The organism is Pseudomonas kilonensis (assembly GCF_001269885.1).
In the GTDB taxonomy this organism is placed as follows: Bacteria; Pseudomonadota; Gammaproteobacteria; order Pseudomonadales; family Pseudomonadaceae; genus Aquipseudomonas; species Aquipseudomonas kilonensis.
Genome location: NZ_LHVH01000022.1, coordinates 115,343 through 230,685 on the forward strand (window position 1 = coordinate 115,343; position 115,343 = coordinate 230,685).

At 60.4% G+C, this 115,343-nt stretch carries 104 protein-coding genes and 3 pseudogenes (2 of these 107 running past the window's edge); 55 read left to right on the forward strand and 52 right to left on the reverse strand.

Annotated elements, in window-relative coordinates; all coding sequences use genetic code 11:
- The 3 genes in view from AD662_RS14830 to AD662_RS14840 are tightly spaced (at most 26 nt apart) and all read right to left on the reverse strand, a layout consistent with a single transcriptional unit that may run on beyond the window.
- Positions 1-300, reverse strand: the 5' portion of a protein-coding gene (locus AD662_RS14830) for an ABC transporter ATP-binding protein (RefSeq protein ID WP_018604047.1). Its footprint begins 432 nt before the window's first position; 300 of the gene's 732 nt are visible here — the first part of the coding sequence; its start codon is at positions 298-300; its stop codon lies off the left edge, out of view.
- A complete protein-coding gene (locus tag AD662_RS14835) occupies positions 297-1,304 on the reverse strand; it encodes a YVTN family beta-propeller repeat protein (RefSeq protein ID WP_053188361.1) in 1,008 nt (335 codons plus the stop codon). The genes AD662_RS14830 and AD662_RS14835 overlap by 4 nt, the downstream gene beginning before the upstream one ends.
- Positions 1,305-1,330: 26 nt before the next feature.
- Positions 1,331-2,497: an ABC transporter substrate-binding protein gene (locus tag AD662_RS14840; protein WP_053188362.1), complete on the reverse strand. Its 1,167-nt coding sequence runs from the start codon at positions 2,495-2,497 to the stop codon at positions 1,331-1,333.
- Positions 2,498-2,907: 410 nt separating this feature from the next.
- Between AD662_RS14840 and AD662_RS14850 the strand changes: the two genes are divergently transcribed.
- Both AD662_RS14850 and AD662_RS14855 read left to right on the forward strand, forming a co-directional pair.
- Complete coding sequence (locus AD662_RS14850) at positions 2,908-4,161, forward strand: HAMP domain-containing sensor histidine kinase (RefSeq protein ID WP_053188368.1); 1,254 nt, start codon at positions 2,908-2,910, stop codon at positions 4,159-4,161.
- On the forward strand, positions 4,161-4,799 hold the full coding sequence (locus AD662_RS14855; RefSeq protein ID WP_018604052.1) for a response regulator: 639 nt from the start codon (positions 4,161-4,163) through the stop codon (positions 4,797-4,799). The genes AD662_RS14850 and AD662_RS14855 overlap by 1 nt, the downstream gene beginning before the upstream one ends.
- Before the next feature lie 175 nt (positions 4,800-4,974).
- Here the strand turns inward: AD662_RS14855 and AD662_RS14860 are convergent, their stop codons facing one another.
- Both AD662_RS14860 and exaA read right to left on the reverse strand, forming a co-directional pair.
- Positions 4,975-5,619 carry a pentapeptide repeat-containing protein gene (locus AD662_RS14860; protein WP_053188371.1) on the reverse strand — a complete coding sequence of 215 codons (645 nt, stop codon included), beginning with the start codon at positions 5,617-5,619 and terminating at the stop codon, positions 4,975-4,977.
- A 136-nt stretch (positions 5,620-5,755) separates the two neighbouring features.
- On the reverse strand, positions 5,756-7,612 hold the full coding sequence (gene exaA / locus AD662_RS14865) for a quinoprotein ethanol dehydrogenase (RefSeq protein ID WP_053188373.1): 1,857 nt from the start codon (positions 7,610-7,612) through the stop codon (positions 5,756-5,758).
- 254 nt (positions 7,613-7,866) lie between these two features.
- Here exaA and pedF point away from each other — a divergent pair, with 254 nt between their 5' ends.
- The 10 genes from pedF (at position 7,867) to mqo (ending at position 19,888) form a co-directional block, all read left to right on the forward strand.
- Positions 7,867-8,328 carry a cytochrome c-550 PedF gene (pedF, locus tag AD662_RS14870; protein WP_018604055.1) on the forward strand — a complete coding sequence of 154 codons (462 nt, stop codon included), beginning with the start codon at positions 7,867-7,869 and terminating at the stop codon, positions 8,326-8,328.
- 5 nt (positions 8,329-8,333) lie between these two features.
- Complete coding sequence (locus tag AD662_RS14875) at positions 8,334-9,209, forward strand: substrate-binding periplasmic protein (protein ID WP_018604056.1); 876 nt, start codon at positions 8,334-8,336, stop codon at positions 9,207-9,209.
- A 10-nt stretch (positions 9,210-9,219) separates the two neighbouring features.
- On the forward strand, positions 9,220-9,978 hold the full coding sequence (locus AD662_RS14880) for a quinoprotein dehydrogenase-associated SoxYZ-like carrier (protein WP_018604057.1): 759 nt from the start codon (positions 9,220-9,222) through the stop codon (positions 9,976-9,978).
- A gap of 16 nt (positions 9,979-9,994) precedes the next feature.
- Positions 9,995-10,930 carry a quinoprotein relay system zinc metallohydrolase 1 gene (locus tag AD662_RS14885; RefSeq protein WP_053188375.1) on the forward strand — a complete coding sequence of 312 codons (936 nt, stop codon included), beginning with the start codon at positions 9,995-9,997 and terminating at the stop codon, positions 10,928-10,930.
- Positions 10,931-11,126: 196 nt separating this feature from the next.
- The gene (locus tag AD662_RS14890) at positions 11,127-12,902 is read left to right on the forward strand and encodes a PQQ-dependent methanol/ethanol family dehydrogenase (protein WP_018604059.1); all 1,776 of its coding nucleotides are present in this window, start codon (positions 11,127-11,129) and stop codon (positions 12,900-12,902) included.
- A 285-nt stretch (positions 12,903-13,187) separates the two neighbouring features.
- Entirely contained in the window at positions 13,188-14,708 is a 1,521-nt protein-coding gene (gene exaC / locus AD662_RS14895) for an acetaldehyde dehydrogenase ExaC (protein ID WP_018604060.1), read from the forward strand.
- A 278-nt stretch (positions 14,709-14,986) separates the two neighbouring features.
- On the forward strand, positions 14,987-15,058 hold the full coding sequence (gene pqqA, locus AD662_RS28580) for a pyrroloquinoline quinone precursor peptide PqqA (protein WP_003243383.1): 72 nt from the start codon (positions 14,987-14,989) through the stop codon (positions 15,056-15,058).
- 132 nt (positions 15,059-15,190) lie between these two features.
- Positions 15,191-16,348, forward strand: coding sequence for an alcohol dehydrogenase-like regulatory protein ErcA (gene ercA, locus AD662_RS14900; protein ID WP_095963606.1), 1,158 nt, complete (start codon positions 15,191-15,193; stop codon positions 16,346-16,348).
- Positions 16,332-17,702: a hybrid sensor histidine kinase/response regulator gene (locus tag AD662_RS14905; protein ID WP_053188377.1), complete on the forward strand. Its 1,371-nt coding sequence runs from the start codon at positions 16,332-16,334 to the stop codon at positions 17,700-17,702. The genes ercA and AD662_RS14905 overlap by 17 nt, the downstream gene beginning before the upstream one ends.
- A 542-nt stretch (positions 17,703-18,244) precedes the next feature.
- Positions 18,245-19,888 (forward strand): malate dehydrogenase (quinone), encoded by a 1,644-nt coding sequence (mqo, locus tag AD662_RS14910; RefSeq protein WP_053188379.1) that lies wholly within the window; start codon positions 18,245-18,247, stop codon positions 19,886-19,888.
- Between the two features lie 534 nt (positions 19,889-20,422).
- Here the strand turns inward: mqo and AD662_RS14915 are convergent.
- Positions 20,423-20,899: an Rrf2 family transcriptional regulator gene (locus tag AD662_RS14915; RefSeq protein ID WP_018607716.1), complete on the reverse strand. Its 477-nt coding sequence runs from the start codon at positions 20,897-20,899 to the stop codon at positions 20,423-20,425.
- Between the two features lie 145 nt (positions 20,900-21,044).
- Here AD662_RS14915 and AD662_RS14920 point away from each other — a divergent pair, with 145 nt between their 5' ends.
- On the forward strand, positions 21,045-21,941 hold the full coding sequence (locus tag AD662_RS14920) for an NAD(P)/FAD-dependent oxidoreductase (protein ID WP_053188381.1): 897 nt from the start codon (positions 21,045-21,047) through the stop codon (positions 21,939-21,941).
- A gap of 75 nt (positions 21,942-22,016) precedes the next feature.
- Here the strand turns inward: AD662_RS14920 and AD662_RS14925 are convergent, their stop codons facing one another.
- From AD662_RS14925 to AD662_RS29810, 4 genes and pseudogenes are all read right to left on the reverse strand, one after another.
- On the reverse strand, positions 22,017-22,868 hold the full coding sequence (locus AD662_RS14925; protein ID WP_018607705.1) for a CAP domain-containing protein: 852 nt from the start codon (positions 22,866-22,868) through the stop codon (positions 22,017-22,019).
- A 193-nt stretch (positions 22,869-23,061) separates the two neighbouring features.
- On the reverse strand, positions 23,062-23,835 hold the full coding sequence (locus AD662_RS14930; protein WP_018607703.1) for an L-iditol 2-dehydrogenase: 774 nt from the start codon (positions 23,833-23,835) through the stop codon (positions 23,062-23,064).
- A gap of 159 nt (positions 23,836-23,994) precedes the next feature.
- On the reverse strand, positions 23,995-24,162 hold the full coding sequence (locus AD662_RS29805) for a hypothetical protein (RefSeq protein WP_428838791.1): 168 nt from the start codon (positions 24,160-24,162) through the stop codon (positions 23,995-23,997).
- A gap of 35 nt (positions 24,163-24,197) precedes the next feature.
- A pseudogene (locus tag AD662_RS29810) lies at positions 24,198-24,665 on the reverse strand (ABC transporter substrate-binding protein); the annotation flags it as partial.
- 273 nt (positions 24,666-24,938) lie between these two features.
- Here AD662_RS29810 and AD662_RS14940 point away from each other — a divergent pair.
- Positions 24,939-25,841 (forward strand): AraC family transcriptional regulator, encoded by a 903-nt coding sequence (locus tag AD662_RS14940; RefSeq protein WP_053188384.1) that lies wholly within the window; start codon positions 24,939-24,941, stop codon positions 25,839-25,841.
- 257 nt (positions 25,842-26,098) lie between these two features.
- Here AD662_RS14940 and AD662_RS14945 read toward each other — a convergent pair whose 3' ends face one another.
- Positions 26,099-27,874: a sigma-54-dependent Fis family transcriptional regulator gene (locus AD662_RS14945; protein WP_053188387.1), complete on the reverse strand. Its 1,776-nt coding sequence runs from the start codon at positions 27,872-27,874 to the stop codon at positions 26,099-26,101.
- Positions 27,875-28,158: 284 nt separating this feature from the next.
- Between AD662_RS14945 and AD662_RS14950 the strand changes: the two genes are divergently transcribed.
- From AD662_RS14950 to AD662_RS14975, 6 genes are all read left to right on the forward strand, one after another.
- Positions 28,159-29,631 (forward strand): benzaldehyde dehydrogenase, encoded by a 1,473-nt coding sequence (locus tag AD662_RS14950; protein ID WP_024618521.1) that lies wholly within the window; start codon positions 28,159-28,161, stop codon positions 29,629-29,631.
- Positions 29,632-29,700: 69 nt separating this feature from the next.
- The gene (locus AD662_RS14955) at positions 29,701-30,468 is read left to right on the forward strand and encodes a coniferyl-alcohol dehydrogenase (RefSeq protein WP_018604029.1); all 768 of its coding nucleotides are present in this window, start codon (positions 29,701-29,703) and stop codon (positions 30,466-30,468) included.
- Positions 30,469-30,557: 89 nt separating this feature from the next.
- Positions 30,558-32,207, forward strand: coding sequence for a DUF1302 domain-containing protein (locus AD662_RS14960; RefSeq protein ID WP_053188390.1), 1,650 nt, complete (start codon positions 30,558-30,560; stop codon positions 32,205-32,207).
- A 15-nt stretch (positions 32,208-32,222) separates the two neighbouring features.
- On the forward strand, positions 32,223-33,584 hold the full coding sequence (locus AD662_RS14965; RefSeq protein WP_053188393.1) for a DUF1329 domain-containing protein: 1,362 nt from the start codon (positions 32,223-32,225) through the stop codon (positions 33,582-33,584).
- Between the two features lie 69 nt (positions 33,585-33,653).
- Positions 33,654-34,757 (forward strand): WD40/YVTN/BNR-like repeat-containing protein, encoded by a 1,104-nt coding sequence (locus tag AD662_RS14970; protein ID WP_053188396.1) that lies wholly within the window; start codon positions 33,654-33,656, stop codon positions 34,755-34,757.
- A 52-nt stretch (positions 34,758-34,809) separates the two neighbouring features.
- Entirely contained in the window at positions 34,810-37,230 is a 2,421-nt protein-coding gene (locus AD662_RS14975; RefSeq protein ID WP_053188399.1) for an efflux RND transporter permease subunit, read from the forward strand.
- Positions 37,231-37,375: 145 nt separating this feature from the next.
- Here AD662_RS14975 and AD662_RS14980 read toward each other — a convergent pair whose 3' ends face one another.
- The gene (locus tag AD662_RS14980) at positions 37,376-38,233 is read right to left on the reverse strand and encodes an SDR family oxidoreductase (protein ID WP_053188402.1); all 858 of its coding nucleotides are present in this window, start codon (positions 38,231-38,233) and stop codon (positions 37,376-37,378) included.
- Between the two features lie 188 nt (positions 38,234-38,421).
- Here AD662_RS14980 and AD662_RS14985 point away from each other — a divergent pair, with 188 nt between their 5' ends.
- Entirely contained in the window at positions 38,422-38,826 is a 405-nt protein-coding gene (locus AD662_RS14985; protein ID WP_018604023.1) for a VOC family protein, read from the forward strand.
- Positions 38,827-38,987: 161 nt separating this feature from the next.
- Here the strand turns inward: AD662_RS14985 and AD662_RS14990 are convergent, their stop codons facing one another.
- On the reverse strand, positions 38,988-40,136 hold the full coding sequence (locus AD662_RS14990) for a MalY/PatB family protein (protein ID WP_053188405.1): 1,149 nt from the start codon (positions 40,134-40,136) through the stop codon (positions 38,988-38,990).
- Positions 40,137-40,294: 158 nt separating this feature from the next.
- Here AD662_RS14990 and AD662_RS29815 point away from each other — a divergent pair.
- The 3 genes and pseudogenes from AD662_RS29815 to AD662_RS15000 all read left to right on the forward strand — a co-directional run.
- Positions 40,295-40,396, forward strand: a pseudogene (locus AD662_RS29815) (alpha/beta hydrolase); the annotation flags it as partial.
- A gap of 227 nt (positions 40,397-40,623) precedes the next feature.
- Positions 40,624-41,370 (forward strand): YkgJ family cysteine cluster protein, encoded by a 747-nt coding sequence (locus tag AD662_RS14995; protein ID WP_053188408.1) that lies wholly within the window; start codon positions 40,624-40,626, stop codon positions 41,368-41,370.
- Positions 41,371-41,611: 241 nt separating this feature from the next.
- The gene (locus tag AD662_RS15000; RefSeq protein ID WP_053188411.1) at positions 41,612-42,520 is read left to right on the forward strand and encodes an AraC family transcriptional regulator; all 909 of its coding nucleotides are present in this window, start codon (positions 41,612-41,614) and stop codon (positions 42,518-42,520) included.
- A 46-nt stretch (positions 42,521-42,566) separates the two neighbouring features.
- Here the strand turns inward: AD662_RS15000 and AD662_RS15005 are convergent, their stop codons facing one another.
- The 10 genes from AD662_RS15005 to AD662_RS15050 form a co-directional block, all read right to left on the reverse strand.
- Entirely contained in the window at positions 42,567-44,807 is a 2,241-nt protein-coding gene (locus AD662_RS15005) for a xanthine dehydrogenase family protein molybdopterin-binding subunit (RefSeq protein WP_053188414.1), read from the reverse strand.
- 12 nt (positions 44,808-44,819) lie between these two features.
- On the reverse strand, positions 44,820-45,293 hold the full coding sequence (locus tag AD662_RS15010) for a (2Fe-2S)-binding protein (protein WP_003201837.1): 474 nt from the start codon (positions 45,291-45,293) through the stop codon (positions 44,820-44,822).
- A 200-nt stretch (positions 45,294-45,493) separates the two neighbouring features.
- Positions 45,494-46,813, reverse strand: a complete 1,320-nt coding sequence (locus tag AD662_RS15015; protein ID WP_053188418.1) for an OprD family porin — start codon at positions 46,811-46,813, stop codon at positions 45,494-45,496.
- 178 nt (positions 46,814-46,991) lie between these two features.
- Complete coding sequence (locus AD662_RS15020; protein ID WP_053179788.1) at positions 46,992-47,822, reverse strand: phosphodiesterase; 831 nt, start codon at positions 47,820-47,822, stop codon at positions 46,992-46,994.
- Positions 47,823-47,847: 25 nt separating this feature from the next.
- Positions 47,848-48,879, reverse strand: a complete 1,032-nt coding sequence (locus tag AD662_RS15025) for an ABC transporter ATP-binding protein (protein ID WP_053188421.1) — start codon at positions 48,877-48,879, stop codon at positions 47,848-47,850.
- Positions 48,876-49,670, reverse strand: a complete 795-nt coding sequence (locus AD662_RS15030; RefSeq protein ID WP_053188424.1) for an ABC transporter permease — start codon at positions 49,668-49,670, stop codon at positions 48,876-48,878. The genes AD662_RS15025 and AD662_RS15030 overlap by 4 nt, the downstream gene beginning before the upstream one ends.
- Positions 49,667-50,521, reverse strand: coding sequence for an ABC transporter permease (locus tag AD662_RS15035; protein ID WP_139213180.1), 855 nt, complete (start codon positions 50,519-50,521; stop codon positions 49,667-49,669). The genes AD662_RS15030 and AD662_RS15035 overlap by 4 nt, the downstream gene beginning before the upstream one ends.
- A 15-nt stretch (positions 50,522-50,536) precedes the next feature.
- Complete coding sequence (locus AD662_RS15040; RefSeq protein WP_053188430.1) at positions 50,537-51,541, reverse strand: ABC transporter substrate-binding protein; 1,005 nt, start codon at positions 51,539-51,541, stop codon at positions 50,537-50,539.
- Positions 51,525-52,544 carry a LacI family DNA-binding transcriptional regulator gene (locus AD662_RS15045; protein ID WP_053188432.1) on the reverse strand — a complete coding sequence of 340 codons (1,020 nt, stop codon included), beginning with the start codon at positions 52,542-52,544 and terminating at the stop codon, positions 51,525-51,527. The genes AD662_RS15040 and AD662_RS15045 overlap by 17 nt, the downstream gene beginning before the upstream one ends.
- 136 nt (positions 52,545-52,680) lie before the next feature.
- Positions 52,681-53,889, reverse strand: coding sequence for an MFS transporter (locus AD662_RS15050; RefSeq protein ID WP_053188436.1), 1,209 nt, complete (start codon positions 53,887-53,889; stop codon positions 52,681-52,683).
- Between the two features lie 153 nt (positions 53,890-54,042).
- Here AD662_RS15050 and AD662_RS15055 point away from each other — a divergent pair, with 153 nt between their 5' ends.
- On the forward strand, positions 54,043-54,924 hold the full coding sequence (locus AD662_RS15055) for a LysR family transcriptional regulator (protein ID WP_018604015.1): 882 nt from the start codon (positions 54,043-54,045) through the stop codon (positions 54,922-54,924).
- Positions 54,925-54,978: 54 nt separating this feature from the next.
- On the opposite strand, the gene AD662_RS15060 is transcribed toward AD662_RS15055, so the two are convergent.
- The 4 genes from AD662_RS15060 to AD662_RS15075 form a co-directional block, all read right to left on the reverse strand.
- Positions 54,979-55,680 carry a helix-turn-helix transcriptional regulator gene (locus AD662_RS15060; protein WP_053179801.1) on the reverse strand — a complete coding sequence of 234 codons (702 nt, stop codon included), beginning with the start codon at positions 55,678-55,680 and terminating at the stop codon, positions 54,979-54,981.
- Positions 55,681-55,683: 3 nt separating this feature from the next.
- A complete protein-coding gene (locus AD662_RS15065; RefSeq protein ID WP_053188439.1) occupies positions 55,684-56,616 on the reverse strand; it encodes an NAD(P)-dependent alcohol dehydrogenase in 933 nt (310 codons plus the stop codon).
- A gap of 182 nt (positions 56,617-56,798) precedes the next feature.
- On the reverse strand, positions 56,799-57,188 hold the full coding sequence (locus AD662_RS15070) for a putative quinol monooxygenase (protein ID WP_018604012.1): 390 nt from the start codon (positions 57,186-57,188) through the stop codon (positions 56,799-56,801).
- Between the two features lie 78 nt (positions 57,189-57,266).
- Positions 57,267-58,172: a LysR family transcriptional regulator gene (locus tag AD662_RS15075; protein WP_053188442.1), complete on the reverse strand. Its 906-nt coding sequence runs from the start codon at positions 58,170-58,172 to the stop codon at positions 57,267-57,269.
- 174 nt (positions 58,173-58,346) lie between these two features.
- Between AD662_RS15075 and AD662_RS15080 the strand changes: the two genes are divergently transcribed.
- From AD662_RS15080 to AD662_RS15090, 3 genes are all read left to right on the forward strand, one after another.
- Positions 58,347-58,646, forward strand: a complete 300-nt coding sequence (locus AD662_RS15080; RefSeq protein ID WP_024617681.1) for a YciI family protein — start codon at positions 58,347-58,349, stop codon at positions 58,644-58,646.
- A 69-nt stretch (positions 58,647-58,715) separates the two neighbouring features.
- Positions 58,716-59,411 carry a type 1 glutamine amidotransferase domain-containing protein gene (locus AD662_RS15085; RefSeq protein WP_018604009.1) on the forward strand — a complete coding sequence of 232 codons (696 nt, stop codon included), beginning with the start codon at positions 58,716-58,718 and terminating at the stop codon, positions 59,409-59,411.
- A gap of 24 nt (positions 59,412-59,435) precedes the next feature.
- Positions 59,436-60,467, forward strand: a complete 1,032-nt coding sequence (locus AD662_RS15090) for an amidohydrolase family protein (RefSeq protein WP_053188445.1) — start codon at positions 59,436-59,438, stop codon at positions 60,465-60,467.
- Between the two features lie 37 nt (positions 60,468-60,504).
- On the opposite strand, the gene AD662_RS15095 is transcribed toward AD662_RS15090, so the two are convergent.
- From AD662_RS15095 to AD662_RS15130, 8 genes are all read right to left on the reverse strand, one after another.
- Positions 60,505-61,284, reverse strand: a complete 780-nt coding sequence (locus AD662_RS15095; protein ID WP_053188448.1) for an SDR family NAD(P)-dependent oxidoreductase — start codon at positions 61,282-61,284, stop codon at positions 60,505-60,507.
- Between the two features lie 60 nt (positions 61,285-61,344).
- Positions 61,345-62,607 (reverse strand): TIGR02270 family protein, encoded by a 1,263-nt coding sequence (locus AD662_RS15100; RefSeq protein ID WP_248842555.1) that lies wholly within the window; start codon positions 62,605-62,607, stop codon positions 61,345-61,347.
- Between the two features lie 70 nt (positions 62,608-62,677).
- Positions 62,678-63,586 (reverse strand): hypothetical protein, encoded by a 909-nt coding sequence (locus AD662_RS15105; RefSeq protein ID WP_053188455.1) that lies wholly within the window; start codon positions 63,584-63,586, stop codon positions 62,678-62,680.
- 9 nt (positions 63,587-63,595) lie between these two features.
- On the reverse strand, positions 63,596-64,684 hold the full coding sequence (locus AD662_RS15110) for a PAAR-like domain-containing protein (protein WP_053188460.1): 1,089 nt from the start codon (positions 64,682-64,684) through the stop codon (positions 63,596-63,598).
- Positions 64,684-65,724 (reverse strand): hypothetical protein, encoded by a 1,041-nt coding sequence (locus AD662_RS15115; protein ID WP_139213129.1) that lies wholly within the window; start codon positions 65,722-65,724, stop codon positions 64,684-64,686. Before AD662_RS15115 ends, AD662_RS15110 begins: the two co-directional genes overlap by 1 nt.
- Positions 65,721-66,833, reverse strand: a complete 1,113-nt coding sequence (locus AD662_RS15120; protein ID WP_053188466.1) for a DUF2169 family type VI secretion system accessory protein — start codon at positions 66,831-66,833, stop codon at positions 65,721-65,723. The genes AD662_RS15115 and AD662_RS15120 overlap by 4 nt, the downstream gene beginning before the upstream one ends.
- Before the next feature lie 15 nt (positions 66,834-66,848).
- A complete protein-coding gene (locus tag AD662_RS15125) occupies positions 66,849-67,307 on the reverse strand; it encodes a DUF6484 domain-containing protein (protein WP_053188469.1) in 459 nt (152 codons plus the stop codon).
- A gap of 16 nt (positions 67,308-67,323) precedes the next feature.
- Positions 67,324-69,549: a type VI secretion system Vgr family protein gene (locus AD662_RS15130; protein WP_053188472.1), complete on the reverse strand. Its 2,226-nt coding sequence runs from the start codon at positions 69,547-69,549 to the stop codon at positions 67,324-67,326.
- 546 nt (positions 69,550-70,095) lie between these two features.
- Between AD662_RS15130 and AD662_RS15135 the strand changes: the two genes are divergently transcribed.
- From AD662_RS15135 to AD662_RS15160, 6 genes are all read left to right on the forward strand, one after another.
- Positions 70,096-70,800, forward strand: coding sequence for a heavy metal response regulator transcription factor (locus tag AD662_RS15135; protein ID WP_018603997.1), 705 nt, complete (start codon positions 70,096-70,098; stop codon positions 70,798-70,800).
- On the forward strand, positions 70,800-72,173 hold the full coding sequence (locus AD662_RS15140) for a heavy metal sensor histidine kinase (protein ID WP_053188475.1): 1,374 nt from the start codon (positions 70,800-70,802) through the stop codon (positions 72,171-72,173). The genes AD662_RS15135 and AD662_RS15140 overlap by 1 nt, the downstream gene beginning before the upstream one ends.
- A 130-nt stretch (positions 72,174-72,303) precedes the next feature.
- Positions 72,304-72,564, forward strand: a complete 261-nt coding sequence (locus AD662_RS15145; RefSeq protein ID WP_053188478.1) for a DUF2790 domain-containing protein — start codon at positions 72,304-72,306, stop codon at positions 72,562-72,564.
- A gap of 105 nt (positions 72,565-72,669) precedes the next feature.
- Complete coding sequence (locus AD662_RS15150) at positions 72,670-73,662, forward strand: oxidoreductase (protein ID WP_235862410.1); 993 nt, start codon at positions 72,670-72,672, stop codon at positions 73,660-73,662.
- A 70-nt stretch (positions 73,663-73,732) separates the two neighbouring features.
- Positions 73,733-75,055 (forward strand): NTP/NDP exchange transporter, encoded by a 1,323-nt coding sequence (locus tag AD662_RS15155; protein WP_053188481.1) that lies wholly within the window; start codon positions 73,733-73,735, stop codon positions 75,053-75,055.
- A gap of 71 nt (positions 75,056-75,126) precedes the next feature.
- Positions 75,127-75,627, forward strand: coding sequence for a lipocalin-like domain-containing protein (locus AD662_RS15160; RefSeq protein ID WP_053188484.1), 501 nt, complete (start codon positions 75,127-75,129; stop codon positions 75,625-75,627).
- A gap of 97 nt (positions 75,628-75,724) precedes the next feature.
- Here the strand turns inward: AD662_RS15160 and AD662_RS15165 are convergent, their stop codons facing one another.
- The 4 genes from AD662_RS15165 to AD662_RS15180 all read right to left on the reverse strand — a co-directional run bounded on the left by AD662_RS15165 (position 75,725) and on the right by AD662_RS15180 (position 80,048).
- Positions 75,725-76,837, reverse strand: a complete 1,113-nt coding sequence (locus tag AD662_RS15165) for a class II histone deacetylase (protein WP_053188487.1) — start codon at positions 76,835-76,837, stop codon at positions 75,725-75,727.
- Positions 76,838-76,871: 34 nt separating this feature from the next.
- Positions 76,872-78,035 carry an MFS transporter gene (locus tag AD662_RS15170; RefSeq protein ID WP_053188490.1) on the reverse strand — a complete coding sequence of 388 codons (1,164 nt, stop codon included), beginning with the start codon at positions 78,033-78,035 and terminating at the stop codon, positions 76,872-76,874.
- Between the two features lie 22 nt (positions 78,036-78,057).
- Positions 78,058-78,939 carry a transporter gene (locus AD662_RS15175; RefSeq protein WP_018603989.1) on the reverse strand — a complete coding sequence of 294 codons (882 nt, stop codon included), beginning with the start codon at positions 78,937-78,939 and terminating at the stop codon, positions 78,058-78,060.
- Between the two features lie 131 nt (positions 78,940-79,070).
- Positions 79,071-80,048 (reverse strand): helix-turn-helix transcriptional regulator, encoded by a 978-nt coding sequence (locus AD662_RS15180; RefSeq protein ID WP_018603988.1) that lies wholly within the window; start codon positions 80,046-80,048, stop codon positions 79,071-79,073.
- 370 nt (positions 80,049-80,418) lie between these two features.
- Here AD662_RS15180 and AD662_RS15190 point away from each other — a divergent pair, with 370 nt between their 5' ends.
- The gene (locus AD662_RS15190) at positions 80,419-81,054 is read left to right on the forward strand and encodes a hypothetical protein (RefSeq protein WP_018603986.1); all 636 of its coding nucleotides are present in this window, start codon (positions 80,419-80,421) and stop codon (positions 81,052-81,054) included.
- Positions 81,055-81,096: 42 nt separating this feature from the next.
- Here AD662_RS15190 and AD662_RS15195 read toward each other — a convergent pair whose 3' ends face one another.
- The 4 genes from AD662_RS15195 to AD662_RS15210 form a co-directional block, all read right to left on the reverse strand.
- Entirely contained in the window at positions 81,097-81,642 is a 546-nt protein-coding gene (locus AD662_RS15195) for a hypothetical protein (protein WP_053179834.1), read from the reverse strand.
- Positions 81,643-81,738: 96 nt separating this feature from the next.
- Complete coding sequence (locus AD662_RS15200; protein ID WP_018603984.1) at positions 81,739-83,154, reverse strand: amino acid permease; 1,416 nt, start codon at positions 83,152-83,154, stop codon at positions 81,739-81,741.
- Positions 83,155-83,331: 177 nt separating this feature from the next.
- On the reverse strand, positions 83,332-84,387 hold the full coding sequence (locus AD662_RS15205) for an ornithine cyclodeaminase (protein ID WP_053188497.1): 1,056 nt from the start codon (positions 84,385-84,387) through the stop codon (positions 83,332-83,334).
- Between the two features lie 50 nt (positions 84,388-84,437).
- Positions 84,438-85,472, reverse strand: coding sequence for a histone deacetylase family protein (locus tag AD662_RS15210; protein WP_053188500.1), 1,035 nt, complete (start codon positions 85,470-85,472; stop codon positions 84,438-84,440).
- A gap of 119 nt (positions 85,473-85,591) precedes the next feature.
- On the opposite strand from AD662_RS15210, the gene AD662_RS15215 reads away from it, so the two are divergent.
- The 15 genes and pseudogenes from AD662_RS15215 (at position 85,592) to AD662_RS15275 (ending at position 102,858) form a co-directional block, all read left to right on the forward strand.
- On the forward strand, positions 85,592-86,092 hold the full coding sequence (locus tag AD662_RS15215; RefSeq protein WP_053188503.1) for an Lrp/AsnC family transcriptional regulator: 501 nt from the start codon (positions 85,592-85,594) through the stop codon (positions 86,090-86,092).
- A 70-nt stretch (positions 86,093-86,162) separates the two neighbouring features.
- Complete coding sequence (locus tag AD662_RS15220; protein ID WP_018603978.1) at positions 86,163-87,536, forward strand: sigma-54 interaction domain-containing protein; 1,374 nt, start codon at positions 86,163-86,165, stop codon at positions 87,534-87,536.
- Between the two features lie 183 nt (positions 87,537-87,719).
- Positions 87,720-88,868, forward strand: a complete 1,149-nt coding sequence (locus AD662_RS15225; protein WP_053188505.1) for an iron-containing alcohol dehydrogenase — start codon at positions 87,720-87,722, stop codon at positions 88,866-88,868.
- Between the two features lie 75 nt (positions 88,869-88,943).
- Positions 88,944-90,389: a hypothetical protein gene (locus AD662_RS15230; protein ID WP_018603973.1), complete on the forward strand. Its 1,446-nt coding sequence runs from the start codon at positions 88,944-88,946 to the stop codon at positions 90,387-90,389.
- Between the two features lie 157 nt (positions 90,390-90,546).
- Entirely contained in the window at positions 90,547-91,503 is a 957-nt protein-coding gene (locus AD662_RS15235) for a cyclase family protein (RefSeq protein WP_033062519.1), read from the forward strand.
- A gap of 476 nt (positions 91,504-91,979) precedes the next feature.
- The gene (locus tag AD662_RS15240; protein ID WP_053179846.1) at positions 91,980-92,894 is read left to right on the forward strand and encodes a LysR family transcriptional regulator; all 915 of its coding nucleotides are present in this window, start codon (positions 91,980-91,982) and stop codon (positions 92,892-92,894) included.
- A gap of 240 nt (positions 92,895-93,134) precedes the next feature.
- Positions 93,135-94,655 (forward strand): MFS transporter, encoded by a 1,521-nt coding sequence (locus AD662_RS15245; protein ID WP_139213178.1) that lies wholly within the window; start codon positions 93,135-93,137, stop codon positions 94,653-94,655.
- Between the two features lie 25 nt (positions 94,656-94,680).
- Entirely contained in the window at positions 94,681-95,757 is a 1,077-nt protein-coding gene (locus AD662_RS15250; protein ID WP_053179849.1) for an HlyD family secretion protein, read from the forward strand.
- Positions 95,754-97,223 carry an efflux transporter outer membrane subunit gene (locus AD662_RS15255; RefSeq protein WP_033062515.1) on the forward strand — a complete coding sequence of 490 codons (1,470 nt, stop codon included), beginning with the start codon at positions 95,754-95,756 and terminating at the stop codon, positions 97,221-97,223. Before AD662_RS15250 ends, AD662_RS15255 begins: the two co-directional genes overlap by 4 nt.
- A gap of 82 nt (positions 97,224-97,305) precedes the next feature.
- Positions 97,306-98,100 carry an SDR family NAD(P)-dependent oxidoreductase gene (locus tag AD662_RS15260; protein WP_018603962.1) on the forward strand — a complete coding sequence of 265 codons (795 nt, stop codon included), beginning with the start codon at positions 97,306-97,308 and terminating at the stop codon, positions 98,098-98,100.
- A 228-nt stretch (positions 98,101-98,328) separates the two neighbouring features.
- Positions 98,329-98,565 (forward strand): annotated as a pseudogene (locus AD662_RS15265) (transposase domain-containing protein); the annotation flags it as partial.
- Between the two features lie 41 nt (positions 98,566-98,606).
- Positions 98,607-98,885, forward strand: a complete 279-nt coding sequence (locus AD662_RS30165; RefSeq protein ID WP_139213128.1) for a helix-turn-helix domain-containing protein — start codon at positions 98,607-98,609, stop codon at positions 98,883-98,885.
- Positions 98,809-99,807 (forward strand): hypothetical protein, encoded by a 999-nt coding sequence (locus tag AD662_RS28590; RefSeq protein WP_074849694.1) that lies wholly within the window; start codon positions 98,809-98,811, stop codon positions 99,805-99,807. The genes AD662_RS30165 and AD662_RS28590 overlap by 77 nt, the downstream gene beginning before the upstream one ends.
- Positions 99,808-100,267: 460 nt before the next feature.
- Entirely contained in the window at positions 100,268-100,948 is a 681-nt protein-coding gene (locus tag AD662_RS15270) for a peptidoglycan-binding domain-containing protein (RefSeq protein ID WP_053188508.1), read from the forward strand.
- Positions 100,945-102,858, forward strand: coding sequence for an HNH endonuclease family protein (locus AD662_RS15275; protein ID WP_053188511.1), 1,914 nt, complete (start codon positions 100,945-100,947; stop codon positions 102,856-102,858). The genes AD662_RS15270 and AD662_RS15275 overlap by 4 nt, the downstream gene beginning before the upstream one ends.
- Here AD662_RS15275 and AD662_RS15280 read toward each other — a convergent pair.
- From AD662_RS15280 to AD662_RS15315, 8 genes are all read right to left on the reverse strand, one after another.
- Positions 102,853-103,389, reverse strand: coding sequence for a carboxypeptidase-like regulatory domain-containing protein (locus AD662_RS15280; RefSeq protein WP_139213127.1), 537 nt, complete (start codon positions 103,387-103,389; stop codon positions 102,853-102,855). The genes AD662_RS15275 and AD662_RS15280 overlap by 6 nt on opposite strands.
- A gap of 220 nt (positions 103,390-103,609) precedes the next feature.
- On the reverse strand, positions 103,610-104,575 hold the full coding sequence (locus AD662_RS15285) for an ABC transporter ATP-binding protein (RefSeq protein ID WP_018603950.1): 966 nt from the start codon (positions 104,573-104,575) through the stop codon (positions 103,610-103,612).
- On the reverse strand, positions 104,575-105,564 hold the full coding sequence (locus tag AD662_RS15290; protein ID WP_027913085.1) for an ABC transporter ATP-binding protein: 990 nt from the start codon (positions 105,562-105,564) through the stop codon (positions 104,575-104,577). The genes AD662_RS15285 and AD662_RS15290 overlap by 1 nt, the downstream gene beginning before the upstream one ends.
- A gap of 2 nt (positions 105,565-105,566) precedes the next feature.
- Positions 105,567-106,448: a D,D-dipeptide ABC transporter permease gene (gene ddpC, locus AD662_RS15295; RefSeq protein WP_053188522.1), complete on the reverse strand. Its 882-nt coding sequence runs from the start codon at positions 106,446-106,448 to the stop codon at positions 105,567-105,569.
- A gap of 1 nt (position 106,449) precedes the next feature.
- The gene (locus tag AD662_RS15300; RefSeq protein ID WP_053179873.1) at positions 106,450-107,466 is read right to left on the reverse strand and encodes an ABC transporter permease; all 1,017 of its coding nucleotides are present in this window, start codon (positions 107,464-107,466) and stop codon (positions 106,450-106,452) included.
- 76 nt (positions 107,467-107,542) lie between these two features.
- On the reverse strand, positions 107,543-109,123 hold the full coding sequence (locus tag AD662_RS15305; protein WP_053179875.1) for an ABC transporter substrate-binding protein: 1,581 nt from the start codon (positions 109,121-109,123) through the stop codon (positions 107,543-107,545).
- 161 nt (positions 109,124-109,284) lie between these two features.
- Positions 109,285-109,824, reverse strand: a complete 540-nt coding sequence (ddpX, locus tag AD662_RS15310; protein WP_053188525.1) for a D-alanyl-D-alanine dipeptidase — start codon at positions 109,822-109,824, stop codon at positions 109,285-109,287.
- Between the two features lie 38 nt (positions 109,825-109,862).
- Positions 109,863-110,717, reverse strand: a complete 855-nt coding sequence (locus AD662_RS15315; protein ID WP_053188528.1) for a MurR/RpiR family transcriptional regulator — start codon at positions 110,715-110,717, stop codon at positions 109,863-109,865.
- Between the two features lie 405 nt (positions 110,718-111,122).
- Here AD662_RS15315 and AD662_RS15320 point away from each other — a divergent pair, with 405 nt between their 5' ends.
- Both AD662_RS15320 and AD662_RS15325 read left to right on the forward strand, forming a co-directional pair.
- On the forward strand, positions 111,123-111,752 hold the full coding sequence (locus AD662_RS15320) for a LysE family translocator (RefSeq protein ID WP_018603937.1): 630 nt from the start codon (positions 111,123-111,125) through the stop codon (positions 111,750-111,752).
- A gap of 63 nt (positions 111,753-111,815) precedes the next feature.
- Positions 111,816-112,496 (forward strand): class I SAM-dependent methyltransferase, encoded by a 681-nt coding sequence (locus AD662_RS15325; RefSeq protein WP_053188531.1) that lies wholly within the window; start codon positions 111,816-111,818, stop codon positions 112,494-112,496.
- Here the strand turns inward: AD662_RS15325 and AD662_RS15330 are convergent.
- Positions 112,485-113,057, reverse strand: coding sequence for a histidine phosphatase family protein (locus tag AD662_RS15330; protein ID WP_018603934.1), 573 nt, complete (start codon positions 113,055-113,057; stop codon positions 112,485-112,487). The genes AD662_RS15325 and AD662_RS15330 overlap by 12 nt on opposite strands.
- 189 nt (positions 113,058-113,246) lie before the next feature.
- Here AD662_RS15330 and AD662_RS15335 point away from each other — a divergent pair, with 189 nt between their 5' ends.
- The 3 genes from AD662_RS15335 to AD662_RS15345 all read left to right on the forward strand — a co-directional run.
- Positions 113,247-113,786, forward strand: a complete 540-nt coding sequence (locus AD662_RS15335; protein ID WP_053188641.1) for a hypothetical protein — start codon at positions 113,247-113,249, stop codon at positions 113,784-113,786.
- Between the two features lie 198 nt (positions 113,787-113,984).
- The gene (locus AD662_RS15340; protein WP_018603930.1) at positions 113,985-114,761 is read left to right on the forward strand and encodes a hypothetical protein; all 777 of its coding nucleotides are present in this window, start codon (positions 113,985-113,987) and stop codon (positions 114,759-114,761) included.
- Positions 114,752-115,343, forward strand: partial view of an MFS transporter gene (locus AD662_RS15345; protein WP_053188534.1) — the 5' portion only. It continues 695 nt past the right edge of the window; only the first 592 of its 1,287 coding nucleotides appear in the window; its start codon is at positions 114,752-114,754; its stop codon lies beyond the right edge, outside the window. Before AD662_RS15340 ends, AD662_RS15345 begins: the two co-directional genes overlap by 10 nt.

A 115,343-nucleotide genomic window follows, 5' to 3' on the forward strand; every position in this document is an offset into this window, starting at 1 on the left:
GTGATAGCGCAGGTTCTGTTCAATGCTCAGGTCCAGGTCCAGGGTGCTCTGTTGGAACACCACGCCCAACTGGCGCAAGGCCGGTCTTGGTGATTTCTGCAGGGAATGACCACCGATGCGGATCTCGCCGCGTTGCAGGTCGTAGAGGCGTGTGAGCAGGGCGATCAGCGTCGACTTGCCAGCGCCGTTGGGTCCCAGCAGCGCGGCGAAACGTCCGGCCGGCAAGCTGAAACTCATCTGCTTGAGGGCTTCGCGCGCGCCATAGGCAAAGCTCAGGTCGCTGACCTCCAGGGCGTTCATGGCGTGACCACCACGCCCCAAGGGTAGCGCCCGACTTTCACCGACTTCAGGACTTTGCGGCTCTCTACGTCAATCACCGAGACATCGCCGCTGACGCCGTTGGTCGCCAGCAGCTGCTTCTGGTCCGGGGTGAACGCCAGTTGCCAGACCCGTCGGCCCACCAGCAGGTAATCCAGCACTTCGAAGGTGTTGGCGTCGATCACCGCCACATGGTTGGCCGGGCCCAGGGCGACGAACGCCAGCTTGCCGTCGGCGCTGAGCTTGATGCCCACCGGTTGGACCTTGTCTGGATGCACGCCCTTGATCTGGAACGTCAGGGTCTTGAGGATCTTGCGCGTCGCCACGTCGAGCACGGTCAACGTGCCGCCGATCTCCGCCGAGGCCCAGAGCTGCGTACCGTCGCGATTGAACTCGACGAAACGTGGCCGTTGGTCCACCAGGGTGTTGTCGGCCAGGGTCTGGGTGCTGGTGTCGATCCAGTGCAGCATGTTCGTGGTTTCACTGGTGTTGACCGCCCACTTGCCGTCGGGGCTGACGGCCATGCCTTCGGGCTCGACACCGACGCCGATCTGGCCCAGTACTTCGGACGTTTGGGTGTCGATCACCGTGACCAGGGCATCGTCTTCGTTGGACACGTAGAGCCAGCGGTCGTTGGGGTGCAGGGCGAACTGCTCGGGGTCCTTGCCGGAGGGCAGTTCCTTGATGATCTTGCGGGTGGCGACGTCCATCACCTGGACCCGGTCCGAGTCGCTGGCGCAGATGTACAGCAGGCGATTGTCGTGGGACAGCAGCAGGCCCCGGGGGCGCTGGCCGACCGGCAGGGTCTCGATGACTTCCAGGCGCTGCATGTCGATCAGGCTCAGGCTGTTGTCCTTCTCGTTGGAGACCCAGGCGATGCTGGCGGCGGCGCAGGGGCCAGCGGCGAGCAATGCCGCGCCCAGGGCGAGGGCTTTGCATAACCGGGTCGGGCAGAGCCGGGCCGGGTGAATCAGGGAGCGGCGCATGGCGGTTTCCTTATTGTTGTTATCGATCAGGGGTAACGGCAGCTCACTTCGGGCTGGTCGTAACCCAGGCTGTCCATTTCATTGGAAGGGTGCAGAAAACCGTCCTGGGGCGAGGTGCTGACCAGTGCCCGTGGCTGGATCAGCGCAATGGGTTGGCGCAACTGGCCGTTCCAGGGCCGGTAGCTGAGCTTGCGACCCTTGAAACCGTCCAGGGGCAACTGGTCGCTGAGGGCCAGTTGGCGGATGGCGAGTGGGGCGTCCTGACGCAACTTGCCCACGGCGCTGGCGATGCTGCGCACGGCGATCCAGGCGGCGAAATCGCGGTCGTTCATCCAGCGTCCGGCCAGGGCTTCAAAGCGTTTTTGCAACTGCGCCGCGCCGTAGGTTTCCACGGTCTTGTGCCAGCCGGTGGGGGTCAGCCCTTGGGTGCCGGCTACCGGGCGTGGGTACCAGGTCTGGTAGGGCAGGTATTCACCGAAATCACCGCGCTCGTCGGCCACCAGCACCACGTCGTACTCGGCGGTCTGGGTGAACAGCGGCATGTCGGCCTGGGCGCTGCGGCGCTGGTCGTTGTCGAACTGCCAGGTCTTCTCGGCGACGATCTTCATGCCGAAGCGTTTCATGGCCCGGCGCAATGCGGCGGCGTAGGCCTGGTCCTCGGGCGTCTGGCCGACGATCAGCAACGCCCGCTGCCATTTGCGCACGACGCTGAACTGCACCAGGGCATCGGCGAGCATGGCGCGGTCGGGCAGGCTGTGCAGCACGTTGCCCAGGCAGTCGGTGGTGCGCAGGCTGTCGTCGGGGCTGCCGGCGTTGAACAGCAGGCTGTCGGGCAGGGCAGCGCTGAGTTGGCGCAGGCTGGCGGCCGGTGCGTTGACCACGAACAACCGCAGGCCCTGGTCGTGTTGGGCCCGGGCGGCCTGGAGCAGCGCCTCGGGCGTGTCGACGCTAGCGCTTTCCAGGCGGTAGTCATGCTTGAGGAAACGCCCGGTGCTGTTGCTGTCGACGATCGCCAGTTCAGCGCCGCGCAACCCGGCATCGGCCGGTTCGGCAATAACGTTGGACAGCAACGGGCCCGGATCGGGACGGTAACCCAGGTAGCCGATGCGCACTTGCAGCGGCGTGGCATCACCCGCGTGAGCGGTTGCCGCTGCCAGCAGAGAAACCAGGGCGTAACTGACGAGCCGGCGCATGACATCCTCCATTGCAGGTAGCGCCAGCATAGAAAGCCCAGGGGCATGGGGAAATATGCAGAAAGTACCGCCGGTGCAGTACCAAGGTAGTAACTCACCTTGGAGGCCGGGGTTTTAGCATGCAAGGCATCGTCATTGACCAGGAAGGGACAGACCATGCGGATTCTCAAAGCGCTGCTGCTGCCGTTTCTGCTGATCCTGAGTTTAGTTGGCGTTGATCGGTTGCCTGGCAAGCACAAAACCAGCAAACACCCACAACCCCATGTGGGAGCGGGCTTGCTCGTGAAGGCGGCAGTACTGTCGGTACCTATGCAAGCTGACCCACCGCTTTCGCGAGCAAGCCCGCTCCCACAAGGGATCTGTGGCGCGCATACAAACTGCGAGCTCGTTCCGGAAATGGGTCACTAAACATGTCAGCCCTCTGGCGCATCAACCTCTGGGTTTGTGCTTTTTTCGCCCTGGTCACCCTGGCCTGTGCGGTCCTGTTGTTGCACCAGGCCACGGCCGATGTGAAACGCGAGCTGCAATCGGCCGAGTCGGTGGTGCATTACCTGCGCGAAACCGCCGAGCGTGATCCGGCCAGTCTCCAGCCGCGATTGACCGGCAGCCTGCGGCATGTGCGGGTCCGTTGGCTGGCCCCTGGACAACTGTTCCCGGCGGATGAAGCCGGGATGAAGGCCTGGCTCGGCCGCCGGTTACTCGATGACGGCCCTGCGGCTCAGGTGGTGGGTTTGCCGGACGGTCGGCGGGCCTGGATTGCCGTCGACCCTCGCGATGAAATCGATGAGATTCTCGATTCCTTGGTGCAACTGTTGTACGTCTGCGCCTTGGCGCTGTCGCTCAGCCTGTTGGTGATTCGCTGGGGGGTACGCCAGGGCATGCGTTTGCTCGATGAGTTGCTGGATGCATTGCGTCAGGTGTCAGCCGGGAACCTGCAGGTGCGCCTGGGCACTGAGGGTGTCCCGGAGGCGCAGTATCTGGCGGGGCATTTCAATCGCATGACCGCCGCCCTGGTCGAGGCCCAGGCCGATAACGCCCGGCTTACCCAGGCCTTGTTGGCCGTGCAGGAACAGGAGCGCACCCAACTGGCCCAGGCCCTGCACGACGATCTGGGCCAATACGTGGCCGGCATTCGTGCCCGCGCCTGCCTGCTGCGGTTGGTGATGGATCAACCGCCGGCGCTGGAGCAGACCGTCAGCCAGCTCGAAGAGCATTGCGAGCATTTGCAATTGGGTTTCCGGGCACTGGTGCATGACTTGTACCCAGTGGTGTTGCAGCACCTGCCGTTGTGCGAGGCCATCAGGCTGTTGGCCGGGCAATGGCAGGCCAGCCAGGGCATCACCTGTCAGGTGTGGATCGACAAAACGCTGCCGCCCTTGTCCGGTCCGGACAAGAGTCACTTGTATCGTTTGTTGCAGGAAGCGTTGACCAACGTCGCCCGGCATGCCGGCGCCACGCAGGTGCGGATTCGCCTGCAACATCGCGCCGGGCGCCTGCGGTTGCTGGTGCGCGACAACGGTTGCGGAGCGACGCAACCATCGCGCGCCGGTGTTGGCTTGCACTCGATGTCTGAGCGGGCGCGCAGCCTGGGCGGTGAGCTGCGCATCATCAGCCAGCCTGGCGCCGGTTGGGCGCTGGCCTTGAATATTGCCCTGGAGGCGTGATGAACATTTTATTGGTGGACGACCATGCGGTGGTTCGGCAGGGCTATGCCAGCCTTTTGCGGGTGTTGATGCCGGACTTGCAGGTCCGCGAAGCAGCCACCGGTGAGGAGGCGTTGAGCCAGGTGCAGGAGCAGGTGCCGCATCTGGTGATCATGGACTTCGGCCTGCCCGGTATCAGTGGCTTGGAAACCACCCGCCGCCTACGCCAGCGCCTGCCGCAACTGCGGGTGTTGTTCTTCAGCATGCACGATGAATTGCCCTTGGTGCGCCAGGCCTTGGACGCTGGCGCTGCGGGCTACCTGACCAAGAATTCGGCACCCCAGGTGCTGGTGGACGCGGTGCGGCGAGTGCTGGCCGGGCATGTCTACATCGAGCAATCCCTGGCCACGCAACTGGCCTGCACCAGCTCGCGCCAGGATGTCGACCCGCGCCTGCAATGCATGACCCAACGGGAGCTGGAGATCTTCGTCATGCTCGCCAAGGGCACACCCGCCCGTACCATTGCCGAACAGCTGTGCATCAGCGCCAAGACCGTGTCCAACCACCTGACGCTGCTCAAGAGCAAGTTGCAGGTCAGTTCCCATGCCGAGCTGGTGCACTTGGGGATCGATATGGGGGTGGTGCGGGTGGCGGGGTGAAAATTCTCATTCCCAGGCGATGACGATCCACTGTGGCGAGGGGATTTATCCCCGCTGGGGCGCGAAGCGGCCCCCTAGATCTATTTCGCATACCGAGTTGTCTGGTTTTAGGGCCGCTTCGCAGCCCAGCGGGGATAAATCCCCTCGCCACAGGGGTTTGTGTGATCCAGGGCCTTCACTGATCCCACGACATCGGGCACCCGGTACAGCCCTGCATGTTCGCATCCTGGAAATTCCCGTAATGCTGGCGAGAACCGCTCAGGTTGGCCTGTTCCAGGTTGCTTTCGCCGAGCTTGGCTTCCTGCAGGTTGGCGTCGCGCAGGTCGGCACCCTTGAGGTCGGCCTTGCTCAGCCAGGCCATTTCCAGGTCTGCCGCCTGCAGGTTGGCCTCGTGCAAGCGGGCGCCGGACAAGCGGGCGAATTGCAGGTAGGCCGCCGTCAAGTCGGCACGCTGGAATTGTGCGCCCTGGGCGAACAGGCCCCAACCCTGGATCGCCTTGAGCGTGGCGCCGCTGAAGTCTGCCAGGCGCAGGTTGCTTTGTTGCAGGCTGGCACGGGTCAGGTTGGCGCCCTGTAGCTGGGCTTTCTCAAGGTTGGCCAGGTCCAGCCGCGCGTGCCGCAGATCAGCATCGCGCAGATCGGCCCCGCTGAGGTTCATTTTGCGCAGGTCCAGGTTGGCCAGTTTCGCACCGCGCAGGTTGGCGCCGGGGCATTGGCTGGATTCGGCGATGAGGCAGCCGTTGATCGTCAGAGGGGTGTCAGCGTTGTCGGCATGGGCAACGGCGCCGATGAACAGAAGCAGCAATGGCAATAGTTTCATGGCATGAACTCGGGCAATTGTGGGAGCGGGCTTGCTCGCGAAGACGTTGGCACAGTCAAAATCCATATCAACTGAACCACCGCTTTCGCGAGCAAGCCCGCTCCCACAGGGGATTGTGGTGTGGGTCAGGTTCAGGCTATTTCTGCGCCGTTGCCTTATCCCAACTCGGAATCTTGAACACCCAGAACGAACCACCCTGGGCCACGGGCTTGGTCAGTTCGGCCATGTCGCCGCCCCACAACGGCACGGCGCCGCCGTAGCCGACGGTCACGCCGATGAATTGCTCGCCGTCCTGCTCCCACGTGATGGGTGGGGAGACGATGCCGCTGCCGGTCTGGAATTTCCACAGCTCCTTGCCGGTCTTGGCGTCGAAGGCCTTGAAGAAGCCGTCGCCGGTGCCGGTGAACACCAGGTTGCCCTTGGTCGCCAGCACGCCGGCCCACAGCGGCAGCGGCTCCTTGTGCTCCCAGATCACCTTGCCGGTGGTGGGGTTCATCGCCCGCAGGCTGCCGACGTGATCGTCGTACATGCGCTTGATGCGAAAGCCCATGCCCAGGTAGGCCGAGCCTTTCTTGTAGTTCACTTCCTCGGTCCAGTATTCCTCTTTCCACTGGTTGCCGGGGACGTAGAACAGGCCGGTGTCCTGGCTGTAGGCCATGGGGTTCCAGTTCTTGCCGCCGAGGAAGGGTGGCGAGACTTCCACCGGTTTGCCCTTGGTTTCACCCGGCAATGGCTTGGCCGGACGCTGGCCGGGGTTTTCCACCGGGCGACCGGTCTTGAGGTCGATGTGGCTGGCCCAGGTGATGTTGTCGACGAAGGGGAAGGCGTTCTGCAGCTTGCCGTTGTTGCGGTCCACCACGTAGAAGAAACCGTTGCGGTCGGCGTGGGCGGTGGCTTTGACCACCTTGCCGTCCTTGTCCTTGTAGTCGAACAGCACCAGCTCGTTGTTGCCGGAGAAGTCCCAGGCGTCGTTGGGCGTGTGTTGGTAGAACCATTTCACTTCGCCAGTGCTTGGGTCGACGCCGACCTGGCCGGAGGTGTAGAGGCTGTCGTAATCGTGAGGGTTGCCGTCCTTGGACGTGCGCGCCCAGGTGTTCCACGGGCCGGGGTTGCCCGCGCCGACGATGATGGTGTTGGTCTCGGGATCGAAACTGGCGCTCTGCCAAGGTGCGCCGCCGCCGTGGCTCCAGGCTTCGACCTTGCCGGTTTCAGTGGTCTTGTCGTCAGGCCAGGAGGGTGCCTTGACGTCGCCGGTCGGGGTGCTGTCCTTGCCGTTGAGGCGGCCCATGTGGCCTTCGACAAACGGGCGCATCCAGACTTCTTCGCCGGTGTCCGGGTCGCGGGCGAACAGTTGCCCGACCACACCGAACTCGTCGCCGGAACTGCCATGGATCAACAGGACCTTGCCACTGGTCTTGTCCTTGATCAGCACCGGGGCGCCGGTCATGGTGTAGCCGCCGGCGTGGTCGCCGAACTTCTTGTTCCACACCACCTTGCCGGTGTTTTTATCCAGGGCGACGACTCGCGCGTCCAGGGTGCCGAAGTAAATCTTGTCGCCGTAGATGGCCGCGCCGCGGTTGACCACGTCGCAGCACGGGCGAATGTTGTCCGGCAGCCGATGGTTGTAGGTCCACAGGCGCTTGCCGGTCTTGGCGTCGAGAGCGAACACCCGCGAGTACGAGCCGGTGACGTACACCACGCCGTCGCTGACGATGGCCTGGGACTCCTGGCCGCGCTGCTTCTCGTCGCCGAATGAGTAGGACCAGGCCGGGGTCAGCTTGAACACGTTCTTGTCGTTGACCTGGGCCAGCGGGCTCCAGCGCTGGGCGTTGGTGCCCATGCCGTATTGCAGCACGTCCTGGGTGGTCAGGTGGTCGTTGGCGATGTCTTCCCAGGTGACGGCAGCGCTTGCCGAGGGACTCGACGAGAGACTGCCGGCCAGCAGCAAGGCAACGGTCAGGGAGGAAAGGGCGGGTAGCGTTTTTATTCTCATGGTGGCAGTTCCCAGTGAAAGGTTTTGGCCTGACTAGGGTGAGTTGCGCCAAGGCCTGGCCGATACGGAAAAAGTCCCGCCCTTGCCGGGAAGACTTCCCGAACCGCCTGTCTTTACGACCTGCGTCGGATGGCCTGCTACCAAGGAACTAGACCCCGGCCACCAAAGCAGCATTCGGCTTGTGCCAGGGGGTTCCTAAGATGACGGCACGGCCTCCGCAAAGAGGTCTTGCGTGCAATCCAGAGGGCATAACAATGACAACAAAACGCAACGCCATCATCGCTACCGCACTGCTGATGGGGCTGACCGGCGCAGGCTCCGCATGGGCCCATGGCAACGTAGTGCCCCAGGCAGTGGAAACCAAGGGACTGACCCCGATCAAGGACGCCAACTTGCCGTTGGACGCTGATGGGTGGGCTGCCCAGAACCCGTATCGCAACTCCCCCGAGCGTGAAAAAGCCGTGGAAATCGGTGCCTCGGCCTACAACCAGAACTGTGCGGCCTGCCATGGCCTGGAAGCCAAGTCCGGCGGGATCGCCCCGGACCTGCGCATGCTCGACGCCGCCGAAGTCGGTGATGAGTGGTTTGTCGAGCGCGTACGTCACGGTGCGGTGCGCGACGGTCGGGTCTACATGCCGAAAATGGCCGACTACCTGAGCCAGGAAGCCTTATGGGCGGTGCGCACCTATCTCGACAGCGTGCACGTCGAGGAGTGACGGCCATGCGCCTGTTCGCGTGGGTAATGTGCAGCCTGCTCCTGTGGGGGCAGGCGGTGCAGGCGCAGGTGCGCAGTTACGACCAGATGATCGCCGCCGGGGAGTTGAAGGTCGCGGTCTACAAGGACTTCGCGCCCTACAGTTTCGAGGACCACGGCCAACCCAGGGGCGTGGACGTGGAATTGGCCCAGGCCCTGGCCAAAGCGCTTGGCGTGCGCCTGCGATTGATGTGGGCACCGCCGGGAGAAAAACTCGATGACGACCTGCGCGATTACATCTGGCGCAGCAGTCCGTTGCACGAGCGGCAATTGGCCGACCTGATGATGCGCGTGCCTTACGACCACGACTATGCGCAAAAGCGCAACGACATCGGCGAACTGGCAAACGCCCAGGTGGTGATGTTCGGACCTTATCAGCAGGAGTGCTGGCAGGTGGCGTACGACCGGCGCCGGTTGGATTCGGTGGGCAGTGTCGCGGTGTTCCAGCAGCACCCCATTGGCGTTGAAGTCGACAGCGTGCCGTCGTTCTACCTGACGTCGGTGTTCAACGGCATGCTCCGGACCAGGACCCACCATTACCCCGGTGTCAGCCAGGCCTTCAAGGCCATGCAGGCCGGGGAGGTGGACGCCGTCATGGCCATGCGCGGTGAGGTCGATTGGCAAGTGCACGAGGCGGCTGATCCGCAACTGGCGCTGGCGGAAAACGCCTACCCGAACATGGGCAAGCAACGCTGGGAAATCGGCATGGCGGTGCATGAAAGCAATCGTCAGCTGGCCTATGCGGTGGAAGAGGCGCTGGAAGGCTTGATCCGCGACGGCAGCGTCAAGACCGTCTATGCCCATTACGGCCTGCGTTACGAAGTGCCGGAGATGTATCAATAGGAGCACCGGGATGAAATGGGCGATGTGGTGCCTGCTGTGGTGTGGCCTGCCGATGACCACGTGGGCGGCGGTCGAGCCAGGAAAAGATCCGGTGCCGTCGGTGATGTGGGCCTTTTATCACAAGCAATTGCTCGCGGATGCGCCGTTCGTGTTTGACGACCGGGTGCGGCTGCTGGCACCACCCTTTGCCGAAGACGCACGCCAGGTGCCACTGGAAATCGATGCCCGGGCCTTCACCGGCGACGTCGTGCGGGTGCTGGCCTGGGCCGAACTGAACCCGTTGCCGAAAATCGTCGACTTCCAACCGGGGGAGCGAGTGCTGCCCTGGCTGTCGATCCGCATTCGCATCGAGCAAGCCACGCCGTTGCGCGCCGCCGTGCAGACCCGCGATGGCCTGTGGCACGTCGGTTCGACCCTGATCGACGCGGCGGGTGGCGGCTGCACCGCCCCCAGCGTGGTGCGCACCCAGCCGGGTTGGGAGGAACACTTGGGCGAGGTGCTGGGCGCCCGCTATCCCCGGGGCGATTCGAGCCGCCTGCGCCTGCAGGTGGCCCATCCGATGGATAACGGCCTGGTGAGCGGCATCCCGGAGTTTTTCCTCAACCAGGCGCAACTGCTGGACGCCGATGGCCAGGTGCTGGCGCGCCTGGAACTGTTCCCGGCGGTCAGCGAAAACCCCAACCTGGGTTTCGACATCCGAGGCCCCGGCCAGACTCGCCTGTTGCTGCGCGATAACAGCGGCAATACGTTCGAGGCGGCGATTCCCTGACCACAAGGAGCGCGCCATGCGCTGGTTGTTGCTGATGTTCCTGAGCCTGGGCTGGCCGACGTGGGCCGGGACGGACTATGCACTCAAGCCCCGGCAGATCGCCGAAGGCACCTGGCTGCTGGAAGGCAGCACCGAGAACTTTGCCAAGGCCAACGGCGGTAACATCGTCAACACGGCGTTCATCGTCACCGATGCCGGCGTGGTGGTGATCGACACTGGGCCGTCGAAGCGCTACGGCGAGGCGCTGCGCCAGGCCATTGCCGCGACCACCGATAAACCGGTCATCCAGGTCTTGTTGACCCATCATCACCCCGACCACGTCTTGGGCAACCAGGCCTTCAGCGACGTGCCCATCGGCGCCTTGGCGGGCACCACCGACCTGTTGCGGCAACAGGGTGATGCGCTGGCGGAAAACATGTACCGGCTGGTGGGCGACTGGATGCGCGGCACCGAGGTGGTGTTGCCGACCCGGGAGCTGGCGACCGGGACGTTGAATGTGGGCAATCATTCGTTGCGTCTGTTGGCATTGGCCGGCCACACCGGGGCTGATCTGGCGGTCCTCGACGAGACCACTGGCGTGCTGTTCGCCGGCGACCTGGTGTTTTACGAACGGGCCCTGACCACCCCGAACAGCCCCGGTCTGGAAGTCTGGCTCCAGGACTTGGACACCTTGCAGGCCTTGGCCTGGAAGCAGATCGTGCCCGGCCACGGCCCGGTCGCGACCGACGCCGGGCCTTTTGCGCAGATGCGCGACTACCTGGGCTGGCTCGACCAACTGATGCGCGACGGCGCGGCGCGGGGCGACGACATGGCCGAGATGATCCGCAGTCCCATTCCCGAGCGCTTTGCCGGGATCAGCTTGAGTCGGTATGAGTTGATTCGTAGCGTCAGTCATCTCTATCCGCGCTACGAGCGGGCAGGGATGAAGCGGGTGGACGCCAAGCCACAGTAATCCCGGGGTATCACAATCCCCTGTGGCGAGGGAGCTTGCTCCCTCGCCACAGGAGGTGTCCGCTTACCTCTATGTGTACCAAGGAACTAGAAAACTCAACACAGCGGGCAATTGTTGGCAACGGCCCCGAGCCCAAGAATCTGTGGCAGACCGGGAAAAATTCCCGGGTATAACAATAACCGCAGAGGTAGCCGTCATGAGTCATCCCGCACGTCGCCAACCCTTCGCCGTGAGCCTGCTGCTCAGTGCCATGCTGCTGTCCGGTTCGGCCCTTGCAGCCGTGACCGATCAGGAAATTCTCCAGGACCCGAAAAACCCGCAACAGATCGTGACCAACGGCCTGGGTGTCCAGGGCCAGCGCTATAGCCCGCTCGATACCCTCAATGTCAATAACGTCAAGGATCTGCGCCCGGTCTGGGCGTTCTCCTTCGGTGGCGAAAAGCAGCGCGGCCAGCAGGCCCAGCCGATGATCAAGGACGGGGTGATGTACCTCACCGGTTCCTATTCGCGGGTATTCGCAGTGGATGCGCGCACCGGCAAGAAGCTGTGGCAATACGATGCGCGCCTGCCCGATGACATCCGTCCTTGCTGCGACGTGATCAACCGTGGCGTGGCCTTGTATGGCGACCTGGTGTTCTTCGGCACCCTCGACGCCAAGCTGGTGGCCTTGAACAAGGACACCGGCAAGGTGGTGTGGAGCAAGAAGGTGGCCGACCACAAGGAAGGTTATTCCATCAGCGCCGCGCCCATGGTGGTGAACGGCAAGCTGATTACCGGCGTGGCCGGGGGCGAGTTCGGCGTGGTGGGCCAGATCAGCGCCTACGACCCGAAAAATGGCGAACTGCTGTGGACCCGCCCGACCGTGGAAGGCCACATGGGCTACGTCTACAAGGACGGCAAGGCGGTCGAGAACGGCATCTCCGGCGGCGAAGCCGGCAAGACCTGGCCGGGCGACCTCTGGAAAACCGGCGGCGCCGCACCTTGGCTGGGCGGCTACTACGACCCGGAAACCAACCTGCTGCTGTTCGGCACCGGCAACCCGGCCCCGTGGAACTCTCACCTGCGTCCTGGCGACAACCTCTATTCGTCGTCGCGCCTGGCCCTGAACCCGGACGACGGGACTATCAAGTGGCACTTCCAGAGCACGCCTCACGACGGCTGGGACTATGACGGCGTCAATGAACTGATCTCGTTCAACTACAAGGAAGGCGGCAAGGACATCAAGGCGGCAGCGACTGCTGACCGTAACGGCTTCTTCTATGTGCTCGACCGCACCAACGGCAAGTTCATCCGCGGCTTCCCGTTTGTCGACAAGATCACCTGGGCCACTGGCCTGGACAAGGATGGGCGGCCGATCTACAACGAGGCCAGCCGTCCGGGTGCGCCGGGCAGCGAAGCCAAGGGCAGTTCGGTGTTCGTTGCACCGGCGTTCCTCGGTGCAAAAAACTGGATGCCGATGGCCTACAACCAGGACACTGGCCTGTTCTACGTGCCGTCCAACGAATGGGGCATGGACATCTGGAACGAAGGCATCGCCTACAAGAAAGGCGCGGCGTTCCTCGGGGCCGGCTTCACCATCAAGCCGCTGAACGAGGATTACATCGGCGTGCTGCGGGCCATCGACCCCAAGACCGGCAAGGAAGTCTGGCGCCACAAGAACTACGCGCCGCTGTGGGGTGGGGTCCTGACCACCAAGGGCAACCTGGTGTTCACCGGCACGCCTGAAGGGTTCCTGCAGGCATTCAACGCCAAGACCGGGGAAAAGGTCTGGGAATTCCAGACCGGCTCCGGCGTGCTCGGCTCGCCCATCACCTGGGAAATGGACGGCGAGCAATACGTCTCCGTGGTTTCCGGCTGGGGCGGCGCGGTGCCGCTGTGGGGTGGCGAGGTGGCCAAGCGCGTGAAGGACTTCAACCAGGGCGGCATGCTCTGGACCTTCAAGTTGCCGAAAGAGCTGGTGGCAAAACGCTAAGTAACTATTGAGCCGGGCGTCGCCCTTGTGGCGACGACTCTGTGGGAGCAAAGCTTGCTCGCGATGCAGTCGCCTCGGTTCCCAGGGAGACCGCATCGCCTTCATCGCGGGCAAGCCTTGCTCCCACAGACGTTTCGCCAAATATCCTCGTCCCAATGCTTGAAATCTACGACCAAATAACGAGAGTCCCCCCTGCCAACGACGCATTCGTCCGGCAGCCGGGGCTCTCTACCATCGGCCTATCGCCTGTCCCGTGACAGGCATCGACCAGGCAGAGGCCCCATCATGATCTACGCACAACCCGGAACCCCAGGCGCCGTCGTTTCCTTCAAACCGCGTTATGGCAACTTCATCGGCGGCGAATTCGTCGCGCCAGTCAACGGCGAATACTTCACCAACACCTCCCCGGTCAATGGCGAAGTCATTGCCGAGTTCCCACGCTCCAGCGCCGCCGACATCGACAAGGCCCTGGATGCCGCCCATGCCGCAGCCGATGCCTGGGGCAAGACTTCGGTGCAGGACCGTTCCCTAGTGCTGTTGAAAATCGCCGACCGTATCGAGCAGAACCTGGAAATCCTCGCGGTCAGCGAAACCTGGGACAACGGCAAGGCCGTGCGCGAAACCCTCAATGCCGACGTGCCGCTGGCTGCCGACCATTTCCGTTATTTCGCCGGCTGCATCCGCGCCCAAGAGGGTGGGGCGGCCGAGATCAACGAACTGACCACGGCCTATCATTTCCACGAGCCGCTGGGCGTGGTCGGGCAGATCATCCCGTGGAACTTCCCGCTGCTGATGGCCGCCTGGAAACTCGCCCCGGCCCTGGCTGCGGGTAACTGCATCGTGCTCAAGCCGGCTGAACAGACGCCGCTGTCGATCATGGTCTTCATCGAGCTGGTCGCCGACCTGCTGCCGCCCGGCGTGCTGAATATCGTCCATGGTTTCGGTCGCGAAGCCGGTGAAGCCCTGGCCACCAGCAAGCGCATCGCCAAGATCGCCTTCACCGGTTCCACCCCGGTGGGCTCGCACATCATGAAATGCGCCGCCGAGAACATCATCCCGTCCACCGTGGAACTGGGCGGCAAGTCGCCGAACATCTTCTTCGAAGACATCATGCAGGCTGAGCCGGCCTTCATCGAAAAAGCCGCCGAAGGCCTGGTGCTGGCGTTCTTCAACCAGGGTGAGGTCTGCACCTGCCCATCTCGCGCCCTGGTGCAAGAGTCGATCTACGTGCCGTTCATGGCCGAGGTGATGAAAAAGATCGCCAAGATCAAGCGTGGCAACCCGCTGGACACCGAAACCATGGTCGGCGCCCAGGCGTCCGAGCAGCAATTCGACAAGATCCTCTCGTACCTTGAAATTGCCCAGCAAGAGGGCGCCGAGCTGCTCACCGGCGGTGCTGCCGAGCGACTCGAGGGGGATTTGTCGAGTGGTTATTACATCCAGCCGACCCTGCTCAAGGGCCACAACAAAATGCGCGTGTTCCAGGAAGAGATCTTCGGCCCGGTAGTTGGCGTGACCACCTTCAAGGACGAAGCCGAAGCCCTGGCGATCGCCAACGACACCGAGTTCGGCCTCGGCGCCGGCCTGTGGACCCGCGACATCAACCGCGCCTACCGCATGGGCCGGGCGATCAAGGCCGGTCGCGTCTGGACCAACTGCTACCACCTGTACCCGGCCCACGCCGCGTTTGGTGGCTACAAGAAGTCTGGCGTGGGTCGTGAAACCCACAAGATGATGCTCGACCACTATCAGCAGACCAAGAACCTGCTGGTGAGCTACGACATCAATCCGCTGGGGTTCTTCTAACCCGATAACACAGCACGACACCCTGTGGGAGCGAGCTTGCTGTGGGAGCAAGGCTTGCCCGCGATACAGGCAACTCGGTCTCCGGCCAGGCCGAGGCGACTCATCGCGAGCAAGCTTTGCTCCCACAGTAAGCCTTGCCCTCACAATGGGTTTTGTAGCTCTCCTGAATTGCTACCAACGCACCCCACCCACCGCTTCGAAAGTAGCATTCGAGCCCCAGGCGTGGCGTGCATTAATGACCTTGCCGGAATCGCCCGGTACAAGAAGAGGAAAGACCCATGTGGACTAAACCCGCGTACACCGACCTGCGTATTGGCTTTGAAGTGACGATGTACTTCGCCAACCGATGAGTGCCGGCCCGGCCTGACGCGTTCAGGCCGGGCTACCCATTGGTCTGATTGCAATCACGGTGGGATGCTTTAGGCTCAAGGTATCCCAAGACAATAACAACAGGCTTACCGATGAGCCACGTACCTGAAAAGATGAGCCTCAGCCCGCTGCGCAAGTTCGTTTCCCCTGAAATCATGTTCGGTGCCGGTTGTCGGCACAATGTCGGTAATTACGCCAAGACCTTCGGTGCACGCAAGGTGCTGATCGTCACCGATCCCGGGGTCATCGCCGCCGGTTGGGTGGCTGACGTCGAAGCCAGTCTCCAGGCCCAAGGCATCGACTATTGCGTCTACAGCGCGGTCTCGCCCAATCCGCGGGTCGAGGAAGTGATGCTCGGCGCCGACCTTTACCGGGAAAACCATTGCGATGTCATCGTCGCGGTGGGCGGTGGCAGCCCCATGGATTGCGGCAAAGGCATCGGCATTGTTGTTGCCCACGGCCGCAATATCCTCGAGTTCGAAGGCGTCGACACCCTGCACGTACCCAGCCCGCCGCTGATCCTGATTCCCACCACGGCGGGGACGTCGGCGGACGTGTCGCAGTTCGTGATCATTTCCAACCAGCAAGAGCGGATGAAGTTTTCCATCGTCAGCAAGGCGGCGGTGCCGGACGTATCGTTGATCGACCCGGAAACCACCCTGAGCATGGACCCGTTCCTGTCGGCCTGTACCGGCATCGACGCCCTGGTGCATGCCATCGAGGCGTTCGTGTCCACCGGCCACGGCCCGTTGACCGACCCCCATGCGCTGGAAGCGATGCGCCTGATCAACGGCAACCTGGTGCAGATGATCGCCAACCCGGCGGACATCGCCCTGCGGGAGAAAATCATGCTGGGCAGCATGCAGGCCGGGCTGGCGTTCTCCAACGCAATCCTTGGGGCCGTGCACGCGATGTCCCACAGCCTGGGCGGTTTCCTCGATTTGCCCCATGGCTTGTGCAACGCGGTACTGGTGGAGCACGTGGTGGCGTTCAACTACAACTCGGCGCCGGAGCGTTTCAAGGTGATTGCCGAGACGCTGGGCATCGACTGCCGGGGGCTCAACCACCGGCAGATCCGCACTCGGCTGGTGGAGCACCTGATTGCCCTCAAGCGCACCATCGGTTTCCACGAGACCTTGGGCCTGCATGGCGTGAGCACCTCGGACATTCCGTTCCTGTCGCAGCATGCGATGCACGACCCGTGCATCCTCACCAACCCTCGGGAGTCGAGCCAGCGGGATGTCGAGGTCGTCTATGGCGAAGCCCTCTGACGAGCAGCAAAAAGCCCTGGAAGGGCTGCTGGGGCTGGGCAATCACTCGACGCGCAAGAGTCACTATCCGGAACTGGCGGCGCGCCTCGATGAGCTGGAGCAGGCCCGGCAACACCTGCAACAGCTCAATGATCAACTGGAACAGCGGGTGGCCGAGCGCACCGATGCGCTGTTGGAAGCCAACCACAACCTGCAGCAGCAGATTGCCCAGCGCGAGCTGGTCGAACAGCAATTGCGCGATGCCCGTGACGTCGCCCAGGCCGCCAACCGCAGCAAGGACAAATACCTGGCCGCCGCCAGCCATGACCTGTTGCAGCCACTCAACGCGGCCCGCCTGCTGATCGCCACCTTGCGTGAACGCCAATTGCCTACGGCCGAGCATGTGCTGGTCGAACGCACTCATCAGGCGCTCGAAGGCGCAGAAGACCTGCTCACCGACCTGCTGGACATTTCCCGGCTGGACCAGGCCGCCGTCAAGCCCGACCTGGCGCCGTATCGACTGGATGAGTTGTTGGGGCCGCTGGTTTCCGAGTTTCAATCGGTGGCCGGCGCCGCGGGGTTGGAGCTGCGGGTGCGCTTTGGCGATGAAGCGGTGCTGACCGACCTGCGATTGATCAGCCGTATCCTGCGCAACCTGCTGAGCAATGCCTGCCGCTACACCGCTCAGGGCGGTATTCTCCTGGCGGCCCGGCGCCGGGGAGGGCAGTTGAGCATCGAGGTCTGGGACACAGGGCGGGGCATCGCGGCCGATTGCCTGGAGTCGATTTTCCTGGAATTCAACCAGCTCGACGTTGGCCGGGCGGCGGATCGCAAAGGCGTGGGCCTGGGGTTGGCGATTGTCGAACGCATCGCCCACATCCTCGGCTACCGGGTCCAGGTGCGTTCTCGGCCGGGGCGGGGCTCGGTGTTCAGTATCGAGGTGCCGCTGTCCAGCGAAAAACCCTTGCCCGCGTCCCAGGTTCCGGTACAGGCGGTCGCCGGCAACCCGCTGCCGGGGCGCCGTCTATTGGTGATCGACAACGAACTGAGCATCTTGCAAAGCATGGCGGCGCTGTTGGGGCAGTGGGGCTGCGAAGTCTTGACCGCCACCGACGAAGCGGGCGCCCTTGATGTGCTGCAAGGGCGCGCGCCGGAGTTGATCCTGGCGGATTTCCACTTGGATCATGGGGTTGTGGGGTGTGAAGTGGTCAAGCACCTGCGCGAGCATTTCCACCAGGCGATCCCGGCCGTGATCATCACCGCCGACCGCAGCGACCAGTGCCGCCGCGCCTTGCGCAAGCTGGATGCACCGCTGCTCAACAAGCCGGTCAAGCCTGGCAAGTTGCGGGCGGTGTTGAGTCAGATGCTCGGATAGGTTGGTGCTGTAGATACTCTGTAGGAGCTGTGTAGGAGCTGTGTAGGAGCTGTGTAGGAGCTGTCGAGTGCAGCGAGGCTGCGATCTTGCCCTGGCCGCTTGAGTCTTAAGCGAATGAATTAAAAGATCGCAGCCTCGTTTCACTCGACAGCTCCTACACAGATCCCACTCAGCTCCTACGCGAATAGGTCCTGAGAGCCAGCAAAATGCCGTCATTTGGTCGGCGTTTTTGCCCGGAATGTAAAAAGACGCTTCGATCTGTTTATTTCCTTATGTAAACTCCCCTCGCTGCGACAATCGGGCACGGCCGCGCCAGGCCCGATGAACACCGTTTGCAGCGGCCCTCACCCCAGCTGAAGCCAAAACCTACAAGAAGTCAGCGCCGGAGAGACATAAACGAGAGGCCGACGTATTGCTCGGCCCTGTAGGTCCATCCTCCAGTCCGTCTCGATACCCATCCTGCTGGCGTTGCCGCTCGCGGATGTGGTCTATCCTTGACCAGGACAGGTGGGCGGAATGGCGTTCATCCTAGGGATACACACATGTTGAAGAAAACACACACGGCGCTACTGGGCCTGGCGATGGCGATGGGTCTTGCGACCACGCACGCCGCCGAGCCAAAAAAAGTGGATGTCTTGCTCATTGGTGGGGGCATCATGAGCTCGACACTCGGCGTCTGGCTCAATGAGCTGGAGCCGGGCTGGACCATGGAAATGGTCGAGCGCCTGGACGGTGTTGCCGAAGAGAGCTCCAACGGCTGGAACAATGCCGGTACGGGTCACTCTGCGCTGGCCGAACTGAACTACACGCCGGAAGACAAGAACGGCAAGGTCGAGATCGTCAAGGCCGTTGAAATCAACGAAGCTTTCCAGATCTCCCGTCAGTTCTGGTCCTGGCAGGTCAAGAACGGTGTGCTGAAGAACCCGCGTTCGTTCATCAACTCCACGCCGCACATGAGCTTCGTATGGGGTGATGACAACATCGCGTTCCTGAAGAAGCGCTACGAAGCCCTCCAGGCCAGTCCGTTGTTCGCCGGCATGCAGTATTCCGAAGATCGCGAGCAGATCAGCAAGTGGGTTCCGCTGATGATGCAAGGGCGTGACCCGAGCCAGAAAGTCGCGGCCACCTGGAGTCCACTGGGTACCGACGTGAACTTCGGCGAAATCACCCGCCAGTTCGCGGCTTACCTGCAAACCAAGCCGAACTTCTCCCTCAAGCTGTCCAGCGAAGTGGAAGAGATCACCCGCAACGAAGACGGCACCTGGCGCGTTTCGTACAAGAACCTCAAAGACGGTACCGAAACCGAGACCGACGCCAAGTTCGTGTTCATCGGCGCTGGCGGTGGTGCCTTGCACCTGCTGCAGAAGTCCGACATCCCGGAAGCGCGTGAGTACGCAGGTTTCCCGGTGGGTGGTTCGTTCCTGGTCACCGAAAACCCGACCGTCGCCCAGCTGCACCTGGCCAAGGCCTACGGCAAGGCTTCGGTGGGCGCACCGCCGATGTCGGTTCCGCACCTGGACACCCGTGTGCTCGACGGCAAGCGCGTGATCCTGTTTGGCCCATTCGCAACCTTCTCCACCAAGTTCCTGAAGAACGGTTCGTACTTCGACCTGCTGACCAGCACCACCACCCACAACGTGTGGCCGATGACCAAGGTCGGTATCGAACAGTACCCACTGGTCGAGTACCTGGCCGGCCAGCTGATGCTGTCGGATGAAGATCGTTTCAACGCCCTGAAAGAGTACTTCCCGGAGGCCAAGCAAGAAGACTGGCGCCTGTGGCAGGCTGGCCAGCGCGTGCAGATCATCAAGCGTGACGAAGAGAAGGGCGGCGTGCTGAAACTCGGCACCGAAGTGGTCGCCTCCCAGGACGGCAGCATCGCCGGCCTGCTGGGTGCCTCGCCAGGCGCTTCGACCGCTGCACCGATCATGCTGACCGTGCTTGAGAAGGTCTTCAAGGACAAGGTTGCCAGCCCGGCCTGGCAGGAAAAACTGCGCCAGATCGTGCCAAGCTACGGCACCAAGCTCAACGATAGCCCTGAGCGCGTTGCCCAGGAATGGGCGTACACCAGCGAGGTCCTGCAACTGGACCCGCCGCCGGCAATCGGCAAGCCAGGCGCTAACGTGGCACCGGCCAAGCCGGGCGCAGCCCCGCAAGCGAATCCAGCGGCTGACATGGCGCTGTAAGCCGGACGCTGTCTGGTGAGGTACAAGAACGCTGCGCATTGAGCGTAATGCTGTTCACTTAAGGATACGGCGCTTTTTCCGAGGGAGGGGAAGGCGCCGTTTTCTTTGGTGTTGGGTTGGATTGGATTGGGTACATATCCTTTGCTGCGGTAACGGCGGCTTAGGGTTCCGCCCTGACGGCGGCTCACTTTTGAGAAGCCCGGGAGCCGGCCCAGTCAAAAGTAAGCAAAACGCTCTTGCCCCACCACTCGGTGCCTCGCTTAGGCTCGGCATGCCCTCACTCCGGCATTCATGCCGAGGTGTCCACTGCGCAATACCTGCGTTCGGCCATCGTGGTTAACGGGGCGCCCCAGATCAAGATCAAAAGCGAGGCGGCCTAACAGCCGGCCTGGTTCTCCCGGTCGTACACCCATCAGATCTGTGGGAGCAAAGCTTGCTCGCGAAGACGGCCTGACAGCCGACCTGTCTCTGGCGGCTGTACATCGATCTGACTGTGGGAGGGGCCTGCTCGCGATAGCGGTACACCCACCAACATCAATGCCCGATCTGCCCCACCTGCGAAAGGTCAGCCCCGTCCTCTGCGTAAACCTGTCGAAACCGCGCGTCAAAATCCTCCGCCAACTGCGCCAGGGTAATTGCCCCCAAACGCTTGAGCAGCAATGCCTGGGCCTCGTCGAACGCATCCGTCAGCACCGCATTCACTGCTTGTTCCACCAAGCATTGCGGATGATCGGTGGACAGGCCGATGGCAAAGATCGACGTGCTGTCCAAGGCCTGGTGGATATCCAGCAACGTCATCTGCGACAGCGGCTTGCTCAAGCTCCAGCCACCGCGATGGCCTTTTTCCGAAGTGACATAACCCTGCTCCTTGAGCAGCGCCATGGTCCGGCGCACCACCACCGGGTTGGTGCCCAGCATCTGCGCGAGGGTGTCGGACGTGGCGGATTGTTGGTGGCGATCCATGTGGATCAGCACGTGGAGCATGCGGGACAGACGAGTGTCGGTTCTCATGAGCGTTGCAGCGTTCTGTGGCGGAGACGGGCGTAAGTATCGCCTGTAATTGCAAAAGTTACGAGATCGTTGACAGTTGCTTTTCAAGGAACTTACGATGTGTCGAGACTTTTCAATTCCACCAAAACCACGTTGGAGAATGATCATGTGCTACGACGTCATCATCGCAGGCGGCAGCTACGCCGGTATGTCCGCGGCCTTGCAACTGGCCCGTGCCCGCCGCACCGTGCTGGTGATCGATGCCGGCCAGCGTCGCAACCGGTTCGCTGCCAGCTCCCATGGTTTTCTCGGGCAGGACGGTCGGGCCCCTGGGGACATTGCCGATGATGCCCGTCGCCAGCTAATGGCCTATCCGACGGTGGAATGGGTATCGAACACGGCGGTCAAAGCCAGCCAGGACGCGGGTGGCTTCACTTTGGAAACCCTCGGCGGGCAACGCTACAGTGCCCGGCGCCTATTGTTGGCCACCGGAGTCATCGATGAGTTGCCGGACGTGGAAGGGCTGGCGCAACGCTGGGGCAAAAGCGTCTTCCATTGCCCGTATTGCCACGGCTACGAGCTGGAACAAGGCCCCATCGGGGTGTTGGCGACCTCGTCGATGTCGCTCCACCATGCCTTGATGCTGCCCGACTGGGGCCCGACGATGTTCTTCACCAATGGTGTGTTCGAGCCTGACCTTGAGCAACTGGACAGCCTGGCACGACGTGGCGTAACCCTGGTGCCGGAACGTGTCGAGCGTATTGAAGGCGAACGGGCCGACGTGGTGCTGGCCGACGGACATGTGATCGCCCTTGACGGCCTGTTTGTCTTGCCGCGTATCCAGGTTGCCGGTTCACTCGCGGCGTCCTTGGGTTGCGCGTTTGAAGACGGCCCGCTCGGGGCTTTCATCCAGGCCGACCCGATGACGCGTGCAACCAGTGTCCCAGGCCTATTTGCATGTGGCGATGCGGCGATGCCGTTCGGCTCGGTTGCGTTGGCCGTTGGCGATGGGGTGAGGGCGGGCTCGGGGGTGCACCGATCACTGATTTTCGATGCACACTGAGGGCACTCTCGCTCCCACAGGGTAATTGCCTGTGGGAACGAGCTTGCTCGCGATAGCGATGGCCCGGCCACCGCGCTATTGAGTGCCAAACATCGCCGTCCAATAGATCCCGGCATCGCTTTTCGGATCGGTCGCGTACCCGGCGCCCAATTCGCGGAACTGCGGGTTCATCAGGTTGGCGCAGTGCCCAGGGCTGGCCAGCCAGCCGTCCACCACCTTGAGCGCGGTGTCCTGCCCGGCGGCAATGTTCTCGCCGATCAATTGGCCCAGATAGCCGGCCAGTTCGGCGCGGTCGCCCGGCATGCGGTTGTCGCGGTCCTTGTGGTCGAAGAAGTTGTTGTTGGCCATGGCCCGGGTGTGGGTCACGGCGGCCAGGGCCAAGGTGGCGTTCCAGGCCAGCGGAGTGGTGGCGGCGAAGGTTTCGGTGCCACAGCGACGCGGCTGGGTGCGGGCACTGTTGATCAGCTTCAGCAGCTTCTGGCCCTCGGCTTGCCAATCACCCAGGCGCGCCGACAACAGTGGGCGCGCGAGCACGATGCGCCATTCGCGGTCCAGGCGGCTGACGCCGATGTCGACGAACTGCGGGTCGAGTACTACCTGGCAGAAGCTTTCCTGGACGGCTTTCATGGCCGATTGCGCATCGCGCGGCCCGGACAGGCTGATGGCCTGCACATTGACCATTGGATAGGCCGCCCGCGCCAGCGCCTGCTGCAGGTCGCCGATGCCATTGGCCGACAGGATCAGCCGGGAATCCATCGCCAGTGGTGGCAACTCCAGCGAAGCCTGGCCGGCACAGCTTTGGGACTGGCTGCGGTAAAGATTGATGGACTCGACCAGTTGCGTCTCTTCGGTGGCCGCGGCACTGGTGGAGAACACCAGGCCCAGCGACAGCACGACAAGACCCACGACGGATGAAATGGCACGCATGTAAATCTCCCTTGAGCGGACGGCGCCTATGATGCGCAATTTTTGCCCCGCTGGGGCAACGGTATTCACGCTCTCTTGAAATCCCTTGGAACGGCACCGTCGGGTACCGTTCGGGACAATCCTCAGTAGTGGGATCAATTTTCAAGCGAATAAGTCCATTTCCGTCGTTTCAAGGCCATAAAAAACCAGATTATTAGCTCATCCAGTTACCGCCATCGACGTTATACGTCTGCGCCACCACGTATTCGCTCTCCGCCGAGGCCAGGAAAATCGCCATGCCGGTGAGGTCCTCCGCGGTGCCCATCCGGCCATAGGGCACCTGCAGCCCGACCTGGCGCTTCTTTTCCCCCAGCGGCAGGTTTTCGTGGCGGGCGAACAGCGCGTCCACACCGTCCCAATGCTCGCCATCCACCACGCCGGGGGCGATGGCGTTGACGTTGATCCGATGCTTGATCAAATCCAGCCCGGCGGACTGGGTGAGGCTGATCACGGCTGCCTTGGTGGCGCAATAGACGCCGACCAGCGCTTCGCCACGCCGACCGGCCTGGCTGGCCATGTTGATGATCCGGCCGCCCTGGCCCTGGCGGATCATCTGCCGCGCCGCCGCTTGCAGGGTGAACAGCGTGCCGGCGACGTTGATGGAAAACAGCCGCTCGTAACTCTGGCGGGTGATTTCCACGATGGGCGCCAGGTCGAACAGCGCGGCGTTGTTGATCAGGATATCCAGCTTGCCCACCCGTGCCACCACGGCCGCGATGGCCTGGTCGATCGAAGCCTGGTCCGTCACGTCCATTTTGACCGCGTAGGCGCTATCGCCCAGTTCGGCGGCGGTGGCCTGGGCCCGCTCCAGGTCGATATCGGCGATCGCCACTGTGGCGCCCTCGTTGAGATAGGCCTGGGCGAACGTCCTGCCGATACCACGGGCGGCACCGGTCACCAGGGCACTTTTTCCTTCCAGTCGTTTCATGGGGTTGTCCTTTTCGAAGTACAAAAAAAGTCCTGTGGGAGCAAGGCTTGCCCGCGATGAAGCCAATGCGGTCTCTCAGAAATCGAGGTGCCTGTATCGCGAGCAAGCTTTGCTCCCACAGAGGGGTAAACCTTCTAGCCACGGGGCCGGTGCCAATCGTTATTGCTTTGGATACCCGGCCCGCTTCATCTCCCGCTCGGTACTCGATTGCGCCGAGGCCAATGCCTGTTCCACCGTGATCTGTCCGGTGATGGCGGCGGTAAACAGCTTGCCGACGGAGGTACCGATGGCTTGGAACTCTGGAATCGTCACGTACTGGATGCCCACGTACGGCACCGGTTCTGCGGTGGGATGGGCCGGGTCTCGGGCATGCTCAGGCCGGCCTGTTTGAACAGGTCCGTGCGGTAATAGGTGACGGTGCTTTCGCCGTAAAAGGGCAGGGCGTAAAGCGTGTCGTTGACCGAGAGGCCTTGGCGAACGGCAGGGAAGATGTCCTCCAGGTCATACTCGGCAGGCAGGTGGGTCATCGGCTCGAGCCAGTGCTTGGCCCCCCACAGCGGGGTTTCGTAGGTGCCGATGGTCAGCACGTCGAACTGCCCGCCCTGGGTTGCGATGTCGGTGGTCAGGCGCTGGCGCAGGACATTTTCTTCGAGTACCACCCAGTTCAACGTGATGTCCGGGTGCTCGCTCTCGAAGGTTTTCGAGAGTTTTTGCATGCGGATCATGTCGGCGTTGTTCACCGTAGCGATGGTGAGGGTCTCGGTGGCCTGTCCGGCCAGGGCAAACGACAATCCCGCGAACATGACAAGCGCCTTGGGCACTGTTTTCATGAGCTTCTCCAGAGCTGCGCCTGGGCGCAGAATTATTATTGTTGTGGGGGCCGTGGCGTCGGGCTGAGCGGTTCGTCGCCAATGGCAGGCCGATTACAGCAGCGCCCGTGGAGGCCGACAAACGCAGGGAGGATCGTGTGCTGGTACTTTTTTAACGCCCTTGAGTGCGGCAGGTGCGGGTTAAAAAAGTATCAGTGGCCGGTCAGACCGAGGCTGGCGAAGCGCTGCGCACTCGGCGTAAGGTGCCCGCTATAACGATAAAAGAGGCGCGACATGCCTGATCACCGAACGCCCTTGTTCGAGCAGCGACCAGCCGAACTGGAAGTCATCCTGCCTGAGCCCGAGCATAGTTTTCGCTGGTACGAACATGACTACCCGTACCCGATGGCGCGCTGGAACCATCACCCTGAATTTGAAATCCACCTGATCCGCCAGGGCAGCGGCAAACTGTTGGCGGGCGACTACATCGGCCCGTTTGGCCCTGGCCATGTAGCGATGATTGGCCCGGACTTGCCCCACGATTGGATGGGCGACCTGGCACCGGGCGAGCACCTGCCCGGGCGCGACGTGGTCTTGCAATTCGATGGTGCGACGCTGCTGACCTTGCGCCGAACCCTGCCCGAACTGGGGGACCTGCAGGGTCTGTTCGAACGCGCCCGTCGCGGCCTGGCCTTCGGCGGCGACACCGCGCGGCAGGCCGCGCACCTGCTGGAAGCCATCGGCCCGGCCCAGGGACTGGCGCGGTTGGCGCTGTTCCTGGAACTGCTGCACACCCTCAACCAAGCCCCTGGCGACGAGGTCTTGAGCCTGGCAAGCCCTTGCTACGCGCCGACCCTCGATGCGCGCAGCTCCGAGCGCATCCATAAAGCCTTCGAATACCTGCAAGCCGAACTCACCGGCGACCTGCGCCTGTCGGTGATCGCTCGTCAATTGGACATGAGCGAGCCGGGTTTCTCGCGATTCTTCAAGCGCATCACCGGGCACGGCTTCATTGACCTGATGCGCAAGCTGCGGGTCCAGCGTGCCTGTCGCTTGCTGTTGCAGAGCGAAATGCCGGTGACCGATATCTGTTTTGAAGTGGGCTACAACAACTTGTCCAACTTCAACCGGCATTTTCGGATAGAGATGAACCAGACCCCCAGCGAGTACCGGCGGGGCGCTTTTTCCCCTGTTTGATGGAGACGGTCATGTGAGCCCGCCGAGGCCTCGACGGGACAGCCAGCGACGAGCACGATCCACCGCCATCGCGAGCAGGCTCGCTCCCACAGGGGGATTTGTGTCGGACACAGACCTTGCAGTCACCCAGAAACCAGTGTGGGAGCGAGCCTGCTCGCGATGGCGTCAGCACAGCCAACATCAATGTCAGCTGATCCACCGCCATCGCGAGCAAGCTCGCTCCCACAGGGGATTTGTGGTGGCCCCCAGGTTCGGGATTAGTCCGGGACACCCCGTTGATGCTTCTTCAACCGATAGGCGAATTGTGCCCGGCTCAGCCCCAATGAGCGTGCGGCCGCTGCCAGGTTGCCGCTGCTCAGTTGCAGGGCTTCGTTGATCAGCCGTGACTCCAGGCCGTCAATGGAGAAGTCCGAGTCCAGTTGGCTGAGGGACTGGAGCAGGGCCGGTTTTTCCGCAGCGTCGTTGGCGGCCAGGCCCATCGGTGAGAGACCGCCGTGCAGGTCCACGGAATACGCGTCCACCGGCAGTTGTTCATTGCGAAACAGGTGGACCAGGTCAATCGCCTGGCCTTCTTCGCTGGCGATCAGACCGCGCTCGATGAGGTTCTGCAATTCCCGCACGTTGCCCGGAAAGTCATAGCGCAGCAGGACCTTCAAGGCGCGCATGGTCAGGCCCATCGGGGTGCGGCCGTATTCCTGGCAAAAACGCTTGAGAAAGGCATTGATCAGCAGCGGTATGTCATCGCGGCGCTCGCGCAAGGGCGGCAGGGCGATGGGGTAGACGTTGAGCCGGTAGAACAGGTCTTCACGAAACGCGCCGTCCGCCACGGCCTTGCGCAGGTCGATGTTGGTGGCCGCGACGACCCGCACATCGACCTTGATGCCGTGGCCGCCACCGACCCGTTCGATTTCCCGTTCCTGCAAGGCGCGCAGCAACTTGCTTTGCCCGGCCAGGCTCAGGCAGGTGATCTCATCCAGGAACAACGTGCCGCCATGGGCGCGCTCGAAACGCCCGGGGCGCGAATGGGTGGCCCCGGTATAGGCACCGCGTTCGACGCCAAACAGTTCCGCCTCGATCAGGTTGTCGGGGATGGCCGCGCAGTTGAGGGCGATGAACGGACCATCACGTCGGCGACTCAGCTGGTGCAGTTGGCGGGCGAACATCTCTTTGCCGACGCCGGATTCGCCGCTGACCAGCACGGTGGCGGGGGTCAAGGCCACCCGTTGCAAGGCCTGGGTCGCGGCGTTGAAGGCGGCGCTGGCACCGATCAGCGGCTGTTCGCTGTCCGGCAGCGGGGCGGTTCCGGCAACACTGTCGGACTGGCTGTCGGTGCGCGCGACGACCGCTGGCGGTGAGGCGTTGAGGTAATTGAGGTCCTGCTCGACATCGCCCCATTGCTCGGCGGTCTTGCCGACGACACGGCAGCGTTCATGCCCCATGCCTCGGCATTCCACTTCGCGGAAGATCACCAGTTGCCCGAACAGCCCACTGACGAAACCGATTGCGTAGCCCAGTTCGGTCCAGCACACCGGATCCTGACCGGTGCCATAGGCGGCGACATGCTCGTCGGCCTCACAAGAGTGATGCCAGAGAAACTCCCCTTCATAGAACCCGGAGTCGGCATCGAACTTGAAATGCAGCGGCTCGACCTTGGTCATGCCTTCAAGGGTGTGCAGATGCGTGCCGGCGCGAAACACCGCCGCGGCATCGGCGTGGGGCCAGCGTTCGCGAATCAGCCGGGCGTCCCGAGCACCGGAGGAATAGCCGGTGCGGGTGAGCATGCCACGGGCCTGTTCCAGCCCCTGGCGTTCGATGATTTCCCGGCGCAACGCACCGAAGGATGAACTGTGCAGCAGCAACATGCGCTGGTCGTTGAGCCAGATACGGCCGTCGTCGGGGGAGAAAAACAGGCACGCGGTGAGTTCTGCCGTCGTGGGCGAACTGCTGTCGGTCAGCTCTTTGCTGTCACCCCGTGGACGGAAATGCTCGGTGGCGATCCGGTGATCCGGCAACTGGCAGTGGGGATTATTCATTGTTATGCCCCTGATGGCGGGTGATCGAAATGATCATCTGGCGAGATAGTTATTAAGCATAACTTTATCAAATGAACAAGCGGCAGCTGGCCAACGGCCACGTCGGCAGATGCGTCATCAGTCTTGCACTCGATGCAGAGCATTGATCCAGAGCCCTGCGCCAGGTTTATCAAGGCCCGCAGGCAAAACCGGCACAGCGCTTGCTCAAGCACGAGTACGGCGTTTGCGTCGATACCTTCCAGGTGCGGCAAACGATGACAACAACAAAGAGCCGGGAGTGTTAAATGTCTGCATCCAAAAGCCACCTGTTGTCCCAGGTGATCGAGTCGGAATGTGTCTTCAACGGTGACTGGGTGCCTGCGTCGGGTCCGCTGCAATCGATCATTGAACCGGCCACCGGTGAGCGGCTGATGCGCTGTGCCACGGCCGACTCTGCCGACATCGCCAAGGCCAGCCGCGACGCCGCCGTGGCGCAGCCGGGGTGGGCGGCGCTGGGCCCGCGGCAACGCGCGGCGATCTTCCGCAAGGCCGCTGACGTGGCTGAGCAGTCCTTCGACGAACTGGCGCTGTACGTGGCCCGGGAGACCGGCGCCGCGCTGTTCAAGGGCCAACATGAAGTGCGCGAAGCCATCGTGCTGCTGCACCAGGCCGCCGGCCTGCTGTCCCAGGCCCATGGGGTGGTCCTGCCCAGCGAGGCGGGGCGCCTGTCCTATGCGCGGCGCCAGCCCCATGGCGTGGTCGGGGTGATTTCGCCCTTCAACTTTCCCCTGGTGCTGTCCATGCGCTCCGTTGCGCCAGCCCTGGCGGCGGGCAATGCGGTGGTGCTCAAGCCGGATCCGCAGACCCCGGTGAGCGGCGGTTTCCTCATCGCTCGGTTGTTCGAGGTAGCGGGGCTGCCCAAGGGCTTGTTGCAAGTGTTGCCCGGCGCGGCGGATGCCGGTGAGGCGCTGTGCCGCGACCCGAACGTACGCATGATCGCCTTTACCGGTTCCACCGGCGCCGGTCGCAAGGTCGCTGAAGTCGCCGGGCGCAACCTGAAGAAGGTCGCGCTGGAGTTGGGTGGCAAGAACCCGTTGATCATTCTTGAAGACGCCGACCTCGACCTCGCCGCCCGCAACGCGGCCTGGGGCGCCTGGCTGCATCAAGGGCAGATCTGCATGGCCACCGGGTTGATCCTCGCCCATGAATCCATCGCCGAAGAACTGACCCGCAAACTGGTGGAAAAAGCCCAGGCCTTGACCGTCGGCAACGCCGCCCAGGGCGAAGCTGCGTTGGGGCCGCTGATCAATCAGCGCCAGCTCAAACGGGTGCACGACATCGTCAGCGACTCCGTGCGCGCCGGGGCTAGACTGGAGGCAGGTGGCGAGCACGATCGGCTGTTCTATCAGGCCACGGTGCTCAGCGGCGTGAAACCCGGCATGCGGGCCTTCGATGAGGAGGTGTTCGGGCCCGTGGCAACGGTGGTCAGCTTCGCCACCGATGATGAGGCCGTCGAGTTGGCCAACCGCACCGAGTACGGTTTGGCGGCGGCGATCATCTCGCCGTCGGTGGGCCGGGCCATGGCCATCGGTGAGCGATTGCAGTGCGGCATGTTGCACATCAATGACCAGACCGTCGCCGATGAGTGCATCAACCCGTTCGGCGGGCGCGGCGCCTCGGGCAATGGCGGCAGCGTCGGTGGCCCGGCGGACTGGGACGAATACACGCAATGGCAGTGGGTGACGGTCAAGGATCAGGCGCCGGTCTACCCGTTCTGACCGGCAGGTTTACAGGGCCCGATGAGCTGAGGGCCCTGCGAGTACACAAAAATAATAAGAGGACTCAACATGAAACTCGACAACAAGATTGTGCTGGTGACCGGTGTCTCATCAGGCATTGGTGCTGCCACGGCGAGCCTGCTGCGCGCCCATGGCGCCCAAGTGATTGGCGTGGACCTCAAGGCGCCGCACATGACCCTGGACGGTTTTGTGCAGGGCGATTTGAGCAGCGCCGAAAACATCGAACGGTTGCTGCCGCAGCTACCCGCACGGCTCGACAGCCTGTGCAACATCGCCGGGGTGCCGGGCACCGCCAACCCGCAACTGCTGGCGCGGGTCAACTACCTTGGGTTGCGCCACTTGAGCCGTGCGCTGCTGCCGCGCATCAACGCGGGCGGCAGCATCGTCAATATCGCCTCGATCCTCGGCGCCGAATGGCCGTTGCGCCTGGAACAGCACAAGGCGCTGGCGCGCATCGAAGATTTTGCCGCCGCGCAAGCCTGGCTGGCCGACCACCGGGTGCCGGACCAGACCTGCTACCAGTACTTCAAGGAAGCCTTGATCGTCTGGACCTATCTGCAGGCCCAACCCTGGTTCCTTGAGCATTCGGTGCGCATGAACAGTGTCGCCCCGGGCCCGGTGTTCACGCCCATCCTCGACGACTTCGTGAGCATGCTCGGCGAGGCCCGGACCCAGGCCGATGCCCATCGCATGAAACGTCCTGCTTACGCCGATGAGGTGGCGGCGGTGATCGCTTTCCTGTGTGCCGACGAGTCGCGCTGGATCAACGGCGTCAACCTGCCGGTCGATGGTGGATTGGCCTCCACCTACATCTGAATGCGCAGCCGTAGAACGCGGTGCAAGCCGCTACCTGAGCGTGTTGGCTGCAAAGCCATGCCAAAAAATAACAATAACGAGAAGCGTCCATGGATAACCTCAAAGATTGCTTTGGTTTCAAGCATTGCGCCCTGTTCCTGGCGTTATGCAGCACCGGTGTGATGGTCGAAAGGGTCCAGGCCATGCAAATGGACCTGGGTGACTCCGACTGGAAACTGCGCTGGGACAACACCATCAAGTACAGCCAGGCCTGGCGCCTGCAGGGACAGGACAGCCGCTTGGTCAATGCGCCAACCGCCAACGGCCTGTACCCCTCGATCCAGAGCCAGGGCGACAAGAATTTCAGCCGTGGCCTGGTCTCCAACCGCCTGGACCTGTTTTCCGAAATGGACCTGAGCCGGCAAAACTATGGTCTGCGCGTGAGCGGTGCAGCCTGGTACGACGATATCTACAACCAGGACACTGACAGCAGCGAGCAACCGAATTTCCTCAGTGAAACTCGCAAGCTTCACGGTCGCGACGCGGAAATTCTCGATGCCTTCGTGTTCTTGCGCGGGGATCTCGGTGAAGACTCCCAGGGCGTGGCACGCCTGGGCCGACACAGCCTGATCTACGGGGAAAGCCTGTTCTACGGTGGCAACGGCATTGCCAATGCCCAGGGCCCGACCGATGTGGTCAAGTTGCTCAGCGTGCCGGGGACTCAATTCAAGGAGATCCTGCGCCCGGTCAATCAGATCTCCGGGCAGTTGCAGATCAACCCGCAGCTGTCGGTGGGCGCTTACTATCAGTTTGAGTGGGAACGTTCCAATCTGCCCGGCGCCGGCAGCTACCTGAGCGACGTCGATGCCATCGGTTACGGCAGTGGCCCACTGCGCGAAGTGTTCGGCAATGACACGGTGAATGGCGGTGATCTTAAACCGCGCAATTCGGGGCAGGGCGGCATGCAGATCCGCTACAAACCCACCGGCACCGAGCTGGAACTGGGTTTCTACGCGGCCCAGTATCACGATAAAGCGCCGATCGGGTTGTACGCCTACCTGGACGGTCCGGCGTCTGCGGCCACTGGCTTGCCGATCCTGGGTTCCTATCGTCAGGTCTACGCCGAAGACATCAAGACCGCCGGCGTCAGCTTCTCCACCGCCTACGGCCCGTTCAACTTTGCCGGTGAAACGTCGCTGCGCTGGAACGCGCCGCTGGTGAGCAATCTGCAAGTAGTGACCCCCGGCATGGCGGCCGATGGTGGCGACAATGAGTTGTTCGCCAGGGGCAAGACCGCCCACGCCAACCTGTCGGCCATCTACCTGTTATCGCCCACCGCGTTCTGGGACGGCGGCTCGGCCCTGGCTGAACTGGCTTGGAACCGCACCCTGAGCGTGACCAAGAACGCTGCCGCGCTGGACTCCAACACCACCCGCGATGCCACGGCGCTGCGGGTATTGATCGAGCCGGCGTACTTCCAGATTGTCGACGGAATCGACCTGACCGTGCCGATTGGCATGGGGATAGTGCTCGACGGGCGCTCATCGGCGGTCAACAAATCCGGCTTCGGCAACACCCATTCCGGTGACTGGAGTGTCGGGCTCAAAGCCACCTATCTGCAACGCTGGGATGTCGGCCTCAACTACGTGAACTTCTTCGGCGCACCGAAAGCCGGGCTGCGCGAGGACGGCAATTTCAGTTACGGACAGTCGTTGGCCGACCGCGACTTCGTCTCGCTCTACGTGAAAACCTCATTCTAATAAGGTGGATTCGCCATGCAGAACACAACATTCCTGAACACCTGCGTCCTGACCCTGGCCCTTGCCGGCATGGGGCTGGCGCAGGCGGCGGTGTCGCCTGAACAGGCCGCACGCTTGAAAACCGATCTGACCCCCCTGGGTGGCGAGCGTGCCGGCAATGCCGATGGCAGTATCCCGGCTTGGCAGGGCGGTTATACCCAGGTCACGCCCGGCTATAAACCGGGTGACAAGCGTCCCGATCCATTCGCCGGCGAGAAACCGCTGTATTCGATCAAAGCTTCGAACATGGAGCAGTACGCCAGCGAATTGGCCGAAGGGACCAAGCTGCTGTTGAAGAAATACCCGGACTATCGCCTGGACGTGTACCCGACCCATCGCTCGGCCGCCGCCCCGCAATGGGTGTATGACAACACCAGCAAGAACGCCACTCGCGCCGCGCTGGACGTGGCCAGCGAGAAGGTCTCCAACGCCTACGGCGGCATTCCGTTCCCGATCCCGGAAAACGGCGCCCAAGTGCTGTGGAATTACCGGTTGTCCTGGCAGGGTGGCGACACCATCAGCGCGCCGTTCGATACCTGGCTGATGACCGCCGGTGGCAAGAAAGTCCAGGCGACCCGGGCCCAGTTCTCCTATCAGTTTCCCTACTACTTCGAAGGCGGCAGCCTGGAAAACTATGCGGGCAAGTACCAGGTGGGCAAGCTGTTGACTGAGTTACCGTCATCCAAGGCCGGCGAAGGCCTGATGACCCATTGGGACATGGACCCGGCCAATCGGGCGGCCTGGCAGTATCTGGTCGGCCAGCGCCGGGTTCGCCGGGCACCGAACATTGCCTATGACACGCCGGACTTCGTGACCTCCGGCGTCGGCCTGTTCGACGAAGCGTTCATGCTGTTCGGGCCTACCGATCGCTATGACCTCAAGCTGGTGGGCAAGAAAGAGCTGATCGTCGGCTACAACAATAACCGCGCCGCGCTGGCCAAGAGCGACGACCTGGTCAAGGAAAATTTCCTCAATCCTGATCTGGTGCGTTGGGAGAAGCACCGGGTCTGGGTGGTCGAGGCCACGCTCAAATCCGGCAAGCGCCATGTAGTGCCACGTCGGACCTACTACGTCGACGAAGACTCCTGGCAGATCCTGATGGCCGACGGTTATGACGCCCAGGGCAAGCTCGGCCGGCAGATGTATTCGCTGACGCTGCTGGCGCCGGATATGCCGGCCCTCACCGCACAGGTCATGTGGGGCAGCTACAACCTCGACACCGGGGCCTACTTCCTCAACGCATCGAGCAATGACCTGACGGTTCAGTACCAGAAGATCGCGAGACCTTCGGCGTCCTATTTCACGCCGGATGCCATGGCCAACGAAAACATGCGTTGAACCTGTGGCGACCGTGGCGAGGAGGCGGTTCGTCGCGGTCGCTTACGATTTTCCGGGCGGAATAACGATATGAACGTTGAAAAAATTTTTGCGCGCCGCAGTCCGCTATGGGGTGTTTGTGTCTTGGTGGTGAGCCTGTTGGTGAGCCTGCCCTTGGTTGCACAGGCCACGACATTGGCCGTGCTGCAACAGCCGGCTTTGCCGACCGCCAAGGCCCAGCGCTCGGTGTTGCTCGGGCTGGCCCGGGCCGGCGAGCGCCTGGTGGCGGTCGGTGAGCGCGGGATCGTGCTGCTCTCCGATGACGCTGGAGTCACCTGGCGCCAGGCCAAGGTGCCGGTCAGCGTCAGCCTGACGGCGGTGCAATTCGTCGATGCCGAGCAGGGCTGGGCGGTCGGTCATCTGGGCGTGGTGCTGCACACCCGGGACGGCGGGGAAACCTGGCAGAAGCAACTCGACGGTCAGCGTGCCATCGCCTCGGCGGTGCAGTTCGCTGAGCGCGATGTCAATCAACCCGACGGTGCCAGCCACTTGGCGCAGGCACGGCGCATGCTCGATGACGGACCGGATAAGCCGTTTCTCGACCTGTACTTCAGTGACCGCCTGCACGGCTACGTCGTGGGCGCCTACAACCAGATCTTCCGTACCGACGACGGCGGGCGAAGCTGGCAGCCGTGGATGCGGCATGTGGACAATCCGCAGGGCTTGAACCTGTATGGCATCCGCGCCTTGGGCAACGATCTGTGGTTGGTGGGGGAGCGCGGTTTGCTGTTGCGCTCGACCGACGCCGGACAGTCATTCCAGGCCTTGAAGTCACCTTACGAGGGCAGCTTTTTCGGCCTGCTCGGCACCCGCGACGGGGCCTTGGTGGTCTATGGCTTGCGCGGCAACGCCTGGTGGTCCGGTGACCGTGGCAACACTTGGCGCCGCCTTGATACCGGTATCGAGTCGACACTGGCGAGCGCCGTCGAACTGCGCGACGGCGGCCTGCTGTTGGCCAGCCAGAGTGGTGAACTTTTATTCAGTCATGACCAGGGTCGAAGCTTTGACAAGCGTCAGAGCCGCAGCGGCGGGACGCTCGCTGCCGTGCAACAGGCGGTCGACGGCAGCCTGGCCAGCGTCGGCTTGACCGGCGTGGCCGCTGACCAGGATCCGCGGGCCTCCGGTAAACCTTGAAACTTCACGGTGTAGCGCTATCGAGCCACGGCTCGTGCAACAGGAGTCAAACTTGAAAGACGACAGAACCCAAACCGTGATCGGCCGCCAGGAAGACTTCGACCGGGCGTCAGGCAACTTCGCTGAGCGGGCGATCTTCAACCATCGACCGCTGGTGATCCTGCTGTGCCTGCTAGTGACATTGGTGCTCGGCTGGCAAGCCACGCGCATCGGCATCAACGCCAGTTACGAGAAGACCATTCCCACCGGACATCCCTACGTCGCCAATTTCCTGGAGAATCGCAAAGAGTTGAGCGGCCTGGGCAACTCGCTGCGCATCGCCGTGGAGGTCAAGCAGGGGAGTATTTTCACCAAGGACTACCTCGACACCCTGGCCAAGCTCAACGACGAGCTCTATCTGCTGCCCGGTGTCGACCGCCCCTACATGAAATCGTTATGGACCCCGACCACGCGCTGGACCGCCGTGACCGAGGAGGGGCTCGACGGCGGCACGGTGATCCCCGACGACTACGATGGCTCGACGACCAGCCTCGAGCAGGTACGGACTAACGTGGCCCGCTCCGGGGAAGTCGGACAATTGGTCGCCGGCAACTTCAAGTCCAGCGTGATCTTCGTGCCGTTGCTGGAAATCAATCCGCAGACGGGCAAGGCGCTGGACTATGGCGAGTTTTCCCGGCAACTGGAGGCGTTGCGAGACAAGTACCAGACCGATGACCTGCGGATTCATATCACCGGCTTTACCAAGATCGTCGGCGACCTGATCGAGGGCATGACCCAGGTACTGCTGTTCTTCGTCGTGGCGGTGCTGGTGACGGTCTTGGTGCTGTTTGGCTACACCCGTTGTGCACGCAGCACCCTGGTGGTGGTGACCTGTTCACTGGCGGCGGTGCTTTGGCAACTGGGGCTGCTGGCCCTGCTCGGTTATGAGCTGGACCCCTATTCGGCGTTGGTGCCGTTCCTGGTGTTCGCCATTGGCATGAGCCATGGCGCGCAGAAGATGAATGGCATCATGCAGGACATTGGTCGCGGTACCCACCGGGTGGTCGCCGCGCGCTATACCTTCCGCCGCCTGTTCGCCGCCGGCATCACCGCTTTGCTCTGTGACGCGGTGGGCTTTGCCGTGTTGCTGCTGATCAACATTCGGGTGATCCAGGACCTGGCGGTCACTGCCAGCCTCGGTGTGGCGGTGCTGATCTTCACCAACCTGATCCTGCTGCCGATCCTGCTCAGCTATATCGGCGTCAGCCCAGCGGCGGCGCAACGCAGCCTGAGTGCGGAAACCACCGAGCAACAGGCGCAGATCAAGCATCCCCTGTGGCGGGTGCTGGATCTGTTCACCCAACGTCGCTGGGCGATTGGCGCCATGTTGGTTGGCTTGCTGTTGGCCGCGTTTGGTTTTGCCGTGAGCCTGCACCTGAAAATCGGCGACCTGGACCCCGGTGCTCCAGAGCTGCGTGCCGACTCGCGCTACAACCGCGATGCGCTGTTCATGACCCAGAACTATGCGGCCAGCTCGGATATTTTCGTGGTCATGATCAAGACCCCGGAGGATCAATGCACCCGTTACGCCAGCCTCTCCGCGGTAGACGCGCTGGCCTGGCAACTGGAGCAATTGCCCGGCGTGGAATCGACCACCTCGATGGCGGCGCTGAGCAAGATCGCCACGGCCGGGTATAACGAAGGCAACTTCAAATGGTATGAACTGATCCCCAACGACGGCGCACTGGGTGCCGTGCAAACCCGTGCCCCGCGAGAACTGTTCAATCAGGGCTGCTCGATGCTGTCGCTGTACGTCTACCTGGCCGATCACAAGGCCGACACCTTGAGCCGGGTGGTGGAGGCCAGTGAAAACTTTATCGCTGGGCACCAGATGCCGGAGGTCAAGTTCATGCTCGCGGCCGGCAGCGCGGGGATCGAAGCGGCGACCAATATCGTGGTGAAGAAGTCCATGCGCGAGATGCTGTTCTGGGTCTATGGCGCCGTCAGTCTGTTGTGTCTGGTGACCTTCCGCAGCTGGCGCGCCACCCTGTGCGCGATGCTGCCGCTGATGCTCACCTCGATCCTGTGCGAGGCGTTGATGGTGGGGCTGGGCATGGGGGTGAAAGTCGCGACATTGCCGGTTATCGCACTGGGCGTGGGCATTGGCGTTGATTACGCGCTCTATGTGTTGAGCGTGATCCTGGCGCGAATGCGTGCCGGCGACACTTTGGCCCAGGCGTATTACCAGGCGCTTCTGTTCACCGGCAAAGTGGTGTTGTTGACGGGCATGACATTGGCAGTGGCGGTGTCGACCTGGGCGTTTTCACCGATCAAGTTTCAGGCTGACATGGGAATCTTGTTAGCCTTTATGTTCCTGGTGAACATGCTTGGCGCCTTGATTCTGCTGCCAGCCTTGGCCTGGTTGCTGCTGCCGCAGAAGGTTTTCTTAAAAAAGCCTGAACCGAGTCGGCGGGAGCGGTGGGTGAGGGGCTGAAGGAGGCGGCCATATAGACGACCTTGGCGCGGGTGAACGCGTTTCTTCTGCGGGAGCGAGCCTGCTCGCGATGAGGCCAGCACATTCAACTTCGCAGCCCAGCGGGAGCAAGCTCCGTCGCCACAGGTAAAACACTGCGCTTTGCTTAAAGTATCGGCTTGCCTCCGGTAATCCCGTAGCGAGTCCCGGAGATGTAGCTGGCTTCGTCCGAGGCCAGCAGCACATAGATCGGCGCCACTTCAACCGGTTGGCCGGGTCGGCCAAGCGGGGTCTGGGAACCGAAGTTCTGTACTTCCTCTTCTGGCATGGTCGCCACGATCAGCGGCGTCCAGATCGGTCCTGGTGCCACGCTGTTCACACGGATGCCCTTGGGGCCGAGCAGTTGCGCCAGGCCGCCGGTGAAGTTGGCGATGGCACCCTTGGTGGTGGCATACGCCAGCAACGTCGGCTTGGGCATGTCGGAGTTGACCGAACTGGTGTTGATGATCGAGCCCCCCGGCTTCATGTGCGGCACGGCAGCCTGGCAGATCCTGAACATCGCCGTGATGTTGATATCGAACGTACGCACCCATTCTTCGTCGGATATTTTCTCAAGACTTTCATGGGTCATCTGGAACGCGGCATTGTTGACCAGGACGTCGATATGCCCGAAGCGGGCGACGGTGTCATCGACGATTTTTCGGCACTGGTCTTTGTTTGCCAGGTCACCGGGCAGCAACAGGCATTGGCGCCCGGCCTGCTCGACCCAGCGGGCGGTTTCCTTGGCGTCTTCATGCTCGTCCAGATAGGCAATCGCCACGTCCGCGCCTTCACGGGCAAAGGCAATGGCGACGGCGCGACCGATGCCGCTGTCGGCGCCGGTGATCAGGGCGATTTTGTTCGCCAGTCGTCCGGAGCCGGTGTAGCTCTGTTCGCCGCAGTCCGGGTAGGGGTCCATTTTCCGTTGGCTGCCGGGCACCGGTTGGCTTTGTTTCGGGAAAGGCGGGAAAGGGTAGTCGACCATTGTCGTTCTCCAGGCTTGGTTGCGATGGAGGGTGGACTCTGGGGTTTCGAACAGAGTTCGGTCGGATTTTCTTGTCAGTCGATGAGCGTGACAATGGGCGTTTCGTCGGTGAACAAAGGACACCGGCGAACATTGGATGAACCTGTATTCTCCTATGTCAGTACGGGGTTTCGATAAGGAGCGGGACAATGTTCAGCCACATACAGATCGGTGCGCGTGACCTGCCGAAAATGGTCGCTTTTTATGACGCAGTCCTCGGCTGCCTGGGACTGGAGCGCATCGAGGGTGAACACGACTCGGGCCCGCCGGGGGAGGGGTGGCAGCGGCCCGGCAAGCATTGGCCACAGGTTTTCGTCCAGTTGCCTTTCAATGGCCTGCCCGCCACCTGGGGCAATGGCATGCAAGTGAGCTTCGCCGCCGACTCGCCGCAAACCGTCCGCGCCGCCTGGGAGCAGGCGATGGCCATGGGCGGTATCGACGAAGGCCCACCCGGCCCGAGGCCACAGTATTGCGAAGGCTATTTCGGGGCGTATTGCCGTGATCCTGAGGGGAACAAACTGTGTTTTGTCCATGCGCCGGATATGCATGAGTAACTGTTGTGGCGAGGGGATTTATCCCCGCTGGGCTGCGAAGCAGCCCCAATAAACAGCGCACGAAGTCAACCTGACACAACGAGTGATCTGTTTTGAGGGCCGCTTCGCAGCCCAACGGGGATAAATCCCCTCGCCACAGGGGATTGTTGTCGCCTGTTGGATCAGCCCCTGGCTTTCAGGCTGCGCTCCATCCGCGCGATGCCTTCCTCCAGCAGCGCCCGCGGGCAGCCGAAGTTCAAGCGTACGAACTGACCGGCGTCGTCGCCAAAATCCAGGCCGGCACTCAGCCCGACCTTGGCTTGTTTCAGGAAGAAGGCCTGCGGGTCATCCAGTCCCAGCCCGGAGCAATCCAGCCAGGCCAGGTAAGTGCCCTGGGGCACGGTCATGGTGACGCCCGGCAGGCGCGTGTTCACCGCTTCGACCAGGTAATCACGGTTGGCTTGCAAATACGCCTTCAAGGCCTCTAGCCACGGGCCGGCTTCGCTATAGGCCGCACGGGTCGCTTCAAGGCCCAGGGCATTGACGCTGTCGACCATGCCGGCCCGGGCGCTGTTGACCCGTTCGCGCAGCTTGGCGTTCTGGATAATCGCGAACGAGGTTTTCAACCCGGCGATATTGAAGGCCTTGCTGGCGGACATCAGGGTGATGGTGCGCTCCGCAATCTCCGGGCTGAGGGAGGCGGTTGGAATGTGCACGCGGCCGTCGAAGCACAGCTCGGCATGGATTTCGTCGGAGATGATCCAGGCGTTCTGCTCCAGGCAGATATCTGCCACGGCCTTGAGTTCCTGACGGTCAAACACCTTGCCCAACGGGTTGTGAGGGTTGCTCAGCAACAGCGCGCCACCGCCCTGTAACGCGTCGCGCAATGCCGCCAATGGCGTGTGGAATTCACCGTTGACCGGGTCGAATGGCAATTCCACTTTGTTCAACCGCCAGTGACTCGGGGCGTTGCGCAGCGGCGGGTAGTTGGGCACCTGCACCACGACGTTCTGCTGGGGTTCCACCAGGGCATGCAGCGCCATGTTGAAACCCGGCTCGACACCCGGCAGGAACACAATCTGCTGGGGCTCGACGCGCCACGCATACTTGTTCCACAGGTCGGCCACGACGGCGGCACGCAGATCGTCCTGGGCCACGCTGTAGCCCAGCATCGGATGCTCCAGGCGCTTGTGCAGCGCGTCGATGATCACGGGCGGGGCGGGGAAGTCCATATCAGCGACCCACATCGGCAACACATCGGCCGGGTAGCGGCTCCATTTGGTACTGCCGGTGCCGTGGCGCTCCAATACCGTGTCGAAATCGAAAGTCATGGGGGCTCCATCAGTCAGTCATGAGATGGTGAACATCATAAAGCAAAGGCCAATGAGAAATGCCGACAACATTGGCATCCTGACCCAGGTGATTCCCTGCACCTCTCGGTTTGTCCGGCAAACCGAGCCTTGCGTATACGCATGTATCTCTGTGTATCTACGAACATCGCCTGATCGATGGTGGCGTCGGCCACAACTTGCCGCAAGAGGCACCGCAGGCGTTCGCCCAGGCGGTGATCGACGCCGATCATCTTCAATGATGCCGCGTTCCCAGCCTCTGGCGTGAAGGGTTGCCTGAAACAACGGATTTTCCTCCCAAGGGCTGATACCTGAAATCACCTTGGATCAGGCAAACATACCGGCGGATCCGGCAAGCGGATTGGCATTTCGCTCCACATACTCTCGCGGCCCTGAGGCCCTGCCACAGCTGTATCCGAGTGGCAGGGGCTTTTGTAGGTCATCGAAAACATGTGTGCGAGTGCTTGATATGGAAAACAACGCGATCCGCTTTGCCTGCAACGGCTGCGGGATTTGCTGCAAGGGTCGGCTGATTCCACTGACGCTGGACGAGGCAAGGCAGTGGCTGCAACGCGGACATGAAGTGGCGGTCGTACTGGAGGCGTTCGATGAGTCGACCTGGCCTTCGGAGCCTCGACAATTTGCCCATAGCGCCCAACGGGCCGTGGCAGTCACCAGTGGCGATGCCCAGATTCGAGTCGTTGCAGTACTGGCGGGCAATGCGCTGACGCAGTGCCGCAATCTCGGCGACGATGGCCGTTGCGGTATTTATGAAGAACGGCCGTTGGTCTGTCGAATCTACCCAATGGAAATCAATCCGCTCATTGCCTTGCGTCCAGCCGACAAGATCTGTCCTCCCGAAGTCTGGGAGACGGGCGAGGTTTTGTTTACCGACCGTGTCGTCGATCCGGTCCTGGCCGATCAGATCGAACGTTCCCGCCAGGCGGACAGGGACGATGCCCAGGCCAAGATTGCGCTGTGTGAAGCGATGGGCATGAACGTCGCGGCTTGGAAGGGCAACGCGCTGGCGGTGTACTTGCCTGATCGAGTGCAGTTGGCTGAGGCGATCATGCGCTACGACCGCGCCCCCGTGGCACCGACAGGCCTGGATTGGAAAGTGCGGGTCGAAACGCCGGCCCTGGCCCAACGACTGCTGCAAGTGGGTGTCGCGCTGGATGATCAACGGTCAACCGGCTACATCTTCCAGAATCTTTAGCACCCAGCCAAACCATCACTTTGTGCCCGCCCAACTCCTGAAACACATTGTCATTTCTGGCCCGAGGTGACTGATGCGAGCTACGGATCGTTAAATCGAGTAGAAATTGCCTCAATCAGGCAAGCGACTCGAACCGCCGACCCAGCATACTGCGTCCATATTGATCAACGACTTAGGGTGATGCCGAACAGCGTTCGCCATCACCGCAAGTCGTGGGTCCGATGTTTTCAAGGAGTGAGATGTGCACACCGATTTCAAAAGCGACCGGGGCGCCAGCGACATCAGTCGCCTGGCCGGCTCGGTCAGCCAGCTTGTGCCCAGCGAAGGCGACCAGATCACCGCCATTGCCGGCTTGAGCCTGCATCGGCGTAACGCGATCAGCGCGCCGACGCACTGCATCTATGGCCTGGGCATCGGCGTGACCTTGCAAGGCCGCAAGCAAGCCATGCTCGGGGACGAGATACTGACCTACGCGCCCGGCCAGTCCATGGTGACCTGCGTGGATCTGCCGGTCATTTCCCATGTTTCCCAAGCCAGTGTCGTCAAGCCATTCCTGGGCATGATGCTGAGATTCGACAGCACGATGGTGATGCAGGTGGCCGAGCGCATGCAGTTGTCACAGCGCATGAGGGACGACGCGTTTCGACCGATTACCGTACAAGCGCTGGATGCCGGGGTGCTGGACGCCCTGCGACGCTTGATAGACCTGCTGGAGGAGCCGCCGCTGCTTGAGACAGTGGCTCCGCTGATCAAGGAAGAGATCATCGCTCGCCTGTTGAGCGGTGCCCACGCGCCGCAGTTACTGCATGTGATCGCTGCCGGGTCACCCAGCCAGCACATTGCCAAGACCGTCGCCTGGCTGAAACTGAATTTTCGCCAAGCGTTGCGCATGGACGATCTGGCGGCACAAGCGCACATGAGTCCTTCCACGTTTCGCCTGCACTTTCGCACCGTGACCGGTATGAGTCCGTTGCAATACCAGAAGCAACTGCGGCTACAAGCCGCTCGGCAGTTGATGTTGAGCCAGAACGTCGACGCAAGCAGTGCCGGGGGCTTGGTTGGCTATGAAAGTGCCTCGCAGTTCAGCCGTGAATACAGCCGTCTTTTTGGGGCGCCGCCGCAGCGGGATATCAAGCGCATTCGCTTGTGATTGTGAGGCGTGCCTGGCATTGCGACCAGACAGCCTCACACCCCGGTCACGCCAACTTGAACGGCAACTCACGCAACGGTTTACCCGTCAGACTCGCCACGGCGTTGGCAAAAGCGGGGGCCAACGCCGGTAGACCGGGTTCTCCCATTCCGGTGGGCGGCTCGGCGCTTGGCACGATGTGGACGGCGAATTCCGGCATGTCGGTAATGCGCGGCACACTGAAGTCCGCAAAATTGCTCTGCTGCACCACACCATCTTTCAGGGTGATCGCGCCACCTGGCAGGCACATCGACAAGCCCATCAGCGCCGCGCCTTGGACCTGGGCCTCGACACTGCGTGGGTTGACCGCCAGGTTGCAGTGCACACCGGCTGTCACGTTGTGCAGCACCGGACGGCCGTCCTGCACCGAGGCTTCGACGACGTAGGCCACCACCGAGCTGAACGACTCGTGGACCGCCACGCCCCAGGCATGGCCCGCCGGTAATTGGCGCTTGCCATACTCGCTCTTGTCCACGGCCAATTGCAGCGCCTCGCGATGGCGCGGGCTCTGGTCACCAAACAGCTTCATCCGGTAGGCCACTGGATCCTGCTTGGTCGTGCGAGCAATCTCGTCGATCAGCGTTTCCATCACAAACGCCGTATGGGTGGAGCCCACGCTGCGCCACCACAGCACGGGAACGTTGAGCTTGGGGTGATGAACCGTCAGCCGCATGGGCAGCGGATACGGATTGCGCAGGCCTTCCGTGGCGGTCGGGTCGATGCCATTTTTCACCTGCCCACCAAACACGGTGCCGGTGATGATCGATTGCCCGACCAGGGCGTGGTCCCAGGCGAGGACCTTGCCACTGTCATCAAAGCCGATGCGCGCGCGGTGCAGGTGCATGGGGCGATAGTAGCCACCCTTGATGTCGTCTTCCCGGCTCCAAAGGGTGCGAATAGGGGCGTTGACCCCAGCGGTGCGCGCGGCCTTGGCCACTTCGCAAGCCAGTACAACGAAATCGTTGGTGGGCACGCCACGTCGGCCAAAACCACCGCCGGCGGTCTGCACGTTCACCTGGATCTGCTCTGGCTTGAGGTCCAGCACCTTGGCGGCCGCAGCCGCATCGCCGCCGGGGAATTGCGTGCCGACCCACAATTGAGCGCCATTGCCAGCAAGCTGCACGGTGCAATTGAGCGGTTCCATGGGGGCATGGGCGAGGTAGGGGAACACGAACTCGGCGTCCAGTTGATGCGGCGCGGTGGCAAGCGGCGTCATGTCGGCATCAAAGTGCAACGGGCCTGGCTTGCCCGCCAGCTCCCGGTATTGAGCCAGTTGTTTTTCGCTGTCCACTTTTTCCACGGCGGACGTGTTCCATTCCACCTTCAGTGCATCGCGTGCCAGCTTCGCCTGCCAGTAACTGTCGGCAACCACCGCAACACCTTCGGCACCGCCGTCCAGCGGCACACGCACCACGGCCTTTACACCTTTCGTGGCCCGCGCCGCGCTGTCATCCAGGGAGGCGATTTTGGCGCCGAACACCGGTGGGCGGGCGACGACAGCCGTGAGCTGCCCCGGCAGATGCATGTCGATGCCAAAATCCTGCTGGCCGCTGCTCTTGGCCTTGGCATCGATACGGGTGGTGGCCTGGCCGATGATGCGGAAGTCCTTGGGATCCTTGAGCGTGATCTGCTCGGGCACCGGCATCGCCATCGCGGCTTCGGCCAGTTCGCCGTAGCTCGCTTTACGGCCTGCCGGGCCGAGGACCATGCCGACCTGGGTGCTCAGGCTCGCCACGTCGACGTTCCAGCGCGCGGCGGCGGCACTCAGCAACATGGCGCGGGCACGGGCGCCGAGTTCGCGGTACTGGGTATAGCTGTTCTTGATCGAGTTGGAACCGCCGGTGAGGTGGATGCCGAAGGCCGGGTCCATGTAGGCGGCGTCACTGTTGCCGTTGCGACTGCGCACCAGGCTCCAGTCGGCATCGAGCTCCTCGGCGAGAATCATCGGCAAGCCGGTCTGCACGCCCTGGCCGAACTCCAACCGGTTGATGGTCACCGTGACCTCGCCACTGGGCGCGATCTGTACGAATGCGGAGGGTTGCTGGGTCGGCTTGAGCGGCGCTGCGGCGGCGCCATTGGCCTCCTGGGCCAGGGCCAGGTGTGGAAACGCCCCCAAGGCCAGCCCGCCGATGCCGACGATCTTGAGAAAGCTGCGGCGGGGCAGCGCAGCGGGGCCGTCAGCCACGTCGCGTTCAAGCATGTGTTGCAAGGCGCGAGGCTGCTCGTTCGGAAAAATCTCGTTCAACATGGTCAGCTCCGATCAGGCAAGGGCTTTGGCGGCATCAGCCACCGCGGCGCGGATACGGGCGTAGGTGCCACAGCGGCAGATATTGCCGGCCATGGCCGAGTCGATCTCGGCGGCCGTGGGCTGCTTGCCCTTGGGCTGGGCCTTGAGAAAAGCGGTCGCACTCATGATCTGGCCGCTCTGGCAGTAGCCACATTGCGCCACGTCATGCTTGACCCACGCTTCGTGCACGGCGCTGCCGACCGGGTCGCTGCCGTTGGTGGCCGCTTCGATGGTGGTGATCTTCTTGCCTTCGGCGGCGGCGATGGGCGTCACGCAGGAACGAATGGCCTGGCCATCCAGGTGCACGGTGCAGGCACCACACAGCGCCGCGCCGCAGCCGAACTTGGTGCCGGTCATGCCTAGCGTGTCGCGCAGGGTCCAGAGAATCGGGGTGCTTGGGTCTACGTCGACCGTGTATTCACGGCCGTTTATGTTCAGGGCGCTCATAGGGGGACCAGCTCCAGATGGTTTGGCTCTGGTTAACTATAGGAAGGAATGGTTGGGGTGGATTGCACGATCCAGGCTGATTCTTGCCTGATCATGCGAATCGACATGCCCTGTGAAGGTGCACGCAGTTGGGTCAGCGCAACAGGGAGGGAGGAAAGGAGCCGCATTGGGAGTGCTGGCGGCTCCTTCCTTCTGCACGGTTACATCAACGGAATGCTATAGCTCACGATCAGGCGATTCTGATCCTGGTCACGAGCAATATCGCTGCGGGACATACCGTTGCGCCAGCCGAAACCGACGTTCTTCAACGCGCCGCTCTGGATCACATAGTCCAGGGAAATATCACGTTCCCATTCACTGGCATCCCGGCCGCTGGCGGTCTGGATGTTGTCGCCCTTGAGGTACATCACCGATGCCTTCAGGCCCGGAACGCCAAGTGCTGCGAAGTCATAGGCATATTGGGCGAATGCCGTGCGCTCACCGGCCTGGATGAACGTCTGGATGGTGCGGTCGGTGTAGAGATAAAGACTCGCGCCGCCTTCACCTTTGCCCACCAGGCCGCCCTGGTTCAGTTGTGTAAAGTTGCTGTCTTCGGACACGCTTTGATAACCGGCGGTAATGGCATGGCCGCCCAACGAATAAATGAACGCCGCACTCCAGGTATCGTTGTCGATTTCACCGCTGCCGTCCTTGGTATAGCCGCCAAGTTTGTAACCACTGGCGCGACCGGCTGCGCTGCTGTTCTTGCCATCGGACGTGGTCTTGAAATAACGCAGGTCGGTTTTCAACGAGCCGTATTCACCCAACGGTAATACATGCAGCAAGCCGGCGAAGTGCTGCTGGTAATAATCTTCCAGATTGGCGTAGTAATACTGGGCGGTCAGGTCCTTGGTCAGTTTGTAATCGCCACCGGCAAAGGTGAATTTGTTGCTCTCCTGGCTGCCGCCCGCCACGGCCAGGCCGGCGCTGTCGCTGGAAGCACGGCCGGTGGCGTGTTCCAGTTGTCCGGCAGTGAAGGTCAGGTTGTCGATTTCATTGCTGGTGACTTGGCCACCCTCGAAGGTTTGCGGCAGCAGGCGGCCATCGTTGGAAACCAGGATCGGCAATTTTGGTTGCAAGGTGCCGTAACGCAGCTCGGTCTTGGAAACACGCATCTTCGCTGTTGCACCGAGACGCGACCATTGGTCCGCCGCCTTGTCACCATCGTTTGGGAACATCGAGCCGCCGACATGACGACCCGCGCCGCTGTCGAGTTTCAGGCCCAGCAGACCCATGGCATCCAGGCCGAACCCCACGGTACCGTCGGTGAACCCGGATTGATAATTGAGCATGAAGGCCTGGCCCCATTCTTCGGTCTTCGAAGGTGCGGCGGCGCCGTCACGGTTATCGTTGTTGAAGTAGAAGTTGCGCAAGTTCAAGTTGGCTTTGCTGTCGCTGATAAAATCAGCAGACGCCAATGGACTCAGGACCAGACTCACACCGCCAGTTAAAACACTCAGCACTTGAAATAGGGCTTTCATCAGGACGAACTCCACCGCGGAATCACTGTTCCGGGCATGTTGAAAAGGCAGCAGGAAGCTCTCGGCCGATCACCTGATGGGCCGATGCGTTAAATGACTCGTTAGAAAATCTTCAATGCTTAGAGTGGGGTAGGGGATAAATCTCCAAAGAGTGCCGTCAATGAAAGTCCCTGGGTTATCAGTCGATCAATCCATGAGCGTCATAAAAGGGGTACGGCCCGGGATATTCGCCAAACACACCGTTATGGGTCACCAACCCCTGTCCATGCCAGTGGTGCAGCAGGTAGCCGGGTGGTTCCAGGTTGAAATGCGCGGGAGCGGTTGGCTGTAGATCCAGGACAATTTGATGGGAGGTGCCGGGACACACGCAGCTCAGGCTGCCACCGAAGCGTCGCTGCATCGGCCGATGCAAATGCCCGCACAGCAAGCGCTCCACCTGCGGATGACGGGCGATGACCTGCTCCAGCGCCGAGGCGTTGATGAACGGTTCGCGGTCCATGTGGCCGATGCCGCTGATAAACGGCGGATGGTGCAGGACCAGCAGCGTTGGCACGTCGGGACGGCAGGCCAACTGTTCATCGAGCCAGCTCAACTGGCTGTCCAGCAACCGACCGCCATGGCCGCCGGGAATGGTGCTGTCCAGGCCGATCAGGCGCAGCGGATGCTTGTCAACCACCCAGTCCAACGGGGCGCAGGCCACGCTTGGCAAATAGTCATGATCGGCAAATGCCGCCCGCAAATGCTCGCGATTGTCATGGTTACCCGGCACCAGGTAGCAAGGCATGTGCAGGCGCGCCAGTTCGGGGTGCAGCACGGCGTATTCATCAGGGCGACCGAAGTCCACCAGGTCGCCACTGATCACCACGATGTCGGGACGCGGCACCCGGGCATTCAAATGATCAACGGCATGACGCAACGCGGCGAGGGTGTCGACGACGCCATAGGTCAGTTTTTCCCCGGCCTTGAGATGCAGGTCGCTGATCTGCGCAATGAGAAACGGATGATTCAAAATAAGCCCTCTGAAAACACGAAGATCACGATGACAGGGTGAACAGCACCTGCGGCTCGACGGCCAAGGCAACCAGCGCGCCGGGGGTATGTATGACGCCGTCGGTGCTGTCCACCAGCAATGGTTGGGCGGCGCCGACGTCCACCAACAGGCGGCTTTGGGCGCCCTGGAAAAACTGGCCCACCAGGCGCCCGCGCAGATGCCCCTCTCTGTCCATCACCCGCAGATGCTCGGGGCGGCAATAGACGGTGGTGGGCAGCCCGGCACCCAGCCATGGCAACTCTCCGCCATGGACTTTCAAGCCCAGGGGCGTGTGCTTGAGCACTGGAAAAGCGTTGAGGTTGCCGACAAAACTGGCGACGAACGCGTTGGCCGGTCGCTGATAGATTTCCCGTGGGCTGGCCAATTGCGCGACGCGGCCGTGCTCCATGACCAGGATCCGATCGCCCAGCGCCATGGCTTCGCCCTGGTCGTGGGTGACGAACACGGCGGTAATGCCGAGATGGCGTAATAACTGATCCAGTTCGCTGCGCAGGCGCTCACGCAACTGCGCGTCCAGTGCCGCCAAGGGTTCGTCGAGCAGTAATACCCGGGGCTTGGGCGCCAGGGCTCGGGCGAGGGCGACTCGCTGGCGCTGGCCGCCGGACAGCTCGTGGATGCTGCGCTTGCCATGATCCTGAAGGCCCACCAGTTCCAGCAGCTCTGCGCAGCGCTTGTTCCGTTCGGAAGGCGCCATGCCGCGAATCTTCAAGCCATAGACGATGTTGCCGGCCACATCCAGGTTGGGAAACAACGCATAGTTCTGGAACACCATGCCCACGTCGCGCCGTTCGATGGGCAGGCGGGTAACGTCGGTGTCGCCAAAAAATACCTGCCCCACATCCGGGCGCTCGAGCCCGGCGATCAGCCGCAGGGTGGTGGTTTTACCGCAACCGGACGGGCCGAGGATCGCCAGGGTTTCGCCGGCCTCTATGGTCAGGTCCAGGTCATGCACGGCAACGGTGCCGTCCGAGAACGCCTTGCGGCAACCCGCCAGGCGAAGGGTGGTTCCGGTCATCGTTTTTCTCCACGGGAAAGGCGCGCGCTGATGGCCTGCAACGCAATCAGCAGCGGCACGATCATCAGCAGGAATATGAGGGTGTAGGCGCTGGCGACTTCCAGCCTGGCCGAGGCATAACTGTCGGCCAGGCCCACCGGCAGCGTCTTGGTCATCGGCGTGTGGAGCATCCAGGTCAGGTTGAACTCGCCCAGCGACAGCGTAACAACCATGAGTACCCCGGCGAGAATCCCTGCCCGGCAATTGGGTACCACCACGCTGAAGAATCGTCGCAGCGGCCCGGCGCCAAGACTGGCCGCGGCTTCTTCCAGGACGGGCAAGTGCTGGCGTTGCATCACTGCCATCACCGGGCGCACCAGGAACGGCAGGGTGAACAGCACATGGCCGACGAGAATGAACAGCCAGCTGCTGCGAAATCCACCAAACTGCCCATAGGTGAGCAGCAACGCCAGGGCGCTGGCCAGGCCAGGCATCGCCACCGGAAGCACCATCAACTCCTCGAACGCATGGCTGAAGCGGTTGTTCATCCGTACCAGCGCGTAAGCCGCTGGAACACCCACCACGCAGACGCACAGTGCGCAGGCCACGGCCAGTTGCAGGGAGAGCCAGACCGTCGGCGAATAGGCCTGCCAGACTTGCACCAGCCAATCGAACGTCAGGCCGCTGGACACACCCTGGAAATAATTGCGTGTCAGCCCGGCCAGCAACGACATCAGCACCGGCACCAACATGAACGCGCAGACCAGCAGGGTGAACAGCAACTGGCCGATAAACAGCGTTGAGCGTCTCACAAGACTGTCCTCGAATTTTTCGCCAGGCGCCGGGCCAGTAGCAATACCGCCCAGGTCAGCGCCCCCAACACCACCGACAGCGCAGCGGCCACGGCGAAATTGGCGTAGTTGGTGAACACGTTGTAGATCGCCACCGGGGTCACGTTCAGGCGGGTGCCCAAGGTGAAGGCCGTGCCGAACGCGCCCATGGAGGTGGCAAAGCAGATCGCTCCGCATGAGACCAGCGCCGGCGCCAGGCCTGGGACGATGACATCGCAGAGCACTCGCCAGTGGCCGGCGCCCAATGAATGCGCGGCTTCTTCCAGGCTGCGATCCAGGCTTTCGCAAGCGGCCATCACCGTGAGGATCACCCGCGGAATCGAGAAGTACAGGTAACCGATACAAAGGCCCATCAGCGAGTAGGCGAAGATCCAGCGCTCACCCGCCAGCTCAAGACCGAGACTGGCGAACAAGCCTTGGCGCCCAGCCAGCAGAATCACCAGGAAACCGACAACCACACCGGGGAATGCCAGCGGGAAGGTCAACAAGGCGACCAACAGCGAACGACCGAAGAAGCGCTGGCGACTGAGGAAACCCCCACTGATGCCACCTACCAACAGCGCCGCGAGGGTCGTTGCCAGAGCCAGCAGGCAAGTCTGTGCCAGGCTGCCCAGGTATTGCGCACTGCCCAGTACCTGCCAATAACCGTTTTCGCCGCCGTCGCGACGTTGCCCGCCCAGCACGATCAGGTGCGCCAGCGGCAACAGCCAGAACGCGAACAGCACCGCTGCCGCAGGCGCCAGGGCCCAGGCCGCGGTTAGCCGCAAACGCGGCACCGTGGCCTGGCCCGACGAGACTCCCCGGGCTTTTATTACCGAGGCGGTCACTTACTTGACCTCTTTCAGATAACGCGCGGAAAAGGCTTCCTGCGCCGCCGCCATCTGCTCGTAGTTGACCACGCCGGCCCGGGCGTAATCGCTGTCCGGCAGGAACTGCGCGGCGATGTCGGCAGGCATTTTCATCGCCCGCACTGGCCGCAGGTACGCCTTGGCCCAGAGCGCCTGGCCTTGCTCGGACAGGACGAAATCCAGGACCGTCTCGGCGTTGGCCCGATGGGGCGCGTTGTCGACGATGCTCATCACGTAAGGCACGCTGATGCTGCCTTCCTTGGGAATCACGAAAGCGACGTTGGCCTTGTCCTTGTAGCGCGCCCGGTAGGCGTTGAAATCGTAATCGACCAGGATCGGCAACTCCCCGGACAACACCCGCGCATAAGCGGTCTGCTTGGGCACGATGGGCGAGTTTTTCGCCAGTTTCTGGAAGTAGTCGATCGCTGGCGTGAAGTCATTGAAGCTGCCGCCCATGGCCTGGTTGATCGCTACCGCAGAAACGTAACCGACGAACGCGCTGGACGGATCAAGGTAGCCGACCATGCCTTTGTACTCAGGCTTGAGCAGATCGCCCCAGCTTTGCGGCACGGGCAGGCCGCCCAGTGCATCGACGTTGACCATGATGCCCAGGGTGCCGGAGTGAATGGCAAACCAGTGTCCTTGCGGGTCTTTCAAACCGTCCGGGATCTGCTCCCAGCCCTTGGGTTTATAGGTGCCGACCACCCCGGCTTTTTGCGCCTGCAAACCGAAGGTCACGCCGTAATACACCACATCCGCCACTGGCGCGGCCTGCTCGGCCACCAGTTGTGCCAAGGCCTGTCCGGAGTTCTTGTTGTCCAGCGGGACCTGCACGCCCGTGGTATCGGCAATGGCTTTGAGCTGCGTGCCCCAGTCGGCCCATTCCGGTGGGCAGTTGTAGCAAATCGCCGTTTCGGCAGCCTGGGCCAGGCTGGCAACGCCGCAAAGCAGCAACGTCGCCAGGGTTTTACTGAAGCGGATCATCAAGCGTCTCCTCGTAGGGTTGAGTACTTTCGCCCGGCCGGATATGGCAGGGCAGGCAATAGGAAACCGGTGTGGCGCCGCCGATCTGCGCCAGCAGTTGGTCGATCACGGTGCAGGCCAGGGCCTCGATGGGCTGGACGACGCTGCACAGCGTCGGGTGCATCTGAGTGCCGAGGGCGATGCCGTCAAAGCCAATGACCGAAAGCTGCTGGGGGACGTGCCAGCCGTTGCGGCGCAGTTGTGCAATCAGGCTGATTGCCAACAGATCGTTGGAGCAAACGAGGGCACTGAGGGCTTGCGGGCCTTGCAGCAATGGCTCGATGGCGGCGAAGTCGGCTTGGGTATGGGCGGGCATCTCAATCACCGGCAGGCAGTCGAGACCGGCCTCACGCATGGCGTCGCAATAACCGGCGTAACGCAGGCGAGCACGGTCCGATTGCAGCGCAGGGCCGGCAACCATGCCAATGCGCCAATGCCCGGCGTCCAGCAGATAACGCGTGGCGAGGGCCATGCCGGCGCGGTTGTCCACCGACACGGCGCTGTAGTCCGGATTGCCCGGCTGGTGATAGGCCAGCACAAAAGGCGTGTCCTCGTTGTCCAGGCTTTGCAGCACGCGGTTGCTCTCGGCGTCGGTCACCGTGAGGACCAGGCCATCGACGCGCTGGCGCAACAACTCCTCGACCACCACGCTTTCGCGCTCGCTGCTGTAGTCGGTCGTCGCCAGGAGCAGGTTGTAGCCGCGCAGACGCGCAGCGCGCTCCATGGCCTGGAATTGCTCGGCGAACACGGGGTTGAGCAGGTTGGGGACCACCACGCCGATCAGCTTGGTTTCTTGCAGGCGCAGTTGGCGGCCAAGACGATTGGGCCGAAAACCCAGCTGGCGCGCGGCGGCGAACACCTGCTCGCGGGTGGCCGGACGCACCACTTCAGGGGAGGCAAAGGTGCGCGCCGCGGTTGCCCGCGAAACCCCTGCCAAACGTGCCACTTCTTTCAAATCAGTCATTGTCACTCGCTTGAGATCGATCTCATTGGCGAGGACAGTACTCAGGGCTTATGGCGTTTTGGCGACGCAGTGATGACGATTTGATGTCAGTGGCTGAGGTCTATCGTTGATGACGATTCATTGAGCGTATGTCTGTTCAGCGCAGGCTTGCGGTAAACCCGTACTGCCTGGCAGACCACACCACCGCCAACGTCAGCAGCAGGAGAACGACCAGGACCGGCGCAAACGCCACGACCCCCAGGTGATCGAGCAGCAGGCCCCCCACGATCCCGCCACCGGCGATGGCGACGTTCCAGGCCGTGACCAACATCGACTGGGCGAGATCCGCTGCCTCTGCGGCCGTCTTGGCGATGGCCGTCTGGAACAACGTCCCGGCCCCTCCAAAAGCGATTCCCCAGGCCGCCACTGCGATGTAGATCGCAGCGGGGCGCTCGCTCATGACGCCTAGCGTCAGTGCCGAGATGGCGAACAGCGCCGTGCTGGCAAGGGTCAATGCCCGTAGATGGCGATCGATCAGCACGCCGACGACCCAGATGCCCAGCAACGATGCGACCCCGAAGACCAGCAGAACCAGGTCGGTCCGCTCGCCCAGGCCGGCCTCCATCAGGAACGGCGCGATATAGGTAAAGAGAATGTTGTGCGCCAGGACAAAGGCCAGCACCACGAACAACACCGAGCGAACGCCTGGCAGGGTGAAGACCTGGCGCAACGCAAGGCGCTTATTGGTGGTTTGCCCAGGAAAGTCAGGCAGCTTGAGTCGTACCCAGACCATCAAGGCGACGGCGAACAGGCTCATGATGGCGAAGCTCATCCGCCAACCGATCAAATTACCGAGCAAGGTGCCGGCCGGTACGCCCAGGGATAACGCCAAGGGTGCGCCCACCATGGCAATCGCAATCGCCCGGCCTTTCTGGCTCTCGGGCACCATGCGGGCGGCATAACCGGCCAACAAGGCCCAGAGCAGCCCGGCCGATACGCCACCCAGCAAGCGCGCGACGATCGTCAAACCATAGTGGGATGAAAGCGTCGTGACCGTATTGGCCACGGCAAAACCGGCAATGGCCAGCAGCAAGAGCGACCGGCGCCGCATGCCTTGGGTCGCGGCCGTCAACGGAATGGCCGCCAGCAATGAACCTATCGCGTAGACCGTGACCAGCTGGCCGGCCAAGGCTTCGGAGATCGCCAGCCCTTCGCTGATCTGTGAGAGAAGGCCGGCAGGCAAGGCTTCGGTGAGAATGGTCACGAACGCCGCCAGCGCGAGGGCAAACAGTGATCCGATGGGGAGCGGCGCAGCGTCTTGAACGATCTCGGCACCAGCGTCGATATGGGTATTGGCAATCGTCATGTGTCACCTGCTTGAAAACGCTTCTGACCCGCCGGATAGCGGCGTCAATCGCAGATTGATAAGTGCCGACAACGGTAAGTGTCCCTCCTTGGCGAGACAAGAATGCTAGAGTGCGCAACACATCGGAAAAAATGTCCGCAATTGGAGCCTGGCGTGGAATCACTGAGCGGGATTGGTTTTTTTGTTCGCGCGGCCGAAACCCGCAGCTTTTCAGAGGCGGGCAGGGCGCTTGGCATTTCGTCTTCGGCGGTGGGCAAAAGCGTCGCCCGGCTCGAGGAACGGCTGGGTGTGCGGCTGTTTCATCGCAGCACGCGCAGTATCACGCTGACGGCGGAAGGGACGCTTTTCCTCGAGCGTTGCCGGCGCATTCTCTGCGAAGTCGAAGCGGCCGAACTGGAACTGTCGCAAACCCGCCAAGCGCCGCGGGGCAAACTGCGCGTGAGTTTGCCCCTGGTTGCTGATTTGGTGATGCCGACGCTGATCGCCTTCATGCGCCGCTACCCCAGTATCGAACTGGACCTGGATTTCTCCGACAGGCTGGTGGACATCATCGAGGAAGGTTTCGATGTCGTCATTCGGACCGGAGAACCGAACGACTCCCGGCTGATGTCCCGCCCGTTGGGCCCGTTCAAGCTGGTTGTGGTCGGTTCGCCCCAGTACTTCGCCGAGCACGGTACGCCGCAGGTGCCGGCGGATCTGCTGCGCCATGCCTGCCTGCTATACAAGTTTCCCAGTACTGGCAGGATGCAGGTCTGGCCGGTCAATGGGGAAGGACAGCCCGATCTCAACCTGCCGGCCACCCTGGTCTGCAACACTACCGAGGCATTGCTGCACGTAGTGCACGACGCGCTGGGGATTGCCTGCGTGCCGGATTTCACTGTGCGTGAGGCGATCGCCAGCGGTGAGCTGGTCACCGTCCTCGACGAGTTCAATCGGCATCAGAACACCTTCCGCATGCTCTGGCCTTCAAGCAAACACCTGGCGCCGAAACTGCGGGTGTTCATTGATTTCATGAGCAGTGAGTTGTTCAAGTGACTGAACCACCGCTATCGCGAGCAAGCTCGCTCCCACAAGGGAAATGCGCTGGTCCTAGCTGCAGTTTTTTTGTTTGCACGGGTGCGTTTCCCGGGCGCGCCACTCCTTGACCAGCTGTTGCCTGGGTCGGGCGTAGCGCTCCTCCAGGATAGCCACCTCGACAATCCGGTCCGTTCGGAATAGACGATAGTCGCCACGCAGCTCACACCAGCCGGCGATATAGCGCTGCGACTCGACAAACCCCAGCATGATCGGCCAGAAGGTTCGCTGCGTCTGCTCTCCATTCTCGTCCTTGTAGACGATCCGCATTTTTCGCTGTTCGCGAAGCGCCAGCCGGACCTGCGCCAGATCCAACGCAGCCGGCGCGCCTTGATTGCGACTGACATAGATCGTGTCGTTGTCCAATGTTCGCCGCATGTGCGGCGGCAGGACACTGTCGATTTTTGCCAGGGCGTTTTGAACGGCGCGGGCCAGGCCTTCATCGGTTTGGCGGCTGACCCACTGTGCGCCGGCCATCAACGCTTGGATCTCTTCCTCGGTAAAACTCAACGGCGGCAACAGAAAACCCGGGCGCAAGACGTAGCCAACGCCGGGTTCGCCAACGATGTCCGCCCCCATCGACTGCAGCGTGATGACGTCTCGCCGGATGGTACGCAACGACACATTCAGCTCACGGGACAGCGTGATACCGGAAACCGTCCCGCGGTGGCGCCGAAGGACTTGCATGAGGTCGAATAATCTATGGCTTCTTGACACGCTTCAGTCCATGGCCACGAGGGCCTTGCCACGGAGCTTCCTGCCGCCCTCGATGGCCGCGATAAGCTGGATCGCATCGCCGAGCGGCACCACCTCCGCTACAGGAAGCCGGAAGCTGCCATTCTGGGCGGCTTGGGCGAGCGTGTCGAGAACGTCGGGGCGCGGTGTACAGATGACGGGTTTCAAGCGTTTATCAAAGAGTGCGCGAATGAACTTGCCAGGGCTTGGATTCAGGTCCAGCAGTACGCCACCCTTGCGCAGCAGGCTGAAGCCGAGTGACAGGGGCATTGTGGCCGCCGTGTCATACACCACATCGAAACGTTCAGGCAGGTGGGAGAGGTCGGTCTTCTGATAGGCATAAACCGTATCGACCCCCAACCGTCGCGCTCGCTCCAGGGTCTGCTCACTGCAAGAACCGCTAACCTTGGCCCCCACCATACGGGCTATCTGCACGCAGGCTTCACCTACTGCGCCACTGCAACCGTTGATGAAGACATGCTGGCCCGCGCTCAGCCTGGCCTTGTCCCGCAACCCGTTCCACGCGGTCATCCCCGGTGTCCCGAGGCAGGCGGCTTGCTCGAAGGATACGTCGTCGGGTTTGCCGGACAGCAGCGATTCCTGGGTGACCACCGCTTCTGCCAGGGCGCCACTTTCCTTGAAGCGGGCGAGACCAAACACAGCATCGCCCACCTTAAAACGCGTGACGTCGCTGCCCACCGCAATGACCGAGCCGGAGAAGTCCATTCCCATGGCCCTAGGGAAGGACCTACCCGTAACGATCTTCATCTGGCCGCTGCGCAACTTCCAGTCGATCGGGTTGATGGCGGCGAATCTGACTTTTACAGCAACTTCGCGCGGGCCCGGTGAAGCCAACGTGAATGACTCGAGTTTCATCACATCCGGCCCGCCGTAATTGTAATACTGGATACGCTTCATAGCTGACGCTTACTCTGGATGATTGATGAGATAGAAGTAGGGCCGGGGGCAGGGGCGCGGTTTCCAGCGCATCGTTGAGCCTGCGGCCAATCACTTCACTCTAACCATCGACAGGGTCAGTTTTTGTCACCATTGTTTTTCCGCAGGGCACCTGCCTGGCACCGGAAGGCATCGTCCCGGTTTCACTTCGAACTCAGTTGGATCGGCGTCGTCTCGATCAATCGTCTGGAGAGGATCATCGACTGGGTTTGCTCTACGTACCGTTTGAAATGCGCAGAGCCAATGTGGGACAGGTAGGCTTGCTCGTCAGCGTAGATTTCGAAGAAGTGGAGCAAGTGAGGGTGGTCTTTATCCGCCACCGAATAGATGGCAATCACCCCGGGCTCCACGCGCGCGGAGATCTCCATCTCTTCCTTGACGATCTGGGTATAGCGTTGCAGTTGCTCCGGATCGATCTCGAGCTGTGCGACACGCACCACCACCGTGGATGGAAATGTCTGCGCGCTGGCCCCGCCGGATGCAAACAGGCAAAGCACCATTGCGCACTTGGAAAACCACTGACGAATGTTCATGACAAACTCCTGGCAAGGGCTGGGTGAATTCAATGACTCACCCACGGGCGACACGCTGTGGGCGACGGTTTCTCTGGCTCACAGCTTCATGATGTCTGGCAGTCGGCTGGCCAGCACATCGATGATGTGCCGCAGCCGCATGGGCATTTGCCGCATCTGAGGTGAGACGGCATGACAATCCATCGTGGTGGGCGGATGCGTTTCCAGGAGCTGAACGAGAGCACCCGAGCGCAAGCGATCACGCACCAGCCACGAAGGCAGCCAGCCAATGCCCATGTCAGCCTCGACAGCATCGGCGATCAATGAAAGGTCATTCAAACGAATGCGCGGGGAAAGGGACACCGTCTTGAGTTGGCCATCGGTATCCGTAACGGCCCAGGGCTGCGTGTAATCGCGCCGGTGATACAGCACCGCGTCGTGGCCGAGCAATTCTGGCAGGCTGCGGGGCTGCCCGTTTTTGACCAGATAACCTGGTGATGCGCATAGCAGTTTTTGCTGGACCGCCAGGCGTTGTGCGCGCAGACCGTTGAGTTGCGCCAGGGGGCCAAAGCGAATCGCCAGATCGAAGCCTTCGGCGATCAGGTCTACGGACTGGTCGCTGAAGTGCAATTCAAGTTCCAGCTTGGGATGTTGGCGGGCCTGTTCCAGCAGGATCGGACCGGCACAGTATTGGCCGAACAGGACCGGCATCGTCACGCGCAGGCGCCCCGTGATTTCTTGCTGGCCCGATTCCAGCAGGGACTGAGCCGAGCGGACTTCTTCCAAGGCGCGCAGGCAATGTTCGTAATACACCTGGCCAGCCTCGGTCAGGCTTTGGGTCCGGGTGGTCCGATGGAACAGGCGAACGCCCAGCCGCTCCTCCACCCGGCCAATCGCCTTGCCCACCGCCGATCGCGTCAACGACAACTGTTCAGCCGCGCGGGCAAAACCGCCGGCGTGAACGACTTCGACGAACAGTGCTACGCCGTCCAATGGATCTCTCATACGGCCCTGGCTCCTGGATTGGTTCCCTTGATTCAACTTTATGGAGAAAAAATATCGTTAATGGTGATTATTATTCCACTATAAGCTACAGGTTCATTGATATTGGTGTCCAGGCGGAGCCAGTGCGTCGATTCCACTGCGCCTAAGCCCTGCACCCGACCAAGGAGCCGAACCATGAAACTGCTTTGTCTCGACATTCCTCAACCTGGCGCCAGTCTTGAGAAATATCAGCCGCATCTGTTCGACGAAGCCCGACATGCCTGGCAGCTCTACAAGGGCGGCATCGTGCGCGACTTCTATTTTCGCCAGGATCGCCCAGGTGTCGCGATCATCGCCGAGGCCGACACCGTGGAATCCGCCAGGGCGGCATTGAACGAATTCCCCCTGGCCAAAGCGGGGCTCATCGACTGGGAGATCATTCCGCTCGGGCCGTTCATGAACTGGGAAATGCTCTTCGCGCCTGGTAACGCCTGACGTTTATTGCGGCGCTGGCATCGTGATGAACGCGCCTGTCTTCTTCGTCTCAACCAAGAGCCTGAGACCATGAACAAACAAGCTTCTGAGCTCAAACCGGTCCTTTTCGTCGTTACCAGCAACGCGGTGAAGGGCGCGTCCGGGATCCCCACCGGCTTCAACCTGGCCGAGGTCACTCATCCATTGGAGAAACTGCAGGAGGCGGGCATCCGTGTCGAACTGGCCTCCATCAATGGCGGTGCCGCGCCCTTGGACGGGCTGGAGGATATGAGTGATCCCGTCATCGCCCACTATTGGGCCGATGCGGATTTCCGGCATGCACTTGAGCACACCTTGCCCATGAACGAGGTGGATCCATCACGCTATTCGGCCATTTTCTTCGCCGGTGGTCACGGCACGATGTGGGACTTCCCTGATAACCCTGCCGTACAAGCGGCGATCCGCGAAATCGATGCGGCCGGCGGCATCGTTTCGGCGGTCTGTCATGGGCCGGCGGCCTTGGTCAATGCACGTCGCGCCGACGGCAGCCTGCTCGTGGCCGGTAAACGGGTCGCAGCTTTCACTGACAACGAGGAAGAGGAAGTGCAGTCCACCCACGTTGTGCCATTCCTGTTGGCATCGACGCTCAACCGCCGCGGCGCACATCACCAGCAGGCGGCGAACTGGGCCGACAATGTGGTTGTCGACGGTCGCCTCATCACCGGTCAAAACCCGCAGTCCGCCGCCAGCCTGGGCGAAGCACTGCGAGATGCGCTGTTAGCGTGATGACTTATGAGTAGGGCGCGCGATATGAAACTGATCTGTGTTGAAGAGCACGTACTCGACCCCGCCATGGGCGTCGCCACGCAGGCGCTCGTGCAGGCCGAGGCACCCTATCTTTCGGGCTGGGGCAGTCGGGTGATCGATGGTGTACAGGTAGCGGACCTTAGTCGGCCGCATGTTGTTGCGCCCAGCGAGTCAGCTCGCAAGGCGTTGGAAACAGGCACATCACGCTTGGCCGATATGGACGCAGCAGGAATCAGCATGCAAGTGCTTTCCTATGGCGGGTTTCCTCAGCTATTGCCCGCCTCGCAAGCCATTGAGCTGTGTCGTGCTGCCAATGACCAGCTGGCGGTGACCGCGCAAGCTCAGCCCGATCGTTTCAGCGGTTTTGCCACGCTCCCGTGGCAGGCACCCGAGGCGGCGGCGCGTGAGCTGGAGAGGGCGGTGACGGAGCTGGGCCTCAAAGGCGCGCTGATCAACGGTCGTCCGGGGGATACGTTCCTGGACGACGCAGGTTATGCCCCGATTCTTGCCGCCCACAATGAGTTGAAGGTTGCGTTGTACGTCCATCCGGGTCTGCCGCTGCCTGCCGTTCAAACGTCGTATTACGGCGGGTTCGAGCGTGAACTCAGTGCACGTCTTTCGATGTTTGCCTGGGGTTGGCACAACGAGGCAGGCATTCAAGTCGTGCGGATGTTGCTCGCGGGCGTGTTCGACCAGTATCCCCATCTGCAAGTCATCAGCGGCCACTGGGGCGAAATGGTACCGTTTTTCCTGCAGCGTCTGGAGGACGCTATTCCCCAGGATGCCAGCGGCCTGCAACGTCCCATCGGTCAGACTTACCGCGAGCATGTCTACGTTTCGCCCAGTGGCATGCTCACGCTCCCGCATTTCCAGTTCATTCACGCGCTCATGGGCGCGGAGCGAATCCTGTATTCCATCGATTATCCCTACCAGAGCCTGGATGGCGCCCGCGCTTTCCTCGAGAGCCTGCCCATCACTGAAGCGGACAAGGCGCTCATCGCCCACGGTAACGCCGAGCGATTGCTGGGCCTATGACGCGAATCGTGGCGAATGCTCGGGGAACCTATTCAGATCAAGGGGCCTTGTTCTCGACCAGGCAGTTCCCACCATCCACCACGATGACTTCGCCCGTGAGGTAGCTCGCCTCTGAAGACGCAAGGAAAGCCACCAATGCCGCCACCTCTTCGGGACGTCCGGCGCGGCCCATCGGCGTGTAACCGGCCGCCTTGGACTCCTCGGCAGTGGTCGACCCGGTAGTGATCCAGCCGGGAGCGACGCTGTTCACCGTGATCCCTTGCTGGGCGACTTCCAGTGCCAGGCTCATGCTCATTCCAACCATCGCGGCCTTTGCGGCGCTGTAAGCCGCTTCACCGGGGTTACTGCAGCGGGTGCCGGTCGTGGAGCTGATGTTGACGATGCGTCCGTAACGGCGCGCCCGCATGCCGGGCAGAACCGCCCGTGTCAGCAGAAAAGCCGTGGTCAGGTTTCGCGCCAGTGTCAGGTTCCAGGTGTGCAGGTCCATGCTTGCCACGTCGGAAAAGAACTCCGGGCTGCCTTGCATGGCCATGCCCGCGTTGTTGACCAGAATATCGACCTGCCCCCAGAGGGACTCTGCCCACAGGATGAACTCGCGTACCTGGTTTTCATCGGTAAGATCGAGGGCCCGGCCTTCGACGTCGAACCCTTCGGCACGCAATTCTGCGACGCGCTCCAGGATGCGTGCACTGCTGGCGGTGACGATCAATCTCGCTCCCGCCGCGCCCAGCCTGCGCGCGATCGCCATACCGATTCCGATCTCGCTTCCAACCCCACTGATGAGGGCCACAGGGTTCTGTCCGGTTACGTTTGGCACGGTGCCTCCAGAGGGTTGTCAGTGATTGCCAGGCGTCGGCGCGCTATATAAACACGCAGATCAACGCCCGAACACCGTCGTCATCCCCAACAAGCGCTTTTGCCGCCAGGCCGGTGCGCTGGTAGGGAAAAGCACCTCGTCTGGCCGGAAGCGGGCGAGACCGCAGGCGGCGGCGATGCGTTGGCGTTGCTGGCCGCGGACAAGGGCTTGCTGAAAGCTGTGTTCGCTATGGGCCAACCCCAGCATATAACGCGTACCCACCTGGAAGCGTCCGCCATTGGCTTGCCACCATTTTTCGATTGCCTGCGGGTCCGGCCAAGGCAGGTTTTCATCGGGGTCCATCGCGACATTGGGGTCATCAGGGTTGTCGTTCGGGCCCGCATCGAAATCCGGCAGGGCCTGCAATTCCAGGTCGAGTAGCGCCAGGTCCGCGCCGGTGATCAGGCTGAAGGCTTCACCGGCGACGCGGGCATAGGGCAGGTCGCTCATCTGCTGGATCAACCACGCTACGCAGACCGGATCGCCCAGCAGCCCAAGGGCCTCGATGCCGATGCGCCGATCCCGGGGATCCTGTACCAATTGACGTATCCAGGCGATGCTGGGCTCGCGTTCCTGCCAAGCCAGCAGTACGCAGAGCGCGCGGTACTGAAACTCGCCCGGTTGTTCGGCGAATGAGCGCAGAGGCTCCAAGGCCTGCTGATCACCCATTTGAGTGGTGGCCCAGTTGGCCCAGAAACGCGTGGCGGCGTCTTCATGCTGGCGGCGGGCACGAATCACCGGCAGCAGGTCACGCCGACGCAGCTCGCCCGCCGTGCGGGCGGCACGTGCCAGCACGCTGGGGTCGGCATCGGAAAGTCCGGCCAGCAGGGCGGGGCCTGGATCGTGGCGATGCATGCCGCAGGCGGCGAGGCCGAGGCGACGGAACAGGGGCTCGGGGGAGGCGAGCATACGTTCGATCCAGGGCGATACCCGTTCCCAGTCAAGCCAACCTAAAGCCATCAGGTAACCGCGTTCCGTTTCCAAGGCACTGCGCAAATGCTCGCTGAGCCGCGATAGTACTTTGGCGTTGGCCGCCTCGAAAGCCAGTACCACGCAGGCGAACATCTCGCCGATGGCGTGCGGGCTGAGTAGGATCAGGAGGGTTTCCAGGCCGGTGGCTCCGGCGATTCGAAGGCCGTCAAGGTGGGCGTCGAGGCGGTCGTCGAGTTTGCTCAAGTGGTCTAGATCGTAGTGCGGTGCGCGCAGGGCATAGTCGCGCAGGACGGCGAGGAAGCTGGCTTCTTCGGCGTGTTGGTCTACTAGGAACGAAAGTTCGGTGTTCAATTCAGAATAACTCCGAGGGACCATCCCTGAGTAGGGGCGATAATTTCACCCTCGCATGCGCAAACTGGTTTCATATATTGTCAGGGCAAATGATTTCTGCCCAGTGAGTCCCGTCAAATCGCATTATCTGATCGTTACCAATGGACCATAGATAATTGCCACATGTCCGAAGGCGATAACCATCCATTTTCTTCACGCCGGGGATGGCGAGTTTTTTCACCTGATTGTTATCTATGACGCCTATCCCTTCGAATCCGGCAACATAAAGTACATCTTGAAAGGAAACAGCCCCCCATAGGTCACCTTCGACTTCATCATTCTGGATGACTTTCCAACAATCTTTCGATCCGACTAATACCACCCCATCATCGCCACATACGATGTACTGGTCCTGTTCGAACGTCGCCACTTCATTCAGATCGACGTTCGTTGGACTATCGCATTGCCTCCAGAGTGAGCCATCAAAAAACCATATCTCACCGGCATTGCCAACGGCATGAATGTCACTTTTGGAATGGCCCGCCATGGATTCCAGGCTTATGCCATCTTCTGTGCCGATATAGAGCAGCCCCTGGTCCATATGTGCCCATATCCCATTACTTCGACGGTACACCTGCCGGCTATAGCCACAGGCATGTAATTCCCCGTCTATAACGGCAATTTTGTTCATGTAACCTAATTTCTCGCCGCCGGTCCCTGCGTCAGCGATCAACTCAAAGGAGGGGGTTCCCTGTTTGATCTCAACCACTTCTCCGCGCTTTCCGAGTATCCACCATGCTCGATATTCGCCCTGTATCAAATAGGTGATTGAGCGGCTGTCAAAGTCGAATTTTTGCTGCGCCCACTGTCCGTCGAGGGTCGTATAGAACGTGGTGTACTCCGTGTCCTCGCCTTTGAGTGCATATGGAAAGGCTACTACGCCCAGGAGTCCCTTGGTGGGAGTGAATCCATCAATGAAATAATGCCTGGATGATGTCATGGTTGCTCCTTATCCAAATGTGCCGCTGGCAACTGTTGAGAAATTTTCCGGGGTCCTGTTTCCGCTGCTGTCAGCACGTAGATTGGTGGTATTGCTGATGTTGGGGCTTTTCGGAGGAACCGCCGATCTATTGGGCTGCTGGTGATAAGCATCCAACTGGGACCGTGTACATTTCGGGTTGCATCGTAATACTTGTCTGACCGCCGTTGCTCCGCTATTTGCTGCGGCCTCATAAGTCCAGGTCCCAGCCTTGCCGTTAACGAGGTTTTTATCCTCGGCCTTGTCGAATATGTCGTGCACTTTTTTGTGCTGCCCGGTGCTCTTGTCATGTCCAGACACGCATACACACGGGGCTAACTTGGAGTTATAGCCCTCGCAGCCGGTATACACATCAGGGTTGGAAGAGTTTCCTTGATTAGGCTTCTGGATGCAGTGCTTAGGTATTACATGATGGGGGGTTTTCCCATCGCAGCAATTCGAGGGGGAATAGGGTGATAGAGAACACTTCATCGCGGCCTTACATTTACGATCGGCACACATGGCGTCCTTTGATGACTTCCTTTTTACCTGGCCTTTCTTGGTCCGTTTAACGTGCTTTTCGCAGTGGGTCTTGAGTTTTTTAGCCAGAGGGGCACAGGCATGATCACTATCGTCGGCGAAGGCCGCTTCGTCCAAATAGGGCCAGGTCGGTGTGTTTCCGGGGAGTGATGCATGGTTATGTGTGGTCAGATCCATGTTCCGCACAACGTTCAGGCCTTCGAACTTCACATCCATCGACCAAGAGGTGAAGTACACCTTGCCCTTGATCTTACCGGTGATCACGCCCTTCTTCGGCGCGCAGCCGGCCTCATCGCCATAGCTGGTTTTAAAGTGACTTCTGTCTTTAAGCATGACTTCTTTACGGGTGATCTTCACCGTCCGACTTCCCTTGGCCGTGTCCTTCGCCATACCGGTATTGGGATAGGGGATGGGCACGCCGAGCGGGGTGGGCGGGGCCTGGGGCGGGGTGAAGCAGACATCCGGGAAGCAGGCGATCGACTTGCCATCCGCCGCCTTGCAGGAAATCTCCATATTGTTGGCAAAGACTTGGTTGGCCATTACGCAGCCCTCACAGTCTGGTAACTGAGCAGTGCGACGGCGCGTTCGCCGGCGTCGTTGCCGAGGTGGTAGAAGATATTCGGACCTTCGCCGTAGCCCTTGCGGCTGGCGGCCAACGCCACGGCGAGCATGGCCGGGCCGATGGCGGCGCCGACTTCACCGATGCAGTCCGCCGGGTGCCAGAGATGGAAGAACTCCTTGCGTACGCGCAAGGTTCGGCTGAGGGCCAAGGAGGCTTCCTTGAAGTAGTACTGCTCGCCGGAGATGTCGGTGAGCCGATAATCCATTTGCTCCAACCCACAGCCGGTTTCGCTGAGGGCCGCCCGTACAGCTTGAGTCAGGCCTTCGGCGCGCAGGGGAATGTCTTCGGCCTCCACCGTGGCCTTCTCCACGCCGAACCCCAGGCCGATGCAGGCCAATTGCGGCTCTTCGCTGGCTACGGGGGCGGCCAGGACCACGGCGGCGGCGCCTTCGCCGGGGATAAATCCGTTGGAATTCTGGCTGGTGAGCAGGCGTTCGCGTGCCTCGAAGGCGGCCAGTGTCGGTCCGTTCAAGAAGGAGTCGACGCCGGCAATCAGTACGTGGCGATGGCCGCCCTGGTAGATCAGCGTACGCGCATTAAGCAGGGCCACGGCAGCGCTGACCCGTCCACGGGCGATGACGTTGGAACTGGGATGAAAGCGCAAGCCCAGTTCGGCTTCGATGGCGTGCAGCAGCCCCTTATCGAGACCAGCGAGGCGGCCGGGGCGCTCGGCTTCCGCTACCCCCAGCAGCAGCGGAGTCTTTTGCGGATCGACGTTGGGGGTACTTTGTAGCGCCTCGGCGACGGCGCGGGCGGCCATCTTGATCAGCTTGGTGCGGCCGCGCCAGGGCTGTTCCAGAGGTACGCTGGCGGCCATCAGCCATTCTCCACCTTGGTCGATGAAGCGGGTTTCCTGGAAGTTGTCGATGGCGCAGCGGATCGCTGCGCAGCTCGCGGGTGCGCTGAGGCCGACAGCGCTGACCATGCCGGAGCCGATGATGCAAAGTGCGGTCATCAATCCGTCTCCTCAGGAGCGCGCCTGGCTTTTACCAGGGAGGAGAGCGACGGGTAGTAATCCTTGCCCAATTCACGGGCGCGCCACCAACCCGTGGACATTGTGCCGACCAGCACCTGGGCGATCTCGAACATATTGCGTCGCAGCGGACGGGAGACACGCCAGGTCAGCTGCACCTGGAGCGAATCCGTATCAATCAGCAGGGTGTCGATGACCGCCTGCACAGTCTCATGGCCACCTTTTTTCAAGAAAAACGTTACCGGCACCTCCATTTCAGGGATGCGAAAACCCGCGCGCTCCTGGGGCGTTAGGTTGAGCAGCAGCACGTCCTCGCCGCCACGCAGATAAGGAATCTGCTGATCGTCAGGGGCGGCCTGAAAGTAGCGGCTGTCGAAATCCTGCGGCAGAAATGGAAAGCAGTCGCCCAACCAGGCGTCATCGTAAGTACCGGCAAAACGTGCGCGTTGCGGCCAGCTGCGGCCGATGGGGCCGAGAGCCATGGGGCGGAAGTCGCCGGAGGGGCTGTCGATCGGCTTGCCCAGTTCCTCGGTATTGGGCATTGGCTTGTAAGCGACTTCAGCACTGTCGATGCTGCCTGGGAACCAACCGCAACCGCTTGGGTTGTCCGGGTAGCAATGCCGCATATCCGGATTCTTGGCCATGGGATGGGAACCTCCGTAGGCCTGGGCATAGGAGATGTCCTGCTCGGTAAAGGGTTGCGGTAAACCGGGAGAAACCCCCAAAAGCCCCGGTTGCCATTGTCGGGGGCCGAGGACGGAAAAGGCTTTGCTCATCTGACCGACACGAATGCCCGCGGCCAGCTGCGTCACGGGCCGCCCGCCTGGGGCATAGGCCTTGCCGCGTACCAGTACATCGCAGAATGGCTTGACCGGGGCAAAGTCCATTTCCTGCAACGGGGCGCTGAGGCCAGGCTCGCCGAAAAAAGTATCAGCCATCAGCAGTGGCTGCTGAGTGTCGGCGAGGGTTGCCGCACGGCCGTCCAGCGGCAAATTGAACGTGCCTTTGGCCACGATCACCAAGGCTTCACGGCCATCGGGCGCCAGGCCTTGGGTGTAGGCAGCCTGCAGTTTGCTGGCGTTGAGCAGTTCCATTAATCGACTACCTGTCTAGTTGATCTGCACCGAACCGCCCTTGATGCGGTTCACGCCGGATGATCGGCTCGAAAGATAGGTCCCTCGAATCAGCACCTTGCCCTCGCGGGTGAGGGTAATGCTTGCCTTGCCGCAGCGCAGGACGATTTCCCGCTCCGCGGTGAACTCCAGGCGCTCGCCGTCCAGGTGGGCGACGGCTGGCGTGGTGGTTTGCGGCAGACGCTGGATGCGACCGATCACCAGCGGTCGGCTCAGGTCGCCGGCCTCGAACATCAGCGCGACCTGGGCGCCGATGTCTTCACGAGAGAGCGGGGTGGTGGTGCGTGCGGCGAGGCCGGTTTCGCCGGGGCAGCCAGGGAAGGCCACCACAGGAGCATCCGCGCTGGGCACATCCAGCAGCACCCCAATCACGACGCCATCCACGCGCGCGGGCGTGGCAGTGGAGGAAACGGGTAAATGATATTCAACGGTCATGGCGCCCACTCCGTGGCTAGTTCTGCAGGATTTTCTGGCCTTTGACGACCACGTTCTTGTTCGCCTTGATGTTGATGGCACCGGAGCCGTCGATGGTAATGTTCTTGCCGCTGATCACGATGGTGCCGTCCTTCTTCATGGTGATGCTGGCCGCGCCCGTGGTCAGGCTGATGGAGTCGCCGGCGTTGAGGGAGAAGTGCTTGCCCACGTCCAGGCTGTCGTTCTGCTTGATGTTGGTGCTGCGGTTCTGGGCCACGTCGCGGGACTCGTTCTGGCCGATCTGGGTACTCTGGTTGCCGCTGATCTCGATGCCTTCGTTGCCCTGGACCGTTTCGTTACGGTTGCCGCTGATGCCGATGGTCTCGTTGCCGCCCACGTCTTCGGTGCGGTTGCTGGCGATGCTGATTTTCTCGTTCGCACCGACCTTTTCCGTGCGGTCGGCACCGATGGTGATGGTCTCGTTACTGCCCACGTTCTCGGTGCGATTGGCACCAATGGTGATTTTCTCGTTGCTGCCGACATCCTCGGTGCGGTTCACACCGATGGAGATGGTTTCGTTATTGCCGACCTTTTCCTTGCGATCCACACCGATGGTGATGGTTTCGTTGTTGTCGACGGTTTCAGTGCGGTCGTGTTTGACGTGCACGGTCTCGTCGTTGTCGATGGTCTTGCTGCGGTCGTGGCCCACCCAGTGGGTCTCGTCGTTCTCGACCTCGATGTCCTGGTTTTTTTCGGCGTGGATAAACAGCTGCTCGGCGCCTTTCTTGTCCTCCATGCGGATTTCATTGAAGTTGGCCGGTGAACCGCCCTTGCTTGAACGGCTTTTCGTCCCGCTCTGAGTGGCATTGGCGGGCAGCGCGTAGGGCACAGTCTGTTCGGCGTTGTAGACGCGGCCGGTGATGATAGGCCGATCCGGATCGCCCTCGAGGAAACTGACGATCACTTCCTGGCCGATCCGTGGGAGCTGCACGGAGCCCCAGTTCTTGCCGGCCCAGGCCTGGGAAACGCGAATCCAGCAGGAGCTGTTTTCGTTGGACTGGTCATGGCGATCCCAATGGAAATGCACTTTGACCCGGCCATACTGGTCGGTCCAGATCTCCTCGCCATTGGGACCGACCACCACGGCGGTCTGCGGTCCACGGACGATGGGCATCGGCGTGAGGGGCAGAGGGCGGAAGGCCTGGTTGGCATCCATGCAGTCCAGCTCGCTGACGAACTGTTCGTCGACGTCAGACTGCCCGCTTTCATAGGCATCCTGACGAATCTGATAACGGGCGGCCACCACGAGATACTCGCGGTTCTGGTCCGCACGGTCGTACCCCGTCAGCGTGAACACATGACCGCAACCGATGCCGCGGGCGCGGCCGCGTAATTGCACGCGCTCGAACTGGCTGTGAATGGCTTCGATGCGGGTACGGGCGTAGTGATCGCCATCGTTGCTCTGGACGTATTCACCCGGGTAGTCGTAGAGCGGGTAGTCGGCGTTGGTGTGGTTGCGCGGCACGCTGGAGCGCACCTCAAGACTGGCGCGCGGGCGCAGGAAGTCATAGTCGTTCAGCGCCAGCGAGCCAGGTTGGACTTCTCGCGCCAGTTGCCAGTCGTAGAAATGATCGCGCTCGCGCATTTGTCGATCGGGCGGGTAGAAGGGCACCGAGGCATAGTCCGGCGCCGTGGAGTGGGCGCCATAGGCGTCGGCGAGCACCAGCACATGCCGGGATTGTTCATGGCGAAAGTAGTAATAGATGCCTTCCTGCTCCATCAGCCGACTGACAAAGTCGAAGCTGGTTTCGCGGTACTGCACGCAATATTCCCACTCGCGATAGCTGCCGCTCAGGCTGTCTTCGAAATCGGAAAACCCGAGGTCGCGGAACACCTGCTTGATGATGTCCGGCACCGTCTTGTTCTGGAAAATCCGGCAATCGGAGGTGCGCGTGAGCAGCCAGAACCAGGGCCGTAGACTGACGCGATAACCGGCGAACTGGCCGTGCCCGGTCAATTGCCGGCAACTGCAGACAATGCCGTGGAAGTAGCGTTTGCCACCGTCGTACAGCTCCAGGGTCAGGCCCATCGGCTTGCCCAGCAACTGGTCGAACGTGATCGCCCGGTCTTCGGAGGTCAGGTCCAATTCGTAGTGGAACAACCGCCCCAGCTCTTCGCTGCCTTCCATGCTTTGCAACAACAGGACATCGCCGCCGAGAGGACTGTCGACCTGTACCAAACGGTTGTTTTGCGTAATTGCCATGAGCGGCTTCCTTGGCTCGGGTTCGGGCGTCAGTTGGCCGTCGTAAAGAAGGTGGCGTCGCACGCATAGTCGTCGCCATAGGGGATGCCAGGGGGAATCGAGTCCAACAATTGCTGCACATCCACCACAGGGGGATCTCCTTATCGGTCTTGCGGTCTTCAATCAAACTGAACGTACGAGCAGATCCTTATCCTGCCGATTAACGTGTGTCTGGAGCCCGTTAGATAACGTTCCAGCATCGCCCCAGTTGGGACGGATACCTGACGTCAAGATAGGTGACGAAAGGTCGTCTACATAGTTTCGTTAGCTATAACTGTAATTCCAAATTCGAATAACTCAGTAAGAGTGACGGACTCGGCCCTTGCAGCTTTCCTGACAAGAATGTCAGGAAGCGGTCAGCCTGAGGACACCTTCGCCGCCTAGACTGGGGAAAATGTACATCCAGGCGATCTTGCAGGGGCTTGAAGCATCAGCACCCAGCCAAACATCGGGATCGACTATTGGGTCTCCTAATTTGTGGCACCGTTTTAAGAGAGGCGTTACCCGATGCGTTTGCTCATTGTCGAGGACGAAGAAAAAACCTCCTCCTACGTCCATCGTGGCTTGACCGAGCTCGGCTACATTGTCGACGTTGCCACGAATGGTATCGATGGCCTGCACTACGCGTTGGAATGGGATTACGACGTGGTGATCCTGGATGTGATGCTGCCGGGCAAGGACGGCTACGACGTGCTGCAAGGCCTGCGCCTGCACAAGAAAACCCCGGTCATCATGCTGTCGGCCAGGGGCACGGTGGATGACCGCATTCGAGGGCTGCGCGAGGGCGCCGATGATTACCTGGGCAAGCCTTTTTCGTTTGCCGAACTTGTCGCACGTGTCCAGGCCTTGATACGTCGTCGCGCCGGTGACACGGTTGACCTGACGCATTTGCGCATCGACGACCTGGAGGTCGATCTGCAAGCGCGCAAGGTGACCCGGGGAGGGCTGCGGCTGGACCTGACGGCCAAGGAGTTCTCCCTGTTAAGCCTGTTGGCGCGGCATCAGGGCGAGATCCTTTCCAAGTTGATGATTGCCGAGCAGGTCTGGGACATGAATTTCGACAGTGATGCCAACGTCGTCGAGGTTGCGATCAAGCGCGTCCGCGCCAAGGTGGATACCCCGTATCCGCGCAAGCTGCTACATACCGTCCGCGGCATGGGGTATGTACTGGAAAGCCGAGAGGCAGATGGCAGGCAAACGGGTACGCCTTGATGAAAAGATCGATCGCCAAGCGGCTTGCCCTGATGTTCGCCCTCGCTGTCCTGCTGATCATGTCGATCAGCGCGACGCTGTTGCGCTGTTCCTTGAAGCAATCGCTCGATGACCAGATGCAGAATGAGCTGATCCTGCGCCATTCCGTGCTCGACCCGGTGCTCGCCAAATACGATTCGCCGACGTTCTGGGTCGGTTTGCGCCAGAAGCTCGACGGCCTGACGCCTGCGGATGAACGAGTCCGCTATTGGATCCTGGTGGACAACCCAGCCTTCAGTTACGGCGGGGCGATGCCGGACGGCCAGGATTGGTCGAAGCGCTCCGATGGGCTGTTTACCGTCGACCTGCCTGAGAAAGAGCGGCCCATGATGGTGTTGCTCAAGACCATTCCCGCCATGGGCGATCGTCCGGAACTGCGCTTTATCGTGGGGCTGGATTCAACGCCGTTCAGGAAGACCCTGGACCACTTCACCAAGATATTGATCCTGACCTCGGCGTTGGGCATCGGGCTGGTTGCGCTGCTCGGTTACTGGATCGCGCGTTTTGGTCTGGGACCGGTAAGGCGTTTGAGCCGTCAAGCCAACAGCCTGCCGCCGGGGGATTCGAAGCAGCGACTGGACACCGAGGCGCTGCCAGGCGAATTGCAGGAACTGGCGGTGTCATTCAACGGCGCCCTGGCTCGCCAGGAAGCGGCCTGGTGCCAGCTCGAAGGGTTCAACGCCAACGTGGCCCATGAGCTGCGAACGCCCCTGACCAACCTGATCGGACAGACCCAGGTGGCATTGGCCCACGGGCGTGAGGTGAGCGAGCTTCAAGACTTGCTGCAGTCGAACCTCGAAGAGTTGGAACGGATGGGCACCATCGTCAATGACATGCTGTTCCTGGCCGGAGCCGAGAGCGGGCAACGGGCTACCGAGCTCAGTGATGTCTCGCTTTATGAAGAGGCGTCGAAGACGGTGGAGTATCTGGAGCCGGTCCTGCACGACAAACAGCTGAGCGTGGTGATCCAAGGTGACATGCGCGTGTGCATCGACCGACGCCTCTTTCACCGCTCCCTGGCCAATTTGATACAGAACGCGGCGCGATACGCGGTGCCGACAAGCACCATCACGGTAACGCTGGCCAGCCACGGCATGCAGGTCGAGGTGAGCGTTTCCAATGCCGGGGAGCCCATCGACAATTCGCACCTGGAGCGTTTGTTCGAGCGTTTCTATCGCGCCGACACCGCCAGGACGCGAAGCGATGCCCACCATGGCCTGGGCCTTTCCATCGTGCGGGCGGTGGCGTCCATGCACGGTGGACGCGTGTTTGCCCACAGCGAAAATGGGCTCAACACCTTCGGATTTTCCTTGATGAACCAGACGGCGCGTTAGTCGTCGCCCCTGCGAGTAAAGTCCGCCCGCGTTTGACATCTTCCCGTCAGCCAGCAGTCACCTTGACGTCAGTCGCCCCCGCCTAGAGTGCCACGACCATCCCAACGAGGACAGTGTCGTGGAGCCCACTATGAACATTCGAAACCTGTCGATTGCCGTCCTGCTGGCAGTCATCTCCTTGAGCGGCTCGCCGCTGCTCGCCAAAGAACAAACGCAGTTCCCGGCCTACGAATATGGCATGCCGCTGGACATCGCCAGGGTCATCCATATCGAGGAGGCGACATCACCGGTATGCGAGGTCGTGCAAGCCAATATGACCTATTTGAATACCCAGGGAATAAAGAAGCACGTCAGCTTTCTGCAGTTGGCGCAGGCGTGCTCGAACCAGTGACCGTCCGGCGATGCCGGTTCATTTCTTCAGACAGGGACCATCACCATGTGGAATAGAACAACACCCGCCATTGGCCGCACGAGCACCATGAATCGGCTTGCGAGAATGGCGAGAACCCTCGCCGCGGGCGTCGCGCTGCTCAGTACGGTGAGTATCGAAGCTTCCGATCGCATTACACCGAAACCAGACTGGTCGACCAGCGACATACCGTCCCAGAAAGGCCGGATTGTCCTGATCACCGGTGGCACCAGCGGCATGGGCTACGAGGATGCGCTGGCCTTGGCGCGTGCCGGCGCCGAGGTCATCATCGCCGCGCGCAACCCAGAGCGCGGCGCACAGGCCATTGCGCGTATCCGCGAGTCCGTGCCCGACGCCAAGGTGCAGTTCGAGAACGTGGACCTGGCTGATCTTTCATCGGTGCGCGACCTGGCCCAGCGTCTCAATCAACGGCTGCCGCGCCTCGACGTGTTGATCAACAATGCCGCCGTCATGGCACCGCCCGAGCGGGGTACATCCGCCGATGGCTTTGAACTTCAGTTGGCCACCAACTACCTGGGGCACTTCGCGCTGACCGGCCTGTTGGTGCCGCTCTTGCGTCAAAGCCAGGATGCCCGCGTGGTGAGCCTGTCCAGCATTGCCGCGGCGCGCGGCGCGATGAACCTTGATGACCTTCAGAGCGAGCAGAAGTACGACCCGTACGCGGCCTACGCGCAATCGAAACTGGCCGTCCTGCACTGGGCATTTGCCTTGCAGCGGCGCAGTGATGCTGAAAACTGGGGGATTCGCAGCATGGCGGCGCATCCCGGCGTTGCGGTCACCGAGTTGGTCGCACGGGGGCCAGGCCTGGACAGCGAGTTCGGTCGGCGTTGGGCAAAGGACCGTGACGCGTACCACTCAGCGGCACAAGGGGCGTTGCCCACCTTGTATGCCGCCACTGCTGCGCAAGCGGTGGGCGGAGCTTATTACGGCCCGACCGCTGACGGCGAAAGACGCGGTCCGTTGGGATTCGCCAAGACGCCGCCCGCCGCGAGCACGCAGGCCGATGCCGAACGGCTCTGGGCCGTCTCCGAGCGACTGACCGGCGTGACCTATCGCTGATGCAACCCTGGGCGCGGGCGTCCGTCCCGCGCTTGACCTTTGTCTTGTTGCCGTCTCCCCGGAGTTCCTTATGAGTGCGCCTTCCTATTTGCACCGGCTGAGTCTCGCCCTGAACGCCCGCGACGGTGAGTTGCGTCCGGCGCTGTGCGGGTTCCTGCTGTTCCTTTGTCTCTTCACCGGTTACTTCACGCTGCGCCCAATCCGTGAATCGATGGGCATCGCGGCGGGGGTGGAGAATCTGCAATGGCTGTTTACCGCGACCTTCCTGGTCATGCTGGCAGCCGTGCCGTTGTTCGCCTGGCTCAGTTCGCGGGTGCCGCGCCTGCGCCTGATCGACTGGGTGTACGGCTTCTTCGGTTTCAACCTGCTGATGTTCGTCGAGTTGTTCCAGTTCCAGCCGGACAGTGTCTGGCTGGCCCGGGGCTTTTACGTCTGGATCTCGGTTTATAACTTGTTCGTCGTGTCAGTGGCCTGGAGCCTGATGGCAGATGTATTCGACAGCGAGCAGGCCAAGCGTCTGTTCGCCTTCATCGCCGCGGGCGCCAGCGTCGGCGGTCTGTTGGGTCCGGCCCTGAGCGCGCTGCTCATCGGTCCCCTCGGCGCCTCGGGGTTGATGTTTCTGGCGGCCGTGTTGCTCGGCGCCTCGCTGGTGTTGAAACGGGCGTTGATGGGGTGGCGCGAAACGGGCGGGGCCGGCCGCCCCGGCGCCGCACCGACGCAAAGCCCCCAACAGCCATTGCACGGTAATCCGTTCAGCGGGTTGACGGCGGTGCTCAGGTCACCTTACTTGCTGGGGATCGCCGGCTTCGTGGTGCTGTTGGCGACGGTCAGCACCTTTCTCTATTTCGAGCAGGCGCGCCTGGTGGCCGAGCACTATCCGGATCGCCAGGCGCAAGTACGCATCTTCGGCACCATCGACATCATCGTGCAGGCCGGTGCGTTGCTGTCCCAGCTGTTCATCACCGGCCGCATCGCGCCGAAGTTGGGGGTGCGTGCTTTGTTGGCCGTCGTGCCGCTGCTCATGTGCATCGGCTTCCTCGGCCTGGCGTTGGCGCCGGGGTTCGCTCTGCTGGCGGCGGTGATGATCGTGCGACGAATCGGTGAGTACGCGTTCGTCCGACCGGGCAGGGAAATGCTGTTCGCGCCGTTGGATGCCGAGAGTAAATACAAGGCCAAGAACTTCATCGACACCGTGGTTTATCGCGCAGGTGACGCCATGAGCGGCTGGGCCAAGAGCCTGCTCGACCTGCTAGGGCAGGGGGCCGGTCTGGCCGCGATAATCGGCGCCTGTTGCGCACTGCTGTGGGGTTACTTGGGCTGGCAACTGGGGCGGAGGGCGGATAATGCCACGTTGCGGGAGTTACGTTTGGCGACCATCTCGGCCAGGGCATGAAGACCATGCGGACCAGAATGAAACCCACTCTATTGTCTGCCGCGTCGTAGCGGCGAGGAAAGGTGAAGCGGATGAGTCTGAAAAACAAGGTACTGGCGATCGTAGCGCTCGTTGCTTTCTCGGCGTTCTCCACAGCGTTTGCGGGCAAAGAAAATGCCTTGGTCGGGACATGGCGCATGGTCAGTGCAACCGTTGAGAGCCAGGGCAGTAAATCGGATGCTTATGGCCCCGATCCTCATGGTTGGCTCGTCTTCACGCCAGAGCTGACGTTTGTCGAAGTACTCACGGATCCACGCGTGCCGGCGTTTCGATCCAACGTTCGTGGCGAAGGCACCGATGAGGAAAACCGGGCAGCGATGGCGGGGAGCATCGGTTTTTTCGGGCGATATACCGTCGATCCGAACGGTGAGTTCACAGGCAACACTGTCGAAGGGGCTACGTTCCCGAACTGGGTGGGCGCTGTGCGCACCCGGGACGACCTGCAGTTGAAGGTCGATGGCAACCGGATGGTAGAAGATTTTCGTCGCCCGGATGGGGCGAAGGTTCACATCGTTTTTGAGCGTGTCAGGTAATTTCGAAGCGTCTTCCCGAAAAAATCCGATGCCTGTCATGGCATCGGATTTTGCGTCACGCTCGGGCCGTGGAACTGACCCGCCACATTGTCGGCTGCTAGGCCTGGTGTGCTTCGGCCAACTCATCGATCAAGTGCCGCTGAAACGCCGCAAGCGCCTCCTTCGGTTGCTGTAGTTGTATAAATTCCAACATGGGATCGGTGACTGCTGTCCTGACGCCCGCCAGTTCTTCGATGGTCGCCAGCCCGCAAAACGGCACATACGCTTCGGAATACCCACCTTCGTGGACCAGAACGAGACGGCCCTGGCAAAGACGTTCCGCGGCTTTGCGCACCAGGCTGGTCATTTGCCGGAACGAGTCGCTGTGCAACAGCATGCGAGCCAGCGGATCGACGGCGTTGGCGTCGTAACCACAGGCGACAATGATCAACTCTGGCTCGAAGCGCTCCAGCGCCGGGATCACGATGCGTTCCATCGCATGCAGATAAGCCTCATGACCGCAGCCGGGTGACAACGGAATATTGATGTTCGCGCCCAACCCCGCGCCGCGGCCGCGCTCAGCTTCACCGCTGTAACCTGGCGGGAAACAGCCGTCCTGGTGCAGTGAAATGGTCAGCACGTCACCGCGCTCTTCGAAGATGGATTGCGTGCCGTTGCCGTGGTGTACGTCCCAGTCGATCACCGCGACGTTGCCCAGGCCATGGCGGGCTTTTGCGGCTTCAATGGCGATGGCAATGTTGGCCAGAAAGCAAAAGCCCATGGCGCTGTCGGCGAGGCAGTGATGGCCCGGCGGGCGCGACAGTGCGTACGCGTTATCGACTTCCCCGACGAGCACGGCATCGACCGCGGCGATGGCCAACCCGGCAGAAAGCGTGGCTATTTCATAACTTCCAGGCCCGATGGGCGCGTGCGGCCCCAACTCACCGCCCCCGGCGTCGCTCATCGCCTTGAAGCGTTGCAGGTAACCGGGTGTATGAACCCGCAGCAGATCTTCATCGGTCGCCGCGTTGGCGCTGCGTACCTGCAAATGGCGGGTCAGGCCGGAAACGTCCAGCAGGCTCTTCAGACGGCGTTTGGTTTCCGGCGACTCAGCGTGGCCCGCAGCGGCAGGTGGTTGCACCCATCCTCCCACCGGCAAGGTCAAGGCATGCAACCCGGCGCTGTGCCAGAGGCTGAGTTCGTCGAAGAAAAATGCACTTTTTCGGCTCATCGTCTTTCCATTTTCTTTAGGGTAATAAGGCCATTCATGCGTTTGGGCGGCTGCCGAGCATCAACGCCAGGGACAGCAGGGTGATGCACGTCCCGCCGATCAGCAGCGAGTGGAAACCGCCGCTGGCTTCGATCAGCCGGCCCGCCACTGTCGGGCCGATAGCCAGGCCACCGCCGATCACTAGGTTGGAGGCGTTCATCAGTTTTCCGGAGCGGTCGAGGTCGGCCAGGCAGGCGAGGATCAACGGCAGAATGAAGGTCCAGGTGAACTTGAACAGCAGCGCTGCCACGGCAAAACGCATTATTTCGGGTTGCCCCCGCAGCAACAGCACTGAGCCGGCCATCAGTGCGTAGCCCAGCAGCAACAGCAGCAAGCGTGGCAGTCGGTCGCCGATCAGTGAGGCACAGCCCGCTCCGACAATGCCCATCACCGTGGCGAGCGCCAGAACCTTGCCACTGGACTCGGCGGAGATACCTGCCTGGGTGGCGATGGAGCCGATAAAGGTCCACACACCGCCCAGGCAAATGTAGAAGCTCAAGACCCCCAGAATGCCCAGTGCGGCTTTCCACAGCGAGGCGATGGCGACGCGCTCGGCGGTTGTTTCAGCCGATGGGCTGCCTTGCGGAAAATAGCGGGCCAGTGGCAAAAAGGCCGTCATCAACCCGGCGAGGATCACGTAGCACGCCGATAGCCCGAAGTGTTCGAAGAGCCGAGGCAGGATGCTCAAACCGATCGCCCCGACGACCAGTTGCCCCAGCACCCATAACCCATAGACGCGGCCGGGATTGGCTGTTGACGCGGCGCTGGACAGGCAGATGATCATCAACGAACCGCCCGCCAGGGCACTGCAAAAGCGCAATGCCAGGAGTATCGAGTAGTCAGCCGCAAGCACTGATAAAAGGTTTGCTGCAATGAACACGACACCCGCCAGCAATGCGGCGCGGCGCCAGTCGCTACGTTTCAGCCACCACAGGGCGGGCAAGGTGGCCAGGCTCATGGCGCCAAGTTCGGTGGAGAACAGATCGCCGATCTGTGACGGGCTCAACTGCCATTGAGTCGCCAGTTGCGCGGCGATGGCCGGTGCGGTCATGAGAATGGTCGGGGTGATGGCGGCGAACAGCACGATGGCTGCCAGCAGCGCCCGTTGAGATGATGCGCGCACACGCTCATCCACCAGCGATTGGGTCTGGGTGTTCATGGGGAAGCTCCGGTGAATGAATTCAGAACACATGGACCAGACGCAGCAGTGCGTCAGTGCCGTGGTAGCCGTTATCGGTGGCAACGTTCTGCGAAAGGCCGAACATCACCTGGTTCTGTTTATCCAGCCAGTGGCCGACTTCGAAGCCCACTTGGGTGTAGCGCTTGTGGGTGTCATCGATGCGCTGGTCGTTGATCCGCAGTTCGCCGCCGTCGGCGTGGATCAGCCGCAAAGCACCGTAGGTGCTTTGCGTAAAGTCGTAGGAGGCGAAGGCTTGCAGGCGATACAACGGGTCCTGTTTCAGATCGCTGCCAAAGTAGTCGTCGTTCTTGCCGTAGAGCTGGGCTTCAAGGTTGGCTTCCAACACCCATTTTTCGCCGATGCCCTGGGTGTAGTTGTAAACGAAGGTGGCCCCCCAGCGATTGGCACCGGGCGATACATCTGGATTGTCGTTGTGGTACTCGCCAATCGGCAGCGTAATCAGCGTCAGCAATCCGCTGTAAGTGCGTGAAGCAGGGTCATTGATCAAGAACAGGGTGCCGCCGACCTGAGGGTCGCCAAAGCCGCTTTCCCCGGTGTGTTGGCTGGCACCCGGCAGGCGCGCGTTGATGTCGGCGAAGGGCACGATGAACTGTGGCGTACATAGCGTGCCGCAGATGTCGGTGAAAAATACCTGGCGGTAAGCCATGGCGTTGACCTTCAGGTCGGCCTTGCCGGTGCTGTCGGCCGGGCCGTGGAAGTCGTCAGCGCGGCTTGCCGGCAGATAGAGCAGGCCCAGGTTGGTGCCTGAAGGCGCGCCGATAAAATCCCGGGCGTTGAGGTCGGCGGCACTGGCGTGCAGGCTCGACAAACCGCCGATCAGGGCCAGCGCTGTATTGCGAGTGAACGTGTTGGTCATGGGCATTGCATCTCTTCTTTAAGTTGTTGTGCGGCGAATGGCTCGCCCGTAGGTGGCAGAGGGGCAAAAAAAGGGCAAAGGTGTCCCGTGGCCGTCAAAACGACAGCGAAAAAGTAAGCGCGAGTCAGCGGTGCGGATCAGTCAGGTGGGGCATGCAGCAGATGGGCGATACGGGCTTTGTCCTTGACCCCGAGCTTGCTGTAGATAGCGCGGATGTGGTGGCGCACAGTATTGGGGGACATGCCCAGGTCGCGGGCGACTTCCTTGTAGGTCTTGCCTTCGCCGAAGCCTTGGGCCACGGCGTTTTCCCGTGGGCTCAGTTGCATCAGCACCGTGCGGCTGCGGGCGGCCAGCAGGAACAGATCGCCGACCGTCGAGGCCTCGACCTGCAAGTGCTTGCCTTCATACCCGTCGGCGTCCATCGCCACCGGCAGGCAAGGACCGCTCCAGTCCGGCCATTCGCTCAACAGCAAGTCGACGAAGCCGCGCTCTGCGCAGTGCAGGGTGCCGCGTCGGTCGCACACGGCTAGAGCGAGATTGCGTGGGTGGGTGAGGGCCTCGCGCATGGCCACCAGTGTGCGAATCTGATTGGCGGACACCGCCGCCACCAGGTGCAGCATGAGGTTGTTCAACAGCAGGCAGTCCTGCTCGGTAAAGCGTGCCGCGTCGGTCGCGCGATAGAGCGCGAGGTGATCGCTGAGATGGGTTTGCGGGTCGATGTACACCACGCACAGCAATTCGCCAATGGCGTAGGTCTCACCGAGCCAATTGAGCCCAGGGCCGCTGGCAGGGTTACGCATGTCGACAATGACGGCTTGTCCGGGAACATCGTGAGCCCTGGTGACGGTCACATCGATATGACGAATCGACTGCCAGTCCGACAGGTAACTACGGGGCAGTTTGTGGAGATAGGAGCTGTGTTCTTCGGGTAACCCGTCAATCAATGCTCCGCGGCCCCACCAGGCGCTGTCGAAGGGCAGCAGTTGGCTGATGCAGCTCAGTGCTGCTTCGTGGAAATGCTCGATGTCTTTGTCCTGCGCCAGGCGCTGAAGCTCCAGTGTCATTGCGCTGAAGGCCTCGAGGAGGCGGGCGTGACCATGATCATGACGGCTCATTCGTATGTACCTCTGTGCGACATTCTTATTGTTTTCGTCACGAAGTCATTGAGGGCCGGAACGTCGTTTTGACGTGGGGCAGGGCCTGGGGCGAGTATCGGCGGATTCAAGGAGGATCGCCATCCTACAGATGCATGATGATCGCGCCCGGAGGGAGCTCTTCCGCCTGTGGACGGCAGGTATGAAAATCCGCAAGTCCAAACGGTGGCCGGTGTCAGGGGAGGAGGACGCCGCGTTCAGCCAGCCTGTTCAAGGGCGAGGAAATGAGGACAGGCTACTAGATGATAGCCTTTTGCTTTTAAGCGGATCCCGCTAGAATTCGTCCCCCTCTCTGTGAGCGGCATTAGTCAAATTACGCAAGGAAGTCGATATGCAATTTGCAAAAGCCATAGGCCTCGCCTTGGCCTTGAGCCTGAGTGGATGCGCCAGTTTCACCAAAGATGAAGTTGCCCCCGTGAATCTGCCTTCAATGGCCAGCTACTCGAACAAGCCGAACGTCTATGTCGATTTCGATTTCTATCAGGGCGACCCCGACAATGCCAAGGCCACCGAGGTGCCGCAGGCTCGCGACATGCTCAAGCCCGACCTGAAGCGAACCTTCGATGAATCAGGACTTTTTGGGCGCGTGGTCTTTGACGAATTCCAGAAGCAACCAGGCGATTACAGTCTTCGATTGAAGGTCTACAACCATGCGCCAGGCGGTGGGCAAATGGTCCTGGCGTTCATCAGTGGCTTCACGTTCACGATCATTCCTGCGTTGGCGACCGACCAGTACACCATGAGCCTGGAAACCCTGGACGAGCAGGGCCAGCCGTTGGGCAAGACCAGCAATCATGATGCGGTCAACACCTGGATGGGCATCTGGTTCCTGCCCCTGGCAGGCAATACGCCCAAGGCGGCCATCACCGACACCTTCAACCGCCAGGTCAATGCGCTGTTGAAGAACTGGGTCGACAACAACCGCATAAAATACTCCGCTGTCGACACCCGCATTCCACGGGGCTGACACCGATAGAAAAAGAGCCGCAATCGCGGCTCTTTTTTTTGATCACTTCAACGCTTGAGTGAACTGCGGGTCGCTATACAAGCTCTTGAGCAGATCTTGCAACATCGGGTTGTAGTTGTTCGCGGCCGCCGGAATGGCGATCGGACCGAAGAAACTGCTGTCCCAATCACGCTGCACGTCTTTAGTGGTTTCGTATAAAACCTGATCACCTTTACGCAGCGTGAAGCGCGCAGCCACTTCGCCATGGCCGCTGCTCATGCCTGCGGTGAGCTGGCTCTTGACCAACTGAACCTGCAACTGCCGGTCAGCCCGAGGGTCCAACAGACCCGCCTGGCGGAGCTCATCGTTGATCGCGGCCTGGATGTGCAGTGGAACGCTGCCCTCGGGCGACGAAATCGGGTTCAGGCGCACCATCAGCGACCCTTGACCTGAATCCGCATTCACCTGCGTCTCGCGCAAGGGCTGCATGGGTGCATTTTTCTTGAGCTGCTGAACGTTCTGAAAATTGGGTTCATAGCGGGTCATGGTCACGCCACAGCCTTGTAGCAGCAGCGCGCAGAACGGTAGAGCCAAGTAGAGCTTCTTCACAGCAAATCCTTATGTGCTTTTTTAGAAGGCGTGATTATCGACAGATGGCTTTAAGCTATCAAGGATGAGTTGAGGTTTATGCTGCACCCAAACATCTCAGCCGTATTGGCTGGCAGATCCAGCAGCGGTTCTAGGCTTTCGGGAACAGGTCAACTGGTAAGCAATTGCCAACCAGATGAACCACGCCGGCATAACCATCAACGCAATACGGGTGTCAGGTCTCAATGCCAGCAGACAAAGAACAAAGCCCAGGAACACTAGGGAAAACCAGGCCATTGGCACGCCGCCAGGCATTTTGTAGGCCGATTTCGCATGCAGCTCAGGCCGCTTTTTGCGATAGGCAATATACGACGCAAGGATCGTCGACCAAGTAAAAATCACCAGGATTGCCGATACAGTGGAAACAATGGTGAATGCGGTCATCACTTCTGGAACGATGAAAAGCAACAACACACCCACGAGCATTAACAGCGTGGTGAAGGCCAGACTCAGCAGAGGCACGCTATTGCTCGACAGACGTCGGAAAATCCCCGGGGCGTTGTCCTGGTTGGCCAGTCCGAACAGCATGCGACTAGACGAAAATACACCACTGTTGGCCGAGGAAGCGGCAGACGTCAGCACCACAAAGTTGACGATACCGGCTGCCGCGGGAAAACCTGCAACCAGGAACAGCTCGACGAAAGGGCTCTTGTTGGGCGATACCTGTTGCCACGAAGTCACTGCAATAATGCAGGCCAGTGCCAGCACATAAAACAGGATGATTCGCAGCGGAATCGAGTTGATGGCTTTCGGCAGGGTCTTCTCGGGGTTGCGGGTTTCGGCGGCGGCGGTGCCGATCAGTTCGGTGCCGGCAAATGAGAAGATCGCCATCTGGAAACCGGCAAAGAAACCGAACAGGCCGTTGGGGAAGGCCGCTTGTTTATCCAGCAGGTGGTTCAGCGAAGCAGTAACACCGCTGGGTGAGACAAAGGAGCTGGCAATCAGCACCATGCTGACGCCAATCAGGGTGATGACGGCAATGATCTTGATGATCGCGAACCAGAACTCCACTTCACCAAAAAGCCTGACCGTCAGCACATTCAAGGCGAACAGGGTCATCAGCATACCGATGGCCGGTATCCAGGCGGGTACATCGGGGAACCAATACTGAAAAAATCCGCCGACCACGACAGCATCGCCTATCACCGCCACGCTCCAGCTCAGCCAATACGACCAGCCAAGAAAGAATGCCGCGCGCGGGCCGAGGTAGGCACCGGCAAAATCCGCGAAAGTCTTGAAGTTCAAGTTGGAGAGCAGCATTTCGCCCATGGCACGCATGACGAAATAAACGAACAGACCGATGATCATGTAGATGAGGATGATCGACGTGCCCGAGAGGGCGATGATCTTCCCGGAACCCATGAACAAACCGGTACCGATGGCGCCTCCCATGGCCATTAACTGAATGTGACGATTGCTGAGGGTGCGCTGCAGCGCAGGCTGTTCAATCAGCCCTGATGGAGTCGATTTCATTACAAAACCTCTTGATTTTATGTTTTTGAGTTTTGGCAGAAAAGTGGTGTCTTGCGTATTTGTTAGAGATGCAACGGCTACTGACGGTGGTTGTTTTTGCAGAGCGAGATTTGCCGCGTACCCACAGTGGTGCGTAGCCCCTTGGCACTTTGCTCAGGGGCATCACTTATGGTTTTTTCAACTCACTGTGCGCAGGCGTGAGGGGATGATTGCTGGCTGCTGATCCAGGATCTGGTAGAGGTCTTTTATGTTGGCAGGCCTCGGCACCAAGTGGATGTGCTCACCGATTGCATGCTCCTGCGCCAGGTCTAGCACGTAGCGCAATGACGAAAAGTCTTCGAGGGCAAAGCCCACCGAATCGAACACGGTGACCTGCGCGTCGTTCTCGCGGCCCTTGATTTCGCCCTGAACAATCCGGAAAAACTCGACGACGGGAAAGTCGGCTTCCAATTGCTGGATGTCACCTTCAATCCGGGTCTGAGGTTCAAATTCAACGATGACCCGGGCATTGCGCAAGATCTCGGCGTGCAGCTCGGTTTTCCCCGGACAGTCACCCCCTACGGCATTGATATGCATGCCGGGTTCGATCATCTCGGGCGTCAGGATCGTTGCGTAGGCTTTATCTGCAGTGACCGTGGTGACGATGTCTGCGCCCTTGACCGCTTCTTGCACAGAGCCGGCCAGGGTCACCTCAAGATCCGGGAACGCGGCCAGGTTGCGCTTCAACTTAAGCGAGGCGTCACGATCGATATCGAATATGCGCAGTTCCTTGATCGATAGCATTTCGTGGAAGGCGAGGGCCTGAAATTCGCTTTGGGCGCCATTGCCGATGATTGCCATGATGCGGGCATCCGGGCGCGCCAGGGACTTCGCGACCAAGGCGGAGGTCGCCGCAGTGCGCACAGCGGTGGTCAGCGTCAGTTCACTGAGCAGGATTGGATAGCCGCTGTGGACATCGGCCAGGACACCGAACGCCATGACCGTCAGCAAGTTGCTTTGACCGTTGTCCGGATGGCCATTGACGTATTTGAACGAGTACTGCTGGCCATCGTCGGTCGGCATCAACTCGATCACACCCTTGGCCGAATGATTGGCGGTGCGAGGCGACTTATCAAACTGCGCCCAACGTGAATAATCAGCTTCGATGTAATCCGCCATTTCGCGGATTGCGCGACGGATGCCCACCGTGGCGAACAGGCGTGCGGCATGATCGACGTCTATGAAAAGAGTCATGTTTTTATTCTCCGGTTCTGTAGTAACAACGTTGCGGGGCAGGGGACGGCTCAGCTGCGTTTGCTCTCGAAACCATGCAGCACATTGACCGCATTGATTCCGATTTCATCGACCATGTAGCCGCCTTCCATCACGAACAGAGTGGGGCAGCCCACACCCGCTATCAGCTCGCCGATGCCGATGAAATCTTCGCTTTCCAGCAGGAAGTGGCTGATGGGGTCATCCTTGAACGTGTCGACGCCGAGCGAAATAACCAGCACTTCAGGGGCGAATTGCTGGAGTTTCCTGCAGGCGTGGAGCAGGGCATTGCGATAGCTTTCCCAGGTGGTATTTTTCGGCAACGGGTAGTTGAGGTTGTAACCTTCGCCATGGCCGGCGCCGACTTCGTGACTGAAGCCTGAGTAGTACGGATAAGACACCGCAGGTTCGCCGTGCAGCGACACGAACATGACGTCACTGCGTTCGTAAAAGATGTTCTGGGTGCCGTTGCCATGATGGAAGTCGACGTCCAGTACTGCGACACGTTTCGCGCCTTGAGTGATGGCCTGTTGTGCGGCAATGGCGGCGTTGTTGAGATAGCAATAACCCCCCATGTATTCACGCGCTGCGTGATGGCCGGGCGGACGGCACAGGGCGAAGGCACTGTCGTGGCCTTCATCGATCAGCGCCAGGCCGGTGAGGGCGATGTCTGCGCTGGTCTTTACGGCGTGCCATGTGGTCGCGGTAATCGGAGAACCGGCATCCATGGCGAAGAAACCGAGCTTTCCGTCGATGAACGTCGGAACTTGATCGTTGGACAATTCGCGCACTGGCCATACCAGCGGCAAGGCATCGTGGGTACGCCCGGTCGCACACCATTCTGACCATGCGCTTTCAAGAAAGCTGACGTAGCGCTCGCTGTGCGCATTGACGTAACACGACCGGTCAAAAACCCGTGGTTCGACGATCTGGCCAAGGCCTACCTGCTTGACTCGATCATGTACGGTATCGGCCCGGCTGGGCTGTTCGAACGACGGCTTGAGCACGCCGTCCTTCAATTCGGTGCCGTGGTGCAAACGGTGGGAATCACTGAAAACTGTAAACATTCTGCGCATCCGTTAATGTGAGCCAGTGCAAATATTCTGTTCTGGACTGGATGCGCTTTCTTTGCTTTATATTCGTGGCTTGTTAGATTTTTCGGGCGTTTTTACTCAGGATTGGCGAAATGCAGAAAAAATCATCCAAACGCATCAGCCTCGACGAGACGGACCTGGCGATACTCACATTGCTGCAAGAGGATGCGAGCATTTCCAACGCCGAGCTCAGTGAACGCCTGTCGTTAAGCCTCACACCTTGCTGGCGCCGGCGTAAGAGAATGGAGGAAGCGGGCGTGATCAAGGGCTATCAGGCCAACCTTGATCGACGCATGCTGGGGCTGGATATCATGGCGTTCGTGCACATCCGTTTTTCCACCCACGCCGATCACGCTCCCGACGCCTTCGAGGCGGTGATTGCGCAACTACCTGAAGTGCTGTCCTGTCACAAGATCACCGGGGATGCCGATTACGTGTTGCAAGTGTTGGCGGAGGATCTTGATAGCTACAGTGATTTTATCGAGCGGGTGCTCAGGCGCCAGGTGGGCATTGCATCCATTCAGTCGAGCCTGGCGTTGCGCGAGGTCAAGACCAGTAGCCGTATTGCGATACCCAAATCGAGCAAGGAGTGAGTGGGGTGACGATTTTCTTCTGCACAACTTTTACACTTAACGGCTCCCCACCCTCGAAGGAACGTTCCCGGTGAATGTCAACGACGCCAGTTTCGAAGAACTGCTCAACGCTTTACATGACGGCGTCTACATCACTGATGGCGACGGCAAGACGCTGAAAGTCAATCAAGCCTATGAGCGCCTGAGCGGACTCAGTGGTGGCGATCTCATCGGTCGACCTATGCAGGAGCTGGTGAAGGAGGGCGTTATCTCGCAATCGGCCACGCTGCGGGTATTGCAGGGAGGTCGGCCTGTGTCGGTGATGCAGAGCCTGAGCCAGGGCAAGAAATTGCTCGTCAGCGCCACGCCGATTCTCGACGCTGAAAACCGGATTTCATATGTTGTCAGTACCGTACGCGACATGACAGAACTGCTGCGCATGAAACACGAGCGCGATGAGTTGCAACAGCTTAAGCAACTGCGCAGCAGCACCGCCAAACTTCATGCTGGCCAACGAGACAAACTCCTGAGTTCTCCGCTTATGGCCGATCAGGAGGTTTCCGGCCGTGTCTTCTCGCTGGCCCGGCAGGTAGCCAGCAGTTCGGTGAAGGTTTTGCTCCAGGGCGAAACCGGCGTCGGGAAGACCCTCGTAGCGCAATTCATCCACAACGCCAGCCCGCGTGCCAGTGAGCCATTTCTCGCCCTCAACTGCGGTGCGCTGCCCGAGAATCTGATCGAAGCCGAGTTGTTTGGCTATGCACCCGGTGCGTTCACAGGTGCAGGTCCCAAAGGCAAGCGTGGCCTGCTGGAGCTGGCGCATCACGGAACATTGTTTCTCGATGAAATTGGTGATTTGCCGCTGCCGGTGCAGGTCAAGTTACTCAAGGTCATCGAAGAAAATCGCTTCATTCCGGTCGGGGGCCTGGAGCTGAAGGAGGTCGATGTACGCATCATCAGCGCCACCCACCACGACCTCAAAAAGCTGGTGGCAGAAGGTCGTTTTCGGGCTGATCTGTATTACCGGCTCAACGTGGTGCCGATCAACATTCCGGCACTGCGCGAGCGCCGGGAGGAGATTGCTCCGCTGCTGCATTACTACCTGGACAGATTCAATGTCCGTTATGAACGCCAGGTGCAATGGGGGCTCGAAGCCCTTGATCTGATGTGCGACTACGACTGGCCTGGCAACATCCGTGAGCTGATCAACATAGTCGAGCGCCTGGTGGTGACCAATCAGACAGGGACTATTGAGGCGCTTGATATGCCTGAGGAGATCCTTAACCTCAATCCACTGAATACCAATGACACCGGCTTGCCGCTGCGCAAGGTATTGGAAAACGCCGAGCGCAATGCGATTCGTGCCGCGCTGCGTGCGCACAAGACCACGCGCCTTGCAGCCAAGGCCTTGGGCGTGAGTCAGGCGACCGTGGTGCAGAAAATGAAACGCTGGGAACATTCTGATTAGGATTCTAATCAGCCCCGATTAAATCGATCAGAAAACTAATCGGGACTGACCGGTAAAAAAACCTCCTTCTTTCGTGTGAATCGCGTAAAGGCCCACGCCACGGGGCTTTGCGGGTATTGGCACGTCTTTCGCTAACTCGTATGGCACGTCTTCCAATAAAACAACATCAACTGGACGAGCCCGATGAACATCTCTGCTTTCAAAATCGCGAACAAATTGATCACTGGACAAGGCGCTATCGAGCAGCTTTCAGCTGAACTGACTCGCCTGGATGTCCAAAACCCGCTGATTGTCACCGACGTCATTCTGTTGAAGTCCGGCACTGTTGATCTGGCGCTGGCGCAACTGGGCGGTCGCCGTTACGGCATCTTCGATCAAGTCAAACCTGAGCCGGAAATTGCCATCGTCGAGGACTGCACCCGCGCTTATCGCGAGGGCAGCCACGACGGCTTGATTGCTGTGGGCGGTGGTAGTGCTATCGATATCGCCAAGGGCGTCGCGGCGTATGCCGGTCATGGAGGTCCGCTGACCGAACTGTTTGGTGTCGACCTGGTGAAACGTAAAGGCCCTGCGTTGATTGCTATCCCAACGACCGCTGGCACGGGTTCGGAGGTTACCAACGTAGCGATTTTTTCTGACAAGCAAGCGCAGTTGAAGAAAGGCATTGTCAGTGACTACCTACTACCCGACGTGGCGCTGGTTTGTCCGACCATGACACTGACCTGCCCACGCAGTGTGACGGCAGCCAGTGGTGTCGACGCGCTGGTGCATGCGGTCGAGTCCTATCTTTCGCTCAACGCTTCGCTAATCACGGATGCCATCGCGTTGGGCGCTATCAAACTGATTGCCAAGGCGCTGCCGAAGGCTTATGCCAATCCATCCAACCTGCAAGCTCGGGAGGACATGGCCACTGGCAGCCTGATGGCCGGCATGGCATTTGGCAACGCAGGGGTAGGCGCAGTGCATGCGCTCGCATACCCCTTGGGCGGGCGTTTCAATATTGCCCACGGTGTCAGCAACGCCTTGCTGCTGCCGTACGTGATGGCATGGAACAAGACCGCCTGTGTCGAGCGTCTCCGTGATATCGCCGAAGCCATGGGTGTGCGTGTCGCGCACCTGAGCGACAAGGATGCCGCGGATCAGGCTGTCAAAGCCATGGCAGATCTATGCGCCACTGTGGATATTCCATCCGGTATGCGCAGTTTCAACGTGCCTGAAGATGCCATCCCGGCAATGGCCGAGGAGGCCAGCCAGATCGACCGCTTGATGCGCAACAACCCGCGCAAGCTGACAGCCGCTGATGTCGAGAAAATCTATCGCGCCGCCTATTGATCCCGATAAGCCACGACTCCCGTCCTGCGGGTGCGTGCGCCCGCCATTACAAGACCAATAAAACAGGTGAACTCAATGTCCGACACTACTGTGCAGCGGAGCGAAAGCCCGTACATCCCGCTGGGTCCTTTCAAAGTTCGGTTGCCGTTTATTCACTACAAGATAGAAATCCCGGACTACCTCCAAGGCTTGCTGATGTGTGCCGTGGATCTGGCCGCCATTCCGCTGATGACCGAATTGCTCGGCATGCCATTTGAGGTCGCGCTTGCCGTCGTGATGCTCAACGGCTTGCTTTACCTCGCGCACCATTTGCTCGGTGACCCGACCGTGCCTGGCTGGATCACCCCGGCGGTGCCGCTGTTGATGGCTTACTGCGCTCAGTTCCCAATGGGCCCGGAGCGTGTCCATGCCCTGATTGCTTTCCAATTGATGCTGGGGATCTTTTCAATTGCCCTGGGGGCGACTGGAATGGCGAAGAAGGTGGTGGAATATGTGCCCTCGGCGATCAAATCCGGGATTATCGTCGGTGCCGGCTTGAGTGCGGTGATCGCGGTGTTCCAGGTTGGCGGCAAATTCAATGTGCTGCCCTGGACCATTTCCATTGCGGTCGGCATTGCCTTCTATTTGATCTTCTCCCAGCACTTCAACGAGCTCAAGCAGCGCAACCGCTTCTGGTGGAACTTCGCCAAGCTCGGCATTTTGCCGATCATTCTTTTGGCAGTGGTGATTGCACCGTTGTTTGGTGAAGCGTCGTGGCCAACTATTCAGTGGGGCATCAGCAAACCGGATTTTTCCGGTCTGTGGAGCAACTACACCGTGTTCGGTCTGGGCATGCCGCCGCTCTCCATGTTCATCTCCGCTCTGCCGACCATGTTGGCGGCGTACATCATTGTTTTCGGCGATGTGCTCAGTGCGAAATCGCTCCTCGATGAAGCTGAAACCGTGCGCACGGATGAAGTCGTCGACTACAACGCCGATCGTGCTCACCTGATCTTCGGCGCGCGAAACGCATTCATGAGCATCTTTGGCCCGGATGTCGCCATGTGCGGCCCAAAATGGGCGGCGATGCTGGTGGTGGTGATCGAACGTTTCAAAGGTGGGCCGAAGGCGATGAAATCGATCATCGGCGGTGTCGGGTCGTTCCGTTGGGGGACCAACACCGGTCTGCTGTTGTTGCCCGTAGTGACTCTGGTGCAGCCGATTCTCGGTGTTGCTCTGTCGCTGACCTTGCTGATCCAGGGTTATGTGAGTGTGCGTCTGGGCATCCTTGAAGCGCGTAGCCAGCGCGACCTGGGTATCGCCGGCGTGATCGGCGCGGTACTGGCAATCAAAGGTGCTAGCTGGGCATTCGGAATTGGCGTTGTGTTGTGCTTGCTGATCTACGGCAAAAACTTCTTCAAGGGCGAGGTGGATGGGACATTTGCCAAGGACTTGAAGATAACGCCTACCAAACCAGCCAAAGCTGCTGGGGCGGCCACGGCTATTAATAAGCAGGGAGTAGAAGAGGTTATGGCTGATTGATCGGTCTAATCGCTCAATAGCGTGATTGCCCGTCTAAAGACGCTTGGTCATTGAGCGCGCCATTTTATTCGATATTTTGTATGTCCTGACTGATACGGATACAAGGCACATTTGTTGTGCGCCTTAATCACCACTGCAACTAAGAAAAGGAAAAATCATGAATACTGCAGTTCCTACAATGGAAGATTTATTGAAAAATACTCCTTCTAACTGGGGCAGATGGGGAGCGGAAGACGAAGTAGGCTCTCTGAATTACCTGACGGCGCAAGAAGTCATGCGTGGGGTTGCACACATTAAGACGGGAAGCGTATTTACCTTACAACGAATGATCGGTAATCCTGCAGGCGACCCAGTTTGGCCAGGCCGTACCCCAGCAGAGCGTACGATGGTTCTCGATGAATCAAGTTGGGACAATGATCATGGTCCTTGTTATCCCGGGGGCCTGCACTACGCGGATGACAAGATCGACGCGTTCCTGCAAGGGTCCACGCAATATGATGCGCTTGGCCACCTCTGGTACGGCGGAAAAATATGGAACGGGTACGATGCGCGAACAACTGTGGGCGGCCTCGACAAGGCCAGTGTTGCACCTATCGGCGAACGAGGAGTAGTCGGGCGTGGAGTGTTACTGGATATGGCTCGGCATCGTGGTAAGCGCATGCTGGATAAAGGTGAGACATTCACTCATATAGATCTTGAGGCATGCGCAGAGGCTCAGGGCCATACCATCGAGCCGCACGACATTCTAATTATCAGGACTAATTTTCTTCAAGCGTTCTATGAACAGGGCGAGGCGTTTTATGACGGTTTCTGCGAACCAGGCCTTACGTATTCGGAGGAGCTTGTTGAATGGTTCCATAATAAGGAAATTCCAAATCTTGTTACCGACACCATCGCCAATGAAGTAACGACAGACCCAGTATCAGGAGTGGCGCTGCCTTTGCACTGTGCTTTGATGCGTAATCTCGGTATCGCCTTTACAGAGATTTGCGATTTGGAGAAGCTGGCTGAAAGTTGCGCCAAAGATAGGCAGTATACTTTTCTTTATGTGGCCGCACCGCTTAAAGTGCATCGCGCTACCGGATCGCCGGTTAACCCAGTAGTAATCAAATAGTCATTTATGCAGGGGCAGGTTGACTCCTGCCTCAGCATAAATTAAGCACACTGCTTTAAGCCGTTTGCATCAAAGGATGCTCAGCGTAGGCGGGGAGGAGGGTAACTCCGACGAGGCACAACAATGGTTGTTGAGAGTGGCTGTTGCCTTTGCGCCAAGCATTAGCCACTGGCGAAATAAACGGCTCGTGGGGGCATGAAACCAAGCTGATTTCCCCGCAGTTCGGCCGCCCTTACGTCAAGGGCAACCAGCTTGGTTTCCTCTTGAAGTTCGGGGTCAGCCTACCACCTCTATCCGGCGAGCATTGTCGCCTAAGGAAACTCTGAAAAAGACTTCCATCTCTGGTGAAATACCCATCTCTACCGTTCGATTCGTGTCAGTTGGGTATACGGCGCAGGCTTCGCGCCCATTGGGGTTTGCTCAGAAACTGCTAGGATTGCGCCAGGATCAATTGATTTTCACAAGGAGTGTTTGTTGTGCATCTTCCAGATATGAATCTGCTGGTGGCCCTGGATGCGCTGCTGGACGAGGGCAGTGTGGTCGGTGCTGCCCGGCGCATGAGCTTGAGTCCCGCGGCCATGAGCCGGACCTTGACCCGGATACGTAGCGCAGTCGGTGACCCGATTCTGGTGCGCGCCGGGCGTGGCCTGGTGCCGACACCCAAGGCGCTGGCATTACGGGTTCAGGTGCGCAGCTTGGTCGAGCAAGCGGCGCAGGTGTTCCTTTCGGGTGACGAGGTCGATCTCACGACGCTGGAACGCTGCTACAACTTGCGGGCGAATGACGTATTTGTCGCGGCCTTTGGTGCGCAGTTGCTGGAAATCATGCGCAAAAAGGCCCCACGTACCGTGTTGCGCTTCGTGCCGGAAGGCGAGGGTGAGGATGACGCGTTGCGCGAAGGGCGGATCGATCTTTATATCAGTGCGACGCGCAATCTTGGGCCGGAAATCAAAGTCCAGAGCCTGTTCACCACGACCTTTGTCGGCCTGGCCCGGGTGGATCACCCAATCTTTCAGGAAGAAATCACGCCCAAACGTTTCGCCTCCTATGCGCAGGTCAGCGTGTCGCGACGCGGGCGTGCAACCGGGCCGATCGATACTGCTTTGGCCGGGATGGGCTTGCAGCGGCGTGTCGCGTTGATCACCCCTAGCTTTCACTCGGCGATGTTCGCCTTGCCCGATTCCGACCTGTTGCTGCCGCTGCCGGAGCATGTGTTGTGGAGCGTCTCGCGGCTGGGGTTGCCGTTGCGTTCGTTCCGTATTCCTATGGCGCTGGAGACGGTGGTGGTCATGCAGGCCTGGCATCCACGCTTTGATAACGACTCGGCCCATCGCTGGCTGCGCCAGACGCTGAAAGAGAGCTGCGCCCAGTACTCCTCGCCACGGGTTTGAAGCAGCTAAGCAGCTGCCGAAGGGCAATTTGGAGCTGGATAATTTCTGTGCATTGATACGTGCGTTGGGTGCAGCTTAAAGCTTCCCATATGTCAGTTTTCGGAACTATTGCGTCTTCATAAACTATCCAGGTAAATCCTTTACTTGGAGTCATGACGCAATGTGCCTTGTGTTGTTTTCTATCTTTCGGGGCGCTGGCCGACGGGTGACCCCGTGAGTTCGCTTGCAGCCTCTACTGTTATGGCCCCGGCGCCGGAGGTGGCGAAACCCGCACCGGCCGCTGCGCCAGTGTTTGGCCTGCGTATTGTGATCGGGCTGGTCGGGGTGCTGATCGCCGTACTGGTGGCCGGTCTCAACGAGATGGTCGCCAAAGTGGCCATGCCTGACATTCGTGGCGCGCTGTATATCGGCGCGGATGAAGGTACCTGGTTGATCGCTACTTACGCTGCCACCTCAGTCTCGGCCATGGCGTTTGCGCCCTGGTGTTCAGTCACCTTCTCCCTGCGTCGCTTCACGCTCAGCGCGATCGGTGCGTTTACTGTGCTTGGAATTCTCTGCCCGTTCGCTCCGAACCTCGAAAGCCTGATGGTGTTACGAACTTTGCAGGGGCTGGCAGGGGGCAGTCTGCCGCCGATGCTGATGACCGTCGCGCTACGTTTCCTCCCGCCCGGCGTCAAGCTTTACGGGCTGGCAAGTTACGCGTTGACTGCCACCTTCGGCCCGAGCCTGGGGACTCCGTTAGCCGCGTTGTGGACCGAATACGTCGGTTGGCAATGGGCGTTCTGGCAGATTGTCCCACCCTGCTTGTTGGCGATGGTCGCGGTTACATATGGCTTGCCGCAGGACCCTATGCGCTTTGAGCGTTTCAAACAGTTTGACTGGCGTGGTCTGTTGCTCGGTTTCCCGGCGATTTGTGCGCTGGTGATTGGTCTGTCCCAGGGCAATCGTCTGGACTGGTTCGAGTCCACGCTGATTTGCTGGCTGCTTGGTGGCGGTATGGTGCTGTTGGTGTTGTTCTTCATTAATGAATGGTCGCACCCGCTACCGTTCTTCAAATTGCAGATGCTGACCAACCTGAACCTGTCGCACGCGTTGCTAACCCTCGGCGGGGTACTGATCGTATTGCTGGCGGTGATCATCATCCCTTCCAGCTACTTGGCTCAGGTGCAGGGTTATCGCCCGGTACAAACTGCGCCCGTATTGCTGATGGTGGCCTTGCCGCAGTTGCTGGCGTTACCGCTGGTGGCGGCCTTGTGCAACATCCGTCGGGTCGACTGCCGATGGGTTCTGGCTATCGGTCTTGGATTGCTGGCGCTGGCCTGTGCTGGCGGCACGCAAATCACTTCCGAGTGGATTCGTGACAACTTCTACATCTTGCAGCTGTTCCAGGTGTTTGGTCAGCCGATGGCGGTGATCCCGTTGCTGATGCTCGCTACCGGTGGCCTGGCGCCGCAAGACGGCCCGTTCGCTTCCGCTTGGTTCAACACCGTCAAAGGTTTTTCGGCAGTCCTTGCTACCGGCGTGCTGGATGTGCTGACCACGGCGCGGCTGCATTTCCACTCAACCATGCTGGTCGATCGCCTGGGCAACTCGCCTCTGGCAGACAGCGACGCTGAAGGGCTTGCCTATCGCATCCACGAACAGGCGGTCGTACTGACATCTTCGGACTTGTACTACTGCATGGCGTTGCTGGCACTGGCCTTGATTCTGTTGATCCCGTTGATGCCTTCCCGGATTTATCCACCTCGTGCGCTGGCATAGAGCTCCATTCAGAGAGAAAGTCGTTATGACTACGAGTAAAAACCAGAAAATTGCTTTGTACACGGTTGCCTTGGTTGCTCTTGGCGGGGTCATCTACCTGGCAGCGCCGCGCCTGTTTGGTTCCGGCTCGCTGCAAACCACTAACGATGCGTTTATCACGGCGGACTACACGTTGGTGGCGCCGAAGGTTTCGGGCTTTATTAGTCAGGTGCTGGTGGAGGACAACCAGCCGGTGAAGGCCGGTCAATTGCTGGCGGTAATCGATGATCGTGACTATCAGGCGGCGCTCCAGGCGGCCGAGGCACAGTCACTGGTTTCGCAGGCGCAGTTTCAAAACGCGCAAGCCACGCTGGAACGCCAGTCATCATTGATCGCTCAGGCGCAGGCCATGGTGGCTGCCGACAAAGCTGAGCAAGCATTCGCGGAGCACGAACTGACGCGCTACAACCATCTCGCAGGCCAGGGCGCCGGCACCGTGCAAAATGCTCAGCAGGCCCGCAGCCGGGTAGATCAAGCCAGCGCCCGCCTGGCCAACTCGACCGCGGCCTTGGCCGCTTCGCGCAAGCAGGTGGATATCCTCAAGGCCCAGCTCGACAGTGCCGACGGAGGCCATAAACATGCGTTGGCATCTTTGGAGCGGGCCCGTTTTGATCTGTCTTACACTCGTCTTGTGGCACCGATAGATGGTGTAGTCGGTGAACGTGCCGCGCGTGTCGGGGCCTATGTCAATCCCGGCGCGAAGATCATGGCGATTGTTCCTCTGGATCGGGCCTATGTGGTTGGCAACTTCCAGGAAACCCAGTTGACGCATGTGCAGCCAGGACAGCCCGTGAAGATCCGCGTCGACACCTTCAGTGGCGAGAGCCTCACCGGTCGGGTCGATAGTATTGCGCCGGCGACCGGGGTGACCTTTGCTTCGGTCAGACCGGACAATGCGACGGGCAACTTCACCAAAGTCGTGCAGCGGATACCGGTGAAGATTGCGCTGGATGCCGATCAACCGTTGGCGAACCGCCTGCGTGTGGGCATGTCGGTGGAAGCCAGTATCGAGACGCAGGACCCGCAGGGCAACGACGCACGTAAAGAGGTCACCCTTCGATGAGTCGGACTTTCCCTGTTCAGCCATTATTGTTGTCGAGCGTGTTGATGCTCTCGGCTTGCAGCGTTGGTCCGGACTTTCAGAAGCCTCAGGGGCCAGGCAACGCAAAGTGGTCCGTGCTGCAAGGCCAGGCTGCCGCCAGTCGCCCAGAGCCTTGGCCGGTGGAAGAACGCTGGTGGGACCTCTTTCACGACACGCAGTTGTCTGCCCTGGTTCGCCGTGTTGTCACCAGCAGCCTCGATATAAAAATCGCCAGTGCTCGTCTGCAGCAGAGTCGAGCGGCGCGGCAGACCATCGCCGCCGATCAATATCCGAGCCTTGATGCCGGTATCGGCTATGAGCGGGCACGCAATAGCAGCAAGGGTCTGAGCGATCCTTCGGACAAGGGCGTCAAGTCTGCCTTCAATCTTTGGGAGGGCGATTTCACCGCTGCCTGGGAGCTAGACTTGTGGGGTCGGGTCCAGCGCGAAGTGGAAGCGGCCGATGCATCGGTCGAGGTGGCTGAGAACGACCGGCGCATGGTCCTGCTGTCGATTCTTGCCGAGACCGCTCGCGATTACATTCAGCTGCGCGGCGTGCAGAGCACTCTAGCGGTCACTCGCGAGAACCTTGATGTTTCCCGGCACAGCCTAAAGCTGTCGCAGATGCGTTTGGCGGATGGCATCGCGACCAATCTGGATGTGGCTGAAGCCGCTGCGCAGGTCGCCGCCGTCGAAGCTCGCTTACCGTCGCTCGAACAGCGTCAGGCACAGTTGATCAATGCTTTGAGCCTGCTGTTGGCCGAGCCACCAAGAGCCTTGCAGGCCGAACTGGAACAACCGGCGCAAGTACCGCAAACCCCACAACACTTCGCAATTGGCTTGCCGTCGGAGCTAGCCGAGCGGCGCCCGGATGTTCGTCAGGCCGAAGCCCGTCTGCATGCCGCGACGGCTGGGATCGGAGTGGCCAAGGGTGATTTCTATCCGCGCATTCGTCTGTCCGGCAACGTTGGTTTCCAGTCGATGCAGCTATCGGATTTCGGATCCTGGGGCTCGCGCCAATTTGCTATCGGCCCACAGTTGAGCTTGCCGATTTTCGAGGGTGGACGTTTGCGTGGGATGGTCAAGTTGCGCGAGGCGCAGCAACAGGAAGCGGCGCTCGATTACCAACAGGTGGTTCTGCGGGCCTGGCATGAAATTGATGATGTGCTGAGCGTGTACAACGCCAGCCAACTGCGACGTGACCGACTGGCCGAAGCGGTGCGGCAGAACCGGATTGCGCTGGAAACTGCGCAAAGCCAGTACGTCGAAGGGGCGGTGGATTTTCTCAACGTGCTGACGGTTCAGAGCGCCTTGTTGGCGAATCAGGAACAACTGGTGGAAAGCTCGACCACGGTCTCGTTGGCCATGGTTGGGCTATATAAATCACTAGGTGGCGGCTGGCAGTCGATTTATCCGCTGGCAACGGCTGATGCCGGTACCACTGATTGAGGCGCCAGGCTTTTCGAATCAATTACGGCGGACCTTGAGTCCGCCTTTTGTGTCGTTACATCATCCATCGGAGAAAGTAAGCATGAACATATCGTTGCATGGAAAGCGCGCGATCGTCAGTGGTTCCACGGCCGGTATTGGTCTGGCTATTGCTTTCGGTCTGGCCGAGGCGGGTGCTGAAGTGGTCATCAACGGGCGCAGCGAGGAGAGGGTGGGCAAGGCTATCGAGCACATCCTGAGGCGACTGCCGGGGGCTCGGCTGATCGGTCTTGCAGCCGATCTGGGAACAGTGGAAGGCGCGCAGGAACTGTTCTCCAAAGTCTTGAATGCCGACATCCTGGTGAACAACCTGGGGATCTTCGAACCCAAGGGTTTCTTTGATATTACCGATGCCGACTGGCAGCGTTTTTTCGACGTCAACGTGATGAGCGCAGTGCGTCTGTCACGTCACTATGCGCCGGCCATGGCTGAACGTGGCTGGGGTCGGGTGTTGTTCCTGTCCAGTGAATCGGCGTTGCAGATTCCGGCTGAAATGGTCCATTACGGCACCACCAAGACCGCGCTGCTGGCAATCTCTCGTGGTCTGGCGGAAACGCTGGCCGGCACCGGTGTGACGGTCAACGCGGTACTGCCGGGGCCAACGCGTTCTGAAGGTGTCGGCGGTTTCTTCGCGCAGATGGCCGAAGAACAAGGCGTGCCGTCTGAGCAGCTGGAGAAGAGCTTCATCGCGCAACATCGCGCAAGCTCGCTGATCAAGCGTTTGGCGACGACCGAAGAAGTGGCGAATCTGGTGGTCTATCTGGCGTCGCTTCAAGCCAGCGCAACCACCGGTGCGGCGATGCGTGTCGATGGTGGCGTGGTTCGCTCCATCGCCTGATGCAGAGGGTGACCGTTGAAGGTCGCTGGAGGCAAGAGGGCATGGGCGGTGACCAGAGGCTGATGGATGCTGGTTTTCAAAAACCATGCTTTGGGATCTGGTTGGAATTGGGTAGAACCTGGCAGGCTCAGAATCGAGCAGTGTGGTTTGTCCCCGAGCTGGTTGCTCATGGCACCTCCTAACAGCCTCAATTGTGAGGCCCGGAGGTCTCAAGGGAAGCGGGGCCTGAATAACGCAGTCGAAAATACAAATACGATCAGGCCGTGGGCGCTTGGGCGTTCTAACTGGCTCTTCGCTGGATCACTGCGCAGTGGTAAACGGGCGGCGACCATGATCCTGAACCAGTCGGCACGCATGAACGGGCATGATCCGTACGCATACCTCAAGGATGTACTGACGCGGTTGCCGACGCAGAAGGCCAGTGAGATCGAACTGTTGCAGCCGCATCAGTGGATGCCGTGCTGACCTGCGTCCGTACGCTTACCAACAAAGGCCGCGCTAGGCTCATGAAAGCGAAGGATTTGCTGAGGGAAGGGGAGCTCAGCATCGAGAACATTGTCGAGGGGCTTGGGTTCAGTAATAGTGCTAGCCTGCGCTGTGCTTTTAGACGTTGGTTGGGGCATTCGCCGAAGACTCAGGAGTTAGTGGCACATACATGGATCGACCAAGACGCATCACACTGGTTCCGTAGGGACATAGGAAGTAAGCATGACGCTGATAATTACAGTTGCATCACCACTGTTTGTTATCCAAGCTGGGGATCGTCTTTTAACGACTCAGGCTGATGGTAAGACTCAACAATTTGATGATAAGTCAAATAAGAATCTGATTTATGAAGCCAGTGATGGCATTTTAACGATTAGCTATTGTGGCGCTGCATTTATGCGGGGTAAGCCAACAGATGAGTGGATCGCAGAGCAGCTCGATACTCGTATAAGAATCCCAACGGACGGGTCTGATCCTTGGGCTATGCAACTGGGCGGCTTAGGTGAGCAAAAGCAGCTTCACTTTGATGGAGTCATAAAACGGATCAAGGAGAAGTTGACTAGAATTTCTCAAGGCGAATTGTTGAGCTCAGGGTTGACGATTGTGATTGCCGGATGGAAGCGCAAACGCGATAAGTGGAAGCGGGTGCTGATTGAAGTTAGCCGGAGTCGTAGTTCTTTGAAACTCTCTAATCCTGTCGGTTTCAAAGAACGCCCTGGAATAAAGGGAAATTGCGGTATCGACATGGTTGGTTCTGGTTGCCGCCCTGAAACCGAAGCTTTTTTTGACACCGAGTGGAAAGCAATCCACGAAAGACAAGGGCTTCCTGATATCAGTGCTTATGAACAATATGTATCGGACGTAAGAGATGCAATGGTGGCCACTATTAAGTTTGCCTCTACTATTGAGAAAACAGTGGGGGCTAACGTACATACGGCAACCATATACGGGCCTGAATACCAGTCTCATATGTGCTGTGAAACTCATTTTTTCAGCGATATGCCCCATCCAGCAGTGATCGAAACCCCAACAAGAATTGTGTCTGTGGCTGATGCTGGTGTTACGGGATGGGTGCTGTTTCCCGATATAGTCAAAGCTCCGGCATATCTGGTTGGTACAGAGCATACTCAGGGGCGCTTTACCATATTGCGTTCTAACGGTTCACCTTCTCAGGCTGGTGTTCACCATTTTCAACAGACCGTTCCGAGGCGTAGGGCGTGAGGGGCCTGTATGACCGAGCACCTATTTGAACCCGCGACGTCGGCCAGAAGCGGACTTCTAAAATTTCAGCCAAAAAGACATGCACTCAGGGAATGAATGCTGGAGGGCTGAAATTTGCTGAGTATGAGGCGAGAGGGCTCGCCAGATAGAGGTGTCTGATGACCAAACCTCCGGCATACGTGCAGCCCTCGGACGCGAAATTACTTAAAGCATTGTGGTGACACGTAAACATCTCGTTTAACATAATATACATTATGTGTACTAACAGATATTCCCACGGCCCCCGTTGATGGCTGAATTTGAAGCCAGTCCCATCCTCTGAATACCGTACTGTGAAGTCGCCGATATTCTTCAACGCTCCCAAAACCCACACAACGTACTAAGGTTTAAATCGCCTGCTGAATCGGCGCGATTTCCTACGCGCAGCCACCGTGCGACAAACAAGGAAGGAACGAACAGTATGAATGCCAGATCGGACCCTGGCGGTGACGGCATCGTCCTGGCACTGGGAGCCACCGAAAGCGTCGACAGCGTGGCCTACGCCTACGGACATGCGCGCTCGACACTCTGGGATCACCCACGCAATGCCGATCTGCGCCATCAACACCCGGACGGAACGGCGCTTGCGACGGGTGATTTATTGTTCGTGCCCCCGCGTACGACAGCGACCTTCGAACAGAACGCCACCGGGCGAAGGCACACTTTCCGCGTGCTGAACACGCCGGCCATGCTCAGGTTTCGTCCTTATGCACTCGCCGGCCAAGGCCTGGCGCGCCACTTCGAAGTATTGCGTGGCGACACGCTGCTGGGGCGTGGCACGGCCGAAGCGAACGGCGATATCGTCTGGCCGCTTGAGCCAACCGCCGATGACATCACCGTACGCGTAACCTTTGACGGCTTCTTGCGCGACTACCAATTGAGGCTTCGCGCGCTCGACCCGATCAGCACCCTCAAGGGTGTGCAACAACGCTTGCGTGGCCTCGGCTACTTCAACGGCGAATGCGATGGTCAGATGAATGACGCGACCCAGGTGGCCATCGGTGCGTTCAAGATGCAGGCCGGGTTGCCCGACGACGATGAGTTACTGAGCGATGCCGTACGCGCGACGCTCCACGGCTACCACGGAGAGGCCTCCCTATGATCCGGGTTCACAAAACGCCAACGGCCCCTCCCGCGCTGCAGCGCTCGCATGCGGAGATGCAAAAAGGCATCCAGCAGGCTGTCCAGGCTGGCGCCGTGGTGGTCCTCTGTACCAAAGGCACCAACACCGCCAAAACAAAAAGTGTCCCGAAAGGCGCGGTGAAGATCGTCATCGACGACGATCAGTACAAGCCGCCTCACGCCAAGGCGCTGCTGAAGGTAGACCAACATGGCAAATGTGCCTTTTGCGAGGCGCGCTTCATGAGTACCGCAGGCGGGGATGTCGAGCATTTTCGGCCGAAAAAACGCCACGACGGTTTCGTCCCCGTGGGCGCCCAGGCACTCGATAACCTCGGCTATTTTCAATACGTTTACGACTGGAGCAACCACTTGTGGTCATGCAAGGAGTGCAACGAGACCTACAAGAAGAACTACTTCGACGTGATACCGGACAACCTGACGGATCCGCCACCGAGCCTGGAAGACTTCGACACGGAGGACGAGTTCTGGCAAGCCATTGGCGAATGGGGTCGCTTGGTCCCACCGCAACACGACGCGTGGAACAACCCGAGCAACGTCGAAAAACCGGTATTGATCAATCCTGTCACCGAGAATCCGCGCGAACACATCAGCTTCGATTCAGAGACAGGAGAAGCCGTTCCCGCCCCTCTCGACGACCTTAACCAACAAATGCAGCCCACGAGCGACAGGGGTGGCAAGAACATTCTGGTCCTCGGCCTGAACCGCAAGGAGCTTGTGTTCGCCCGCATGCGGCACCTGGCGATGCTACGCGGCGTGTTCCTGGAGATGACCCGCAGCCTCGACCTGACGATCGAGTTCCTGAAATGGCAGCGTGGAGACGAGTGGTTCAAGACCCTGACGGTGCCGACATTGCGCTACCAGGTGAAGTACCACGCCGCTTACCCAGTGTCGGAGGATCAAACCCGCTCGGCCATCGAGTTTTTGTATTACTCGACGACGCCCCAGGCGCCGTTTTCGGCCTTGGCAATGGATGCCTTTGCCTGCTGGAGCCTGGAGCTGGCAAGGCACGTGATGCAGTCACGCGAGCACATCACCCAGCTGCAGGCCGCACAAAGCGGCAATGCCCCGGCCACCCGCAGCGTCCACGAACTTCCCCAGCTCGGTCTGCATGAGGTCATCCTGGCTACCTACCAGGCGGACATGGAGGCGCTGAAAGCGTTGCGCAACACCCTTGATGCGTATGCCCCATTATGGGATGCCGGCTTTGAGCAAACGCACATTGAATACGTCTGCCGTTACCGCCTGGCACAGGTCATGGCTCTGCACGCCCAATTTTACAAGGACCAAAAGGGCTTTTCCCGTTACGACCCGGTTTTTGTCGCTGCTTTTCTGAGCCACGAGCGCGATGTCCTTGATGTCTGGAATGCCCTGGAAACCTATGAGTGCGACAAGGATACATGGAGCAGCGCGATAGACACGATGAACCAAAACCTGACGGAATACGGGCCGGATCTCGCAGAAGACCTCACTGCCCATTGCAACCATATCGTCGCCAGCCTCAACCAAGCGACACAAGCGTTCACCCAGAATCGAAACCTGAATCAGACAGCGCCCTGGTGCAGCGAAGTGGTCAAGATCGGTCAGGATGGTGAACTGCTTACCGCTGAGCTCGACCGTCGGTGCCAGGCCTGCGCAAACGAAGATATGAGCAACAGCACCAGCAGCATGCGCGTCACACTGACGGAAGTTGCCGAGGCCATCGACACGCTGAAAATGGGCAATACCCCCGAAACAGTGTTGCCATTTCCGCTGCCAACTCCACCGAAACCCTGGATCACGCCCAAGGCCACCGGGCTGCGCAAGCGCGCCGGCATGCCCCCAAATCTGGACGCCGCGTGGCAGCATATCCGTCTCAAGTCCAATTCATGAGCCCTTCCAGCGCTCCACCGCACGCCGATCCAATTCCGGAAACGTCACCTGACAGTCGCCCGGATCAAGGCCATCCACCCTCGCCCGTCCGAGCTCATCAAGCACACCGCTGTACTGGGTCCCGTTTGGCAGGGCAATGACATAGGACTCCCCTGCAACGGGTTGCCCCTGCATATCCACTAACTCGATCTCCACGAATGTCAGCACCACCACCGGCTCAGGTCGACTGGCGGATTCGGATGAGGCTTTTACCGGCAGACGCTTGCGGGCTGCGGCGGACACCGGCGCAACACCCTCTTCTACAGCGACCGAGGCCGGTAGGCGAACGGGCATCGGCCGCTGGTATGGATAAACGTAAGCACACAGCTCCCCGCTCCATAGTTTGCTGGCTACCTGGCGGCGAACTTCCTGATCGTCCAGCAGATGGACCAGAGACTCCTGGGCAGATAACAGCGCGCGCAAACGGTGTATCTGGTCGGCCCCGGCAAAATGTCGGTGAATAAAGCTGTCGGCCTGCCACGCTTCACGCAATTCGATCCTGCTTGCCCCGCTCCCCCCTTGCTGCATGGACGGACCGTCAGCAAGGCTGGATCGAGGCGCCAACTCGATGCGATCGGCGCCATCAAAAAAACATATCCGCATAGGCCGCCAGTCCCGGGCAGGAGGATGAAGGGGCAGTGTAGATGATTATCATGGAGCCCCTGCTACAGGCCACTGATAAGTCCGGTGCGAACACTGCGAAGCCAGTGACTCAATCCTGTAAATGACATCGCACACACTGCTGCTCATCCCCCAGCAAGGCCTGAGGCTTCTCGCAGCCAACGGTGCATAGATTGCACCGTTCGCGGAAGAAGCAGCCACTCGGTAGTTGGCGGTTCCCTGGTAATTCGGTAGGCGCCGCGACTTGCTCGTCGTGCAGTGGCACGCCCAGTCGTGGTACCGCCTCGAGCAACAACCGGGTATAGGGGTGACGTGGCTGATCGAGCACTTGAGCCGCGCTGCCCAGTTCAACGATTTGCCCCAGGTACATCACCGCCACCCGATTAGCCATATGACGCACCACTGATACGTTGTGAGAAATCAGGATGTAAGTCAGATTGCGGGCACTTTGCAGCTCTGCCAGCAGGTTGAGAATCTGCGCCTGAACCGAGATGTCCAGCGCTGACGTGGGCTCGTCCAGGACAATGATATCCGGGTCTGACGAAAGGGCTCGGGCGATGGCAATGCGCTGACGCTGCCCCCCGGAAAACTGGTGCGCGAAGCGGTCCAGGTACTCCGGGCGGATGCCGACTTGGGCCGCGACCCTGGCGGCCACATCGCGCATCTGCGCATGGCTGACATGACCTCGGGCGTATAACGGTTCGGTGATGATTCTCCAGATAGGCAGGCGCGGATCAAGGGACGACTGTGGATCCTGGAAAACAATCTGGACGTTGCTGCGGCCTTCGCCGCTGCGATTGACCCAGTTCAGCTCCCCGCTGCTCGGCGGCACCAGGCCCATCAACAGCTGGGCCAAGGTGCTCTTGCCGCAACCTGACTCGCCGACAATACCCAGGGTCTCGCCTGCCCGCACCTGAAGATCAATCCCGTTCAAGGCGTGGGCATATCCACGCGGTCGCCCCAACCAGTCATTGCTCACGGGGAAACGAACATGAACATCGTCAAGTTGAAGAATCGTGGGAGCTTGGGTGATGGGTTGAAGGACGGCACTGTTCATCACGAAAGCTCCTTGACCGGTAACCAGCACGCGCTTTTACGTTGGTCATTACCGTTGATAGTGTTGAGATTCGGGCGTTTGCTACAAACCGGCATGGCGTATGTACACCGCTCCTGAAAAGTACAGCCCACGGGCAAAGAGGCCAGGTTCGGCACTTGACCGGGAATGGTCAGCAGCGGCTGGCCCGGCTCGACCATTTCCGGCAGGCCACTGAGCAAACCTTGCGTATAGGGATGTTGCGGATTTCCCATGACATCGGCCGTGCGGCCCTCCTCGACCACTGCCCCTGTGTACATGACGTAGACCCGGTCGCAGAACTGCGAAACCAATGCCATGTCATGGGTGATGAGCAAGATGGCCGTGCCCCGCTGCCTGGCTTTTTCTCGCAACAGCAACAGCACCTGGCGTTGCACGGTCACGTCGAGGGCCGTTGTCGGCTCGTCGGCGATCAGCAATTGAGGTTCGCAGGAGAACGCCAGCGCGATCATCACCCGCTGGCGCATGCCGCCAGACAGCTCGAAAGGATAGCTCTCCAATACCTGTTCCGGACTGGCGATGTGCATGTCGCGCAACAGTGCGATCGCCTTGAGGCGGGCTTGGGCGGCGCTGATTTTCTGGTGATGGATGATCACATCGAGCATTTGCCTACCGATGCGCCGGGTCGGATTCAAGGCTGTCATCGGTTCCTGGAAAATCATCGCGGCATCGCGTCCACGAATCGTCAGTAACTCTTTTTCAGGCGCTGCCAGCATGTCGCGACCGAGCATGCTCAGGCTGCCGGCGGTGATGCGATAGCTGCGCTCGGGCAACAATCGCATGCTGAGCATGGCCGTGACCGACTTGCCCGATCCGGACTCGCCGACGACGCCGACGATTTCCCCGGGATTGACGTGCAGCGACACGCCGTTCAGGGCTTTGACGTTGTTTTTGTAAGCCGGGAATTCCAGGCTCAGGTTGTCGATGGACAATACTGGACTCGACGTCTGCATGGTCACTTCCCCTGTTGCCGTGGGTCGAGCAGATCGCGTACGCCATCGCCCAGCAAGTTGAACCCGGTGGCCGTGATCAGAATCGCCAGGCCTGGAAAGGTCGAATACCACCAGTTATCGAGGATGTAGTTGCGCCCGGTGGCGACCATCGCGCCCCACTCGGCCGTAGGCTGCTGCGCCCCCAGGCCGATAAAACCCAAGGCCGAGGCCATGAGGATCGCGCTGCCGATATCCAGGCTCAACTGCACCAGCAATGGCGGCATTGCGTTGCGTGCCACGTGCCAATGCACCACGTGCCAGCGCCCTGCCCCGAAGGTTTGGGCGGCCTTGACATAACCCATCTCGCGGATGCTCAAGGCTTGGCCGCGGGCTAGCCGGACATAGGAAGGAATTCGTACCAGCGTAATTGCCAGCATCGCGTTGAACAGGCTCGCGCCCAACGCAGCCGCCAAGGCCATGATCAGCACCAGCGATGGCACCGACAGCATGATGTCCATCAGGCGCATGATCAATGCGTCGAAACGACCACCGATGACCCCGGAAAAGCACCCCAGCAACCCGCCGATAAAACAGGATGCAAAAGCCACGAACAGACCGACACCCACTGACTGCTGGCTACCGAACAGCACGCGGCTGAACAGGTCGCGGCCGACTTCGTCGGTGCCGAACCAATGGGTGCTGGACGGCGGCGCCAGGCGTTCGGCCAAGTTCAGCGCGTTGGGATCGTGACTGGCGAGCCAAGGGGCGAAGATCATGCACAGCAAGACGATACAAGTGATCGCCAGGCCCGCCATGGTCAGCGGACTGCGGCGGACGCGGTAGGTCAGATAGGCGAGCTTTTCGTTCCAGCGCGGGCGGCGCGTGGCCATCAGGGTAGCGGACATTTCAACTTACCTCGCCGATGCGCGGGTCGATCACGCGATACACAATATCGATGGCCATGTTCAGCAGCACATAGATGAACGAAACCAGAATGGCGAAACCCATCACCGCCGGGAAGTCCAGCGACTGGATCGACTTGACGACATAGGCGCCCATGCCGGGCCAGGCGAAGACCGTTTCGGTCAGCACCGCGCCGTACAGCAAATCTCCGAGGGTCAGCCCCAGGACAGTCACTGAAGGGATGAGCGCGTTAGGCAGTGCATGGCGCAGGATCACAGTCCATCGGGACAAGCCGTAGGCGCGGGCGGTGCGGATATAGTCTTCGCCGAGTTGATCAAGCATGGCTGAACGAATCTGCCGTGCGACGACGCCCAAGGTCACGAACCCCAGGGTTGCCGCCGGCAGAATCAGATGCTCCACGGCATCGAGAAACAGCCTGCCCTCACCGGCGAGCAGCGAGTCGAGCAGATAAAAACCGCTGATTGTCGGCGGCGGAACAAGCCCTTCGGACAGCCGCCCTCCTCCCGGCAACCAGCCCAGATGCCCGTAGAACAGAACGATGGCGCCCAGGCCGAGCCAAAAGGCCGGCGTTGAAATACCGGTGACTGCAAGCGTGCGGGCGATCTGGTCAATCGCCCGATTGTGATAAACCGCTGATAGCACGCCAAGCGGCACGCCAGCCAGGATCGCAAGTACCAGCGCTACCAGCGCCAACTCCAGTGTCGCCGGGAAGAACGTCTGCAAGTCTTCCAGAACGGGACGGCTGGTGCGTATCGACGTTCCCAGGTCTCCCTGCACCAGGTCCATCAGATAACGACCGTATTGTTGATACAGCGGCAGATCCAATCCCAGTTGATGACGTATGCCGGCCACCAACGCATCACTGGCGCGGTCGCCAGCGATCAATCGAGCAGGATCACCCGGGATCAGGTGCGAAATTGCAAAGGTAATCAGCGAAACGCCGAACACGACCAGCAACAGGCCGAGCAGGCGCTTGCGCAACAAAGTCAGGAAGGCCATTTTGGCACCTCAGTAACACCCACGACGAAAGTCAGAAGCCGCGCCAGCCATCAATGGCCAGCGCGAGGGAGCCGGTTTATTTGCTCATGCTGCCCAAGTTGAACACCTGCTCGAGCATGGGGTTGAACACGTAACCCTTGACCGAATCACGCATCGGCAAGGTGTAGCTCTTCTGGTAGAGGTAGGCGTAGACGCTGTCCTTGAGCACCATTTTCTGCGCGGTCTGGTACAGCTCGACGCGCTTCGCGGTGTCGCTATCAGCGGCGGCTTCTCGAATCAACGTGTCGACTTGCGGGTTGCTATAGAACGAGCGGTTGCCCTGCAGGCCCTGCATCTTGGAGTCGAACCAGAAGTTCATGAACATGTACGGGTCGGCAAAGTCCGGGCTCCAGGCACCGACGGCAATGTCGTAGTCCGCCTGGCCGACGCGCTCACGCAGCGTGGCGTTGGCGAGCTTTTCCAGCTTGAGGTTGATACCCAGTGGCGCCAATGCAGCTTGCAGAGTCAGGCCGATCGGTTCCCAGTTAGGGTCCTTGTCCGAATACATGTAGCTGAGGTTGGTGATTTTCTGCGGTGTTTTGGCGAGGCTGTCCTTGGCCGCGGCCATGTCCTGCTTCATCGGCGGCAACGAGCTGTCATACGCCCACATGCCGTCCGGGATTGGCCCATTCAGGAGCTTGGCCTTGTCCCTGAGAATGCCTTTGACGATGCCGTTGTAGTCCACCGCTTCGGTGATCGCGCGACGTGCATCGACGCTGGTCAGTGGGCCCTTTTTGTTGTTCAGGTAGAGATAGGTGACCCGTAGCGACGGGAACTCCTTCACCGCCACGCCGGGCTTGCTGGCAAGAACGCCGAGCTGGTCTTCGGGCATGTCTTCGATGATGTCCAGGTCACCCCGCTCCAATTGCAGGCGACGCACGGAGGGCTCACCGATGATCTTGATGACCACGGTTTTCAGCGCAGGTTTGGGACCGGCGAAGTAGGTGTTGGGCTCCATGGTCAACGACTGGCCTTTTTGCCAGTTGCTCAAGCGGAAGGGACCGGAGCCTGCGGTATGGCTCGACAGCCAGGCATTGACGTCCGCGCTTTTATTGACCACAGCGGGGTTGATGATCGAAGCGCCATTGTGGGCCAGGGTAAACAGGAACGGCGAGAAAGGTGTCTTCAGGGTGAACCGGATGGTCTGCGGGTCGACAACCGCGACCACCATGTCCTCCGGAAATGCACCGGAAGGTCCCTGCTTGAGGGTCATCAAGCGATCAAAGGAAAACTTCACCGCGGCGGCATCTACAGGGGCGCCGTCGTCAAATTTGTTGCCAGGTTTGATTTTGAATTCCCAGACCAGATTGTCCGGAGAAACGGTCCAGCTCTCGGCCAGGTCACCCTGGACTTCGGTGCTGCTTTTGTCGCCTTCGACCTTGTAGCCGACCAGGCGCTGGTACGACGGGTAGGTAATGGTCCAGTCGTTGTTATCGAAGGTCACGGCCGGGTCGAGGGTCTGGGGATCGGCGGGTTTGCCGATGACCAGGGTGTCTTGTGGTACAGCCGCTGTCGCGGCCTGCCAGGCACCAAGGCTCAATGCACTGCACAAAATACTCAGCAATAGCTTGCCGGCGCCGGGAAAGGGTTTGCTGGTCACGGTGTTCATTGGGTTCATGCCGGTTTCCTTGATCATTCGATAGAGGGAAGTACGTCAGGTTTTTTATAAAAGCTATAACCGGGCAGTTGCAGGTGAAACGTAAGTAACGCTGTCTTGTTATTGTTATCAGCCGCACTGAGCGTGGGCTGCGCGGTGCTATCTGTTGGTGAATCAGTGGTTTAAACATCCTCCAGCAAGGGGTAATCGTCGGCATTCGGAAGTTCGTAATGCCACCACTCGGTGGCAATCGCCTGGAAGCCGGCGGCGAGCATGACCCCCACCAGCAGCAGTCGATTGCGTTGCACGTCTACTGGCAAGTCGAGATAGAACTGGTGGGATTTCTCCTCCATTGCGTCGAATTCAGTCCCCATATTCAGCGGCTCGCCATCAGTACCGACCAGCGTCAGATCCACCGCCACGCCACGGCTGTGATGGGAGCCCAAATGTGGGTCACGCACGTAGTCGTTGTTTGGCAGCGCGTCCCACAACAGGTACTGAGCGTAAGGCGGCCGATAGGCGTCATAGATGCGAAGGGTAAAGCCGGCCTGACGCGCGAGCTGACTGGCCTTGTACAAGCAGTCGGCCGCCTGGCGATGTAACAGGCAACGCGCATTTGGATAAATCACTCTTCCAGCCAGGTTGTCTGCACCGGCGTAGATCAAATCGATTTGCACCTGGTAGCGCTGGGCATCGATCTCTACAAGGGGGCTGTTGTTCACGCCAATACTCCAGTTGGGATTCGGTGGGACGATGAGGATCAGCCTTCGAACTGACCGAAAGCTTTTTGCAATTGACGGTTCTTGGCCAAGCGCTCATCGAGCCGATCCCCGTATTTCTCAGCGACGGCCGACACGATGAGATTCAACAGGCAGGCCAATGGCGCAGGTGAATCCCAGAACTGCCCGACATCGGTTTTCAGTTGCAAGAGGTCGATTGGGTAGTCTCTGGCCCAAGGGCATTGCAGGTCGGTGATCAGGGCCAATGGAAGGTTGTTGTCTATGGCCGCGTCGCAGAAAGTCTGAGTCACGCTGGAATAAGCACGGAAATCCGCAATGATTGCGTAGGGATTGGCGAAGCCGGAATTCAGGGTTTCTGCGTAAATGCCGGACAGACCATCGACGTAGTAGACCTTGGGCCGGATGTACTCAAGGTGGCTATGGAACGCTGTGAGAATCCCTCGAGTGGACTGAATGCCGAGAATGAACACTGCATCGGCTTCGTAGATGCGTTGCACGATATCGGCGAACGCGTCACTGCGCGCCAGACCGTAGACATACCGAATGGCCTCGATCTCCCGACTCAGGGAACGATCAAGAGTATCTTGCTGATTGCTTTCGGCACGAAAGGCGCCGATGCGATCAGTGATTAGCCACGACGCTGGTGTTTCAACGCGCAGGCTCTGTTTGATTTCATCGATGTTCTGGTAACCAAGGGATCGAAAAAAGCGCCCTACGGAAATCCCGGTGGTGGAGGTCTGCTGCGCGATGCTATCGGCCGACTCGAACGGAAGCTGTTCTGGGTTACCCAACAGATAACTGGCGATCCGCTTGCCTGTCGGGGTCAGGTTGGAGAACTCTCGCTCCAGCAACTGCAGGAAGCTGTTCTTTTCCATGGATTTTCAGAGCTCTCGAACGCGAAATGTTATTGTAGTGTCATTAATTTAAGCTGTGTTACAACAATAACATTCGCTTTCGAAGCAATACAATGACTATTTTCAGCAGACGTCCTGCGAGGATCAGACGGGAGCACCTACGTGAGCTCCATCGCCGCTTCGTTTGGCTCGGGCAAATCAGCCTCGGTACAGAGATCCCTCCGCCGTTGTTGATGCAAGCACCTTAATGTCCAGAATTGTTGGGATAAACCAGAGAGCTCCGATAACACTGTTTGTGATACTCAAACAATAGCGATGATGACTCATCGCAAGAAACGACTGTTGCTATCAGATAAGCCCGGACTGTAACTGCCCCCCTCCTCGCCATTCGCTTACTGTCGTGGCTCATCCCTCGGAGCGATTCCCATGCCGGATACCGCCAATCTCTACCTGTTCGTGGTTGCTGTCGTGCTTCTGCTGATCGTCCCGGGGCCCAACATGGCCTTTGTCACCAGCCATGCGTTGGCCCACGGCTGGCGTGCCGGCATTGCTGCCGCCCTCGGCATTTCCTTTTCGGACGGGCTGATGACGATGATGGTCAGCGCGGGCATTGGTGCGCTGGTGATGAGCTGGGCGCCGGCGTTCGATCTGCTACGTCTGGCCGGGGCCGGCTATTTGCTGTGGCTTGCCTGGCAAGCACTGAGAACGCCGGCAGCGACTCAGGATAGCCAGCTCCAGGCGGCTTCGCTGTGGAAAATCTTCTGCCGAGGTGCCCTCAACAGCCTCCTGAATCCCAAGGCGCTGCTGTTCTTCATGGTATTCCTGCCCCAGTTCGTCAACGTCAAGGCCGGCGGCGTGACTCTGCAGTTGATCTTCCTCGGAGCATTGCTGGCACTGATTGCTCTCGTCTTCCATACCCTGCTAGGTGTTTGCGCCGCCCTGCTCAGGGCGAAACTGGCAAGCGGCGGGATTTCAAGGCGCCTGGGTACGTATGGTTTTGCCGGGGTCATGACAGCGCTGGCGGCGCGCCTGTTGTTTCTTGACCGCCCGCTTTGACCACTGGCTTCCCTGCGCCGGCGATTGGCCTATGCTTAGCCAATCCATAGCGGAGCTGGATCAATGTCGTCCTCGGAAACCACCCTCCTCCAAAGCTGGCACCACAACGCCCAACCCTGGATCGAAGCCATCCGCACCGGCGCCATCGAAAGCCGGCTGACGGTCACGGACCAGGCCATGCTGCTGGCGGTTCAGAGCCGCCAGCCTGAGCGTGTGCTGGATCTGGGCTGCGGTGAAGGCTGGTTGTTACGGGCGCTGGCTGAACGGGGCATCGAGGCGGTCGGTGTGGATGGCGACGCGACGCTGGTCGATGCGGCCCGCGCAGCCGGTTCCTCGCCGGTGCACCTGGCCAGCTATGAAGCGCTGGTGGAGGCGAAGGTGGACGTCGGCACCGACTACGACCTGATCTGCGCCAACTTTGCCCTGTTGCACCAGGACATCATTCCGTTGCTCGCTGCAATGAACGCCCTGCTCGGTCCAGGCGGCGCGCTGGTGGTTCAGACGCTGCACCCATGGACCGTGGCGGCGGGCGATTATCAGGACGGTTGGCGAGAAGAAACCTTCGAGGGGTTCAAAGGCCAATGGCAACCCATGCCATGGTATTTCCGCACGTTGTCCAGTTGGCTCAATGCCTTGGACATGGCCGGTTTTCGACTGGTCGGCCTGCAGGAACCGCAGCACCCACAAAGCCCGGTGCCGCAATCGTTGCTATTGGTGGCCGAGCAATCCCCGTCACGGCGTTAGCGACTCGACGGTAAAACACCCCGAGCGATAAACCCTGCGCGCCTGCATGCCGCGCTTTTGCAGGGTTTTCCTGACAGTCCTGAGAAACATGCCGTGGGAGACAACGATCGTGATCTTCCCCGGTTCGCCGCAGCTGTTGTAAAGCTCATCGGCCACACCGAGCGCCCGCTGGTGTTCGGCTTTTCTGCTGGCGGCGCCCAGTGAAATCCCCAACAACCACAGAATCCTGTGCAACGCGAACCAATGCCTCACGCCCATTTTCAAGACGGGAATGCTGCTTAACCGCAGGTCGTATTCGCGTAACCGAGCATCTTTTTGAATACGCGCTACGTCGAATAACCGGCATGCCGTCGCGTAGGCTCTGTTGACGGGCGAGGAAATGATGTTGGCTTCGCTCGCCAAAAGCCCTTGGGACACGTCCGGTTGGCTCAGGAATGCTGTAATCTCAGCCTCATCGATGGATGAGGTCTGGTTGTATTCATCCAGCAGGGTCTTGGCCGAACGCGCATTACAGGGCTTGTAATCGATCAGCGGCGTAGCGTGGCGTATCAGGTAAATCACAGCAACAGCTCCTTTGTTTTCCCGGTAAATCCCTTTCGAAGCACACCTGTATACAGGCAACGACGCCATTGATCGAGTGCCGATCGCTGTGCATGCAACCCCACCCCGGGCTGCATGCTGGTGACGGAGTGATGGAACAGTGATTTGCAAGCCTCGACCGAGGCTGTTTTCAACTTGAAGGGATACACGATGAACACCGCTCAGCTCTCGATTCAACAGTACATCCGTGCCAAGGACGGCAACCGCCCACACCTGCTGGACCAGGCCTTTACACCGAGCGCTATTCTGGACATGGTCGTGCGCACTGGTTCCATCGCGTTTCCCGACCACGTCGAAGGCCGAGCCGCCATTGGCGACGTGCTGGTCAGTCGCTTTGGCCAGACCTTCGAAAATGTCTACACGTTCTGCCTGGCCGCCCCACCACCGGCAAACGCCGAGGCGTTCCAGTGCAAATGGCTGGTGGCGATGTCCGACAAGAACAGCGGCGAGGCACGCGTCGGTTGTGGCTTGTATGACTGGCAGTTCGATCCAGCATCGAAACTGGTCGAGCGACTGACCATCACCATCGAACACATGAAAACCCTGCCAGCGACCGATCTGCCGATGATCATGACCTGGGCATCGAGGCTGGAGTACCCATGGTGCCGGCCTGAAGCGGCAATCGATAACGCGCCGGATTTGGGCGAGTTGCAAGAAGTAGCCCGCTACTTGGCCAATACCGGGCAGTGAAGAAAGTGAAGAAAGTGAAGAAAGTGAAGCCAGCCTGACCCGGGAAGTGGTGGGTGAGTTCGTCGCACCGTTGCCGGCCGGGTACCGGCTCGATTTGAGTTAAGCCGCGAATTCATTTCGTCATCAGACTTTCACACCTGTGCCATAACGTGGGCGCCGATTGATCCATTCCACTTCAATCGGTGAGCCGCCCACGCGATGCAAAAACTTCTGAAAAACCGCACTTGCGAAGACTCGAACCTCTGGCAACAGGGGCATGACGTGCAGGGCCATGACGTGGTCCACGACAGTGAAATCAACGTTCGGTTTCTATCGCCTGCCGATATCCCCTCACTGCTTGAACTCGAACAAAAAAAATGGACAGACGATCAGCGTGCCGATGTGTCCACGCTGGCCTCCCGCATCGCCGAATTTCCTGCCCTGAGCGTCGGTGCGTTTTGCACGCGTACCGGTACCGCGCTGGCATCGTTGTTCATGAAACCGACCCGACACGAGCTGATGCGCCAGTGCCCAACCTGGGCCGACTGCGCCAGGAAACAGCACGGCGATGAATCCGCCAGAACCGGCACGCTGTTTGGCATCAGCCTGAGCAGTGTCGATCCAAAAGCTGCGAACGCCATTTTCGAGTTCTTCTGGCCCTACGCGCTGAAACACGGCTGGTCAGACGTCTACCTGGGCTCTCCCGTTCCGGGCCTGCGCGGCTGGCTGTCGAAGAACCCTGATATCAGCGTCGCCCAGTACGTGCGAAGCAAGCGCCAGGGCCTGCCGCTGGACCCGCAACTGCGCTACTACTTCAAAAAAGGCTTTCGCAAGATTGTCGCCATCAGAGACAACTATTTCCCCCATGAGCCGTCGCTGGATGTGGGCGTGTTGATCCTGGGTAAAGTGCCACTGTCCGGGCTTTCGTTCATATGGAAGAGAGTCCCGCTGCCCTGGTTGCAGCGCATGAAAAAACTGTTCTTCCTATGCCTGTGAACACCTCCCTTGCGCTAGAGAACCCGGCGCCGACGCTGGCTCGCGACAAAAACTTCCGACGCCTGCTGGCTTGTGCCGTGGCCTCGATGTTGGGTGATCAGTTCACCCTGGTCGCCTTCCCCTTGCTCATCATGGTGATATCGCCAGACCCGATGGCACTCGGCTGGGCGTTTGCCGCACTCGCCCTGCCCCGTGCCCTGTTCCTGTTGACGGGCGGCTCGCTGGTTGACCGCTTCGGTGCCCGCTCGATCTGGTCGTTCGGCTGCTACGGCAGTGCACTGGCGTTGTGCGGTCTCGCCTGGGCGGTCTATCACGGTCAGGCCACCTTATCGGTGATCTATGGGGCGGCGGCGCTGCTGGGGTTGTGCAGCGCACTCACACTGCCGGCCGGCAGCGCACTGGTGCCTGGCATCGTGAACGCGCGCGACCTGGAGCGGGCCAACGGCATTCTCCTGGCGCTCAGACAAGTGACCATTGCAGTCGGCCCGGTGGCCGCCGGGGGTGTCATCGCCAGCGCGTTCTGGCCCTTTGGCCCACGGCCGGCGGCCAACGCGACGCTGGATGGCTATGTCATCGCATTCG

Coding starts and splice junctions, on each gene's coding strand:
- AD662_RS15005 (WP_053188414.1), bottom strand. CDS start 44,807: ATGTTGAACGAGATTTTTCCGAACGAGCAGCCTCGCGCCTTGCAACAC.
- AD662_RS15325 (WP_053188531.1), top strand. CDS start 111,816: ATGTCGTCCTCGGAAACCACCCTCCTCCAAAGCTGGCACCACAACGCC.
- AD662_RS15255 (WP_033062515.1), top strand. CDS start 95,754: ATGAGTCGGACTTTCCCTGTTCAGCCATTATTGTTGTCGAGCGTGTTG.
- AD662_RS15040 (WP_053188430.1), bottom strand. CDS start 51,541: ATGATCCGCTTCAGTAAAACCCTGGCGACGTTGCTGCTTTGCGGCGTT.
- AD662_RS15125 (WP_053188469.1), bottom strand. CDS start 67,307: ATGACCGTTGAATATCATTTACCCGTTTCCTCCACTGCCACGCCCGCG.
- AD662_RS14965 (WP_053188393.1), top strand. CDS start 32,223: ATGCAGAACACAACATTCCTGAACACCTGCGTCCTGACCCTGGCCCTT.
- AD662_RS14980 (WP_053188402.1), bottom strand. CDS start 38,233: ATGGTCGACTACCCTTTCCCGCCTTTCCCGAAACAAAGCCAACCGGTG.
- AD662_RS15145 (WP_053188478.1), top strand. CDS start 72,304: ATGAACATTCGAAACCTGTCGATTGCCGTCCTGCTGGCAGTCATCTCC.
- AD662_RS15170 (WP_053188490.1), bottom strand. CDS start 78,035: ATGAACACCCAGACCCAATCGCTGGTGGATGAGCGTGTGCGCGCATCA.
- AD662_RS15120 (WP_053188466.1), bottom strand. CDS start 66,833: ATGGAACTGCTCAACGCCAGCAAACTGCAGGCTGCCTACACCCAAGGC.
- AD662_RS14930 (WP_018607703.1), bottom strand. CDS start 23,835: ATGAAACGACTGGAAGGAAAAAGTGCCCTGGTGACCGGTGCCGCCCGT.
- AD662_RS15025 (WP_053188421.1), bottom strand. CDS start 48,879: ATGACCGGAACCACCCTTCGCCTGGCGGGTTGCCGCAAGGCGTTCTCG.
- AD662_RS15320 (WP_018603937.1), top strand. CDS start 111,123: ATGCCGGATACCGCCAATCTCTACCTGTTCGTGGTTGCTGTCGTGCTT.
- AD662_RS15270 (WP_053188508.1), top strand. CDS start 100,268: ATGAATGCCAGATCGGACCCTGGCGGTGACGGCATCGTCCTGGCACTG.
- AD662_RS15260 (WP_018603962.1), top strand. CDS start 97,306: ATGAACATATCGTTGCATGGAAAGCGCGCGATCGTCAGTGGTTCCACG.
- AD662_RS15225 (WP_053188505.1), top strand. CDS start 87,720: ATGAACATCTCTGCTTTCAAAATCGCGAACAAATTGATCACTGGACAA.
- AD662_RS14995 (WP_053188408.1), top strand. CDS start 40,624: ATGGAAAACAACGCGATCCGCTTTGCCTGCAACGGCTGCGGGATTTGC.
- ddpC (WP_053188522.1), bottom strand. CDS start 106,448: ATGTCCGCTACCCTGATGGCCACGCGCCGCCCGCGCTGGAACGAAAAG.
- AD662_RS15090 (WP_053188445.1), top strand. CDS start 59,436: ATGAAACTGATCTGTGTTGAAGAGCACGTACTCGACCCCGCCATGGGC.
- AD662_RS15250 (WP_053179849.1), top strand. CDS start 94,681: ATGACTACGAGTAAAAACCAGAAAATTGCTTTGTACACGGTTGCCTTG.
- AD662_RS15130 (WP_053188472.1), bottom strand. CDS start 69,549: ATGGCAATTACGCAAAACAACCGTTTGGTACAGGTCGACAGTCCTCTC.
- ercA (WP_095963606.1), top strand. CDS start 15,191: ATGAGCCTCAGCCCGCTGCGCAAGTTCGTTTCCCCTGAAATCATGTTC.
- AD662_RS15190 (WP_018603986.1), top strand. CDS start 80,419: ATGCAATTTGCAAAAGCCATAGGCCTCGCCTTGGCCTTGAGCCTGAGT.
- pedF (WP_018604055.1), top strand. CDS start 7,867: ATGACAACAAAACGCAACGCCATCATCGCTACCGCACTGCTGATGGGG.
- AD662_RS15155 (WP_053188481.1), top strand. CDS start 73,733: ATGAGTGCGCCTTCCTATTTGCACCGGCTGAGTCTCGCCCTGAACGCC.
- AD662_RS15235 (WP_033062519.1), top strand. CDS start 90,547: ATGAATACTGCAGTTCCTACAATGGAAGATTTATTGAAAAATACTCCT.
- AD662_RS15230 (WP_018603973.1), top strand. CDS start 88,944: ATGTCCGACACTACTGTGCAGCGGAGCGAAAGCCCGTACATCCCGCTG.
- AD662_RS15300 (WP_053179873.1), bottom strand. CDS start 107,466: ATGGCCTTCCTGACTTTGTTGCGCAAGCGCCTGCTCGGCCTGTTGCTG.
- AD662_RS14945 (WP_053188387.1), bottom strand. CDS start 27,874: ATGAATAATCCCCACTGCCAGTTGCCGGATCACCGGATCGCCACCGAG.
- AD662_RS15070 (WP_018604012.1), bottom strand. CDS start 57,188: ATGAACATTCGTCAGTGGTTTTCCAAGTGCGCAATGGTGCTTTGCCTG.
- AD662_RS14840 (WP_053188362.1), bottom strand. CDS start 2,497: ATGCGCCGGCTCGTCAGTTACGCCCTGGTTTCTCTGCTGGCAGCGGCA.
- AD662_RS15160 (WP_053188484.1), top strand. CDS start 75,127: ATGAGTCTGAAAAACAAGGTACTGGCGATCGTAGCGCTCGTTGCTTTC.
- AD662_RS15180 (WP_018603988.1), bottom strand. CDS start 80,048: ATGAGCCGTCATGATCATGGTCACGCCCGCCTCCTCGAGGCCTTCAGC.
- AD662_RS14955 (WP_018604029.1), top strand. CDS start 29,701: ATGAAACTCGACAACAAGATTGTGCTGGTGACCGGTGTCTCATCAGGC.
- AD662_RS15175 (WP_018603989.1), bottom strand. CDS start 78,939: ATGCCCATGACCAACACGTTCACTCGCAATACAGCGCTGGCCCTGATC.
- AD662_RS14835 (WP_053188361.1), bottom strand. CDS start 1,304: ATGCGCCGCTCCCTGATTCACCCGGCCCGGCTCTGCCCGACCCGGTTA.
- AD662_RS14960 (WP_053188390.1), top strand. CDS start 30,558: ATGGATAACCTCAAAGATTGCTTTGGTTTCAAGCATTGCGCCCTGTTC.
- AD662_RS15245 (WP_139213178.1), top strand. CDS start 93,135: ATGGCCCCGGCGCCGGAGGTGGCGAAACCCGCACCGGCCGCTGCGCCA.
- AD662_RS14850 (WP_053188368.1), top strand. CDS start 2,908: ATGTCAGCCCTCTGGCGCATCAACCTCTGGGTTTGTGCTTTTTTCGCC.
- AD662_RS15045 (WP_053188432.1), bottom strand. CDS start 52,544: ATGACTGATTTGAAAGAAGTGGCACGTTTGGCAGGGGTTTCGCGGGCA.
- AD662_RS15200 (WP_018603984.1), bottom strand. CDS start 83,154: ATGAAATCGACTCCATCAGGGCTGATTGAACAGCCTGCGCTGCAGCGC.
- AD662_RS15065 (WP_053188439.1), bottom strand. CDS start 56,616: ATGAAGCGTATCCAGTATTACAATTACGGCGGGCCGGATGTGATGAAA.
- AD662_RS15315 (WP_053188528.1), bottom strand. CDS start 110,717: ATGGAAAAGAACAGCTTCCTGCAGTTGCTGGAGCGAGAGTTCTCCAAC.
- AD662_RS28590 (WP_074849694.1), top strand. CDS start 98,809: ATGACGCTGATAATTACAGTTGCATCACCACTGTTTGTTATCCAAGCT.
- AD662_RS14860 (WP_053188371.1), bottom strand. CDS start 5,619: ATGAAACTATTGCCATTGCTGCTTCTGTTCATCGGCGCCGTTGCCCAT.
- exaC (WP_018604060.1), top strand. CDS start 13,188: ATGATCTACGCACAACCCGGAACCCCAGGCGCCGTCGTTTCCTTCAAA.
- AD662_RS15080 (WP_024617681.1), top strand. CDS start 58,347: ATGAAACTGCTTTGTCTCGACATTCCTCAACCTGGCGCCAGTCTTGAG.
- AD662_RS15015 (WP_053188418.1), bottom strand. CDS start 46,813: ATGAAAGCCCTATTTCAAGTGCTGAGTGTTTTAACTGGCGGTGTGAGT.
- AD662_RS15205 (WP_053188497.1), bottom strand. CDS start 84,387: ATGACTCTTTTCATAGACGTCGATCATGCCGCACGCCTGTTCGCCACG.
- AD662_RS14970 (WP_053188396.1), top strand. CDS start 33,654: ATGAACGTTGAAAAAATTTTTGCGCGCCGCAGTCCGCTATGGGGTGTT.
- AD662_RS15075 (WP_053188442.1), bottom strand. CDS start 58,172: ATGAGAGATCCATTGGACGGCGTAGCACTGTTCGTCGAAGTCGTTCAC.
- AD662_RS15340 (WP_018603930.1), top strand. CDS start 113,985: ATGCAAAAACTTCTGAAAAACCGCACTTGCGAAGACTCGAACCTCTGG.
- AD662_RS15010 (WP_003201837.1), bottom strand. CDS start 45,293: ATGAGCGCCCTGAACATAAACGGCCGTGAATACACGGTCGACGTAGAC.
- AD662_RS15285 (WP_018603950.1), bottom strand. CDS start 104,575: ATGAACAGTGCCGTCCTTCAACCCATCACCCAAGCTCCCACGATTCTT.
- AD662_RS14915 (WP_018607716.1), bottom strand. CDS start 20,899: ATGAGAACCGACACTCGTCTGTCCCGCATGCTCCACGTGCTGATCCAC.
- AD662_RS15135 (WP_018603997.1), top strand. CDS start 70,096: ATGCGTTTGCTCATTGTCGAGGACGAAGAAAAAACCTCCTCCTACGTC.
- AD662_RS15335 (WP_053188641.1), top strand. CDS start 113,247: ATGAACACCGCTCAGCTCTCGATTCAACAGTACATCCGTGCCAAGGAC.
- AD662_RS14885 (WP_053188375.1), top strand. CDS start 9,995: ATGCGCTGGTTGTTGCTGATGTTCCTGAGCCTGGGCTGGCCGACGTGG.
- AD662_RS15215 (WP_053188503.1), top strand. CDS start 85,592: ATGCAGAAAAAATCATCCAAACGCATCAGCCTCGACGAGACGGACCTG.
- AD662_RS15085 (WP_018604009.1), top strand. CDS start 58,716: ATGAACAAACAAGCTTCTGAGCTCAAACCGGTCCTTTTCGTCGTTACC.
- AD662_RS15050 (WP_053188436.1), bottom strand. CDS start 53,889: ATGACGATTGCCAATACCCATATCGACGCTGGTGCCGAGATCGTTCAA.
- AD662_RS15140 (WP_053188475.1), top strand. CDS start 70,800: ATGAAAAGATCGATCGCCAAGCGGCTTGCCCTGATGTTCGCCCTCGCT.
- AD662_RS14985 (WP_018604023.1), top strand. CDS start 38,422: ATGTTCAGCCACATACAGATCGGTGCGCGTGACCTGCCGAAAATGGTC.
- AD662_RS15105 (WP_053188455.1), bottom strand. CDS start 63,586: ATGACATCATCCAGGCATTATTTCATTGATGGATTCACTCCCACCAAG.
- AD662_RS15275 (WP_053188511.1), top strand. CDS start 100,945: ATGATCCGGGTTCACAAAACGCCAACGGCCCCTCCCGCGCTGCAGCGC.
- mqo (WP_053188379.1), top strand. CDS start 18,245: ATGTTGAAGAAAACACACACGGCGCTACTGGGCCTGGCGATGGCGATG.
- AD662_RS15165 (WP_053188487.1), bottom strand. CDS start 76,837: ATGAGCCGAAAAAGTGCATTTTTCTTCGACGAACTCAGCCTCTGGCAC.
- AD662_RS14875 (WP_018604056.1), top strand. CDS start 8,334: ATGCGCCTGTTCGCGTGGGTAATGTGCAGCCTGCTCCTGTGGGGGCAG.
- AD662_RS14905 (WP_053188377.1), top strand. CDS start 16,332: ATGGCGAAGCCCTCTGACGAGCAGCAAAAAGCCCTGGAAGGGCTGCTG.
- exaA (WP_053188373.1), bottom strand. CDS start 7,612: ATGAGAATAAAAACGCTACCCGCCCTTTCCTCCCTGACCGTTGCCTTG.
- AD662_RS15210 (WP_053188500.1), bottom strand. CDS start 85,472: ATGTTTACAGTTTTCAGTGATTCCCACCGTTTGCACCACGGCACCGAA.
- AD662_RS14990 (WP_053188405.1), bottom strand. CDS start 40,136: ATGACTTTCGATTTCGACACGGTATTGGAGCGCCACGGCACCGGCAGT.
- AD662_RS15150 (WP_235862410.1), top strand. CDS start 72,670: ATGGCGAGAACCCTCGCCGCGGGCGTCGCGCTGCTCAGTACGGTGAGT.
- AD662_RS14950 (WP_024618521.1), top strand. CDS start 28,159: ATGTCTGCATCCAAAAGCCACCTGTTGTCCCAGGTGATCGAGTCGGAA.
- AD662_RS14855 (WP_018604052.1), top strand. CDS start 4,161: ATGAACATTTTATTGGTGGACGACCATGCGGTGGTTCGGCAGGGCTAT.
- AD662_RS14925 (WP_018607705.1), bottom strand. CDS start 22,868: ATGCGTGCCATTTCATCCGTCGTGGGTCTTGTCGTGCTGTCGCTGGGC.
- AD662_RS30165 (WP_139213128.1), top strand. CDS start 98,607: ATGAAAGCGAAGGATTTGCTGAGGGAAGGGGAGCTCAGCATCGAGAAC.
- AD662_RS14880 (WP_018604057.1), top strand. CDS start 9,220: ATGAAATGGGCGATGTGGTGCCTGCTGTGGTGTGGCCTGCCGATGACC.
- AD662_RS15305 (WP_053179875.1), bottom strand. CDS start 109,123: ATGAACCCAATGAACACCGTGACCAGCAAACCCTTTCCCGGCGCCGGC.
- AD662_RS15290 (WP_027913085.1), bottom strand. CDS start 105,564: ATGCAGACGTCGAGTCCAGTATTGTCCATCGACAACCTGAGCCTGGAA.
- AD662_RS14940 (WP_053188384.1), top strand. CDS start 24,939: ATGCCTGATCACCGAACGCCCTTGTTCGAGCAGCGACCAGCCGAACTG.
- AD662_RS15110 (WP_053188460.1), bottom strand. CDS start 64,684: ATGGCCAACCAAGTCTTTGCCAACAATATGGAGATTTCCTGCAAGGCG.
- AD662_RS14920 (WP_053188381.1), top strand. CDS start 21,045: ATGTGCTACGACGTCATCATCGCAGGCGGCAGCTACGCCGGTATGTCC.
- AD662_RS14890 (WP_018604059.1), top strand. CDS start 11,127: ATGAGTCATCCCGCACGTCGCCAACCCTTCGCCGTGAGCCTGCTGCTC.